Origin of the sequence: Micromonospora sp. NPDC023737, assembly GCF_040639715.1 — a bacterium.
In the GTDB taxonomy this organism is placed as follows: domain Bacteria; phylum Actinomycetota; class Actinomycetes; order Mycobacteriales; family Micromonosporaceae; genus Micromonospora.
On the sequence record NZ_JBFAAL010000021.1, the window covers coordinates 1 to 82,227 of the forward strand.

Sequence of the window (82,227 nt, forward strand, 5' to 3'; positions counted from 1 at the left end):
GCGGTGGGCAGCCGCGATGAGAGCGACTCCGCCGGTCACCTCGACCAAGCCTGGCCTGGCTGCGGTCGTACCACCAGTCAATAGGTAGCCGCGATCCGCGCGGCTCGGACGCCAGGACAGTCACCCTTAGTATCCGTGATCTCGGCCCCGACTCGGGCAGCGATAGTCGTTGAAGTCCATGGCCAGATCGAGGGTAGAGCGCCGGTCCTCCGGGATCCGCACCGTTGAACATCGTTACGGACCTGTGCACGTTCGGCTGTACCCGGTTGGGCACGTTGACCCGTACGCCGACAGCACGGTCCGGCTCGACCCACACGGCGCCGAGGAGAGCAAGAGACGGAGCCATTTTGTCGTTGGGGCGGCTCTCCCGGTGGGAGAGGTGGGGTCGGTCAATCGACCGATCCGGAGTTGGCCGCCGGGTGCTGCCGATTTTTGCCGGCGGGGTGGCCGTTACGGTGGCCCGCGCTAGTGGTGCCTCGCTGGTGCCAGTGCCGGCGCACGGTCCGTTCTGACTTGCCGATTCGCGCAGCGACTTCCGCTGGCTGCAGCGCGGGCTCGCGGCGGCGCCAGTAGGCGACGGCGGACGCGGTGTCAGCTATGACGGCGACACCGTGCGATGGAGCCGTCAGGCCGTGCCCGCTGGTGCCCTCCGCCGCTGACGGCGCGATGATGCCCTCTGCCGGCGTGGGAGTCACCTCGGCGTTCGTGACGGGAGCCGCTTGCGGCGCCGTCTCGGACGGCGGCGGGCCTGGTGCCTTGGCCGCGCGTACGTCGGCCGGTCTGCCGGTCCCGGCGGTGGGCGATTTAGCGACGTCAGCGGCCAGAACGTTGCCAGGTTCGCGCTGGGTGATGCCGGGTTGCGGCGCTGCCGGGTCGCCGCCGCCGTCAGCGCCGCTGCCGCCGGGCGGCGCAGTAGGGGCATGCTGAAGCGAGATCGGACGACGAGCAGCTGTCGCCGGCGCGGCGGGGCGCCCGGGATCCGCGCGTCGGTACCGGCCTGTGGAAGGTGCGGCGGCGGTGACCTCATCCGGGGCCGACAAGGTGGAGACCGCGGCCGCAGGCGCCCTGGACAGTTCGGCAGTGGCCGCGAGAGCCATGCGCGTGGACGCGGCCCGTATGCGGGCGGTGATTTCGACGAGGCTGACGCTGGCGACGAGAACGAGACCGTCGACGGAGATGGGCAGCAGGTACGCGGCGCCGTAGCCGGACTCGCCGTAGCGGGCGGCGACTCCGACGAGGTGCCAGTACGACACCCAGGCGGCGATAAGGGCGATGATCGCGGCGGCGGTGATGCGGATCGCGCCGAGGTACCAGCGGTGGTGGGGCACGCGGGAGATGAGCTCGACCGTGAGCAGCAGTGCCAGGGGTGGCCACGCGGCGATGATCTGGCTGATCGGGTTCGGGCGGGCGTGCAGGACGTTCGCGGCGACCGACGCGGCGACGCCGAGGACGAGGGTGGCGCGTACCGCCCACCGCAGCCGCCGCAGTTGCTTACCGCCGAGGTCCGCGCCGTCGGCGGTGGGGACGCTGGCCAGGGTGTCGAGGCTCATGCGAGTGCTCCCCCGTCGGAGGGCTGTGGGGTGCGAAGGCCGCGTCGAGGTTGCCGCAGGTCGGTGGCGAGTCGGTCGGCCAGGGCGAGGGTGTCGTCGGAGGGTTCCGCGTCGATCTCGGCGAGGCGTCGGGTGAGGGTGCGGCGCAGCGCGCGGATGGTGTCGAGGTTCCCGAGGCGGGCGTGGGCGCGCATCGCCTGCTGGTACAGCACCTCGGCGTAGGGGTGGTGGGGCAGGGCGGTTTCGCAGACGGCGGCTTGCTCGGCGGGCTGGTCGGCGAGTTCCTCGAGGAGAGCGGTGGCGGCGTCGAGGGCTTCGCGTTGGACGGCGTGGCGGTGGGGTTCGAGCCATTCGTAGTCGCAGCCGTCGGCCAGGGGTCGGTAGGTGGCCACGGCGCGGCGCAGTGCCTCGATGCGTTCGGTGTGTGATCCGGCGGTGTCGGCGGCGCGGATCGCCGCGCGCATGCGCCACAGGTCGAGGTTGAAGCGGTCGGGGTTGAGCTGGTATCGGTGGTGGGTGCGGGTCAGGTAGGTGCCGGGTCCGGCGTTGTGTCGCAGTACGGCGCGTAGGTCTGAGATGTAGGTGTGCAGCCGGTGCGTGGCTTTGCTGGCGGGGGCGTCGGGTAGCAGGTCGTCTAGGATTGCCTCGGTGGAGGCGTCGCCGTCGCACGCCGCCAGGTACACCAGCAGTTCCATGGACTTGGCGCGCAGGGCGCGCTGCGGGTCGGCGCCGATGATGGCGGGTTTGCCGAGGACCACCACTTCGACCGCATCGCGCCGCGGCGCCGCCGGCAGCGGCGCCTCATCAGCGTTGACGGCGGGCGCGTCGATCGCAGGCATGGACTCGCCGCTGCCCTCGACGGTGGCATCACCGTTGATTCGGGCCGCGACACCCTCGTCGGCGTGAGCGGGGGCAGCGGTCATCTCCGGGGTGGGCGGGGCGGCGGTTACGCCGGCAGTGGGTGGGCATGCTTCGCGACTGGCGGCGTCGCTCGCCTCATTCGGGTTCCCCGCGTCGGTGTCAGCCCGCTCGTCGTCGGACGGTCCAGGCGAGGGCGTAAGGGTGATCCGGGCCGCTGGTGATGATGACAGCCGATTCGCGGCGGGTGCGCTATCGGCGCCGCTTTCGGGCCGAGAGTGGATTACAGCTTCGGCGAGAGCGGATGCGGGCAGGTGGCCGGTGTGCGCTTCGGTCAGGGTCGCGAGGATGTCCAGGGTCTCGGTGGGGTTGAGCACGGTGAGGCGGCTGACGCCAGCGGCGCGGGGGCCACGTGGCGAGTCATTATCGGCCGGGCTCACTCCGCCATCGGGGGTTACGTCGATGGTGTCGCCGTCGGACCACTCGCCGAGCAGCACCCCGTGGATGTCCAGGTGTTGACCCTGAGCGAGCAGGGCGGCGACGCGGGCGCGCTGGTGACGGCCGATGGGCCCGGCCAGCAGCATGACCGGCGGGAGGGGTTCCTCGTAGGGGTCGGCGGCGCGCAGCTCGGCCGCTGTGCGCACATCGTGCTGATCGAGCAGCCGAGCCCGGTACATCGCATGTTGCTCGACGATTGCCAGGGCCTCGGTGAGGTCGGTAGTGACGGTCATCCTCGGGGTGCGCGGCAGGTTGATGGTGGCGACACCCATCAGGGCTGTCGCGGTCGCCGCTGGAATGACGACCTGGGTACGGGCGTCGGGTGTGGTGTCGGCCGCCAGTGCGGCGATGAGGAGCCCGCGGGCGGCGGCCTCCGCGCCGGGCCCGATCAGGCCCAGCCCTGCCGGCGGCCACGCGGCTAGCGGGTACGCGAGAGCCGGCACCAGGTCGCCCGCATCCGGCGCGTCGTCGTCACGGCTGGCCAACCCGGGGGACCCGTCCTCAGTGAGGACATTGGCCTGGTGAAGGCCAGCGATGTCGCCGAGCTGGGTGGGCTGCGTGCCGTCATCGACCGCCTCGTCGGCCGGATGTCCGGCCTCCTGGTGTGCCATGCCCTTCCCGTTGGCGACCCGGCGGAGGCTGCGGCGGATTTGCCGTACCACGTGAGGCATGGGCCTGAGGTCCGCGTCGTCGAGGCGGGGCTGCGTCGAGGGTTTGCCCGGCACGTAGCGGCGTTGCCGGTGTGCCCAGACCAGCGCGACCGCGGCAGCGATGGCCAGCGCGACACCGAGGTCGAGCCAGCTACCACTGGGCAGCCGCACGCCCCGCGTGGTCTCCCCCGCCTCGCGGCTACGGTTCGCCGCGGAGTCAGCGCCGTCGGCGCCGTTGCCGCTCACGCAATCAGGTTCCGTCGCACCGTTGCTGCCTGGCGTCGGGGCGATGGTGGTGGCGGCGGCGCCTGGCGTCGGGCTCAGAGTCGGCCCGGCCGACGGGCGCATGTCAGTGGCATCGGGTGGTGGCGGGTTTGGGCTGTCGGTGGAGGGCCACCGCGGCGTTGACCCGTTAGACGGGCCGGGCTGTCCCGGGTCGTCGGCGGGCAGTTTCAAGGTCCACCCGGGGCGGATGACGTTCGGGTCGCGCAGTGTGCCGCCGACGTCGGGGAAACGGTGACCGCGGTTGAGGGCGAAAATTTCCGGCCACCGGTCGGCATCTCCGAGCTGACGCTTGGCGATTTTTGACAGGCTGTCGCCGCGTTCGACGGTATAGACGGATGGCTGGCCTGTTGATCGCGTCTCTTGCCGCTCTCGGTCGCTCTGGGCGGTGGCCGTGGATCTGGCCTCGCTGGCCTGCGCGTCACCGTCGACGGTCGCGGCAGCGGCGGGTGGGCCGGCGTGCGCGGCGGCGCCCGCGACGGTGGTCACGGCGGTCGTCCCGAGCAGCGCGGCGGCGAGACCCTGCACGGGGCCCGGAAGCCGGACCGCGGGTGTGGCGCGCAACCGGCAGGCCAGCGCGGCGTAGGCGCGCATCAGGACGGCCGTGGCCAGCAACAGCCACAGCACGAGCACGCCTCCTCCGGCCAAGACCACAATGAGGTCAGGGCCCATCGGCTCGGCGATCCACTGCCGGACAGCAGCCGATGACGGCACCTCGGGCACCCACACGCCAGCGCCGGCGAAGACGATGGGCACGGCTGCCGTGCACAGAACAGACGTGACTACGGCAGGAACAACAGGTCGTGACGTCACCTAGCCTCCTTCGCCCGCCGCCGGCGCCCAACGGTCCAAGGCGGATGCCTACGGGTCCCGGCTGAAGCAATGCGGTGACGCTACGGCCATCGATGCTGCTGGAGATCGAGATGGCGTTTTACAGGACCTCACACCACCTCACGCGGCCTCACACCTGCAGGTCAGCGAGGCGGTGCTAGGAAGGCGCCGAACAGGAGCCGGGCAGGGCGACATGGCTCGTCCCGGGCGGCTCGCCCGAAGTAGGTGAAGGGACCACTCATCTCCGGCTCCGGTTTCCACGCGATCGAACCTGCCGCCAGCCGCCTTCATGACCTTCGGTCTGGCTTCACGAGGGTCATGACAGGTCGGCTGAGGCAGGCGCAGGGTTGCCCCCGCGGCAAGCAGTCACCGGGCTCATACATCCGCTGGTGTCGGCGAGCCGGGACGGACCGAGTGCGGCCCCTGTTGTCTTCCGAGGCATGCCCGTCGCCGGTCCTGGCCCCCACTGGGGCAGCCAAGCGTCCTCTGCGAGCGGCCCGGCTAGGGCGGTATCGGGTCGTGATCAATGAGCATCGCAGCTTCCGGGGCGGGTGCCCGCCTGGGTATGGGGCCCGGCGATCTGCGGCTGCGCCGTGTGGGCGCGAGTGATCGGCAGCGATGCCGCTGGCAGGCAGCGGCGGGGCCCGAGGGTCCCGGCTGCATGCCCGCCGGGATGGTGTGTCAGACCACGGCGAGCCGGTCCACCAGCAGCTCCACCCTCGGCTCGGTGTCCTCTGCGGGCAGCCGTCCCGCTCGGGTCAGGGTGGCCAGCCCGTGCAGGGCCGCCCAGAACACCTCGGTGAACAGTGCCGGGTGGACGCCGTCGCCGGCGACCTCGCCGAGGCTTTCCAGGAGGGCGGCGAAGGCGTCCTTAAGAGGTTGTGGGGTGTCGTCGCTCGCGAAGGCCAGGCCGCCGTCGAGCTCGAACATGGCGTCGTAGACCGCCGGGTTGCGTGCGGCGAAGTCGAGGTAGGTGCGGGCGAGGGCGGTGACTCGGGCGCGCGGGCGGTCCGCGGCGGAGCTCGCGGCCCGCAGCGCGGCCGCCATTTCGGCGGCGCCGTCGAGGGCGACGGCGCCGATGATCTCGCGTTTGCCGCGGAAGTGGCTGTAGAGGACGGGCTGGCTGTATTCGATGCGCTCGGCGAGCCGGCGGGTGGTGACCGCGTCCCAGCCCTGCTGCTCGGCGAGTTCGCGGGCTGTCGCCACGATGAGGCGCTCGCGCGCCGCCCGTTCGCGCTCCTTGCGTTCCTGTACCGACATGACTCGATCCTAGCACCGCTAGACAAGCGAGCGGCAACAGTACTAGCGTTGCCACGCCAGCTATCAACGCTAGATCAGGAGCGGTCATCATGCTCAACGCACTCGAGGTGTTCACCACCGTGGTCGTCGGCGTGATGGTGGGGGTGGAGTTCTCCGTCGCCTTCGTCATCAACCCGATCCTCAACGCGCTCCCCGGTGACAGTGGCCAACTCGGCCGCGCCCACGGGGGCCGGATGCTCGGCGCCGTGATGCCCGTCTGGTACATCACCTCGCTCGTCCTCGTTGCGGTCTGGGCCATCGCCGGATGGCACTACCACGGCAACGGCCTCGTCGTCACCGCCGGCGCGCTGCTGGTTCTCAGCGTGATCATGTCGATCCTGCTGCTCGTCCCGATCAACAACCGGGGCAAGACGTGGACCCCCGACAACCGGCCCGCCGACTGGAAGCAGCAGATGAACCGCTGGGACCGCTACCACTACGTCCGCGTCGCTGTCATCATCGCTGCCTTCGCCCTGTTGGTCGCCGCCCTCACCTGAGCCCGCGGGCCGACACCGCGCCGGTGGTGCACAATCCCCAGTTCCCGGGCGGCAGCGGGCCACCGAAATCCGACATCCGGGGATGCAGCCGCCGCTCAGAGCCACAACTGCGATCAGGTGGGCGCGGTTGCCGCGGGACGAGTACGCCTTGTCCCCGGCGACCGCGTCCGGCCTGGTGCGAGGCCGCCCCACTGGGCCACGGACCCGGATCCTCCCCAGCACCGGGTGTGGGCTGTCGGCCGCCTGTCCCGCGGTCAAGACGAACGCCAACGGCCGGCACTTGCGGTCGGCGGCGAGATGGACCTTTGACGTCTGCCCGCCCCGTGAGCGCCCCGGCAGAGCGGCCTTCAGCCGGACCCTGCGCCGCCGCCGGCGTCGCCGCTCGTCCCGCTCGGGATCGGCACCACCGTCCTGCCCGCTTCGTCCCTCGGGACCGGCCCCCTTTGACCTGGCCTCCCCCTCTTCGGCGGCAGCCTTCTCCAAAGCGGCGAGCACGTCCTGGCTCGTGTGCATCCCGGCGGCATCGTGATGGGCCCGCACGGTGGTGAGTCGATACTGACCAGCGACAGATCCACCTCACCCCGCTTCGCGGCCTCCGCGATCAGGCCCTCCAGCAGGGCCTCGAACACGCCGGCGTCACGCACTGCCGGAAACGCTTGGACACCGTCGACCAAGCACCGAACTCCTGCGGCATCTCCCGCGACTGCCCGCCGGTCCTGAACCGCCAGACCACCCCCTCGAACTGCTGGCGCAACCGCTCGGGGTACGGGCCATACTCGCCGATCGGCAGGTACGGCTCGATGAATTCCCACTCCACATCGGTCAGCTGCGCAGGCGTCATGCAAGACGATCTACCGGATCGAAGATCAGCACGACGGGAAAACCCAGACCCGCCTCGCCCAGCACCCCGACATCAAGGGCGTCTACATGCGCTCATTGATCACGACCCGATACGCGCCCTAGCTGGTAACGGCGGCGCCGTTCAGTCCAGCGTCCCCAGCGCGGGCATCGTCAACGGGGTCGAGGCCCGCTTCGATGAGACGCCGGATATAGCCCTCGTGTAGCTGGGCAGCTGCGTCGTGCTCGCCGAGCGCGGCGAGGGCATTCATCGTGCGCGCGTGCAGCTCGGCGTTGTATGGATCGATGCGGATGGCGCCTTGGAGCAGGTCCAAGGCGTGACGGGGGCCGGATGCGGCGGCGGCGAGGGCTACGTAGGCGTCGATGATGTGGCGGCGGATGGTCTCGCGGATGGGGTCGAGCCACGGCCAGGTGCGTCCGGCGGCGAGGTCACCGGTGTAGGTGTCGATGACGGCCTGCCGGGCGCTTGTGGTGTCGGTGACAGCGGTCGCGGCGTGCTGGGCCGCTGCGTATAAGCGCCACAAGTCGACGTCGATGTGGCTGGGGTTGAGGCGGTAGCGGTCGTCGGCGTGATCGATGAGATTCAGCCCGCAGGCGGTCCGGATGCTGCCACGAAGTTCGCTGAGCGTGGTGTAGAGACGGCCGCTCAGCGATCGGCGGGGCAGGCCCGGCCAGATGGCGTCGGTCAGCTGCCGGGTGTCAGCTCCGTCGGGGTGGGTGGCGAGCAGAACAAGGACTTGGACGGCCGCACCGCGGCGGACGTTCAGTGGTTCGCCGTCGATGAGCAGCGCCGGCTCGCCCAGAACGCGCAACTCCAGCCGCCGGGCGGCGGCTGCGGGACGGGGCAGGAATTGCTGCCGGGCCGTCTGCCGTGGCAGCTGCCGAGGTGGCGTCGCGTGACCTGGGGACGGCGTGGGGGACGCGGGCTCGAGCGGTGGTGGATCGACGTGGGCAATCACGATGAGCAGGTCGGCAGCCGCCACCGAGTCGAGGACGCACAACCGTGGACCGGGCTGTTCGGGGCGCTGCGTGTCGTGTGTGTGGCCGTCCGGGTCGACCTGCCATGTCGGACCGCCCGGCCATCTGCCCAGCACCACCATGCTGCCAGCGTCGGCAGCGTTCACGACCGTCAGGTCTTGTACACCGCGTGCTGCCACAGCGCTCTCCACGATCAGGCTGGTGGCGGGGTGCGCAGGGCCTGTTGTCCCATTTCCGTTCCGCTCCGTGTCGTCTCGTGCCCCGCCGCCGCGACCAGCGGGTCTGCGTTGAAGAATCCGTACCGCCTCGGCAGGGCTCTCGACGACCTCTAACCCCGGCAGACGGCAGCCCAGGGTTTCGGCGGCAGCGCCGAGCAGCCTGGTGAGCGCGGTCCGGGTGATGACCAGCGGCAGCGTCGGGTGACGCTGCCGGGCCAAGAGGGTGGTGACCAGTAGACCGCGCCCCGCGGCCAGGGCACCCGGTCCGGTGAGCCCGACCCCTGCGGCCGGAAGAGTCACACCTCCGGTCACCATCCCGCCCGCCGGCTGCTCAACAGAGGCAGGATCGGCGGCAGCCGGTGAGGGGTGCTCGGCGAGGGCGGCTTGCACGGCAGCAGCGGTCGCGGGCAGCGGGGCCAGGTCCTCGTCCGTGCGGCCTGGTTGGCCGGGTGGGCGTGGCCGGTAGGCGCGGCGTCGGCGTAGCCAGACCAGGGCTGCGGCGGCGGTGACCTGCTCGGCGACGTCGCGGGGAAGCCAACCACCGGACACGACGATCCCGTCGTCGGGCAGAGCCATGCCGTCGCGCCCCGGGACGATGGTGTCGCCGCCCGCATCGAGGCTGCCGGCGGGCACCGGATGTGGTGGTTGCGGAGGTGATGCGGTCACCGCGTTGGCGCTGATTCCGAGCACAGCCGCTCCGGCCACCCCGGTGGCCGTGGCCTGTAGGGGTGTCGGCAGAGGCAGGTGCCTCAGCCAGGCCACGGTCGCGCGGAGGCGGGCGAGGACCCGGATGGTGACCGTGTAGGCGAGCACGAGCCACACCAGCCAGGCCGTGATGGTCAACGCGATAGTGAGGGTCTGCTCGGTCAGCGGCTGCTCTACCCATACTCGCAATTGCTCCGCGGTCGGCCAGCCAGGTACGGGTGGGCCGACCAGTGACAGCAGCACCACCGGCGGGCCGGCCAGAAGCGCGAGGACGAACAGCAGCGACATCAGCCGCCGCGGCCACCGCACCTCATCCACCCCCACCCGGCGGCATGACGCCGGTCGCGAGTGCCCGTGCCTCACCTGGCGGCGCGGGTTGGGCGGGGCGGATGATGCGGGTCCACAAGCGGGCCGCCCACCACACCGCGACGGCGAGGGCGTAGATGACACCAAGGATCCCGGTGGAATCAGGACCGACGATCGCCGCCGAGATCACCACAAGGGGAGCAGAGAGGATAAGCCGGAACATCAGCGGCTGCACCAGCGCCATGACCACTCCGACGCCGATCAGCAGCCCACCAACCCGGCCGGCGACGTCGATCAACAGAATCATGTCCGGCCACCGTCTGGCGGTCAGCGCGTACTGCACCAACAGCATGCCGAGCGTGGCGGTGACGATCGAGCCGGTCGGCGCGGCCAGCAACGCCGACCAGCCGCCGTGAGGGGCGCGCCACTGCCGCGCGGCGACCACCGCCATCGCCACCGCCATACCAATGATCGGGGTGATCGGCCACAGCGCCCAGCTCAGGAACCGGCCCAACGTCTCACCGGCGAAGTACTGGTTGGCGACCACCGCGTACAGGCCGGCGATCGCCGCGCCGAGGGACACCGCGGCAAGGATGCCGACACTGACCTTCCCACCTTCTGTTCGGGTGCCAGGTGTGGGACTGCGGGCGGCGATCAACGACCCGAGGACGGTTCCCGAAGCGAGACACGCCAGCAGCGCGAACACCGCCGCCATGGTGAACTCGCCCCAGTTCAAATTCGCCACCCACATGTAGACACCAATGGTGTTGCGCTGCTCCGCAGTCATGAAGCACTGCCAGATCAGCGCCAGAGAGGCGAAGCCGGGAACCGCGATCGCGACGGCTCGCCGCACCGGCGGCACCGGCACCTCCTCCACCCCGAGCCCGCCCGCCTCGCTGGCGCCAGCGCCCGCGGCGCCCCGGGCCGCGGCCAATGCGGGCTCGATAGGGATCATGGGGGTGATGCCGGTCTGCTCGGCAATGGCTTTGCCCAGGTGCGGGAGGTGGGCGCTACCCCCGACGCAGTACAGGCCCGCGAGGTCGCCGACGGTCAGCTCGGAAGCGGCGACGGCCTCCTGGGTCAGCTGCGCCACCCGCAGCGGGACAGAGCGGGCCGCGTCGGCGAGCATGGCACTGTTCGCGACGACAGGCGGCCGATCGGGTAGAGGCACCGTGACGGCCGGATGGGCGCCCAACGCTTCCTTCGCCGCGCGGACACTGTCCATCATCACCCCGGTCACCGCGTCGCCGCCCGCCACGTTCACATCTCCCAGCAATGCGCCGACGAGCCCGTGATCGACGGCGGCGCCACCAGCGGCAGGGTCAGCGAGGGTCGCGAGGACCTCAAAGCCAGACGGGCCCCGCCGCAGCACCGTCACCTCCACGCCCCCGCCGATATCGCACACGACGATGAACGCCCCCACCGGCAGCTGTACACCGGTGACCAGGAGATGCTCGGCGACGGCTACCGGGGCCTCGACCAGACGCGGCTGCGGCAACCCGGCCCGGTGCGCGACCTGCCGCAACCAGGTACGCCGCCTCGGCCCCCACCCGGCCGGCGCGACCAACCGGACATCCCGCACCGGGGCTCCAGCGACCCGCTCGGCCTCCGCCGCGGCCCTGCGAAGCGGAGCCGCCGCCACATCCAGCGCGTTCACCGCCGTCCCATCGACAGTGACATCATCGTCGGCCGGACGGCGGGGACTCGGGATAAGCCGGCTCGGCGCGGCGACACTAGCCTGTCGGGCCTGCTGTCCCGTCCACACCTCGCCGTCATCGGAGACGTAGACAGCGCTGGGCAGATAGGGCACCCCGTCGAAGGACAGCGGCGTCGAGGTGCCGTCAGGCCCTACCAGGAGCGCCTTGGTGCTGGTCATTCCGCAATCGATCGCTAGCCGCGTCTCCCCCGCCCGCATAGACATAGTCAAACATGAGGATCACATTCACGTCATCTCCCGATCACACACGGACAGCGAGGCTCGTGCCCATGCCTGATCAGCGAGACGCCGAGCCGAACCTCCACTGGGCTTCCTCGAGGAAGTCCTTATGCTGGGCCGCTTCCCACGCCTGCATGCTCGGGTAACGGTCACCGCAGTACCGCCGTTCCAAGCGCTCGACGAACCGCACACGCTCACGGTCACCCGCCAAGAAGAGCCCCCGATCGTGGCTTCCCGCTCGGAGCAGGCAGCTGCCGTCGGGATTGACCGTCATGGTGATCTCGCCGTGTCGTGGCTCGGGGACGCGCGCCGCGAGATACGCGAAGTAGATGTACCGATAGCCGAACTCGTCGCGATGCCGGTGGATCCAGTTCAACCACTCGTCCACCCGCTCCAGACTCCACGGTCCCATCCGCCCCCCTCCCACGGCCTGCACCCACAGGTCGACCGTGATCAATCTAATCGAGGGCGCCAAGGTTGTTGGTCACGGCGGCGCCTGGGCGCGCCTACGGCGCCCAGGCAGGCTCGGCTGGGCCGCCGCTACCACAGATGTGCGGAAGCGGCAGCGTTATCTACAGGCCGACGAGTTATCCACAGACAGGGTCCCGCAAAGTGGCCTGCTCTCCGCGGTTGCTGATGAGGCACCCCTGGGGCGTCACGGGGGCGTCCCACGCGGTCGGAGGTACGCGTATGACCAAGCGTCGGGCACGAGGGGCACGTCGATCGGGAAGGCCGGCCCGTCTGGAACCGTCTGTTCGGGTGGCTGGTGTGATCAGCGCGGTCGCAAGCCTCATCACAGCGATCGTGGGGCTGATGCCCGCGATCAGCGCCACGGTGGGAGGCCGCTGATGCCCGCAGTGGAGGTCTGGTTCCTCGGGGGCCCGGTCGACGGCCGCCTCGCCCCGGTCGAGGTCGACGAGACGGGCACACTGCCTCAGGTAGCTCCTCCAGGCAGGCTTCTACCTCGGCGCCGCCGACCATCCTACCCAGTCGGTCGAGCACACATACGTCCACGACGAATTGGAGACCTGCCGCCCGGTGTACCGCTATGCCGGACCTGCCCAGACATGAGGATCCTATCCAGCTGCGGCACCATCTGATCCGGCGCGTCCTGACGCCGACGCCAAGCAACGACAACGGTCTCCTGAGCCAGCTCCCGGGCGCGCTCCATGGTTCCCGTCCGCCGATAGCAATAGCGCAACACCAGGTGGTAGCTCGATTCGAGCATCCGCTCGAGCGCGGCATGCCCCCTGGTTCCACGCGCCCCCGGCCTCCTCCGGCGTCTCGCCCCTGCTAGTCATGGCGCGAACCGGGCCAGCGTTACAGCCGCACAAGAACTTCCACAGCGAGGGCAGCGAACGTCACATCAGCGGGCGAGCCGCGGTGTGTGGCACCGCATGGAAACGATATCGCCGGTACGACCATCGATGGTGACCTCCAGGTGAGGCGGCGCGACGTCGGGGGCCACCGCGTGACCTGACGCACCTGCGGGAGAGCGGCATACGATCGCCGGATCGGGCGTATCGAACCGTATCGGGCCGGCCGGCTCACCCGTAAGGACTCCAAGGCTCAGCACCGCCCCCACAACGAGAATCGGCCTCCAGCGGGGTCGTCGTGAAGGCGACGAGATGGCCGGCCGTACGTCCAAGTCGATCACGGGCATACGAAACACTAGCGCCCCGGATCTGCCTAACCATCGACTTGGATCCGCCGGTGCGGCCTGCGATATGTGCGGCAGAACCGGCCAGGAGTGGTCGGCGCCACATCGTCCGCGATGTCTACACCGCCCTGCGCGCCGACTTCGCCGCCCTCACCCTTGACCTCCTGAAGCATCGGATGACAGCAGGATCGGGCGCGGCGTACCGCCGATCAATCCAGCACGTGGTAAATGACCCAGGCGGCCTGGAGTGCCAGGCAGACTGACCCGCCAACGAGTCCCAGAATCGCCAGCAGGCGGCAGAAAATGTGCCCATTAGCGCGTGACCCGAGCAGGCCGAAGACGACACCCGCGGCGCCCGGAAGGGCAACGGGATGTACCTCCGGGTAGAGGGGCATCCAGCCCACGCCTCCGGCCAGCGCCAAGAGCGACAGACCAAGCCGCTCTGGTCGACGATCTTGCCTGTTCCCGCGCGTCATGAATGGCAGGTCAACCGCAAGCGCATCAAGTTCGCCAGAGGTCTTCGCGGCGTAGGCCCGCGCTGTGCGCTCCTCGAACTCCACGAGGGTCAACCGCCCCTCCCCCGCCGCAGCGCCCAACCTGACCACGAGCGCTTCGCGGTCCCGATCCGACACCCGTACATGGTTCACACACAGAGGGTAGCGACGGCAGCGTCAGGAGTCCGCTGGAACACCTAGGGCTCAACCAGGACCAGGCAAGGCCAGGATCACCTTCTCCCCGCCCATGTTCCGCGCCAAAGCAAGAGCCACACCGGTGTTTCCGCCGGTGGGTATCTCTATTGACCGGCGAAACGCCAGGTGGCCATGGGCTCTTCCGGCACCCGTACCTCGGCAGGTCAGAGTGCCGCCATCGTCTGCCGTGCGATGGCTCGTGCGGCGAGCGTGAAGCAGCGCCCAGCTTCACCGCTGGTCGTCAATCAGGGGAGAGGGAAGCGGGTCCAGGTAGATCCGTCCGTGGTGACTTGGACGTGGTCCGCTCCATCGGTCCGCGGATCGTCTCGGCCGTAGAGCCATGCCCGGCCCGGGTTGGCGTCGACCCCACCATCGCCGTCCTGCTGTCGCCCTCTGGTGAAGTGCCGGCCGCCGTCCCGGCTGATCATCACGTACGCGATGCTGCCCTCGAAGTCGAGAACCATGAGGGAGCCGTCGGAGCCGATGGTGAACGGCCGGACCACGCTGGTGGTGGGCAGGTCAGTGCCAACGTCTTCCCATGACTCGCCGCCGTTTGTGGTGTGCAGCAGGCGGGACGCGCCGGTGGCCTGGCCGGCGTTCGGATCCGTTGGTTGGGGTTCGGTCAGCAGGTATGCCTCATGAGCACTGACCGCCGCCACGCCGATCGAGGTTGCCCCCTCCGGCGCCCGCGACGTTCGCCACGTCGCACCCCGGTCGACGCTGCGCGCCACCAGGGCAGGGTTGCCGTCTTCTCCCGGCCAGTAGGTCACCCAGAGCGCACGGTCCGGACTTTCGTAGACGTTGTAGGGAGGGTAGGGCGAGGGTCCCTGTTCAGCGAGCCGGAACACGCGTCCGGAGTCGGGGTCGACGGCGAGTGGTTGCGTGATCGCCCCACAGCCCTGATGGCAGGGAACCGGCCGGGTGTTGCGGGGAAAGGCGGTGACGGCGGTGATGGCCGTGTTGGCATCCTGCCAAGTCCATCCGGCGTCGGTGGACAGCAGCCACTGGTCGTCGAACCTGACGAGGTAGCTGCGCTCGCTGAGCACGCTATACCGAACGTCCGTTGCTCCGAGGCCTCCGGCGTCGATGGCCTTGGTGCAGGTACCGCTGTTGCGGGCTGTCCGCCAACTCGACCAGGTCCGTCCCGCATCGCTGGTCGCCGCAAAACTGATCGTGCACCCCCCGTCCGCCTGCGCGACAGCCACCGCAGCCACGTCGGAAAGCAGGACAACGCTGCTGGCGCGAGGCTCGGCGGGCGAATCAGTCGGGCTGGCGAACTGGGGTTGATCTGAGCCGCGGCCGAGCGGAGTGAGACTGGCGGCACCCGCGACCACCGCCACAGCAGCCAGCCCCATCACGCCGGCGCGCCGCCCGCGGCGGGATCGGGCGGTGGCCCGAAGGTCATCAAGCGGCGGCTGGCGGACAGCGTCGACGATCCCCTCGACGTCGAAGCCGGAGAACTCACGATCGGACATCGGCCCTCCCAACAATGGCGGCGGCATCGGAGGAAGACAGCAGCAGGGCAAGCGCCTGACGACCTCGGGACAACCGGGACTTGACCGTGCCGACCGAAACGCCCAAGGTCCGCGCCACTTCCTCGACCGGCAGGTCTACGAGGTAATGCAGGGCCAGCGCGTGCCGTTGCCCGTCCGGCAGCCGCCGCAGCGCGGCGAGCAGCGCCAGGTGCTCCGGCGCAGTGTCAGCGACCACGGGCGGCGGCCCAATACGGCGCAGCAGCCCATCAAGCATCCGGCGACGCCGATGCCGGCTGCGGGCGACGTTGACCGCCACCCGACGCAGCCAGGCCTCAGGGTTGTCCAAGCCGGCAAACCGGCGAGGCGCGGCAAGCGCGCGAGTGAACGCCTCCTGCACCGCCTCCTGCGCCTCGCCCAGATCCCCAGTCACCGCGTAGAGCTGAACAACCAACCGCCGAAAACACCCGGAGTAGACCTCGCCGATCACGTCATCGTCGGACACCATCACCTACCTTCTCCACCGTTTCCACTCCCGGCGCGACGGAAAGGTTCCACCGTTCTGGTAACAGCCCGCGACTCCACCCTGTTCGGAAGTGGCGGCGACGACCTGCCCCCGGTCTGCCCGTACGCCTCACCGGCGCAACGACGACGGCAGCGGACCTCGCACGCCGGACAACATCGCGGGCGAGACGGGGTGCCCCTGCGTCATCGGTGCTGCTGTCCGCCCTCGACATGCTGGCGAGCCAAACCGCCCTGCCGACTGCGCAGGCACTTCCCGCAGGCAGCACCACCCGACGCAGCCGCGTCGCCGATCCGACCGTTCTCGCCGGCCTCGCCGCGGCAGCGGAGGGGATCTCTCGTCAGGCCATCTGTGTGGGCGCTCCCGGCCGAATCCGGCCGGCGGCGCACCGGAATGTCAATTATTGGTATCGGTGCGATCGCCATGACAACAGGCGAGGTGGACGCCGTGTACCACGTGATGTTCGACGAAATGGCAGAAGCGATACAGGAGGTCGGAACGCGGGAGCAGAAGGAACGATGGCTCGAACTCACCACGCAGGGAAGGCTCCGCGGTTACAACACGCTTCCGGAGATTCTGACCTCGACCTGACTCGGCTGCATCCACCGGCTTGGGTTGGGGCCATCATGCGGCGCGGCGCCCTACAAGGACTGCAACGGCGGCAACACAACCGCAAAGACCTCCGTGTCGCGCAGGGGTGTTCACCACCAGCGGCGCCTGACCTTGATCTCGCGTAGGGGTATTTCGGAGGGGTGTAGGGGGCGTTCGACGACGGGGCGAATCGTGTGGGGTGTGATGCGGTCGCGTTCGTGTTCCTCGGCGAAGCGGGCGGCCTGGTCGTGTTCGCCGAGATTGTCCAGGGCCTTGAGGAGATCGGTTATCAGGATGTCGAGGCGGAGGGTTTCGGCTTCGGCGGCGAGGAACCGCTCGTGGTGGGTGACTGCCCGGTGGCCGCACCACTGGCGTAGGAGTTCGTGACGGGGTCGGTCGTGGCGGCGGTACCAGTCGTACTCCCATTCCGGTGTCGTCGATCGGCTGTCGCGGCCGACGCGGTGCTCATCGCCGAACTTGCATTTGTGGCGGGACTGGGCTTCCTGCTCGATGACGAGGTCGAGGACCTGGGTCGGATGAGCGCGGCATGCGGCCGCGACCAGTTGAAGGGTGCCGGCCGGTGACAGGATAGTCCGGCCGTCGTGGTCGAACCATTGGGCCGAGGCGAGGATGTCGTCGACCGGGCCGCCGATGATCTCGCAAAGCCGGGCCCTGTCTCGGATGTCGGTGGCGCATGACACCGGGGACCAGAGCAGTTCGGCTACGTCATCGCTGATCAAGAGGCCGAAGATCTCCTCGACGCAGGCCTCCTCGGTACGATCGAGGCTCAGATCGTCGATGCGTTGCCAGTTCGCCATCAGCGCGTCGAAGGTCCCGACCTCGCTCCACGGCACCCGCAGCCGCGACCCGGGGACCTTCTCCACCCGTTCGTCGGGGTCGTCGAGGAATCCGATCTCGACGCGGGCGCTGGTCTTCTTCGGCTCGACGGCCAGGATGCGGACGCGTTCGGACCGTGCGTGGTCCGACTGCCGGTACGCCCATTCGTCACCGACGGTGAAGCGGGAGGGGTCGATTCTCATCCAGCCGTCCTTCGGGTAAGCGTCACTTGTTGCGTGGTACCGGGTCGTGCTGGCAATTCGCGCCGCGATGCGGCAGGTCCCGGCGCAGCTCGTGCGCATCCGGCCGGAGTGTGGTGGCGGTTGAGGTGTCGACGCACTTCAGGCGCCGCGGTCGAGCAGCCCGTGGTGCCAGGATTCGGCCTGTCGGCGGATGCCGGCGTGGGCCTGCCGGTCGTGATCAGGGCGGTGCTCCTTGCGTGGTCCGTGAGGGCTCCAGCCACCGAGGAACGGGCGCAGGTCGTCGGGTCCGGGTTCGTGGTTGTAGTCGATGTCGGCCAGCCCGCGGGGACTGCGGTCGGGGTCCATCCGATCGGCGGCGGCCCTGCCCCACGCGACCCAGCAGGCGAGGTACCCGCCGGCGCCGGTCCGCCCCTCGGCCGCTTGTTCAAGGGCGGTGCAAAACGCGCGGATATCAGCTGCGGTGGTCCACGCCTGGTAGGCGTTGCGGAAGGTCTCCGTGCGGATCTTTTCGGCGGCCCGGACGCGGGCGTCGGCCATCGCGGCGTGCCATTGCGCGAGGGTGGCCTCCTCCTGCCGTCTGCGCTCGGCCGCTGCTTCCTCCTGCCGCCGCCGGTGCTCGGCCGCGGCCTTCTCCCGCGCGGCTTCGGCTGCCCGCCGTTGCTGTTCGTCGGCGGTGACACCAGCCTCGAACCCTTGGATGATCACCGCGAGGCGCTGCGAGCAGCCGGGCGCTTCGCCGCGACGGCCCAGGTGCTACTGAGCCCCGCCCAGTTGGAGCGGATCGCCCGGGTGACCTGCGACGCGGAGCTGTTGGTCCCGCTGGTCGATCAGCTCGGGAGCGCCATCTCGACTGACCAGATCCTCGCCGTCCTCGCGTACCTCGGGCGCGGGTACGCCGATCTGAGCACCTCTGGCGCAACACCGACCTTTCCGAACGACTCCCATCACTTCCAGGTCCTCACCCGGCTCAAGCAGGAGGAACATCTGTCGAGAGTGACCCGGCACCGGACCAAATCCCAGATCAGCGTCACGGTCGCCTGAGAATCGGCCCCCAAACCTCGTCGCGTGCGCCGGCCAACCATGCTGCCGCATCTCATGCGCCAGCAACGGCGTGGCAGGAGCCCCCCGATGACGAACCCCGATGACGGAGTCTCTACGCGAGTTTGCACAGCGCCACCTCTGCCGATCTTGGCTGTTTGGGCTGGTAGGGGGTCTTGTCGCGGATGCAGGCCCAGAGGACGTTGAGGCGTTGTCTGGACAGGGCGGCGGTGGCTTGACGGTGAGTTTTTCCTTCGGCTCTCTTCTTGTCGTAGTAGGCGCGGGATCGTGGGCAGTGGGTCAGGGCGGTGAAGCTGGACATGCTGAACACCCGGCGTAGGCCCCGGTGGTAGCGGTGGGGCCGAATCTGGTGGCCCTGTCTGCGGCCGGAGTCCCGGGAGATCGGCGCGAGTCCGGCGGCGAGCGACGCGGCGCTGGGGTAGGTGGTGAGGGTGCCGGCGTGGGCGAGGAACTCGGCGGCGAGGGTGGTGCCGATACCCGGAAGACTCGTAACGATTTCCCCCAACTCGTGGTCGGCGACGATGCCAGCGATGGTTTCCTCGATGGCGGTGATCCGGTCGTTGACCGCTTCGAGATCGGCGGCCATCTGCGCCACGATCCCGGCCGCGGTGGCCTCTCCGGCGACGGCGACGGTCTGCGTCCGGGCGGCGGTGAGGACCTTGGCGGCCAGTGTCCTGGCGGCCCGCACGCCGTGCTGGCGTAGATAGTCCAGGATGCGGGCCTCGCCGGCGCGGCGCAGTCCGGCGGGTGTCTGCCACTGCGCGAGGAGCCGGAGCGCGCCCTTGCTGCGCAGGTTGAGCGTCTTCTCCAGGGCGGGGCTGATCATGGTCAAGAGGTCTTGGAGGCGGGCGGTGATGCGGACCCGGTCGGCGACCAGGTCGAGGCGGCGGGAGACGAGCAGCTTCAGCTGCTGCTGCACCCCGTCCGCGAGGGTGAGGGCCGGTAGATCGCCGCGCATGCGCAGGGTCTGGGCGATGACGTAGGCGTCGTGGGCGTCGGTCTTGCGTTCGCCGTGGAACGCCTCCGCCATCCGCGAGGTGACCGTGCCGCTGACGTAGCGCACGTCCACGCCCCGGTCGAACAGGACCGCCAGCAACAGCGACGCCGGTCCGCCGCGCAGGTCGACGGCCCAGCGGATCGGCTTACGGCGTTTGCCGAGCCGTCCGGCGATGCCGGAGATGGCCTGCTGGTCGTTGGGGATCTTCTCGGACATCACCACGGTGCCGTCGTCGTCGATGACGCACACGTGGTGGTGGGTCTTGCCGACGTCGACGCCGGCCCACAGGCTGCCCATCGGGGCATCACCCTCTTCGCTCGTACTGGTCAAGGGGGCGTGGACCCGCCGCGGTTCAGTAGCCACAACTTCGGAAGGGCGATCGGTCGCAAGTCTCCATCCAGTGCTGATACAGCGGTCGTCAGCGAGGGCCGGGGCGTCCTACTCCAAACTGGCCATGACATCGGCAGCACACACCCAGACGGTCACCCGACCCTCCGGGTCCACACGGCAAACGACACGGTTCGATGTACGGTTGCGGGTCCCGACGGACACCCGGAGTCCAAGCCGCTGCTATCAGGGGCGTCGCGCCGGAACGCCGAGCTGTCCACGATCTTGCGCGCCTCGGTGATGGTCACCGGGGCGGCGAACCATGCCGTCAGGTTTCGAGGCCTGCGAGGTTGAGGCGTTCGAGCAGGCTGGGCTTGCGGGCGTGCGCCGCCCGTAGCTCGGCCAGCCGGTGTTGGAACGACGGACTGTCCCCGTCGCGTTCGCTGAGATCGTGCAGGTCGACGAGGAGTTGAACGGCGGTGTCGTATTCGCGGGGTTTCTTCGTGGCGATGAGTTCGTCGACCCGTTGCCAGGCGGCGGATTGGTCGACTGCGAGGGTGTCGAGGTGTCGTTGCCGGGCGGCTGCGGCGGACCGCTCCCGGCGGATCCGGTTGCGTTCACGCTGCTCGGCGTCCCGTCGTTCCCGCACGGCGCGCAACTCCGCGGCGGTGGCGAGCAGTTCCCCGGCGGTGCGGGCGACTGCGGGGGTGGGCTTGTCAGTGCGGTGTGCGTCGCGGTAGCGGCGCAGCAGTCGGCTGCGCAGGTGGCTGTCGCCGCCGGTGATCAGGTCGGTCAGGATGGCGTCCTTGTCCCGAGCGGGCAGCCCGACGACCCAGCTGCGTAGTTGCGCAGCGGTCGGTTCACCGGAGGCGGCCGGCGCCGATCCGGCCGCCGCAGCCGCGATCAGGTGAGGGTCGATGCGCAGGAACTCAGCTACGGCGGTGAGCGCCGCGTCGAGGGTGTCCAGCCCGGCGGGGACGCGCGGTTCGGGCTCGTCGTCGGCGACGTCCTCGGACTGTACGCAGCGGAGCCAGGCCAGGTAGAGCAGGCGCAGGTCTCCGGCGGCGAGGCGGGCCCGGACCAGGATGATGGAGCTGAGTAGACCGTGGCCGTCGAGGTCCCACTCGTCGGTGCCGTCCTCGTCCTCGTCATGCAGGTCGATGATGACGTGCTTGCCGGCGGTCCACGCGGACGCGCTGTCACCCTGGCAGTACTGGGCGACGGTTGCGGGGTCGAGCACGTGTTTCGGTAGCCGCAGCATGAGCTGGCGGGTGCCCCAGTTCGCCAGGTACAGGTGCGCGTCGAAGTACCGTTCCATCAGCTTTCGCGGGTCGCCCTTGAAGTTGCCCCACTCGTAGGTGTTCACGAAGCTGGTGGCGGTGATGTCGGCCCGGGTCGACAGCGACCGCAGCTCGGCCCGCTCCCGGGCAGTGAGGGCTCGGTCGACGGCGGTGAACTCGTAGTACTGGTACTCGCTCACTGCCGGCCTACCTTCCGGCCCAGTGCCGGTAGGCGTCGATCCACCCGGCACCGTCCGGCGCGGGGGTGGGCAGCGGCAGGTCGAGTAGGTCGATCCTCTGCCGGTGGTGGCCGCGGGTGCAGAGCGCGACGATGGTGTCCGCGGTCAGGTCGACCTTCCGCACGGTGACCTCGACGCCGAGGACGGTGGTGGTGAACGGCACCGCCAGATGCTCCTCGAGCATGCTGAACAGGCCGGCGAGCTGCTCGTCGTCGCCGTACGCGTCGACAGTGGCTTCCCCGATCATCGCCTCCAGCGCGGCGGTCCCCTTCGATGCCATCGGCGGAGAATAGCGGACCGGTGTCAGGGTGTTCGGAGCCTGATGCGCGAGGATGGTCGGCATGGGTTCGGTGGCCGAGTTCGTCGATCTTCGGCGGGAGGTGGAGCGGTTACGGGCGGAGAACGCCCGGCTGGCACGTCTGCTGGAGCTGCGTGGCCAGGGCACGTCTGCGGCGCCGGAGCAGTTGTCCGCGCCGGTTGAGCCGCCGGGGCTGGTCACCATGGCTTCGCCGACTCGGGACAAGCTGATGTTGTTCGCCGACCGGTTCCGGGCCCGGGCCGACGTGTACGCCGTGCGGTGGGACAACGTCCGTACCGGCGCTGCCGGGTGGATGCCTGCGGTCGCCGGCGGTTGGCGTAAGGGGATGGACCGGCGGGGTGCCACCTACCTGCCCCGCACGACGGAGGTCGTCGCGGCGCATCTGGTCGGCGACGTGTTCATGGGCCTGTACCCGCTGATGCCCGGCAACACCTGTCACTTCGTCGTGGCCGACTTCGACGGGCCGACGGCGATGCTCGATGCCCTCGCGTACGTGAAGGCGGCACGGGCCAGCGCGGTGCCGGCCGCGTTGGAGATCTCCCAGTCAGGCCGCGGCGCCCATGTGTGGGTCTTCTTCACCGGCGCTGTTGCCGCGGCCACCGCACGGGCCGTCGGCACCGTCCTTCTGCGTGAGGCCATGGTGCTGCGCGGATCGATGGACCTGCGCTCGTACGACCGGTTGTTTCCCAACCAGGACGTGCTGCCCGAGGGTGGCTTCGGCAACCTCATCGCCGCACCGCTGCAGGGCCGCCGCCGCAAGGACGGGCTGACCACCTTCCTGGACCTCGGCACGCTCGAGCCATACGCCGACCAGTGGGCGTTCCTGTCGACGCTGGACCGTCTCAGCCCTGGCGACGCCGAAAGGATCGCCCGGCAGGCCAAGCAAGCCGTCACCGGTGCCGACGTCGCCACGATGAGCCGATCCGCCGCGACCCAGGTCCATCCTCCGCTACCTCCGGTGGTCCACGCGGAGGCCGGTGCCGGGCTGAGCGTCGACGCCGGGCAGCTCACCCCCGCCGCACTGGCGACGTTCAAGCACACCGCCGCCATGGCCAACCCGAAATTCTACGAACTTCAGCGACTGCGCAAGTCGACCTGGGACACCCCACGTTTTATCCAGGGCTACGACCTGACCCTCAATGACCGCCTGGTCCTCCCGCGGGGCCTGCGGCACACCATCGCCGCCATCGTCGAACACGCCGGGTCGCGGCTGGCCGTCACGGACGCCCGGAACTCCGGGACCGAGATCGACACTGCGTTCACCGCCGAACTCACCAGCAGGCAGGCCGACGCGGTCGGCGCGCTTCTCGCCCACGACGACGGGATCTTGGTCGCCCCACCCGGCTCTGGCAAGACCGTCATGGCCTGCGCGGTGATCGCCGAGCGCAACACCTCCACCCTGGTCCTCGTCGACCGCAAGGCTCTCGCCGACCAGTGGCGCACCCGCATCCAACAGTTCCTCGGCATCAAGCCCGGTCAACTCGGCGGCGGCCGACGCAAGCTCACCGGCACCGTGGACATCGCGCTGCTGCCCTCCCTCGCGCGACACGACGACGTCGCCGCCCTGACTCAGGGGTACGGGCACGTCATCGTCGACGAATGCCACCACCTCGGCGCCGCAGCCTACGAGCACTCGGTCAAACGGATCGCCGCGCAGTTCTGGCTCGGCCTGACCGCCACACCCACGCGACGCGACGGCCTCGAACAACTCGTCGGTTGGCAACTCGGATCCGTCCGGCACACCCTGACCGACGAGGAACAAGGCACCCTCGCAGCCGCGATGCACACCGACACCGGCCCCCGTCGAGCTCTGATCATCCACGAGACCACCTTCCAACCCGGCGACGTCGACCTGGACGCGCCCGGCGCGCTCGCCGAGGTGCACCGAAGGCTGGCCCTCGACGAGCCCCGCAACACCCAGATCGCCGACGATGTCGCCGTAGCCCTCAAACGCGGTCGCAACTGTCTCGTCCTGACCCGACGGGTCGCCCAAGTCGAAGCCCTCACCGCTGTGCTCGCCGCACGAGGACATCAGGCGCTCGTGCTTCAAGGCGCGATGAGCAGCCGCGAACGGCGGACCATCGTTGACCGGCTCGACGGGGCCCATTCCGGTGACGGCCTGCTCGTCATCGGCACCACACCGTTCATCGGTGAAGGCTTCGACGCCCCCGCCCTCGACACCCTTTTCCTCGCCGGCCCGATCTCCTACGACGGTCTACTCGTCCAATGCGCCGGCCGCGTCATCCGCGCCGCGCCCGGCAAGGACCTCGCCGAGGTCCACGACTACCACGACCCGGCCACCCCCATCCTCGCCGCCTCACTCCCACGCCGCATGCCCGGATACCGGACACTCGGCTTCACCCGGGCATGAACGCACCGCACAGGGGTCTGCCGTGCCCCACGGAGGAGTCAACGCGTGGGAGACTGGCACGGTGGTGAGCGTCCTGGAGCGTGAGGTCTTCTCGGAGGCGGAGGCTGCCCGGCTGCTGCAGGTGGCGCAGTCGACGCTGCACTACTGGCTGGAGGGCGACGAGCGTAAGGGGCGCCGCCACAAGCCCGTGCTACGCACGGAGCCGCGCGGCGGCCGTTCGGTCACGTGGGCCGAGTTCGTCGAGGCCGGGCTGTTGCGGGAATACCGACGCACCCACCGGGTGCCGATGGTCGAGTTGCGGGCGTTCATCGACCTGCTCCGCGAGCAGTTCGGGGTGCCCTACCCGCTGGCCGACCGCCGGCCCTACGTCGCCGGCAAGAAACTAGTGCTGGAAGCGCAGGCCGAGGCCGGCCTAGACCCGGACTACTGTCTCGTTGCCGCGGTCGGGAACCAGTTGCTACTCACTCCTCCGTCGGCGGCGTTCGTCGAGCGAGTCACCTGGGACGGCGATGTCGCCGCCGGCTGGCGACCTGACCCCAACCCCAAGTCACCGGTGCGTATCCTCCCTGATGTCCGATTCGGTCGACCGTCGATCAAGGGGATCAGCACCGAGGTGCTCTGGGAGCAGGACGAAGCAGGGCTGGACGTCGAGGAGATCGCCGAGACGTACCAACTCGACGTGCCTGACGTGCGGTGGGCGCTGGCGTACGAGAACTCCCAACGCGCGGCGTGAGCAGGATCAAGCCTGCCGAGGTCCGGTTCTACATCGATGCCGACCTCCTCGGCCTCGCGCGCGTCCTCGCCGGACTCCGCTCCGACATCACCTACCCCGGCGACCCCGGCACGGTCATCCACAAACGCCAACGCGCTGCATGCCCCATCGCCTCGCCCGCAGTGAAGGACTCGGAGTGGATCCCTCAGGTTGCGGGCCGCGGCTGGCTGATCATCACCCGGGACCGCCACATCCAGGAACACCGACTGGAAATAGCCGCCGTGCGAGAGCACCGGGCCAAGATGGTTGCCCTCACAGCCGCTGACGCGGGAAGCGTCTTCGGCCAGTTGGAGGTCGTGATGAGCCGCTGGCGCGATATCGAGCGCTGCCTCGCCGAGCCGCCACCCTTCATCTACGCAGCCACCCGAACCACAATGCGGCAGATCCCGCTGACCTGACGCGGTCATGAACTGATCATCTGGTTCACACGCCAACCGTCGCAGCAGCGACTTGAATGGCGGTGTGCAGGTCAACAAGGACGGGCGGGACTGGCGCCTCGGCGCCGCCGCCGACGTGAGCTGGATCGCCGGGCACACTACTGCCGGCGTCTCGATTACCACCGCCATCCCGCCGATCTTCGACGCCTACGCCACCACCTACCAGGCCAACGACATCACCTCCGCCGCCTACGAGCACGCCCTCATCGAAGACCTCACCACGCGCACGCCCGACCAGCCCTGGTGGCTGGCCTACCTCGACACCGGCGCCCACGACATCGTCTTCCCCCACGCCCCCAGGGTGTTCCTCTACTGGAACTGGCCCTACGTGCTGGTCCAGGCCGGCCCCGAGCAAGCCCTCACCTGGCGCACCGGCGGGCACATCCGCCACCCCCACGGAGCGCTACCCGACCTGTTCTTCCCCGCCGACCGGTCATGGCTGGTCTCCGCGCTCTGGGACGACACCTGGACCTGCATCGGCGGCCCGGCACCACTTATCCACACCCTGGAACATGACCCGGTGGCCAATGCCCGCCAGGTCCGACTCAACGAGGACGCATTGCCGCCGGGGCTGGTCCGCGAGTGACGCCCCACGTCCCGGCGCAGCGGTCAGCCTCCGATCGTGGCTAACGCCTCCACTTCTCGGCGGGACGGCAGTCGCTGGTCGGTTTGCCGTAGATCCGCTTGCCGTCCGGGCCGGCGTAGCAGTGCTCGAGTTGGTCTTCGGCCTGGAACAGCGGACGCCTGTCGATCTCCGTCCCGTGGGCGTCGTAGCTGACCAGTTCGGGGTCGTTGCCGGCCTTGAGTCGGGCATCGCTGGTCATCAGGCCGAATGCTCCCCCGGAGAGGCGAGCTGTTGTACTGCGCCCGTCGCCGTGGTCGAGTACGAGCCGGTCGACGCGGCTGCTGACCCGGCCGCTGACGCTGATGTCCCCGCCGTCGTGCTCGGTGGAGGTCAGCAGCAGCCGCTGCACCGGCCCGGGCAGCCACTCACCGTGCGGCCACGGCTCGGTGGCGCCACCACCGGACTCCCGGGGCGTTCCCGCCCCCTCCACGTCACAGGTGGCGTAGCCGACGTCGTTCATGAACAACACCAACGCGCGGTCACCCCGCTCCGTCGCCACTGCCAGGTCGGCCAGGGATACCGGAACGGGTCGCTCTTCCGGGTCTTGGCGGGTCTGCCGCTGCGGGGAGTTCCACTGCAGGCACCGCTCGGTCGCGTTCCGCAGCGTCGGTGACAGCTCCCCGGCCCCCGTGGCCAGCACCTGCACGGTCGATGGGTTCGGCCGGCCCCACATCACCGCCGCGGCCCCGGACGCCACGGTCAGCAGCGCCGCCACAGCCACGGCGATCCTCAGTCGTGGCGTACGCGCGGGAGGCGGGCTCGCGACGCCGAGGAGCCGGGCACGCATCGCGTGCGCCGCCTCCGGTGGCAGGTCCCGCTCCGCGGGCAGGTCGAGAATGTCGTTCACCGCTTCCCCTCCTGGATCTCCTCCGGCATCAAACGGGCCAGGCGGCTGCGCGCACGACTCACCCTCGACCGCACCGCCACCTCGCTGATGCCCAACACGGCTGCCGCGTCCGGGTACGACACGCCGGACCACAGGCACAACGCCACCGCCTCCCGATCGGCCGGCGACAACCCGCGGACCACCGAGAGGACCTCGGTCATCCGCCTTTCGTCGTCGAGCCGCGCAGAGACGTCCTCGGCGAGGTCACCATCGGCGTACCGCTCCGCCGGTAGACGCCGGAGCAGCGCCAGCCACCGGCGCGCCGACCGCCACTCGGAGCGGGCCGTGTTCGTGGCGACGACCAGCAGCCACGGCAGCGCCGATCCGTCCACGAGTCGGGCGTCGTGCCGGCGGCGCCACGCGACGAGGAACGTCGCCTGGGTGACGTCCTCGGCCGTGGACCACGACCCGGTCAGCCGGAACGCGTGGTTGTAGACCGGACGGGAGTACCGGTCGAAGAGCCGACCGAACGCCAACTCGTCACCGGCGGCGATCGAGGACCACAGCTCCTCGTCCGACGGCCGTACCTGATGCCTCACACCACACTATGGCCGCTCACGCCGACTCTGTTGCAGATCACGATGCACTTCTCGAACGAAAGCGGCGGATGGCCGGGGCGCGGGACCCGCCGTGCACGTATCCCGCCGCACCGACGGCGAAGATCATGGCCGCGGTCAACCAGGACGCCGCCGTGGTGGAGGACTGGATCGGCCAGGCCCACGCAGCAACGGCGGTGCCGGTCTGGCGTGGAGCGGCGGCGTAGATGGCGCAGACGTAGACGAAGGCGGGCAGCCATGCCAGCTGCGCGCCGAGCAGCACCGCTCCCCCGGCGACCAGTCCGATACAACCGAGAGCATTGCGAACCAGCGCGTGTGCACCGTACGTGTCGGGTGCCCGCAGTCCGGCCAGGCTGAGCGCCGCGGCGGTGACGAAGACGGCGACGAGTAGGTGGCCGGCTCGCCAGACCCGCCACGGCAGAGGTGTGCCGCGTTCGAGGTCCTCGTCGGCGCCGGCGAGGGTGGGCCCGAGCAAGAGTGCGGCCAGCAGCGGTGCGAGCGCGACAACGGGGACGCGGGCAGCGGGCCCGTCGAAGTAGGGCCTGCTGGCGAGCCATGTTCCGGCGGCCCAGGCCAGCAGCGTGATCACGCCGACACCGGCCACGAACATGGGCGCGCCCCGGAAGCGCAGATGAAGCGTGAGCAGGCGGCCGGTCACGACTGCTCGCCGAGCCGGATCAGCGCCGGGATGTCGCATCGGTGGGCGGCGTCGAGGTAAGCGGCGAACCAGGTGCGCTGCGCCGGCTCCGGTAGTGCCCGGAGCCTGGTGAGGGGCTCGTCGTCGGGGGCCGCTGCCTCGTCGAGCATCCAGTCGGTGGCCAGGGTGTCGGTCCGGTGGACCCGTTGGTCGATGCTGCGTGTCCCGGAGGGGTCCTCGCATCTGGCGCGGGTCACCTGCCGGAAGTCTGCCCGCAGGCTTTTCCGGCTGGCCAGGCCGCCCAGCGCCGTGGACTGGTAGTCGAGGTTGAGCCAGACCGCGCCGTCGTCCCGTTCAATGGACGGGCCAGCCGGCTGCGCGACCTGGTCGACCGCCCGCCGGGGCGCTCCGGGTATCCCGTCGAGACGGGCCAGGATCGGCTGTACGACCGCGGTGACGTCGTCGATCAGGAACGCGTTGATTCGGGAGAGGCACACCTGCGGGCCGCTGCTCGTGCACACCAGCTCGACCGCGGCCGGGTCGGCCGGGAGACGGTGGGTGCCTGGCCCGGTGGTGATCGGCACGGCGACGGCGACGGCGAGTCCGCCGGCGAGCAGGACTGCTCGCCGCTGCCGTGCGGCGGCGGCGAGCAGCAGGACCGTCAGCGCGGCCAGAAAGGCTGCCTGCAACGCGGTGACCCGGTTGGGAACGAGTGAGTACACCGCCCAGCCGCCGTAGACCGGCGAGAGCCACGCGGCGGGCGTGCCGTCCCAGTAGGTGATGATGCCCAGGCCGAGGTAGGTGGTGAGGCCGGCGATCGGGGCGGCCACCCGCAGCGGGACGAGCCGGCCGACGAGGACACCGACTGCGGCGGCGGCGGCCAGGGCGAGGACACCGACGGTCAGCGTCCACCACCAGCCTCCGCCGGCGTAGGTCGCGACCCGGGCGATCAGCACCGCCGCTCCGGCGAACGCGACCAGCAGTCCGGCGACGCCGGCCACGGTGACGGCGAGCCAGGCCACCGCCAGTGGTTGCCAGCCTGGGCGGGAGGTGGAGGCGATCAGCTCGTCGATGTCGCGCCGCCGTTCCCGGCCGGACTGCCACGCGCCGGCCGCGATCATGAGGGCGCACAGGATCAGCAGCGACGTCCGCAGGTAGTTCGCGAGGCCCGCCCACCGGCCGGCCCAGTCGTCCGGGTGCACGGCCAGCATCCACACTCCGGCGCCGAGCATCGCGGCAGCGGCGAAGGGCGCCGTGCCGCGGCGTAGCTCCACCCTCAGCGCGCGCCTCACCGCGGTGCCGTCCGCGCGCCCTGCAGCACCGCCGTGTAGCCGCGCTCAATCGGGGAGTCGCCGCTGTCGTCGTCCCCACCGGCGGCGATCAGTTCGTCGGGGAGGCCGGTGAACACCAGCCGTCCCCCGTCGACCAGGTTGACCCGGGTGCACGCCGCCACGACGTCCTCCACCAGGTGCGTGCTGACCAGGACCACGGCGTCCAGGCCCAGCTCCCGCAGCAGCGCCCGGAACTGCACCCGCTGCTCCGGGTCCAGACCGGCGGTCGGCTCGTCCAACAGCAGCAGCCGCGGGTCGTTAACGATGGCCTGGGCGATGCCGGCGCGGCGCAGCATCCCGCCGGAGAGGTGCTTCATCCGGTCGTCGGCGCGCTCCAGCAGACCGACCCGCTCGATCGCCCGGTCCACCGCCAGCGGGATCCGCGCCGGAGGCATCTCCTTCAGCCAGGCGAAGTACTCGACGAACTCGCGGACGGTGAAGCGCGGGTAGAAGCCGAACGCCTGGGGCAGGTATCCCAGTTGGCGGCGCGCCTGCCGCAACGCCGAGGGGTTGCCGATGTGGTGGCCCAGGAGCCGGACGTCCCCCCGGTCGGGGCGAAGCACCGTGGCCAGGACCCGCATCAGGGTGGTCTTGCCGGCGCCGTTCGGGCCGAGCAACCCGTGCACGCCCACCCCGAGCTCGAGGTCCAGGTCGTCGAAGACGATCCGCTTGCCGTAGCTGACCCGCAGGCCGTCGACGCTCACCGTCGTCATGCTGGTTGCCTCCCCACCCGTTCCCGACGCACATACACCACCACCGCCGCCGCCGCGGTGACCCCCAGCCAGCCCGGGACGCTCGACACCAGGACCACCACACCGCCGACCGGCGGTGCCAGCACCACCACCGCCCACGCCCCCGCCACCACGACCGCGGCGTACGCGGGCTCGATCAACGAGCCGAGAGCCAACGTCAGGGCGGTCAACGCGACACAAGGAAGCAGCCACCACCCCGGCGTACCGACGCCCGTCACCGCACCGGCCAGGACCGCGACGGGCGCCGCGACCGCGAGGACCGCCAGCGTGCGCCACAGCACGATCCGCAGGCCGCCCTGCGGTGTCCCCGCCACCAGCTCGTGCAGCGGATCAGTCCGCCGCCCGTACGACAGGGCCGTACCGACAGCAGGCAGCGCCGGCGCGATCAGCAGGAGCAGCCACGGCGGGACCACGGTCGGGCTGACCGCCAACCCCGCGGTGAGCACCGCGGTGACTGCCACCGACAGCAACCACGCCCCACGCGCCGCAGGCCCCGCACCCACCAACACCCTGATCCGCCGCGACGCGGTTGCCCGCCGCACCCGCCCCTGCGTCGGCAACCGGCTGCCGAGCGACACCGCGACCGCATCGAGCACCAGTGCGGTGGACGCGTCCGGTGCGATGCTCATCCGGCAGGCCACACAGCGGTCGAGGTGCGCCTCCACCGACCACGCGTCAACGTCAGCGAGACTCCCCTCGACGTACGCCGTCAACACCCCAGCGTCGACGTGAAATCCGGTCACGGCAGCGCCTCCCGCAACTCGCGGCGCGCCCGCATCGCGCGGGTCTTCACCGTGCCCTCCGGCACACCCAGCAACAGGGCCGCCTCCCGCACCGTCAGGCCGTCCAGCACCGTCGCCTGCAACACCGCCCGCAACTCCGGAGCCAACCGATGCAGCGCACGCTCCAACTCGGCGTCGTACGCGTTCGCCAAGACCTCGTCCTCCGCCGACGGCGACCACGCCAACACGTCCTCGCCCGGTGCTCCCACACTCTGCGGACGGGCCAACGCGCGACGCCGGGCGTCGATCAGCCGACCGGCGGCCACCGACCACAGCCAGCCCACCGCCGCACCGTCTCCGCGGTAGCCGGCCGCGGCCCGCCACACCGTCAGGAACGTCTCCTGCACCACCTCCCTGACCAGCTCCGGATCCCGGCACCTGCGGCGCAGACGCAGCACCAACCACGGCGCGTTACGCGCATACAGCACGTCGAACGCCCCGCGGTCACCCTTCCCGACGAGGCGCAACAGCTCCTCGTCGTCCACTTCCATCACGCAAGGTTAGGACGCACCACTCGGCGAAACGGTTCTCTGCGCCGCGCCACACGCATCGCGGATACCGATGACGGTCTCCGTTGCCTACGCTGCTCCCATGGCAGCGTGTCCCGAGCTGACCAGGCCGCTCCCCCGTGCGGGGTTCGGTCACGGTCTCTCCGGGGCAACCCCGGGGACGCGATACTCACCTCGGCACCACACCACAGGTGCGGCGGCACGCTCCGCGAGCCTGTGCACCCGCACGACCGGGCATCGTCGGGACACGCTGCCACCACCGGCCCGATCGTGACCACCATTCACGCCCTCGCCACCGCGCTCGCCGACGCGTTCCTCGCCGGCGGCGGCTGGCGCCGCGCCGATCTCGTCGACCAGGGTGGGCTCGTCCTCGGGGTTCGACGCCGCTGGCTGTGGCCGGTCGCCGACGCGGTGCTCGTCGCCTACCCGCACCCACCCATCGACCGGCCACGCGAGCTGGCCACGTTCCTGAGCACCCTTGACCCGCTGCGCGCGGCAGTCGCCGCCGCCCGCCAGCATCAGCGGCCGATCGTCATCCGTACGCGGCCCGTGACACCGACCCGCACGGTCCGCCGACCCTGGCACACCCCCGTCGTCGATACCGTCGGCGACCTGGCCGCGATGCTCGACCTGAGCATCGAACACCTCGACTGGTACGCCGACCGACGCGCCATGAACCGACGCGCCACCGCCCACCGGCTGCACCAATACCACTACCGGTGGACCGATCACGGCCGGCTGATCGAGGCGCCCAAGTCCCGGCTGCGCGCCCTGCAACGCCGGCTGCTCACCGAGATCCTCGGCCCCATCCCGGTCCACCCCGCCGCCCACGGCTTCGTACCCGGCCGCTCCGCGCACACCTTCGCCGCCGCCCACACCGCACAGGCGGTCGTCGTCCGGATCGACCTGCTCGCCTTCTTTACCCACATCCCCGCCACCCGCGTCTACGGACTGTTCCGCACCGCCGGCTACCCCGAACCCGTCGCCCACACCCTCACCGGACTCTGCACCACCCGCACCCCGAACCCCGTCCTGCGCCGCGCACCCACCGACCTGCCGCACCGGGCGGCCCGGCTCGCAGCGCTGCGCACCGGCCACCTGCCTCAAGGCGCGACGACCTCACCCGCTTTAGCCAACTTGTGCGCCTACCGACTCGACCGACGCCTCACCGGCCTGGCCGACGCCTTCGGCATCGCCTACAGCCGGTACGCCGACGACCTCGCCTTCTCCGGCGACCTCGCCCCACGCCGCATCCACGACCTGATCGCCGCCGTCACCGACATCGCCCGCCAGGAGGGGTTCCGAGTCCATCCGGCCAAGACCCGCATCCGTGGCCGGGCCGACCGGCAACTCCTCGCCGGACTCGTCGTCAACCACCACCCCGCCACACCCCGCGACGAATACGACCAGCTCCGCGCCATCCTCCACAACGCTGCCCACACCGGCCTCGCCGCGCAGAACCGGACCGGCCACCCCGACTTCGCTCAATACCTCATCGGACGAGTTCTCTGGGTCAGCCATCACCACCCGGCACGCGCAGCCAAACTCATCGCGCTGCTGGCCCACGCTCTCGCGGCACCGTAAACTGACGCGGCACGGCAACTTCACCGGATCCCGCAAGGACGCGTCGAACCGACCGAAGCAGGGCCTGACCAGGTCTTACACCTGTTCTGCTGATCTTCAGCAAGCGAGCACAGCGACGGGCGCGTGCGACCCACTAATGTGAAAGCAGAATAGAAACCCGCAGGTCATCAAGCTATGGGTACGGATAGAGCGTCGTCTTAGGAAACCGTTGCTCTATCCCCTGAGCTACGAGGGCGCGAGTCGTCAGTCTAACGACCTGCGCGTTGACCCGCGTTGGCAGGGAGTGACCCGCGTTGACCTGCGTCGACCCGGTCGACCAGTCCAGCCGATGACCACACGTGGACCACACGATCGGGCCGCCAGCCATGATCCTTTTACCTCGTTTGACCCCAACTGACAACGGTTGACCCAGAGTGGCACCCGCTGGCGAGCACACACCGCGCACATCACCCAAGGCCGAAGCGTCGGCCCGAGGGGGCTTGACCCCTGATCCTGGACACGGGGTTTATGCGGCCGGGGCCAGCGTAGCCGGTGTCGGCCGGGCGTTCCTCTCATAGGTGATCGGGGATTGCTGTCGGAGCCGGGAGTGGCGTCGGACGGTGTTGTAGCGGTGCAGCCAGCGGAACGCGGTCAGGCGTGCTTCGCGTTCGTCGGTGAAGGCGCGGCGGCCTTGGAGGGTTTCGCGTTTGAAGGTGGCGTTGAATGATTCGGCGGCGGCGTTGTCGGCGGAGCTACCGACCGCGATCATCGACTGCCGGACCCCCGCGCTGGTACAGGCCTCGGCGAAGGCCCTCGATGTGTATTGGGCTCCGTGGTCCGTGTGCATGATCGCCCCGTGCAGGCTGCCCCGGGTGCGCTGCGCCGCGTGGAGGGCGTCGATGACCAGGTCGGTGCGCATGTGATCGGCGATCGCCCAGCCCACGAGGCGACGGGAGTGCAGGTCCAGGACGGTGGCCAGATAGAGGAAGCCACGCTCACCGACCGGCAGGTAGGTGATGTCACCGACGTAGCGCTGGTTGACGGCCGGGGCGGTGAAGTCACGGCCGATCAGGTCCGCGGCCTTCGCCGCGGCCGGGTCCGGCACCGTCGTACGCACTCGCCTACGCAGTCGCTGCCCTTGCACGCCGAAACGGCGCATCACCCGCGCGACCCGCTTACGGTTGACCGCCAGGCCAGCATCGCGCAGCTCGGCATTGATCCGCGGTGCCCCGTAGGTGCCGTCGTGCTCGGCGTGCACCGCCCGAATCCGGCCCACGAGAGCGACATCCGTGGCCTCTCGTGCCGCCCTGGCCGGCGCCGTGGACCGCCAGTAGTAGAAGCTCGACCGGGACACCCCGATGATCTGACACAACCGCTTCACGCCGTAGCGCTGCTGATGGTCGGCGACGAACTGGAAGCGGTTCACCAGCGCGTCTCCCCGGCGAAATACCGGGCCGCCTTCCGCAGAATGTCGCGCTCCTCCTCCAACTCACGGACCCGGCGCCGCAACGCGGCGTTCTCGTCCTCCACCGAGCCGGCCGACGGCGCCGCCGGCCCGGCCGCCGCGCCCCGGCGCTGATCATCGACGCGGACCCAACTGCGCAACGTCTCCCGGTTGACCCCGAGATCGTCAGCGATCTGCGCGATCGTCGCCCCCGGCCGAGACCGGTACACGAGACCGCGTCGGCCTTGAACTCCGCGGGGTAGTGCTTGTTCACCATCTGTCAGGGACTCCTGATCTCCCCGGACCATCACGATCCAAGGCTCAAGTGTCCAGGACCAGGGGGCAACTCCCCAGGTAGTCTCGGTTGTCCCGCCGCGGTTTGATGGAGACATCGAACACCCGGAGGATTCACTGAGCCATTTTCATCCTGCGTAGCGGTCGGCTTCGACGTGGTGCAGGACGAGGATGGCCTGCACGATCGCGGTCGCTCGGCGTGGGCAGCAGCGCAGCTTGACCAGGATTTTCCAGGTCTTGAGTGTGGCGATCGCGCGTTCGCCGCGGGCGCGGATCTTCGCGTGGGCCCGGTTGACGGCCTTCTGCCGGCGTGACAGCTTCGGCCGGAAGCGGCGCCGCTTGAACGGGGTGCGCAGGCTGCCGAGGGCGCCTTGATAGCCCTTGTCTGCGAAGGTCATCACGTCGGCGCTGGTCAGGGCGTCGATGATGCCGTGGGTGCGGGCGGCGGTCAGGTCGTGCGTCGAGCCGGGCAGCGCGGCCGAGGCCCAGACGAGACGCCCGGCCGCGTCGGCGATGACCTGCACGTTCACTCCGTGACGCTTGTGCTTTCCGGAGTAGTACGGCTTCTGGTTGGCGACCCGGTCGATCGGGATCAGGGTGCCGTCGAGGATTGCGTAGGCGAGCAGACGGATCCTGGTCATGGCCGTGGCCAGGTTGTCGGCGGTCGCGGCGAGCAGGTCGATGGCCTCGTGGACATAACGCCAGGCCGTCGTGACGCCGATCTCGAATCCGGCGGCCAGGCGGGTTAGGGTGTCGCCGTTGCGCAGGTGGGCCAGGGCGAGCAGGGCTTGCCGGCTGGGGTCGAGGCGTCGCCACCGGGACCGTCGCTGCTGGCGGCGGGTTCGGATGAGGGCGGCGAGGTGGTTCAGGCTGCGGGTGGACAACGGAATCGCGGCAGGGTAAGACAGCACAGCGAGGCTCCCGGTTGGGGCATCTGATCTTGGTCGATTGCTGTCTTACCGGGAGCCTCGTCCTACATGGACACCGGCCTCCCGCACCGCCCGTGACCTGCACCGTCACGATGAAAATGGCTCACTGTTATTGCAGAAGTATCCGGACGAGTTGCGTGAGCGGGCGACGTGGTTGGCGGCGGAGGCGAGGCGGGATCCGGCGTCGAGCGTTGGGGCGATCAGGCGGATCGCGGGGCAGCTCGGTGTGCATCCGGAGGCGCTGCGCACGTGGATGAAGCAGGCCGAGACCGACGGCGGGGTACCGTCGGGGACGACGTCGTCGGAGACGGCGAGGATCGCTAAGTTGGAGCGGGAGGTTCGTGAGCTGCGGCGGGCAAACCAGATTTTGACGTCCGCGGCGTCTTTCTTCGCGGCGGAGCTGGACCGTCCGTGGTGAAGAAGGTCGAGTTCGTTGACTCCCAGCGGGAGGAGTACGGTCTCCAGCCGGTCCTGCAGGCGCTGCACGGCACGCCAGCACAGATCGCACCATCGACCTACTACGTCACCAAGACTCGCCCCGCCTCGGCCCGGCAGGTCGGCGACAGCGAGTTGATCGAGATGATCGAGCAGGTCCACGAGGTGAACTACGGCGTCTACGGCGCCCGGAAGGTGTGGCAGGCCGGCGCGGTCGCGTCAGTCGGCTCGGTCGGCGACTCGTACGACAACGCGATGGCCGAGGCATTCAACTCGCTGTTCAAGGCCGAACTCGTCCACAACAAGGGACCCTGGCGGGACTGGACGACCTGGAAATCGCGACCGTCGAGTACATCGACTGGTACAACAACTCCCGCCTGCACGGCAAGCTCGAACACGTCCCACCCGCTGACCACGATGCCCTACACACGATGACCCACCCAGTCGCCGCAACCCTGGAAACCAGATAATCCGGTCTCCATCAAACCCCTGCTTTGACAGTTCCGCCCGGCAGGTGTCGATGGCCGAGGGCCAACGGCTGTAGAAGATCACCGCACGGCGAAGGCCCCGGTGAAGCTGCGCCGAGCGATCGTGGTGCTGATGTCCGCCCAGGCACAGCCGGCGCCGGACATAGCGCACCTGCTCAAGACCAGCGAGGACTACGTCCGCGACGTGATCCACGCGTTTAACGAGCGGGGGTTCGACGCACTGGACCCAAAATGGAGCGGGAACGCACCGAAACGAATCGATGAGCAGACCCATGAATGGATCTGTGTCATCGCCCGGTGCGACCCCCGTTTCCTCGGCCGGCCGTTCTCCTGCTGGTCCCTGACAAAACTGCGCGACTACCTGATCGACGCCGCTACGTCAGAAGGATCAGCGTCGAGACGATCCGGCGGATCCTGCATGAGCGTGACGTTTCGTCGCAGGCCACCAAGACATGGAAGGCCAGCACCGACCCCAACTTCACGTCGAAGATGCACCGGATCCTGGGCCTCTACGATCACCCCACCGACGGGCGGGTGATCTGCGTCGACGAGTTCGGCCCGTTGAACCTGCAACCCCGCCGCGGCCGTGCATCGCAACCCCAGGGACAACCGGCCCGGCCGCGGGCCGCCTACACCCGCGATCAGGGCGTCCGGCACATGATCGCCGCCCTCGGCCTGACTATCGGGCGCCTGCGCTACCGCATCCGGGACCGCAAACGCTGGCGCGAGTTCCTGGCCTCCTCAAGACCCTGCGCCGCCGCTGGCCCGACAAGAAGCTGCATCTGATCTTGGACGACTTCTCCCCGCATAAGCACCAACGCCGGCACCGGCGACTACATCCACTGGCGCAACCAACGCACCAAACCCGAAATCCGGATTCGCCACCAGCTCCAAGATCCGCCACCCCTATTAGCCGTTCAAGGCCGAATGACGGGGCATTAGCAGCCATCCTCCTTCAAATATTGCAGCTCCTCATCGCCCCCACTAAAATCACTTACTAGCAGGCGGAGATCTCCGACCCAATTCCGTCGAGTTCTAACCTCTAAACTGGTGCGGGCCTCCCTGAAGCGCAGAGTTAGTATTCCCTCAATCGACGCCCCTTGGCCAAACTCCCAACTTCCATGGCCCGACACAGTCGATTCATCGAAAGGGACATCCGCTGCCACGAATTCGCCGTTGCCAGAAATATTTATCAGACTTCCATTCGACGCTCGCCATGCCCCGCACAACGAACTCGAGCTCACAGGAGGGAGGATGAAATGCCCCCCTAGACTCCAGCAAGAGCAAAGAATCAGCAAGCCAAAGGCGCTGATGACATAGAATCGCTTTCTCAACAATCGCGTCAAACTCCCGCTTCTCGACTGGATCATTCAGCAGCCGCCGCCACCCGAGACAGCATTCCTGCATATTGGACCGGGGTGCGGCAAGGAGCCCACCCTAACCTGAACATTGAGAGTGACAGTCTGAGACTGTGTCGGGAATCGCCCTTCATACCGCCGCTGGACTGGCTCCCCAACGAACTTATCGTATCCCGGCAAGTATCCTGCCACTGGTATGCGCGTGCCAGATTTGACGGTGGTCTTATTCCTCAATACTAGCTTCACACGCGCAGTACCGTCGCTCTGCTTGCCCTCTACGAGCGTCCAATTAATGGAGTACGATCCCATATAGGTGATCTCAAGGTTATCGGCAGGCTTGCGGTTAAGATAAGCCCAGACATTCTTAGGATCATGCTGAGCTGCGTACCAAAACTCATCCCACGCGCCAAGGCTCTGAACTGATCACCGCCGGCCTGCCGCCCGAGGTCGCCCACAGCCTGCTCAACGACTTGGCCCTTCGGGTCTACGACAAGGCCGAACGGTTCACCCACGGCCAGCGCGTCAGCGACCTCATCGCCGGCTACGACGCGATCATCATCGACGGGCCGCCCACCGACGACCTGCTTCCCGGGATGGCGATCGCCCGCTACGGCCGCGACCAGGTCCGCCTCCAGCAGATGGTATGGCCCGACCAACAGGGCCGGTTCCCCTGGGACGACGGGTACAACCTCGACCGGCACGTACAGCCGCTGATCGCCCACCTGTAGGCGGATAACCCAACCGCGTCGTGTCCGGGATCCGGGCGCCCCCAACAGGCGCCCGGATCCCGGGCATGAGCGGATCTCCCGGCCCACGTCGACAGGTGACGTCCGTCGCCGTAGCTGAGATCAAGCCACCGTTACCCGGCCTCGGCGTTGTGGCTGCTGGGGAAGCGTCCTGATAGCCGTCGTCCATTTTCGCTGCGGCCGTTATTACCAGCTACGCCTCTGCCGCCCTCGCTACCGCCCACCGGGGCCGCGTCGCCGGCTCGTCCGGCACAGCTTGGGGCGGGCCAGCGTCGGTGCTGTCCTCAAGCTGCTCTTCTTGGCCGTGTCGCTCGCGGCGGGCTAGCGGATTCAGCGAGACCACAGGAACGGGCGGACTGCCCGTCGCGCCGGTCGCGGTCCTGGCCGCCGTCGGCCGCGAAGAGGGCCACATCGAAGCTCTCGACGACGGCACCTTGCCACCGATCCGGCAGCCGATGCCGTCGCCAATCTCAGCGCGCTGCTCGGCCAGCTCGCCGGCGACCCGGCACCGCCCGACCCCGAGCCTCCCGCCGGCGAGCAGGCCGGCACGGAGCCGGTGTATCGCAACGTGGAGGCGTCGTCGGGGACTACCTCGCCCACGCCGTCGAGCAGCGCCTCACCTCCGGGCTGGACTCCGGGCTGAACTGGTACCCCCGGTGGTGGGCCCACCCCGAGGCGATCTCCCGCCCGTACCCCCTGTGGCAAGCCTGGGAGACGCTGCGGGTCAGCGACCCCCAGACCGGCATGAGTATCTAGTGGCGCGACCACCTGGTCCCGCACCTCGACGCCGAGTACGGCCCGTTCAACCCGACCAAGCACACCGAACCCCGACCCCTGCCCGTCGAGCCAGCGCCGACAGAAGTACTCGCCCAGCTTCCCGAACCTGAGAACTAGGAGGCACGTGGAGCGGGACTCAACCCGAACCACTCGAGATCATTAAATGTTATTTTCATCACAAACTTTGAGAAACGTCGATGCTATGTTGATGTTGGGCGGGGGTTCCGGCATCTATATCCGCGGGCTCCTACGCGCCTTTTGTCAGCAGCGGAAGGACTCCACCGGTGAAACGACGTATCGATGTCATGGCAGTGTGCGCCGCTGTCGTGGCGATCACAGGCATCTGGGCGCCGGCCGCCTCGGCCGCAACCGACGACAGTCACGGAAGACTCCTGGGCACCATCGGCAGTACAGCGACCCGGCCCGCCACCTCGGCCACCATGCCGATACCTGCTGCCTCGGTGGAGGAATGCACGCCAGCGTCGGCAACGACTAAGTTCTGCGTACGGACGGACCCTTCCGCATTCCGCAGCGGTGGTCAGATGTCGGTTCTCGACGCATCCACCTGTGCGGTCACTGGACCCGTTGAGATGCGGTACGAACGGTTCGGGTCATGTCTCAAGACGGCGGTCACCGGCACACTATTCAATGACGAGGGCGTGCCGATCGGGACCGGCACGCTGAGCATGGTGCATAGCATCACGCTCAACGCGACCTCGTCGGCGTTCGAAGAGCAGGTAACTGTCACGCTGTCGGACGCGACAGACCGGGTTACCCAGGTTGCGGTCAGCCTTGCGGCATCGTGCACGTCCGGCTGCGTCGCGACGAAATCGTCCCCGTGGACTGGGGCCAAGGTGCTCAGCGAGGGGCAGTCCGTCTCCGGCACGGTCAACTACAGCGAGACCCTCGCGAAGGGAGCTGTAGACAGCACCCGCACGAAGTACAACGCGTTCATCACGGTGCCTAACGCCACTCCCAGACAGCCCAACGCCTCCTGGGACGGGGTCACCGACATCCGATGCGACAACGCTGTCGGGAACTTCGCCGGTTGTGTCTACCCGGGTGCCCGTCCGGATTTCAAGGTGTCGCTGGGCCTGTACGGGGCGGCGGCAATCACGTACTACTGGGCCCAGGTTACGCTGCCTGATGGATGGGGCGGTGCCACGCCACTGCGACGGCTGGCCGACGACGCACTTGCCAACGCGAACCGGCGCAGCACTTGCGACTCCACTTTTACCTCCCTCCCTGATGAGATCGTGGTCGACGACTCGTGCGACGAATACCCGTTCGCCAAGACCTACGAGGGCGGTACACCCGGCGGGCTGTGCGCGGACATCGTGCCGCTGCTTGAGGATGGACAGTGGCAGATCTACGAAGCCAACCCGAGCAAGCCGGTCACCGGGACAGAGAAGTGCGTACGCGGTCATGTCCCGCTGGCTGAGAACGAGGGAGCCGGGGGCGCGCTTGGCCGGTTCACACAGGAGCAGCGGGTTCTCGACCTGGACCCCTACACGCTGACCCTCGTCGACTAAGCGCAAACGCCCTATACCCTTTCGAGGTGAACGTAGAACAGTGGATGTGGGCGGGGCAGGAGCGCTTTGCCGGCTTCTGCCTCACCTTTATAAGGGACCGCGAAGTGGCCGCAGTCGCGGCAGCGCTGGGTGCCAGCTCCCCGACTGTGATGACGCTGGCTGAAGCCGAGCAGGCATATCCGATCACCAGGCCCGGGGCGTTGCTCCGGCTCGGAATGTACGACAACTGGGTCTTCTGCTTCGAGGACCGGGCTCCGATCGCGAACCGGGGGCCAGCGACCATGCGCCTGTCACAGGGCACGCGAATGCTGCAGGTCACCAAAAGCGGTGACGGAATGGTGATCGTGCGTGACGTCATTGACGGGCAGAAGGTCGAGATGTTCGAGCCCAATGGGTCAGTCTACGTCGACGGACTGTTGCGACTACGGATCGCGGCCCTCCTGCCGACGTACCCCAGCATCGTCGCGGCGCTCGCTGTAGTCGGAGACGAGGTCGGCGCAGACCTCGATCGCGCGACCCTGGAGGGCCCGCTTGCCACGGCCCTAAGCACACGCAACGAGCCGGCCGGCCGGCGCTGAAGGCTCGGTTGGGTGAGGTGTTCGCTTCGCGCCGAGCGGACACCGCGGCGTCCATCGCCGAGCACGGTGCTTCCTACGCAGTGAGCCTCGAGCCTGGCCCATGGTCGAAGATGTGGCCGGCGGCGGTGGCCGTCGACTGACGATCTTGTGAACTGGCGGCAAGGCAAGGCTGGCCAGAGGGGTATGTGGCGGATAGCCGCGCCCAACCGGGCCCGGAGCAGTGGCCGGGGTTGGGGGCGACGAACTCGCTGGCTCCCGCGCGGGTGACGCGGACCTGGTGGGCGACGGCACCGCAGTGCGGGCAGGCCGGCATCGGCCCGCCCGTGTCCGGGCGGATCCGCCCGTGGGTGGGGCAGGTCCAGTCGCCGCGCACAGCGTCGGTGTCAGCCGGCCCCAGTCCATGTTCACGCCGGCGACGCTACCGCCGGTCTGGTAACGCGGCCGGTAGCGCGCTGGTAGCGTCCTCTGGTGGGCCGACCACTGGCCTTGTTCGTACTTGCGGAGAACTGCCACCATGTCTCCCCATGTGGGACATGCATGCCTACGTCGCCGAAGACCCCTACGCAAGATGGTCGATGATTGCCAACTGGGTGTCTGCTGGCGCGACGACGGCCGGCGTCATCCTGGCCGCGATCGGCGGTGCGGTTGCCTATCGCCTGTTCAGGCTGGAATCAGACCGCGATGCGCGGACTGAAATCGCCGCAAGAAGGCAGCAGGCGTCTGCAGTCGGTTTCTGGATGAATCTTGAGGGTGCGCATGGCGTAGAGGCGTACGTCGTCAATACCTCGGCGCTACCGATCTACAAGGTACAAGTTGTGGCCCGCTTTGAGGTGGACCCCGTAGACCGACTCGAACTGGAGGAGGAGCTTGGACATCACGCCCTAACGCCAGAATATCGGGAGCTAACGACCGCCCCGGAAGGCAACCCGGACGGCAAGTTCCGAATCAGTTCCATTGAAAAGGAAGTTCTGGCGCCATCGGAACAGGTTCTGTTCTACGTAGGCGACCGATATCCGCCCAGATACATCTATGCGCTCTTCGGAGATAACTACGGGCAAATCTGGGTTCGTGATGCCTCGGGCACGATTGTCGAGCGCACCGACCAGCACAGCAAGAAGATCAGGACTGGGGAGCCGCTGTTCGATTAGCGGCGACCGAGAAGTGAGGTGCCGCCTCGACGGCTACCCCCTAACCTCAACCAAGACTTTCTCAGCCCGTATTCCCGCAGGCCACAATGGTCGACCAGGCATTCGCTGCACCATCCCGGCACGGACGCGTAGGCAACCGGTCATGGTCGAGCTAACGGCTCGTCGACAGCCGTCGTCCTCGCTGATTCCGCGGAATGCCCGTCGTCAGCGGCGAGGGTGTACGCCGGGGCCTCGGTCGAGTCGCTGGCCACCGTGGTCATAGCGACGGGTGGTGCGGGCGTCGGCGTGGCCGAACTGGTCCTGGACGTCCTCGAGGCAGGCGCCGGGCTGGAGACGGCGTGTGGGCTGCGTCATCGCTGACGCGAATCTTGGCATTGGGCATATCCGTGCGGCGATCAGCGTTGCGTCGGGAACGGCTCGGCCGGAGTCGTGTCGACCGGCCCAGATGAGGACGGGATCCACCTGCCCCACATCGAGCCCTTCCCAACCTGATCTTGCAGGTCAGGCTGGTAGGTGGGGGCCACAGATCGATGAGGGTGAGGCTCCAGGTAAGACAGCGAATCGACCAAAACCCGATGCCCCAACCGGGAGCCTCGCCTGTGCTGTCCTACCCCTCCACGATCTCGTTGTCCAGCCGGACCTTGAACCACCTGGCCGATCGCATTCGCAGCCACCGCAACCAGCGCCGATCCAGGTGGCGGCGCCTCGACGCGGGACGGCAGGCACTGCTCGCCCTGGCTCACCTGCGCAACGGTGATACCTACACCCGGCTGGCCGCCGGGTTCAAGGTCGGCGTGAGCACCGCATGGCGGTACGTGCAGGAAGCCATAGCCCTGCTCGCGACTGCCGCCGATGACCTGGCCACCGCCATGGACCGGATCCGCCGACTGGCCTATGCGATCCTGGACGGCACCCTGATTCCGATCGACCGGGTCGCCGACCAGAAGCCGTACTACTCCGGGAAACACAAGCGCCACGGCGTGAACGTGCAGGTCATCGCCGATGCCGCCGGCCGCCTCGTCTGGGCTTCGCCGGCCCTGCCCGGCTCGGTCCATGACCTGACCGCAGCCCGGACCCACAGCATCATCGAGGCGCTGACCAGGGCAGACATGATGACCTTCGCCGATAAGACATCCGATAGGCGTAGCTGTCAAGCGATGGTGGCTTGGACTGAAGTGGGGAAGGCTGTTGTTTCTCGGTAGTGCCGCCGTGTTGTCAGGCAGTGGTGGAGGCAGCAGAGGAAGCGGTTGAACAGGTGACGGAAGGCGGCGGCGTGACCGTCGCCGGCGGTGCGGCGTCGGTCGTAGTGGGCTCGGGCGCCGGGTGACTGGTTGAGCGCTGAGAGCCCCCAGGTGAAGCCGACCGCGGCAAGTCGATCGTTCTTGATCCGGCGTTGGGAGACGACCAGGCTGCGGCCGGAAGCGCGCGTCACTGGAGCCGCGCCAGCGAAAGCCTTCAACGATCGCGCATCGACGAAGCGGGTGGGGTCGTCGCCGATCTCTCCCAGTAGCCGGGCGCCGGACTGGGCTGCGATGCCAGGGAAGCTGGTGATGATCTCGTAGTCCGGGTGTTGCTGGAACGCGGCCTCGACGGCCGCTGATAGGTGGTCGATACTCTCGCACTCGGGTCTGCTGCACCGATAGGTGACAGTTTCAGTCACGCGGCCTGACTGGCCGGTGGGGTCATGATGGTCTCGTACTCGGTAGGGGTCAACCGGGACAGGGATCGTTGGCGTCGGCGGCGGTGGTAGGTTCGCTCGATCCAGGTCACGATCGCGGTCCTGAGCTGCTGCCGGGTCGTCCAGGTTCGGCGGTCGAGGACGTTGTTCTGGAGCAGGCCGAAGAATGTCGCCGGCGGCGCCGACTCTGCCCATCGACCCGGTCATGTGGTGCTGGTTGAGGGCTCGGACGAATTTTCGGCTTCGAAATTGCGACCCGCGGTCGATGTGCAGCACGCAGCCGGCCACGTCACCACGGCGGGCTACGGCGTTGTGTAGGGCGTTGACGGCCAGCCTCGATTTCATGCGTGAGTCGATGGAGTAGCCGACGATCCGGTTGGACCACACGTCCTTGATCGCGCACAGATACAGCTTGCCCTCGGCGGTGTGGTGTTCGGTGATGTCGGCCAGCCACAACCGGTTCGGGCCGTCGGTGGTGAAGTCCCGCTGGACGAGGTCGTCGTGCACCGGCGGACCGACCTTGCCGCCCTTACCCCGCCGCCGCTTGCGGCTGAACGCACTCCACCAGCCCATGCCGGAGCAGATTCTCCAGGCGGTGCGCTCGACCATCGGCTGGCCGGCAGCGCGGGCCTCGTCGGCGAGGAACCGGTAGCCGAACTCCGGGTCGTCGCGATGGGCGTCGAACAACGCGTCCGCCCGATACGCTCCAGCCAGTTCGGCGTCGGTGACCGGGTGAGCAAGCCACCGGTAGTAAGGCTGACGAGCGATGTTCAATACCCGGCACGTCACCGCCACGGGGATCCCGTCGGCGGCCAGCTCGCTCACGAGCGGGTAGAGCCTTTTCCCGGCAGGTTCGCCTGCGACAAGTAGGCCGCGGCCCGCCGCAGGACCTCGTTCTCCTGCTCCAACAACCTGATCCGCTTACGCGCCTCGCGCAGCTCGGCCGACTCGCCACTGGTCGTGCCGGGCGCGGCGCCGGCGTCGACGTCGGCCTGGCGCAGCCACTTGAACAAGGTCATCGGGTGCACCCCGAAGTCCTTGGCGATCCGCTCGACCGTCACGCCTGGCTCGCGGTCACGAGCGACACGCACGACGTCATCGCGGAACTCTCGGGGGTAGGGCTTGGGCACAGCGACATCCTTTCCAGCCCGCCACCAGGGCAAGCCATCTCAGATGTCACCTATCGGTGCAGCAGACCCCGTCGGGTTAGGAAACCGACGCTCTATCCCCTGAGCTACGAGGGCGCGAGCGCCTAGTCTAGCGACCTGGGGGTTCACCTGGGGTGGCAGGGAGTGGCCCACGTTCACCCACGTTCCCCGGACCCCCGTTCTCCCAGCCCAGGACCACCTCCGGAGCACACGAACCGCGGTTTGCGACCGGCGGTCGGCCGCGGTGACCCACACTGGCACCGGTTCACCCCGGTTGGCATCCGCTGGAGAGCACACACCGCGCACATCATCGAAGATCACCGGTCCGTAGCCAGGTCGCACGAATCCTGGTGACGCGAGTGAGGCCCTCGGTCTGGCGCCGTTGATCCACGTCGTAACAGGTCGCCGAGATGCCTGTTCCTCGATACTCTGGGCGACCGTGACGATCCGTAGTCTCGTGCCGCTACCCGTCCGTCGCCACTTTCGCGATCTCAGCGCCGGCTACAGCACCCTTTGGCTGATCGCGGGCATGTGGGAGGACCAAGGGTTCACGCCGTCCGGTGATCCGAACGACGAGACCAGCGAGCGGCGAGGATTCTGGCGTGAGTTCGAGGACAACGTGGACTGGACCGATCCCACCCACGTGAACCGTGTTCTGCGTGTGTACGAGACGCTGATCGACGCGATGCCACCAGAAGCGTTGGCGAGCACCCGCAAGTTTATGGAACGGCAAGGCTTCGACGTCGACCTTGAGGGCAGGATCAGCCCGAAGTCAGACAGCGCCCTCTCCGCTGCGGCGACGATGCCACGGGCGCTGACCGCGCTGCGAGACCCGGAGATGATCCTGGACTCGTTCGAGCGAATCAACAGGGCACTCCCGAGCGACCCAGCCCAGGCCATCGGGTCTGCGAAGGAACTGGTCGAGGCAACCGCAAGGACCGTGCTCGAAGAGCTGGGCATCTCGTTCGACGGCAAGACCGCTAAGCTGCCTCAGCTCATCGACAGGGCGCAGCGCGAACTCGGGCTTCACCCGCAGACCATCGCACCGGGGCCGGACGGCAGCCAGGCCGTCAAGCGCATCCTCGGCGGGCTGTCGGGCATCGCGCTCGGCCTCGGTGAACTGCGCAACGAGGGCTGGGGCACCGGCCACGCCGCACGCCGCACAGGGCTGCGTCCTCGTCACGGTTACCTCGCGGTCGGAGCGGCGCACACCTGGTGCCAGGTCATCCTCGACACGCTCGCCGATCCGGCCGCACCTTGGCGGGCGCAGGCAGGCGCCACGGCAAGGTGATCCCTCACCTGCGCGGGATGGGTAAGAAACAATCGAGCCGAGGGGCCGGACTCCGTCAGACCAGCTCCCTGCGGTCCCGCGCAGTCCCGACCGACGCCCAGCGCCCGCATCAGCACGGGCTGTGCTGGACCAGTTCGCGCAGTTCCTCTTCCCGATCGGTTCCTCTGGCTGCCGATGGGATTCCGGTCAGCCGAACAACCGACCCACGAGGGCGCCCTGGCCGGACTGCAGGACGTGCGCCGTGCGTAACGGTATCCAGAAGCACTCGAACTGAGTGGGCTCCTGCTCGCCGTCGTGGTCTTCCTGGCTCGCCCATCGCTCGGGCGTCGGCCCGTGCAGCGCCAACTCGAAGACGTGGCGACGCTGGATCTCGAGGCGGAGCGGGCTGATGTCGTACTCAATCTCCCCCAGCTTGCGCACGACGGTGAAGCCGGTCAGTCCGGTCTCTTCGCGGGCCTCGCGCAGCGCCGCGTCCGCCGGGTCCTCACCGGGGTGGACGCTGCCGCCGGGCACCTGGATGCCTACCTCCTCGTAGCTGAAGTCGGTGTGTCGGAAGACGAGCAAGTGCCCTTCCCGCACGACGTAGCAGAGAACCTTGTTGGTGATCACCTTCTCGGGCACGGTGCCTTCCTCCACTCCTTTCCTCTGGTGCGTCTACCCGGGGTCTGGCAGGTGTGTGTCGGGCGGGCCGAAGATGGCTTCCTGGGCCGCTCGGGCGAGGGTGGCCTGGGTGGTGGCGGGTAGGCCGAGCCTGTTCCAGTGGAAGATCACGTGTAAGGCGATTACTGCCCGCAGGCCACGGGTGAGGGTGCCCCTTTCCCGCTGGCGGTGTAGAGCTGCGCCGGCGTGTGCGAATGCGGTGTGCCAGTCGCCGGGGGTGCGAGGCGCGCCGAGCAGCAGGCTCCGAACGTCTCCGGTGAACCTCTCCCACCTTGGGGCATCGGCTGTGGGTGACTGGTTGAGGTGTGCTGCGCGGTGCTCGACGACTTGGGCCCAGACGTCGCCTTGCTCGTTGAGGTCCAGCCCTGCCGCGCGCATCAGGGCGGTGCACAAGATCAGCGAGTGTTCGCGCCGGGTGGTGGGGTGCTCGTGGAGGTAGGTGAGGAGGTGCCGGCTGTCGTGGTGGAACAACGTGTGAGCGGTGGTCATGGCGTCGTGTCCGCCGAACGCGTGGGTTTCGGGTTCGTAGATGTCACCGGCCCAGGTAACCCCTTCGGTGAGCAGTCGCCGGGCATGATCTCCGCTGTCTGAGCTGTTCGTGGGGAGGTAGCGGATGCGCCAGGCGCCTTTGCGGATGAACCACCAGGAGGTGATCAGGCCGGCGGTCTCGGCGGCGGGAAGCACTCGGCGCAGGTGGGCGACGGCCTGTTTCTCGCGCTGCCGGGCGGTCGGGTCGGGGAAGGTGATGTTGATTTGTTGCCAGGGGGTGTGGTCCACGGTGGCTCTTTCGTCAGGTGAGGAGGAGGCAGGCGTCCCAGGCGGTAGTGGTGGCGGTGACGAGGTCGACTCCTGCCTTTCCGTCGAGGAGTCCCTCGGGCTCGTTGGTGGTGGGGGTGGCGTGCCGGTGTAGATCGTTGACGAGATCGAGGGGTATGGGGGTGAGGGCGTCGGAGGCGATGCGGCGGGCGGTGGCCAGCAGTGCGGCGGTGCCGTGGCACAGGCTTCGGTCGGTGAGCCGTCGGAGTTGTGCGGGGTCGGTGATGCAGGTGGTGAAGGCGGTCTCGGCGAGGCGCTGCCGAGTGGTGTCGTGCAGGGCCTGCGCGGCGAGTTGCTGCGCGCGGGCGATGCCCGGGGTGCCGTAGCACCAGGACGGCCGCAGCGGGGTTCGCTGGGCCGATGTTCCGCGGTGTAGGTCGGTGAGGGTGATGGTTTGCGGCCACCAGATCGTGCGGTCGGTGTGCTGCTGCCAGGCGTCCAGCCATCGGCTGATGCGCTTGATCGCCGTGGTTTGTCCGGCGACGGTGATGCCGTCGCGAAGGGTGAGGGCGAGCAGAGCCAAGGGACCGGTGATGCCGTGCGCCATACCGAAGTTCGCGTGACCGCCGGCGGGCGGTGGCTGGCGGCGTTCGGGCCCGTTCCAGCACCACCAGCCGGGTAGTTCGCCTTGCGGTTCGGTGAGCCGGATGAGGTAGTCCAGGACTTGGCGGAGCAGGTCGTGATTGCCGAGCTGGCGCAGGACGACGCCGAGTCCGGTCAGTCCGCGGATGAGGTCGTACTCGGCGTAGTGCGGCTGCTGGTGTTGGTCGATGCGGCGGTGGGCAGTGTCGAGTCGTCGGCGGGTCACCGTGGCGGTGCCGTCGGCGGTGGCTGCTCGTGCCTGGGCGAGCCCTGGATGGTCGGTGGTGGCGAGGACAAAGGCGAGTGCGGGAGCGCCGTAGAAGAGGCTGGCCCCGTCGGCGATGCTGACGCCATCGGCGGTGGCGTCGCGCAGTGCCGCGTACGCTGCGGGCCAGTTGCCGGTTTCCAGGTGCAGCAGGGCGATGCCGGCCTCGCCGTCGGCGAGGGACTGGCCCGTGGTCACGGCTTACGCCCGGCGAGGGTGGTGCGGGCGATGGTTCGGGCCAGCCGCAGGCAGTGCCGTTCGGAGGTCAGGTCGACGCCGATCATGCGGGCGTGATGCAGGTGCAGCAGGTCACCCAGCACCGCGTCGGGGTCGAGCCCGTCACTGACGACCAACGACCGGTAGGCGGCCAGCGCTGCCGCGAGTCGCTCGTCATGCACTGGGCGTCGGGCATGTTCGAGCTGGGCGGGGTCGAGGCGGGGACCGGTTCGGTGGGCGACGTGGGTGGCGAGCCAGCGCGGCCCGTCGCCGGTGAAGCTGTTAGCGAGGGCGATCATCCCGGCGGCGGTGGCGGCTTGGCGGTCTCCACTAAGCCGGTGCAGGGCGGCACGGGAGTCGGCGGCGAACACCCGCTCGGCGGCGGCGAGGGTCGCTGCGGCACCGTGGCGGGTCTCCGGGCGGTACGGGTGCAGGCTGTAGTCGTGTACGACGGCTTCACCGTGCAGGTGCTGCACCCAGCCGGCGAGATGGCGGGCGATGTCGGCGAACCAGTCGGTGCCCGGAAGCGGGATGCGCAGCCGCAGGTGCGGCTCGGGGTGGGCATACCGCAGGAACCACCAGCCGGCTGGGAGGTGGTCGGCGGGGCGGCCGGCGAGGTCGGTCAGGATGTCGTCGAGCCGACCGTGTAGATGTGCCTCCAGCCACCGTGACCGCCCAGGCCAGTGCTGAACAGTGGTGGCGGTTCGGGTTGGTCGGGCTGGTCGGGCGGCTGGCGCGGGATGGGTGAGGGTGAGCAGGAGTTCGGCGGGGCGCTCGTCGATCCAGCCCGCTGGCCGGGGAGCCTCAGTGACCACGGTGCGGGGATGCCGATCGAGGTGGTCGCGAAGAACCGCCAGGTGGGCGGGGTTGTCCAGGTCAAGGCGTATGCGTATGTCGTCGTCGCCGACCAGGACCTGCTGAGGGATGTGCCGCTGGTGGCGGTGTCGCTGCCAGGCGGCGCGCCACTGCTGCCATCCGGTGCCCTGAGCGGGAAGCGCGGTGTGGTCGATGATCCAGCGGGCGGGGTGCACGATGGTGCGTCCGCGCCGTAGGCGGGGTAGGAACGGCAGGCCGCTGGCGTATCCCCAGTCGAACCGGCTGCACGGTGTCGTCCACGCGGTCCAGATCTCGGCCAGGAACCGCATCAGCGGCTGCTGCAGTGTGGGCAGCAGCACGCTGTTGAACAGCAGCGGTTCGACAGGCTGACCGGTGGCCGCCGATACGAGCCACAACCGGCGTCCGTCGCCGGTCACCGCCAGGTCCTCGAGCGTGTACGGCGGTGCCGGCTGAAGCTCGCCGACAGGAAGGACGGGCAGCAGTTCGGGCGTCCGGGCTACTGCGGTGAGGCGGGCGTCAAGGGGTGGTCCGGACAACTGCACCGTGGCCGCGCCAGGCATGGCGGTCGGCAGATGCCGGTAGACCTGCTGGAATCCGGCGAGTTCGGCGGGGGTGAGCAGATGCAGGAACCGGGCCGCGGCCACCCCGGCGTGGCGGGACCCGCTGAGCATGGTCAGGGTGAACGCGCCGCGGTCCAGATCGCGCGGAGTGTCGGCGGCGAGAGTGAACCGCAGTTCGGTGTGCGGGATCGGCGGCCGGTCGTCATCCCCGCGCAGCCGGTCGATCAGCGCATCGTCGAGCAGCACCTCGGCGCAGCCGTCGAGTGCGGCCTGCTGCGCGAGCTGTCCGAGCAGCCGGTCGCGGGCGGTGAACAGCGCTGGGGCGCGGCGAGTGGATCCCCGGTAGCCAGCCGGAAAGCCCAGCACGTTCAGCACCTCACGGATGGGAACAGCCGCTCCTGGACCCCATCGCTCGATGAACGCGTTGTGGTACTCGGCCCATCCGGGGGAAGGTGGTGGCGCTACCGCCACGAGCGTGGACGAGGCCCGTTCCGCCTCTTGCAGTACCGGCGGTGGCAGGGTCACGGCGATGTCAGCGCGTAGATCGACGGCGGTCCGGCTGCCCGGCGCCGGAATGACGTAGTGGCGGGTGATGTGGGAGGCCGGGTCGGTGGCGGTCATGGGTGGGCGGAGGGCCGACAGCAGCACCCCGGTGTGGACCAGTTCGGCCAGAAGCCGCTCGGCGTCGGCGGTGCTGGCGGTTCCGGCGATCGTCGCGGCGAGGTCGGCGAACCTGACTGGGGACCGCGCCGCCTGGATCGCCGCCCGGATCGGGCCGGTCAGGCGGACCTCGACGTCCCACCGCCGATCGGCGCTGGCTTGGGCACATGGCAGCACCCACCTTTCGCCGCGCCGGTATCCCAACGAGTTAGTCACGACGGCGACGGTGCGCAGTGCGGCCAGGTCATGTTCGGCCCGCGCGGTGTGCTCGGCGATGAACTGACCGTCGGGGCGGGAGACCGCGCGATGAGCCTCGCCCAGGCGAACCGCCGCGCGAGCGCCGAACTGGACCGGGGCCACGCCGGCGAACATGCCGAACGGGGTCGCACGGGTGGTCCAGCGCAGGAGGTACCGGACCGCTGACTGCACCAGGCGCCGCAGTCGCTGCTGAGGCATCGGCTCCCCGCTCAGCGTGCGTTGGATCTGGTTGGACAGCTGCGGCGCCGCGTCGGTAACGGCTGCCGCGAACCCGGGCAGCGTCCACGTCCTGTCCAGCCACTCGCGCCACTGATCCGGATGACCATGGGCCATGTCGGGCCAGGGAGGCAGAACGAGGCCCTTGGGGTAGGCGGCGATTCTGATCAGCGCCGCACCAGCTGCGGGAACCATGATGCACCACCGAATCGGCGGGCCCGGCGCGCTCGGCGCCGGGCCCGATCGTGAGAGGAACGGATGGGTCAGTTGCCGCCGTCGCACTTCGTGGTGCAGGCGTTGGAGCCGGTGTTGCCGGAGCCGCACCCGTCGTCGGTGGCGGTGGCGTAGCCGCCCGCGGTGGGGCCGGCGTCGACCAGGCTGACGTCCAGGGCGAACTCCGAGGTGTCGGTGTCGTTCACGTGCGTTCCCTTCTATGCGGGGGTGAAGGTGAGGACGAAGCGGCTGTGCCGCTTGTCCAACACCGTCCCGGCCGGCAGGTCGCCGTCGGGAGTACCAGCGGGCAGGACGTGCAGCACCGGTGAAGGGCTGCCCGCGTCCAGCCACGCGCGCATCTGTCCGACCATCCGACCGGCCGCCGACGCGGCGTCGGGCCCATGTGCAGAGGCGCCGAGGTCAAACATGTCGTCGTCGTTCCAGCGCAGCGTCGAGCGGTAGCAGATCGCGCCGTTGTTGAGGGCGGCCGGTGTGCCGAAGCGCCACGCCGGGGCGACGACGCCCGCATCGACGGCCTCTTGCTGAGCCGTGAGAACAACGAACTGCTGTCCCGCATCGGTGATGCGGGTCGCCAGCCACAGGTCGAGGTCAGCCAGGACGGTACGAGGGGGCAGGCTCACCCCGGCCCATGCCTGCGTCTGCGGCTGCGCCAACAGCTCACCGACGGCGTGGCGATTGACCTGCTGGTCCTCGTCCAGCCGCAGGTGCACCCCGTCAGCGATGTCGACGTACCGCACCTGATGTGCCCCGGCGCCCTGCATCGACACGAACCCGCACAACCGCTGGCTGTGGCTGACCAGCCGGTCCCTCGTCCGACGCATCGCCCATGAGCGGGTCATCCCGAACGTCCGCAGCGGTACGACCAGCGTTCCGTTATCGGCGAGCTGCGCGGTCCAGGCCGGTGAGATGTCCCAGGCGCCGACCGTGACGATGATCAGGTCGTATGAACGGTCCGGGTTGACCGGTTGCTCGGCGTCCGCACACACCACGACCACGTCGTCGTAACCCGCCATGGTGAGGCAGGCGGTGGCCCGGTCGGTCACCTCACGATCGATGTCAACGGTCGTGACCGAGCCCGACGGGCCGACCAGCTCGCGCAGCAGCGCGGCGTTGTATCCGCCGGAACCGATTTCCAGGACGTGCCGGCCGGCCAACCCGCCGTCGACGGCGTCGGCGGCCTGACCGAGCATCTCCGCGATGAGCCACGGCGCCGACACCGAACTGACGGCCTCGTCGCCGATCCGCTTGGTCACCACGGCCTGGCCGGCCCGGTACGCCTCCGTCAACGCGGCATCCGGTGTGAAGAGATGGCGTGGCACGGACCGTAGTGCCGCCTCCACCTCGGGCCGCAGGATCAGCCCTTTCTCCGCGTGATCAGCGACGAGCTGATCGACCATTGCGGCGTGGAGGTCCTCGCCGCTCGCCGTGTCGACACTCATTCGGGTGTTCTCCCCTTCCATCAGGGCCGCCCGATCGGATGGCCCACCGTTCCGCTCTTTTCGGGCTCAACCGAGCGTCAAGCCGCTGGACTCGCCAAGTCACCTGGAAGTCTGAAGTCGATGTGGTGCCGGTCGCAGGTTGCGTCCCGCTGGCCCGCGTAACGGTCAGGCATATGCAGCGATGCCCATACGCATAACCGCTCGTACGGTGGTAGGCCGAGGACACGGCCGACGTGTATCAAGATCACGGCGGCGAAATGTCTCCTGCTCCACTGCAACCTCCCTCGCTCGTTCGAGTCAGGGGCGGATCTGACGAGTAGCCAGGCCCGTCTCCACACTCGCCCGTCGAGTCGGTGGAGTGAATGCCAAGCATGCGGACGAAGCGGTTGTCCGCATGTGCGCCACCGACGAGCTTCTCTTGCATCTACGCATGTCGGTGTTCTCGGTTGCGCCGCGCTGAACACTGAGTGACCCTATGTGCGCGATATCCATGCTGATCATCGCCATGGTGGTGTGAACAGCCAGAGGAGGCGGTGCTATGGGCCAGACCCCGCGGATGCTTCAGCCGTCCCTGTCTGAGCGCCACTTCTTCGGTGCCGAGCTGCGTCGGCTGCGGGAGCGGGCCAACCTCTCGCAGGCGCGACTCGGCGCGATGATTCGGTTCAGCGCTGACCTGGTGCGTCGGGTCGAGACAGCGGACCGTTTCCCATCCCGGGAATTCGTTGAATCCTGCGACACGGCGTTGGTGGCCGGAGGGGCGCTGATCCGCCTGCTGCCGCTTCTTGAGGGAAGTCGCGCCAATGAGGGTATGCGGACAGCTTCCCCGAGCGGTCCTACCAACGCCGGCAGCCTGCTGGCCGCCCGAGCGTCGGAGACGTCCGGGGTGGCGGACATGGTCGTCCGTGTTCCCTTCCAGCCCGGCGTTCTTGACCGCGCCGCGCTGGACTGGCTGAACGCTCCAGCGGGACCCCGTCTGTCCGTGGCCGGCCGAGCCGGTTCGCCTGATCAGGTCTGCGAAGAGGATCTCGACTCCGCTGAGACCGTCCTGGCGAAGTTCCGCCAGTTGGATCACACCCACGGGGCCGGACGAGTCCACGCTCAGGTGCAGCGGTACGTCGAACGCGAACTGAACCGGCTACTGGCCAGCCCGCCCGCCTCGGAGGCGATCGGTCGGCACCTCTACACCTTGGCGGCGGGATTCTTCGAGCTCTGCGGGTATCAGGCGGTCGACACGGGCGCTCATGGCCTCGCCCAGCGCCGCTACCTTCGCGCTCTACGTCTGACGGAAGCCGCCGACGACCGCCTGTACGGCAGCTACCTGCTCGCCGTGAACATCGGCCACCTCGCGCTGCACTGCGGCCACGCCGAGCCGGCACGCAGGATGGCGCTGACGGCGGTGAGAGGAAGCGAGACCCGGGCGACGCCGGCAGTGGCAGCCGCGCTGCACGCGGTAGTGGCGCGCACGCACGCCCGCCTTGGATGCGAGGGCGACTGCCTGCTCCACCTCGACATCGCGGAGAGGCAACTGGCCCGCAGCAAGCCCGAGGACGAGCCGGCGTGGATCCGGTACTTCGACGCGGCGTACTTCGCCGACGAGATCGCCCACTGCTTCCATGACCTGGGCCGACCGCAGCAGACCCAACGGCACCTGGGCGACGCTCTCACCGCCTTGAGCCCCACTCACGTCCGGCGACTCGCCATCGACACCGCGCTCCTAGCTTCGTCGCTGGTCGCCGCCGGGCGCATCGACGAAGCCTGCGCCACCGCACGCGAGGCAGTCGACTACGCGGCACGAACCACCTCACACCGCTGCCTGCAGCGCATCGTCGAGGTACAGGCCGACCTTGAGCCCTACCGGTGTGAGCCGGAGGTCCGCGAGTTCGGCGAGTACGTGCGTCACCGACTACCGCTGGCCGCTGTGTAACCCCCGTTTATCGTTGGCCGCACCCGTCATCACGGAGCGGTAGTGAGCGAGCTCCGCCTCCAGCGCCGCGTCTGCTCGCCGGGACGACGCCACATAGTGACCGACACCAGCAAGGAGCAACACCTCGGGTGCCATGCCGAGAGACGTCAACTCGTCGGCGAGTTCGCATACACCCTCGACTACGGCCACCTCATCGGCGGTGCCGTGAATGAGCAGCACCGGCCGTTGGATTTCGGCGGCACGGACGGGGCCGGCGCCCCCGCGCAGCCGCGTCGCGTGCGCCCGCTGGAACCGGGGCACCGTCTGCGCCCACCTATTAGGATCGACGATCGCCGACACGGCGGTGGCAGCGGCGAACGGGCCTTCCTGTGCCACCGCGTGCAACGCGGTGTAGCCCCCGGCGCTGGCACCACGGATGAACAGCTGCCCCGGCACCGCCCGCCCCGTCGACAGCAAGTGCACCGCCACCGCCGCACAGTCATCGACGTCGTCCAGGCCCCACCGGCCGTACAGCGATTCCCGGAAAGCCCGGCCGTACCCGGTGCTACCCAGGTAGTCGACATCAACGACGGCGAACCCGCGACTGGTGAAGAACTGCGCCTGCCAATTCAGGCGCAGCAGGCAGGAGGCGGTCGGCCCAGGATGCGCCCGGACGATCACCGGTGCCTGCCAGTCCGCCGCCGAGCCCGTCGGCGGATACACCAGGGCAAGCACCTCCCGACCACTGGCCACTCGAACGCGCAGCTCCGTCGGCGTCGAAACGCACGCCCCGGCGAGTGCGGCGTGCTCCGACCTGGCAAGCACCTCCACCTGGGGGTCAGCGTCAGCCAGGTCCACGAGAGCGACCTGAGGGGCTACGGTCGGTGACGATCCGATCAACGCCACCGTCGTCCCTTGGAGGGCGAGGCACGGCTTGATCGACGTGTACGGCAGGTCGACCGGGCGGACAGTGCCGTCGGCCTCGACGACGACGAGGCGGTGTCGCGGCCCCTCCTGCACCGCCACGACGATCCGACCGTCGTCGAGGAAGCCATACGACGCGTAACCCAGCTCCCATGGCTCCGCGGCGCACTCACCCGCCATCGGTGCTACCGCCTCCACCCGGTGGCCGTCCCACCGGTAGAGGTTCCACCAGCCACTGCGGTCCGACACGAAGTACAACGTCCCGTCGGGTCCCCACCGCGGCTCAACCGCCGATTCATCCGGACCGCCGGCCAATCTCACGGCGCTCTCGACCGAACCACGCGGCGAGTAGGACGCCACCCACACCTCACACGCGTCCCAGGGCATGTCCCGCTCGCTCCACGCGGTCCAAGCCAACCAACCCGGACCCGGCCGAGGCGCACCAAGAAACCCCCGGGACGAGACAAGAGTCCGCATCTGCGGAGCACCGGTGAACGACACCGCGACGAGTTCGTCACCCTGCCCCGACTCCCGCACAGCCAGCAACTCGCCGTCGCCGACCGTCAGGTCACCGAAGCATCCACGGCTAACCAATTCACGTTCATCGCCGTGACGACAGCTCCGGTAGAGGCCATCTCCGCCGACGCACCACAACGTCCCCTCGGCGACAGCGAACGACCCGCCCCCGTACGCGTGAACGCCACTGGCGACATCGAAGCCCGCCGGACTGACATCACGCTTGCCCTCGCCGGGCCGCCAACGCGTCACCGTCGTACCCCCGCCAGCGTCGGGGCGAGTCTCCAGCCAGTACAGGCCGTCGTCACCGGTACGCAGCTGGTCATGGCTAACGGAGGCGCGAACGGCGTCGTCCAACGACACTTCAGCGATCCTGTCGCCCAGCCTCATCACGGGTCCTCCTCGAACAACTTCCACGCGGGCCGGACGACGGCGGGCTCGTCAACCGGGCGCCGGGACACCGGCGCGGCCACCGGCAGGCTGCGGTCTTCCGGGCCGGCGTGAGCGCCTAGACGTGGCCGACTCTACGTCCGAGCACCTCGTCCCTGCCCCCCCCCCCCCCGGATCACCTTGCGAACTGCCTCCGCCCGATCGCTCTCCCGGGGCATCGTCGATGCGGACAACAGCTCTCGTTCAGCATCGTTACTGATCATGCCTTGGGTCTCGGCAGGAGGCCGTGATGGTCGGCGAAGGAGCGAACAAGGTCTTCGAGTATGGCTTTGCCCTTGGCTGCGGTGGCGTGGGACGGCAGACCGATGACGCCGCTGGTGGTGTAGCCACTCATGCCCCGCGTGAGGAGGTGACGTCGATCGTCCGCTAGGTGGTCAGCATGCTGGAAGCCATCACGCACCACCTCGGGCGCGACGTGCAGAAGCAGCGAAACCTCGAGCTCACCAGCGTGCATGTCCTGGTGGGCTGTGCTGTGTAGGCCGGCGACAACTCGAGCGTCATCCCAGTCGGCCCGAGCGGGGAACAGAGTCATCCTCGGGCCGGCGACGTTGGCTTCCTGAACGACGTTGGCAAGCGCGTAGTTCCCGCCGTGTCCGTTGATCACAGCGAGCCGATCGATGCCGGATTCACGCAGGGATTCAGCGATGTCAACGACCACAGCGGCCAGAGTGGTTGCGCTGATGCTGACCGTTCCAGGCCACGCCGCGTGCTCGTGGGAGCAGGAGATCGTCACAGGCGGCAGCAGAAAGAGGCCGTAGCACTCGGCGACCGCCTTCGCGATCGCGCATGCCACGATGGTGTCCGTCAGCAGCGGCAGGTGGGCGCCGTGCTGTTCGAAACTCCCGACCGGGAGGACCGCGACGGACGCCGCTCGCTCGGACTCGTCGGTGCTCGTCGCCGTGGTGATCAGATCCACGGGCTAATGGTTGCACGCTTCGAGAGTCGCCTGCCGATAGGCGAGCACGAAGGCCGCGGCCGCGGGAACGGCTGGCTGCTGTCGAAGGGCTACCGCTGTCGGGTTCAACCAGCGCAGAGCCCGCGCGGACGAGGTGTCAGTGGCCAAGGCGAGGGCTCTGGTGGCCTCGGTCGCCGCGCGCTCGACGTCGCCACTGTTGACGTAGGCGGTGGACAGGGCCGATCGCCAAAGGGCCTCGTCAACGCGCCACTGATCTGGCCAATGGCGCAGAAGTTGCTCGTAGAGATCGACTGCAGCCGCCGGTTGGCCGAGGAGCAGGCGGCATTGCGCTTCGTGGGCAGTCACGCACATCGGGTCGCAGTGGCCGCCAACATCGATCGGTAGTTCCGAGTCCCAGTCGGCGCTGCCAGCGACCCTGTGTGCCTTGTCGATGCTGGCTGCAAAGGCGTCCTGGTCACCTCCCATCGCGTAAGCCTGGGCCTGGCGGACCAGCAGCAGAGTGCGGATACGGCCTGGTAACAGATCCTCCTCCAGCGCCCGCTGCGCCAGTGCAGCGGCATTACCCGGGTCAAAGCGCTCGAGGGCGCGTTGGCTCTGCCTCATCAGGACGTAGCTCGTTAGCGTTGGCGCGTTGGCTTCGACGGCGTGCTGCTGAGCGCGTCGCAACCATGCGTCCGCCTCGGCTGCGTCGCTCTGCTCGTCGATCCAGCTGAGGAACTCGGCCCACAGTGCCTGCGCGATGAGCACGTCTCGGCGGTCGGCTGAGCTGCGGCGCCGCCTGATAGCGGCTGCGGCGTTGATCCTGGCATGGGCGGTGGACGCCATCCCGGCGTATCCGGTGCGGTTTCCAGAAATGGCCAGATTGGCGAGCTGCTCGTGCCACGAGCGGAGCAGGTCAGGCTCGTCGGGATGATCCGTGACGGCCCGGAGTTGGCCGTCCGCACTTTCGGCCCAGCTATAGCCGACGCCGGTCAGTCGACGCTCACGTTCGAGGACTGACAGGAATCGGACCAGCTCACCACCCGTCTGCAGCGCAGCCTCACACGACTCAACGAGTCGCGCGGACGGCCAACGTTCGGCCTTCTCCACCTTGCCGATGAGATCCGCGCTGACGTGCACCAGGCCGCCTAGAGCACGCTGGGATAGCCCGCGGCACACACGCCACTGTCGCAGCGCCGCGCCGAACCCATGCAGCGCCGATCGATGCGGGGTCAGTCGTCGTGGTGTTTGAGCCATCGGTACTCCTGAGTGCCGTTCGCCCGTCGCTGCCGCAGCCGGACAGGCCTGACCGTACGTGGTCGAACGCCACGTCGACAGTTGCATGCGGACAACATCGTATGTCCGCATCGATGCCATCGACTCATCCGGCGCGGTACGCAATTCTCATTGCCGAGGTACCCGCCCGCATGCCGGGCGGAATCATTAGCGGCGGTTCGGGAAAGAGCAGTCGCCCTCGCTGACCAGTCAGCTGCGAAGTCGTGAGATTAGCCAGGACTCGAATATTTGAGGGGGTCTGATGAGTATCCAGAATTACATCTCGCGACGACCCCTTCCCAACGAGGAGGAGGTCAATGTGCGTATTCAGTTCTTCCGTTGTCGGCGGGCGGAGAAGCCGAAGCTGCCTCGCCGAGTGCGCGGAGCCAACATGCCGGCGTGGATGCGCCAGCAGACGACCGTCTTCCCGACCCTTCAGCCCGGCCGCGCCGGCAACCTGACGCCGGCTCAGCAGTACCGCGCGAACGGGGGCCGCTGGTGACCTCAGAGCTACTTCCCACGCCGCGCCTCGGCCCACATCCTGACCGGCCACGGCATCGCACGCTAACCAGCCCGCCACACACTCCGCTGCGCCCCGTCTGGGCCTGCCGGGCATGCGGCCACCCTTGGCCCTGCGCATCTGCGCGACTACACCTGAAGGCCGAGTTCGCGCGTCAAGAGGCAACCCTGGCGATCTACCTTGCGGGCCTGATGTACGAGGCGATGCACGACATATACCACTTGAACCCGAGCGACGGACCGAGCCCACGCGATTTGTTCGCGCGCTTCGTCGCGTGGGGTCCGTTCCGGCGATCAATCACGGAGGATCAGTGATCGTGCGCCGCCTGCGGCCGAGGGTGAGAGGCCCTCCACCTCGACCCCGCAGCTAACGCCGAACAGGCCGTCGAGCAGTTCCTCGTGTTCGCGAAGGCACACGCCGACAACGTCGACAACCCGAACTTCGGGATGCCGTTGCCGGACGGGTCGATCGGCCGTGTCGTGCCGACCCTCCCGGTGGACGCGGTGTGGCACTCGGTGTTGCAGCACACGGTGCCCTACGCCGCCGCCTGCGAGCAGATCGCCGGGGGGCATCAACTGTCCACAGTCGAAAAGGATTCCCGAATTCTGGTTACATGAAACGCCTTCTCGCCGATAGTCCGGTGTGGATCAGTATCACTCCACTACTTCCAAACGAACTCCAGCCGGTCGAGGTCGAGCTGTGAGGCACCGGCCCGGGTCGCCGGCTTCACGATGATCCGGTCCAGGACGAGAGCCAGCAGCTCGCGGCGCCGCTCCAGCGGGGCGTCGACGTACCACTCGGACAGGCCCTCTGGCGTCGTCGCCGGCAGCGCCTGCAACCGCGCCGCCTGGGCGATGCGCTCGCGGACCTGCTTCTGCTCGCGCTTCGCCTCGGCTTCGATTGCCGTCAGCGTGACCAGGCTGATCTCCCGCCGCGCGAACGCCTGCCCCGCCTCTGCCAGCCGGTCCTCGATCGCCTGAAGCACCTGCTCCATCGTCGCCGCGCCGTCCTTCGCCGACCCGATCGCACGCTCCAGACGCGCCCGGATCTTCGACGACGCCAACCGCGCCAGGGCCCGGGCGGCGACTTCCTCCTCCAGGCTCTCCGCCGCGATCCGGATGCGCCCGCACCCGTAGCTGGGGCTGCCGGCCCGGCACACGTACCCGCGCTTGCCGCTGTTGCTCGGCTGCGTGTACAGCGGCTTCCCATCGATGTGCGTGCCGGTCCCGGCCTCGTCGGGCAGCGGATACCCGCACACCAGGAACCCGCCGGACAGCAGGTACTTCCGCTGGTTCGTCGCGCGCGGCTGCTTGCGCTCCGGGGCGTCGAGCAGCTCCAGCAGCTGCTGGTGCGTGTCCCGGTCGATGATCGCCGGCCACGGCGCGTCGCCGACAACCTCGCCGTGGTACGTCTTCAGGCCCGCCAGCCGCGGGTTGCGCAGCAGCCGCGACAGCGACTGCTGGGTCCAGGGCCGCCCGGCGGACGTCATGACCTCCCGCGCCCGCAAGTCCGCGACGACGGACCGCATACTGCTCCCTTTGAGGACGCGCTTCACGACCTCACGAATCACCGTCGCCTCGGCGCCGATGATCTGCCTGCCCGTCTCGTCGTACCCGTAGCACCGCACTGTCTGACCCCCACGCGAACGGCCAGCCTGAACTCGGCCAGCCTATAAGCTAGCAGTGCCGCATAGCACCGTGCTACGTGCAGGTGCGTTGGAGTTACCAACGCGCAACTGTCGCGGTCCGGACACGGTACTCCCCTACCCCGATTGTGCAACCCCGCGCGCAAGAGCCCGCCACCCCTGACATGAGTGCCGGGCTCTCTGCTCGTTACGGAGCCGGTCAGATTGCGCTGTCCCCCAACGGCTCCCCTGACCGGCCCCACGATCCGAACGAATCTCTAAGATGAAGCCGGTTACGTTCAACCACTGCGACCGGACTGATCGACAGTACACGGATCACCACGACAGCGAACCCAGCGGTCACCCTCGCGGTACTGGATCTCGACGCACCCGTAGTCCGGCGTCCCGAAGTCGTACAGCGGCCCGAAGTCTTCCTCGCCGCCGGGCTCCCCCGCCGTCCAGATCAGCCCCTCGTGCACCACGCCGCGGGAGCCTCCACACGCTGCCGGCCGTCGCCGGAACTCAGCACCTTCTCCGCCAGGTCGTCGGGCACGTCGAACGCCAGACCCACCGGGCCGTCCGTCGTCGTCTGCACGTCGAAGCGGCGCTCCTCGCCGCCCGCCTCCAGCAGCTGCTCCGCGAGGACCTGCGCGTCCCCGCGGTCCTTCGGGTAGATCAGCGCCATGTCACCCGCCTACGCCGGCACGCCCGGCAGGTTCACCTTCGCCGCCACCACCGCGCAGCTCCACCCGACCGTGTAGAACCGCTCCGCGACGACGAACACCTCGTTGTCCTTGCGGTCCAGGGCCTCTGGCAGCTTCGGCAGGAACACCGCCGACCGCCGCACCATCACCGGCCCCGTCGCGTACAGCCACGCCTCGTCGTCGCCCGGCGCGGCGCCACCCGAGCCGGCGCCGCTCGTCTGCGCGAACACGATCGGGTCGCCCAGCGGCGCGACCATGCGCGGACCCTCGATCCGCGTCAGGCCCTTGCCAACGAACCACCCGGCCGTCCACCGTGGAGTCCGCAACGCGCCGAACACCCCGGCCCGGTCGGCGATGTGCGCCTCCAACCGGCCGACGCCCTCCTCCAGCGGCACCAACGCCACGTCCGAGCCGACCAGCACCTCCGTGTCGGCCGCCGCCAGGAACTCCTCCGTGCCGGCCTCGCCGGTCCGCACGTAGTGCTCCAGCGAGTGCTGCTCGACCTGGCCCATCGCCCGCCGCGCTCGCTCGATCAGATCCGGCCGGGCCACCGACCGGCCGGTCAGGCCGGCGTACAGCCGGATCACCGCCGACTTCACCGACGGCACGCCGTCCGGCAGCGCCATCGGCGCGCGGGCCGGGTCCGAGGCCGCCGCCGCGCTCGTCGGCGCGGGCGCGTCGACGCACGGCGGCTCCCACTCCACGCCGGCATGGAACTCGCGCTGGTCGGCGGGGTCGACCACGGCCCGCTGCCGCGAACAGCCCGAAGCGGTACGGCGTCGTCGCCGGGGGTCCACATACACCAGGGGGTGCGTCACCCGTCATCTCCTCACCGGCTGGGGGCCGCGCCGGGCGCGGGCGCGGCCCCGTCAAACGGGTAGCTCAGACCGCCGAGCAGTCGAACGCCACGGTGCTGCCGGTGACGCCCGTCGGGCACAGCGGCACGGTCACCTTGTAGGACACGAAGCACCGCTTCACCAGCAGCGTCGCCTGCTCGGTGAACAGCGCGATGTACTCGTTGTCCTTCAGCTTCGTGCTGTCGTAGACCGCCGACAGGTCGATGATCGGCTTGGAGCCCTTGACCCACGTGCCCGACGCGTAGATCAGCAGGTCCGCGGTGTCCGGCCACTGGCCCGGGGCGGCGCTGCCGCCGAAGCCGTTGCCGCCCGCGTCGGTGTACCCGTCCTGCCAGTCGTAGACGAACTGCGGCCGCAGGTGCCGACGGGTGAACCACGCCGTGATCTGCTCGTCGGTCACGTCAAGGTAGTTCACGCCGGCCCGGCGGCTCATGTCCGCCCGGATCCAGTCGATCAGCCACAGCGGCGCCACGCACTCCAGCAGTTGCCGGCGGCTCAGCCGGTACCGGTACCGGTAGTCCGTCGCCGCGAGGGAGATCGCGCCGAGCAGGGCAGTGGTGGTCTCGTCGCCGTCGACGTCGCCACCGAGGGTCAGCGCGAACTGCGTCGACTGCCCCGGGGCCGCGGCCATCCGCTGAATCAGCCGGGCGTTGATCTTGTGCTCGTGGGCGGTCAGCGCCCGCCACACCACGTCCCGGGTCAGCTCCGGCCACACCGCGTTCTGCACGATGTCCTGCTCGATCTGCACCCCGTCCACCTCGAGGCGCGTCTCGGCCCAGTTCACCGTCGGCACCCGGTACGAGGACTTGTTCACGCCCGCAGTGCTGTCAGCCTCGGTCTGCACGAAGCCGATCCCCGAATACAGGTCCCGGAAGTCGAGGTTGGCCGGCACCTTGATACCGCCGCCCCGCGGGATCGTGATGCCCGGAAGGTCCAGCAGCCCCTCGGTCGTCTCCAAGCCCTCGCACAGCTCCCACAGCGTCTCCGACGGGGCACCCCAGCCGCCGGCCGCGACAAGGTTGCCGCCCGACAGGCGCGACTCCGACGCGGCCAGCTCCACCAGCTCCATGTCGGTCAGGCCCCGGCCGCCGGCGACGAGCGCCTGGTCGACGGGCAGCTCCACCCGGGCCACGTTCTGCTTGATGCGGGTCGCGGACGCCCACCCCGCGCGGGAAGCCGGCGAACTTGTCGTCGAACGCCGACGCGACCTCCGACACCGAGGAGAACACCTGCCCGTGCGGCACATTCGGCACGTCCGCCGCCGCCTTGATGACCGCCGACTTACCGGCGCTGGTCACCTTCGGCTTCGGCTGACGGCGGGCAGCCCGGCGGGCCAGCGACGCGACGACCGGCGTGGGCTGCTGCTGCGCCGGCTGCTCCGGCTGCTCCGCCGGTCGCTCCTCCGCCGGCTCTTCCTCGGCCGGCTCCTCCTCGGCTTCGCCGCCGTCGCCCTCGTCACCGTCGCCATCGCCGCCCTCCGGAGCGCCGTGCACCGTCGCGGTCAGGTCGTCCAGCTCGGAGGCGACCTGCTCGGCCGCCTGCTCGATCCGCGCCTGCTCGGTACGCACGGACTGAACGAAGCCGGCGAGCTCGCGCAGCCGGGCGAGGCCGTCGGCGTCCAGGGCCGTGTCGCGGAGAGCATCGAACGCCGCGACGGCCTGGTTCTCCAGCTCGGTCAGCGCATCCAGGTCGAGCCCATCCAGGCTCGAAGGGATCTGAAAGTCCACCGTCGGCTCCTCAGCACGGTAGGGATCTCATCCCCGACCGGCCCGCAGCCAGCATCGGCAGTACCGGCACAGCCTAACGCAGCGGCGAGCTGGTTCCGATCAAGGCAGCTCGGGTTGCACGATGGTGAGGGACCAGTACCTGAGGACGGCCGGCGACTGCCGGGGCCCCCGGGGGCCCCGATCCGCGTCGCCCTGCCCGGTAAGCGCTATTCGCCGGCAGAGCGCCCAGCTAGATTCTGCCTTGCGGCACCGAAGCCCAGCGATTGACGCACGCGATCTGCGGAGACAGAACCTAGGTGCCCGGATGCCCGAGCTCGTCGCGCAGCATGCTCTCGACCCGCCCCAGCAGCTCGTCGTCAGCTGAAGCGAGAAGACGTACCACCCTGCCGAAGCTGGTGTCGTCAGCAGATGCGAACGACCCGGGTTGCTCGTCGCCGTCGTGCGCGCCGGCATCCGTACGAGGCTCGCCGGTCTCGGCAACCTGCGTCAGCGCGACCCGTCGCAGCATCTCGCTCGCGTTGGCCGAGAAGGTCGTAGTCATCAGCGCGACCGCCTTGAGGCTCGGCGATATGGCGTCAAGAAAGGCCGCCCGATCGCTCGGTGACCACCTTCCGATAGCCTCCACCGCTGCTGCCTCAAAGGCTGCCTCCCGGTCGACATCGGTGCGCCGGTTCTGGCCTTTCATCTTTGCCTTGAAATCGAAGGCGACGTCACGCTCGGTCTCGGAGTCATAGATCAGCAGGTCGTAAGTACCGCTGTCCCTCCACTGGATTCGATGCTGCTCCCCCAAGCAGGCGAGCAGCGAGCGAGCCGTCGCCACTGACGGCGCCTGGGCGCCACGCTCGATCCCGCGGACGAACGACACGTGCACGTCTGCCCGGTCGGCGAGTTCCTGCGGGCTGAGGCCGCTGCGTTCGCGCATGGACTTCAGCAAAGCGCCGAAGCGGCGGTTGCCGGGAGTACCCGCGGTAACCAGCAACGGGCCCTCGTACTCGGCGTGTTCGTCGTCACTCACAAGAGAAGAATACAGGATCGTCTTGCGCTCTACGCAGCGCCCGTGCCAGACTCTCACAACACGATCTTCTATTCTTCTATCGCAGACCCGAGAGGCCCGCCATGTCCAAAGCAATCCTCTACGTCACCGCTGCCGGCGCCATCGGCATTGGCGGCCTAGGTAGCGCGCTTCTTCTCCTCCAGCTCGGACGACAAGAGGCTGCCGCCTATCTGCTGATCCGGAACTCAGCGTCCGCCGCCCGGGTCCTGCGGAGCCAGATCGACCTTGCCCCTCTACTCGAGGAGGCGCGCGCCGCCGGCATCGATCCAGGGCCCATCATCCAGGCCTATCACGACATGCGAGACGGGCTGATCACGTTCGACCAGGTCGCAGCCTGGCTGGGCACGCTCGGCCAGGGGTCAGGGCAAACCACGTAAATCCATACGCAATGGAAACGGCCAGCTAGGCAACGGGCGGATTGCGGCAGATCCGGATACCGGTGTGGACGCCGGTTGGCCGTTTGGCGTCTCGGCGAGCCGTGTAGCCGCTGCAGTAGCTAGTGTGCGATCTCTCGCCACCAGGCCGCGACTTCGCCCCTCATGCGGTAGATCATCTCGCCGGCCGAGCCTTGCCAGTTCTCAATCGGCCAGCGCTTGGCACCAAAGAGTTCAGCAGCAATACGACTCATCCGAGCGTGCTCGTTGGACTGCTGCCTGCTGTCGAGGCCGGAGTAAGCGATGAGGTCGCTGAACGTCACCCGCTCGCCAACCCGGCTCGCGGTGATCTCAAATAAGGCTTTGACGCCCGGAAGATGCTTTGACCTCTCCCACAGTGCCGCTACTTCGCCCTTGGTCCATACTCCCTGTCGCCCCAAGTCGAGGGTCGCCTCGCCATCGATTGTTGCGAGCGTTCCTTTCAGCCTGCCCAACAGGGCTTCCGTGTCGGCGATGGCCTGGACCAAGGCGGTTCGCACGGGACTTGTCATTTCTTCCCTCACCCCATCCATACGGTATCGTGTACGACTCCCTACAGCGTAGGGAGTCGTACACGACTTCGCAAGGCCGGAGTGGCATCGGCAGCTACGGGTCGGGGGCGCCAGCCAGCAAGCCCTCTCAGCGGCAGATGTGTGCGCCTGCGGGCCACCGTTGTCCTCGTTATGGCTCACGACCTCGTTTCGTGGTCCGGCGCGATGCGGACCAGGCAAGTGCAGCAGCCGTGACGAGCGCGACGGCACCACAGCAGCTACCGGCGGCTAGCGGATTGAGCCAGCTCAACACGCCGTCGTAGTTATCCACAATCAAGGACGCGCCAACGCAGCACAGCGCCACGGCGCCAACAAGGAGTACGACCGCCGCAGCCAGAAGCCGTCGCGGTGCTTTGTCGGCACGATCCCGAGGGAGATCGGGCATGTGCCGACTGTAGGCCGGCATTGACAGCCATGGCGCATCCTAAATTCGGTAGATGCGGATGCTCGGCACGGGCGGCTCAGGTCTCGGCCCGTGACAGAGCGTCACGCTGACGGCGTTGATCAGAGAATTCCGACTACTCGATCAACAGAGCCTGCCCGTCTCGTCGCCTACTTCTGCACCTGGCGGACCGTGCCGCCGCCGCCCTTGCGCACGTCGGCGATCTCCGCGTCCGTCTTCGACCCGTACTCGCCACCTTGCCGGCCGTCCCCGTAGGACAGCACCCACACGGTCGCGCCCCGGCGCCGCGCGCCGCAGTTGCAGCCCACTGCTTCCTCCCCTACTCCCCATGCACCTCGGCGGACAGCGCCGCCACCAGCGTCCTGCGGTCCCGGCCGATCGACGCGGCAATCCGCTCGGCCGCCGCCGCGTTCACGGCACGCTGTCGCTCGGCGGCGAACCCGGCGGCCACCGCCCGCCGCACCGCCGCCTCGAAGGCGGCCGGCGACAGCGGCGCATCCGGCCGCCGGCCTTCCGTGTCGGACGACTTCCAGCCCGCCCAGCCCGAAGCGACCATCGCGTACGCCCGCCCGCCCGACGAGCGGCCCCGCACCACCGGGAACCCGCCGACGTTCACGCACAAGGCCGCGACGAGCTGCCGCGCCCCGCCGATCCAGCGCCAGTCCCCCGACAGCGGCGACCTGCGCAGCAGCTGCACCTGCTCCTCGGTGGCCTCCGGCACCAGCGACCCGGCAACCCAGGTGCCGTGAGCGTCCCGGCCCGCCCGCACCACCGCCACCTGCGTGCCGGTGTCGTCGTAGTGCTCCACGGCGGCCGCCGCGCTCGCGGACAGGTCGACGTGCCCGGTCGCCGCCGTGATGTGCCCGACCGCAAGGAGGTCTCCCTCGGCGGTCTGGATCTCCGGCCGGTGGAACCAGTCGAAGCCGCCCTCGTCGGGCGGCAGCACGCACTGCCCGCCGGTCAGGAACGACAGGTGGCAGTCTCGGTCGGCGAGGTGCCCGAACACCCGCCCGTCGGCCGTCACCGTGATCGGGGTCAGCTCGGTCAGGCCCGGGTCGTCGAACCACGCCGTCGGCGGGTACAGCGGCGCGACCTGCTTGCTCTTCGGCGCCGCGCCAGCCGCGGTAGCCAGCTCCTCCTCTTGATCGGAGGGCTCGGCCTCATCAGAGGGCTCGCGGTCGGCCGGCTCGTCGTCGACCAGCTCCAGCTTCGCCTCCATGAACGCCTGCGTCCCGACGAGCGTCACCGCCATCACCCTGCCCTTGGTCACCGTGATGTACGGCTCCTCCCCGGCCTCCATGAAGGCGTCCCACTCCTCGTCGGACATCTCCTCGACCGGCTTGCCGTCTGCGTCGGTGAACACGAACTCGAAGTCATCGAGGTCCACCGACGGGAACAGCACCCCCTGGCGCAGCAGCTCCAGCGCCTCACCCAGCTCCGGTACCGCGTCGATGAAGTCGCCCCCACCGACCAGCTTCGACTTCTGCACCTCGCCGGTCGTGATCCGGCCGATAGTCACCGCGCCCTCGTGCCCGGGAGCGTCCTCGCGCGCCCACCGCAGCGCCAGCGGCAGTTCGCGGAACGACCACTCGCCTTCCGCCGCGAAGATCCGCCGGTCGCCCGACTTGGCACCCAGCGGCGCCAGCGTCCCCTTCCACGTCGCCATCTGCTTGCCACCCTTCGCGGCTGCCGCCGCCGTCACCGTGATGTCCAACCCGGTGGCCCGGTCACGCCGGGGCCACGGGTGCTTCGGGACCACAGGCAGGGGCTCGTCGGCCTCCACCTCGATCATCGTGCAGCGGCAGTTCACCGTCTGCCCGGGCGGCGCGGCCGGGTCGCCCGGGTACCGCATCGGCACCCCGCCGACCATGAACACGCCGTCCAGGGCGACCCGCTGCCCGTCGGCGTCCCGGTGGTCGTCCCGGGTCCGCTCGTCGTGCGTGGCCACCCACACCTTGTCCAGCTTCTCGTCGAGGACGTCCTCGGCGGTCAGCCACGCGGTCAGCGTCCCCGCGTTGTACGCGCCGATCGTCTCCGTCCGGGCGATCGTCACCGCCCGGTCCTCCCAGGACCGCTCGCCCAGGATCGCCTCGATCGCGTCGCGGATCCTCGGCACGCTCGCGCCCTCGCCGGTCAGCTCGGCGACCGCCGCGACGACCTGCTGCCACGCGCTATCGGGCACGCCGGTCAGCCGGTTCGGCAGCGCCGCCAGGTACTCGTCCTTCATCTGCGCCACTCGCAGCAGGTCGACGTCGCCGCCCGCGTCGGCCACGCCCGCGAGGAACGTCTTCTCAACGGCGGGCACCAGGTGCACCGTCATCGCCTCGAACCACGCCTGCCCGGCGCCGGCGAGAGCGGACGGATCGGGCGGCAGCGCCGCCGCGGTGACAGGCAGCGCCACGGCGCGGGCGTCGCGCAGCCAGGCGCGGAGCATCCGCCGCTCGGCGGCCACCACCCGCGCCTCGCGGTCGAGGCGCAGCGGCAGCCACGGGTCCGGCTCGGCCACGGCTCAGCCAACCGCCGGCGGTTCGGCGAGCACGGGGATCTGCACGCCCTGGGTCTGCACACCGCCGTCGGGGCGGGACACCGGCAGCCCGGCCGGGCTGCGGATCAGGCGCTCCACGATCAGCAGGTCGTCGTGCAGCTCCAGCTTCACGAAGTCGGTCCCGAGGTCGATCCCCGCCGCCGCGAAACAGTCGCGCAGCTGGGTCAGGGACACGTTCGCTGGGTCAGCCATCGGTCCTCCTCCTCGCCTCGTTGCGCCGCGCCACCGTCTCCGGGTCGCACACGTGGCCGGCGTCGGTCAGCGGCGGCTGGTCGCCCTCCCAGAGGTCGCCCCACCACCCGCAGGTGCGGCAGATCGTCCACCGCAGCCGCTCGCAGCCGTCCTTGCGCCTGAACCGCTGGCAGGCGTACCCCTGGGCGGGCACCAGGTCCGGCGCCAGGATCGTCGCGCTCATGCCGGCACCAGCTCCCCGGCGACCGTGGCGGCCAAGTGCTCGCGCAGCTCGGCGACGTCGTGCCGCGCGCCGGTGACGAGCAGCCCGCCGACGTACGCGGTCAGCGCCGCCGTCAGCTTCTCGTCGTCGACGTCGAGCTTCGTCGCGACGGCCGGCACCGCCGTCCACGCTCCCTCGAGTAACCGGGGCACCGACACGGGCGTGGATGGGCGCACCGTGTGGTACTCCCACGCCTTCAACCCCTGGTGCCGGTACCTCTCCCGGCCCAGCGCCCGCTTGCCGGCGATCTCCAGCGCCCGCAGCGCCAGGACCTCGCACGCGGCGACGAACGGCGCGCTCATCGGCTCGGCCGCCGCGGCGGCGATCGCGTTCTGCTCGGGCGGGCCGCGGTCCTCGGTGTCGCCGGGCGGCGGCGGCTCCGTCGTCGGCTCCTCGTCGGCGGGGGGCACGCCGCCGCCGGGCAGCTCGGCGGGGGCCGGCTGCGGCTTCAACGCCTCCGCGTCGAGCTGCACACTCACCCCGGCGACCTCCAGCAGCCGGGTCACCAACAGCGGCCCGGCCGCCGGCACCGTGCGAATGATCTCCAGCAGCCGCCGCAGCTCCCGCTCCTCGTCGGTCGGCTTGTCGCCGTCGCCGAAACCCGTCTCGCGCCGCAGCGCGTCCCCGGACAGCTCACCCAGGCCGTACAGGTCCTTCGCGTCGGCGCCCTTGTCTGGCGTCTGCGTCAGCTCGCTGGTGTCGTACCAGACGATCCACCGGCGCGGGTCGGCCACACCCTGCGCGCCTTCCAGCGCCGGCCACAGCATCTGCTCGGTCAGCGCCGCGCAGAACAGCTCCAGCTTCGACTCGACGTGGTACTTGATCGTCGCCTCGTCGGTCATCCAAGCGCCCCAATGGTTCGCCTGGGTCATGCCCAGCAGCATCTCCGGCACGGCGCTGCTCAGCTCGGTAGCGAAGCTGAGCAGCCGCGCCTTCTCTAGGTGCTCGGCGGGGCCCTGCACCACGATCGGGACGAGGGCGGCCACGCTGTCGCGGTCCTTCGCCGCGGTGGTCATCGCCTCGGTCAGCGTCGACAGGAACGACGACACCCCGTCCTCGGCGTCCTCCTCCTGCTCGGGCGCAACGAAGCTCAGCTCGTTGGGTAGCAGCAGAATGCCCGCCCGGCGAGCCGGGAGTCGATCTGCGACTGCACGTACTGCGTCAGCCGCTCAATCAGCCGCAGCACCCGCCGGTTGGACTGCACCTGGCTGGACGGCAGCGCGTGCTTGCGGGGGCTCGGCACCCAGATCCGCACGATGACCGTCTCGTCGGACTCCAGCTCGCGCGCCCCGTCGCCCTGGTCGAGCACGTACTTCCCGGCCCGCTCGGTCAGCTCCTCCACCGACGCGATGAACCACCGCTCCCGGTCGGTGGCCTTGCCTTCGGCGTCGCGTTCCGGCTCGCCGATCAGGTAGCACTCGCCGGGCACGCCGAGCTGGATGCCGGCGTCGCGCAGCAGCTCGGCCTGGGTGCTGGGGCCGCCGAGGAACGTCTCGTTGACGCCGGCCGGCGCCTGGTCGGGCGTCTCCATCGGACGGCCCTCGTCGTCGACCTGCGTGATGTACAGCCGGGCCCGTCCCATCGCCCTGGCGATCAGGTCGACCAGGAACGCGAACTCGCCGCACTCCTCGTAGTGCCGCCACGCCTCGTCCTGCCACTGCTGCTTGGTGACCTTGCGAAGACTGCCGCTGGAGTCGTAACGCATCTTCGCCGCCGACGCGACGACCGCGGTCGCCTTGCCAACCGCGCTGTCGACGTTCGGCTTCGTGCCCCACCACCCCATGCGCTACTCCTCGGGCTCGGCGCGCACCAGCAGGCCGGTCGCGTACGACAGGGCCAACGCGACGGTGGGCACGTCGACCCACCAGTAGCCCGACCAGCGGGGCACGTCGGAGAGATGCCACCAGCTGGCGGCGGCCGGCCCGGCGACCCACACTGACAGGCACCAGCGGCAGAACAGCAGGTACGCCAGCGGGCTGCCATCGGGCACCCGCCGGACGATCGCTTCTCGGGGCCGCCGGGTGATCTCGTCGGCGACGATCAGCCTGGTCAGCCGGGCAACGACAAACAGCACCACCACCATCTCGAAAAGCCTCGCCACGGCTATGAGCATATGCAATGACACTGCAACCGGACAGGCGGCGGCGATGTGCCCGCGTGCTCTACCGTGTTCACGCGGTAGATGCGCGCCACCGCAGTTGGAAAAAGACCTGCACACATGATCTCGACGGAGGGAACGTGCCGATTGACCGCACCCTCTTGCGCCGCGCGGACATTACCAAGGCCGTCGCGCTTGAGCTGTCGTCACGCAACCGACTGTTGCCACGCCGTTGGGATTACGCGGCCCTCGCCTCGGACCCGTCCGCCGTGGAGACCTGGCTGCGGCCGCAGCTGCGACGCGGCCCCTCCGGTAGGAACGCCAGCGTCGTGTTGGCCGACAAGGGGTGGCGGGGCGCCCGGCCGCTGCACGTTATGACCCTCGAGGACAGGGTGCTGTACAGGGCGCTCGTAGGGCTCATCAGCGACGCGCTGCCCGAACGGCTGCGCAGCCGGGAGCCAATCGAACAGTTCCGACAGGCACCGCTCGACGTCCCCGACGCCAAGTACATCAGCAAGACTGACGTGACCGCCTACTACGAGTTCATCGACCACGACCTGCTGTCTGCTGAGCTGATCGCCCAAACCGGCGAAGAGCTTGCTGTCGACGTGCTGGCCGACCTGCTGGCTTCCGTCCTCGGTCGCCGCGTCGGGCTGCCGCAGGTGCACCCCGCCAGCGATGTCCTGGGCGACACCTACATCGACCCGGTGCGCCGGCGACTGCTGCGCCGGGGCCATGCCGTGTTTACGTACTCTGACGACTTCCGGATCGCTTCTCCTACGCTCGGCGATGCCCGAGCCGCGCTGGAGGCGTGCGCGCTGGAGGTACGCGCCCTCGGCCTGGTGCTCAACGAGCGCAAGACCTACACCTACGGCGCGCGCAACTACCGGAAGTCGCTGACGTCGTTCGCCGACGCAGAGCAGCGCCTGTTCGCGGACGGCGGGCCAGCCGACTCATTCGGCGGCCTGGGATTCCTGGACCCGAACTATGGCGATGCGGACGGCGGCGAGACACCGTTGACGCTCGGGACCTCGCCGCTGGGCAGCAGCGTGGATGAGGATGAAGCGTTCGCCACGGACGACAGCGAGATCTCCGAAGACATCAGCCCACAGCGCCTCCGCGCCGCGCAGCGGGCCTGGGAACTGTGGATGAACGAGGACGAGTCCGAGGAAACGCAGGCCGGTCAAGAGGCGGCGATCACCCAATCTCTGCTCGGCCGCGCCTTGCCGACGCTTGGTGCAGCCGGCGACGCCGGTCCGCTCACATCGCTATCGCCGCTGCTCCGCTTTGAGCCCGCCCTGGCGCCGCAGGTAACTGCATATGTCAATGCGTACGCCCAGAGAAGCTCGCGCGCGCGGGCCGAGGTCCGCGGGGCGCTAGACGAGGCCGTCAGTGGCGACATCCTCAGCGCATGGCAGGCCATGTGGCTCGCGGATGCTGCCGGCGGGGTGCGGCGCTCACGGAGCAGACACCGCTACGAAGACTGGCTCGCCGAGTGCGCCGCCGACGGGCACGATGGCCTTGCGGCCACCGCCGCGGCCGCCTTGGGGCGGATCGGCCGAGGAGATCCCGACCTGGTGGCAGCCACCGTCGAGCGGGTCGGCCCGGAATGGCGGCGCCTAGCCTTCTGGGGCTTGATTGGCCTTGACCGGGCGAGAGCGGAAAGCACAGCCGACGACGAGTTGGACCGCTTGCTGCTCACTGCCGCAGCCCCGCAATGACCACCCCTGTCCCGCAGGTCCCATCGGCTGAAGCCGAAGCGGCGTCGGCGCTGCTGTTCCGCACCCTTGGCGCGCACCGCGCCGCGGTCGCGGCCCTCAAGCCGCGGCCGCGTCCGCGACTGCGGACCTCGCCAGATGGCGATCCGATCCAGGACAGATGCCAAGCCACACTGGTGAGGCTGCTGTCGATCACCGAGGCGTTCGCCTCGGACATGCTGTCGCGCGAAGTCGACCGATCAGTCGCGGGCGCCGGGAACAGCACCGCCACCAAGGTGGCCGACGAGGCCGTCATCCGCGGCACCAGCACCTGGCAAGCTCAACAGGACTCCTATAAGGACTGGCTCGGCGTCCGCGAGGACTGGAAGGCGGTAGAACGACTCGCCGAGGCGCGCAACGCCGTCGCCCACGGCCTAGGGAAGCTGACGAGGCGCCAGATGCGGAGCGAGAACAGCGTCAAGTCGAAGCTCAAGGCGGCAGGCATCACAGTCGAGGACAACAGAATCGTCCTCTCCGACGACAGCCTCGCAGCAGCCGCCTCGGCGTGCCGCGACTTCATTGAGAGACTCGACCTGGCGGTCCAAGCGAGAGCTTGACCATAGGTTCATGCACCTGCCCGCGCCACGTACCCCTATACGCTCACCCCCCGTCGCACGCCTGGCGCGGCGCCGGCAGGATCGCGTCACCCGGAGTGGCTGCCTCCAGCCGTTCCGCCAAGGCTTTCGCCTCCGCGGTTCCCCAAGTGAACAACGCCACATCGCGCTTACTCGCATCGACCACGGCACGGTCAAAGGACACGAGCTGCGGCGGCGCACCCGGGAGCGCGAGTTCCCAGGCGCCCTCCTCGGTGGGGTCGGCTGTTAGCCACGGCGCGACGGCCTTGTTGCCGACAATGGCCGTGGCCAAATCGGCGAGGGTGTCGGATGGGTGGAGCTCGGGAACGGACAGGGTCTGCTGCTCCGCATCCGATAGGCGCACGTCGCCGCTGGTGGCCTCCTGCACTCGGTCCCGAATATCGCGGGCGGCTTGGGCCGCTGCGGCGTCCCGCTGGGCAGGGCCGGCAGCCATCGCCGCTGCCTTGATCGCCGCCTCGGTGGCGGCGAGGACCGGCTGAGCATCGCCCACGATCTCCGTAAAGTCACCGAAGTCGTCCTTGATGGACGAGTAGATGGCCTGCTCGACGGTGTCAGCGTAGAAGTAGTTGCTGATGGTCACGACCTCGTGCGAGGCACCGATCCGGTCGACGCGTCCGATGCGCTGTTCCACCCGCATGAGGTTCCATGGCATGTCGTAGTTGAACAGCCGGCCGCTGGTCTGCAGGTTCAGACCCTCGCTCATGCTGTCGGTGCCGAGCAGGATGCGGATCTCGCCCTCCCGAAACAGCTGCTTGAGCTCGTTCTTCGTGATCTTCGTCCAAGTGGACGTGGCGGGGTCCCACCGCTCGCCGCCTCGGCCGGAGTAGCACGCGACGCGCTGGTACGGGCCAGCGAGCCGGTCCCGTAGGTAGTCCATCGTGTCGGTGTACTGCGTAAACAGCACGACGCTGTCGTAGCCGCTAAGGAGAGCCTCATTGAGGTCGCCGTAGAGCTGCTCGGCCTTGGTGTCCTGACCGCCGAGCGCCTCTATGTCAGCGATGAACGAATCGAGTTCGGCGATCTCGGCGGCCAGCAGATCGGCCGAGATCGGGTCCGCGACGCTAGTCAGGTCGACTCCGCTTTCGTCGTCCTCAGTTGCTGTCTTGTCGTCAGGATCGAGCAGCTCGGAGATGGCGAGCGCCCGTCCGGCGGCGAGCGCCTCTCGGCGCCGCTTGAGCGACAACCGGACGGCCTGGAAGCTGCTCGTCAGGCGGCGCCGGTACACCGTCATGATGAAACCGAGGGCTCTGGCGGCGGGGTTGCCTGGGCCAGCGGCCATGTAGGCGTTGTAGTAGCGACTGATGTAAGCGTCAATGCGCTCGTATAACGTCCACTCGGCCGGGGACAGTTCGATGAACTCGTCGCGGATCGTGCGTCGCGGAATGATCAGGTCAGCAGGTAGCAGACCCTGCTCCTGGTAACGGCGCATCGTGCCGCGGGTATGCCGGAACACTCGGTCCCGCATTGGCGTGTGGGCCCGCAGCCACTCGTCGGCGAGTTCGCATTGCCGGACCTTCCACCCGAGGACGCGTTGCCGACTGGGCGGCGGCGGCTGGTGCAGCCGCAATATGCTCCGCGAGACCACCGGCCCTAGCTCGCTGACGACCCTGTTCCTCAGCGGCTCGTCGGCGGCCGCATCCGGCGCATCGAGCTCGTCGCGGAGCATGCGCGACAGGAGCGCCCAGTCACGGTCGGCGTGGGGGCGGCGAAGCTCGGCGAAGTACCGGACGAACTTGTCCGCGGATTCGGACCACTCGCCTGGCAGACCGAGGAGTTCGATGAGGTCCCACGCCTCGTGCGGCGCCATCTGCATTGGGGTGGCCGACGCTAGATACAGCGCCTTCCAGGACTGCCGCGCCTTCATCGTCTGCAGCAGGCCCAGCAGCGTGTTCGGCGTGCCGTTCGCCTTGAGCCCGCGCCGGCGGGCATGGTGCGCCTCGTCAACCAGCACCACGTCCCAGCTACCGGCGAGGACCTGCTCGCGCCGATCGACGCGCCGGGCCAGATGGGAGGACGCGAGCACGACCGGGAAAGCCGTCCACGGGTTAGCGGTTGGCTCGAACGAGATTTCCCGGTTATGCCGGTCGAGGAACACGCCGCCTTCATACCGCGGTACGTCCAGGCTGATCTTCTCGTGCAGCTCCTCCTGCCACTGCGACATAACGCTTGCGGGAACCAGCAGGAGCGCCGTCTCAGCCCGGCCGGACAGGAGCAGCTCGCGCAGAATCAGACCGGCCTCGATGGTCTTGCCCAAGCCGACCTCGTCCGCAAGCAGATAGCCGCGCGGGTAGGTCTCCACCGCCCGCACCGCGATTAGCTGCTGGTGCGGCAGCGGCACGGCCGCCGCGCTCGCCACGCCCACCATGGTGCGGGACAGCGGAGCGCGCAGCATCTCCAGCAGCCTGACCCGGTCGGCCTCGATTGCATTCTCGTCGGCCTTCGAGTCCTCTGCCGGCGTGGGGGCCCAGCCCGGCGCAGGGCCTCCGCCGAGCGGGTCGTCCGGCACGTCGAAGTCGCGCAGCCGCGGGTCGGGGTCCTGCGCGGGCGGGGTCCAGCCAGCCGGAACGATGTTGATGAGACCCTGCCGCAGTGCAGTCGGAACCGGCAGCACTGCCCAGCCCGTGTCCGGCGTACCGTCCCAGTGCTGCTCCAACCGGCGAGTGACATCCGCGCCGTACAGTGGCCACACGGCGTCATTCCACGACCAATAGACGTGGAAGGTCTCGTGGTTGCCGGTCCACCCGGCGACCGTTTCGTTGTCGCTGCCGGAGAATGCGACCTGCCGGCCAAGCGCATCAGTGAACAGCCCGTACTTGGAGTGGAAGTAGCGACGGGCATGCTCCGGCCGCAGCGGCGTGCCGTCGCTGTCAACCGGCACCCCGACGCGGAGCTCCAGCAGGCCCTCGCGCAGCATCCATGCTAATAGCCGCAGGTGTTCCTTCTGAACGATGCTCACGCCTTCGGTGAGCGGTTCGAGGCACAGTCGCTCGGCGACGACCTGGTCTAGCGGCTCGCCGCGCAGCACGGCATCGACGTCCTCGTCAGAAAGCTGCGCGCCAACGACGAGCTGCATCCTCGCACGACGGGCGGCGAGCGGCGCGAAGCCAGCGGCAGCTCTCGCCAGGACCTTCGCACTGAAGTAGCCGACGAGCCTCCTGTATTCGATGGCCCGCGCCAGCAGCGGCACGTAGAACCGGGTGAGCGGCTGCTCCCCCGTCGAGTAGGAGACCCGCAGCGGAACTTGTGTGAAGTCTGACTCTGGCAGGGCCGGAGGCGCGGGCCCGTCCCCGAGCCCTGCGAAAGCCGGCTCGGTCACGCGAGCAAGTCCGTTATGTCGCCCTGGATATGTGACTCCTTCTCCACTGGATCGGCTGGGACGGCCACTTGTGGGAGGTAAGCCGTGACGAGCCGGTCGAGGCACCCGGCGAGCGGAAGCACGAACACGCCCTTGGCCCTGACACGGGGTACGGCGTTGACTAGCGCCTGCACGGCGGCGACGAACCGGCCATCCTTCGTCAAGCCCGTGCGGTCCATGAGTGCCTTGGCATGCGCCAGGCCATCCTCATCTGCGACCAGACACACCGTATGGACCGCGTCCACCAGGCTGCCAAAGGAGGCGGCCTGCGGGCGAACGCCCGGCAGTTCTTCGTCGCCCGCCCGCGGCCGGACTCGCTCCTTCGGGGTGAGCAGCCGCACCGTACCGGTCTTCTTCACCAGGATTTTGGCCCGCTGCAGCTCGTCGATATCCAGACCGCCGACTGCCAGAGCCAAGCGGCGCCCTTCGTCAAAGGTGGCGGTGTCGTCCTTCACGACGTCCCAGAACGCGATAACGAAGTCGGTGAGCGGGTCGAACTCGATCGGATGTCCGACGAGGCGTGCTCGTTGAACGCGCACGATTTCCGAGCGGGCGATCGTCAACGCCTCCTCCGGACGAAGGAGCCTCGCCCGGCCGTTCTCGTCCGCCTCGCTGCTGTGGACCGGCCAGTGCTGGCTCACCACGCTGAGCGTCGGGCCATAAGCCGCCAGCAGCAGGTCCACGCCGTCGATGCCGTCGGCGCGGAACCGCTCGACGGCTTCGCGGGCGGCTTGGCGGACCTCGCCCTCAATATCTTCCAGGTAGGTGTCGCGCGTCGTTGTCTGCTGCGATCCCCGCTTGCGACACACGAGCATGATCGTGCTCGCGGCAGAGTTGACGCCGGACTGGTGTAGCGAGTGCTCCGCTTCGGTATTAACTGGCCAGGACGACTCGATCGTAAAACCAGCCTTCAGTAGGCCCATGCCGAGCGTGTCCCAAGCTTCGGCGCGCTTGTGGGTGAACATGACGGTCAGCACACCGTCGTTGCGGAGAACCCGCCGGGCCTCTGTGAAGATGGCAGTCATCTTCGCCTCGTAGTCCGCATCGGCGAGAGCGCGCATCCTGTTGCCCAAGTGCGCGAACCGGGATGCGTTCGCAACGGCTTCGTTGTCTTTGTCAGCGACATCAGCCGGGAACAGTTCAGGCGCAACCTGGCCGATGGTGCGCTTCTCCCAGACGTAGAAGAAGTCGCTGAGCTCGGCGTACATGACGTTGTCGTAGTACGGAGGGTCCATGCACAAATGAGCGACGCTGGCGTCGGCCAGCTCTGGGATATCCGCCGCGTTCCCCTGGGTCACAGTGATGTCCCGGCGCATCGGCTCACCTGTCACACCGTCACAGCCTGTGAACGCCATGAGATTCGCGAGCCCATGGTAGGCATCGATGAGCTGCGCAAGCGCCCAGGTGTATAGCGCAACTCCCTCGAACTCTGCAAAGGCCCACTTGAAGGAGAAGTCATGCCGAGTGAAGACGTGGGCGATTGTCTGCCGGTTCGCGTGCCAGCCGCACGACTTGGCGTTGTAGTCCGTCGCCTTGCCCTGCATGGCCCCGAGCAGTGTGAGCACCGCCTTCGCGCGATCGGAGGGTAGGGAACCCTGGATCTCCGGGATGAGCCTGCGGTATTGCTCGACGAAGGTCCCGTGAACCAGGAGCTGGCGGAGGGTGAACATGTCCGCGAAGCCGTACATGCCAAACAGTCTCGGACGGGAGTTGCGGCCCCGGTCGCCCTTTTCGGCCAGCAGCTCCGTCGGCAGCACGTCGGCTGTTGACCATGTAGGCCGGAGCTCGGCCAAGGCGGCCTCAGCTGCCTCGACTGCTTGAAGATCGGCGGCTGTGGGGCTCCGGAAACTCCTTGTACCGTCGTTTAGCCGGATGGCCACTGCGTACAGCGTCGACGTCATGCGGCCGGCCTGCGCCTCGCTCTTGATGTACGCCTCGTCGATTACCTGGTCGTCCCACGGGCTGAGGCCGTCGCCCCGCTTCACCGTGCCGGCGGTCGGGTCGAAGTCGATGTCTTTGCCCTGCACAATCTCGAACTCGGCGCGCTCCAACACACTGCCATCGCGTTCGGTAATGAGTCGGACAGCCACCTCCTTTCCTTTCGCCGAGCGCAGGGTCCAGTCAGGGACGAGCGGCACGGGCTTGCCAGTGTTCGGGCAAGCGATGGTCTGCGCCCAGATGTACGTCGCGACCTGCTCGCCCTCGCCTGACGGGAAGTACCGCCCGATACGCGCCTGCACGCGATTGGTAAGTAGGCCGCCCCACTTCTCCAAGTCAGCAACGAGGTCCGGCCCATACTGAGCCGGGTATTGAACGCCGCTACGGAGGATAGCCGCGGCGACTCCGTTGAGATCGTTGGCGTGGGTGCGAAGACCCAGCCGAGCGGCCGCGAACGGAATGCTGCCGCCCCCGGCGGTGACGTCTGCGACCAGCGGCGGCTCGCCCCACGTGTGATGCAGTACCGCTGCCAGCAGCCGGGTCTGGTCCTCGCTCGGATGGTTTCTGAAGGCTTGCTTGTAGGTGTAGGGGTTTGGGATACGGACACCGCTACTCACGGCCGCGTCGTACGCCTTCCGGGCCTTCACCGGGTCGCCCCAGATGCCGACGAGATGCTTGAGCCAGTTGCGGTAGGCCGCCTCGGTGCCAAGCTGCGGGGCGTCGGGGAAGGCCATCGCAAGCTCCGGTGTCCAGGCCGGGAGAAGACCGGCGAGCACAACCCCCGCACTCGCGACAAGTGGCCGCCGAGCCCACCACACATGCAAGAACGACAGCGGGGGGAGAGCGCTGGCGGCCGCACGCTCGCGGCGGGATTCGATGCCAAGCTCGGCCATCGGCAGCCAGTCCTCAGAAAGGACCCGGGGGCTGTCCATGCTTACTCCTCTGCCAGAAACAGGCGAAGCGCCCGACGGACGCGTTCGGCATCGGGGCCGACGACCTTGGCGTACCAGTAGTAGGTCTCCTCCGTACTCATGGCGGAGATCCCTGCGACGATGCGTCGGATGCGGTCGGGCTTACTCAGGGGCTGCGCGGCGAGCAGGGCCAGCGCAAGCCGCACCCCGGCGGCTTCGTCCAGCGGGACGGGCTTACGACGGGACAGCGACAGCACGCCTGCCTGGTGGCCGCTTGCGCGCACGGCGGCGACAAGCGCGTCGAGGAGCCGCGCGGTCTGCAGCGGCGTGGCGCTGGCGACCCTCGATGCGAGTGTCCGCTCGCCATCTGCGTACGCCTCTTCGAGGCGCACGCCGTACCGGTCGCCTTCACCGCTACGAGCGGGCGCGGGCTCGACCGTAAGCCGGAACGTCCGGATGCCGGCCTTGTGAAGACGTGTCGCGATTGAATGCCTTGCGAGTGGAGACGTCATGCGACGGTTCCTTCGACGGTGAGCTCGGACGGACCGAGGCCACGAATCACCCCGTCGACGGTGCCGAACGCCTCGTCCGTAGGCGTCACGCCGTTCTCGCCGAAGTCAAGCGTCAGGGTAAGCGTGCCGTCGACCTCGTTGGCTGCCTTGAGAAGTGGGCCCAGCTTTGCGCTGACCTGCTGGTACCTGGCCTTGTCACCTTCGAGCCTGATCTCGACGGCGCCGTCCAGACCGGGCAGCGACGCGGCAACGTCGACCGCGACTCGGGCGGGCTGCTTTGGCATCTGCGCGAGGGCCATGCCGAGTAGGTCGAAGTCCTGCATGCCGCTGCCCGCCCCGGCGCGAACAGTAAGCCGCATCTCCACGAGGGGCTTGCCCTTGTCCACGAGTGCGTCGCGGAAATTGCTCAACGCAACGCCGGCCTGGCCCGTCTTGGTGTCGATGCGCTTGGATGCGGGCTTGGCAACGGCCGATTCGACGCCAAGCTTGTCGGCCTCTGCCTTGGTGAGGACGTGAAAGTTATCTAGGCTCCGCTCACGGATCTCCTTGACGCCTAGCGCTTTGACGCCGGCGGCAGGAGTGACGTCGGTGACGACGAGCTTGCCCTGCCGGAACGCCTCGGCGAGCTGATCGGCCACTTGGGTCTTGGTCGGCTCCTTCTGACACCGGGCCTCTAGTACTCCAACGTCATTTGGCTTCGGCGTTGGGCGTGGCGCAGGCATGGAGACGGCCACCGCGTTGATCATCGATGGTTTGTGAGGACAACCGAAGA

74 protein-coding genes and 5 pseudogenes are annotated in these 82,227 nt (G+C 68.8%); 27 read left to right on the top strand and 52 right to left on the bottom strand.

Going from position 1 to position 82,227, the window contains the following annotated elements:
• Positions 1-389: 389 nt before the first annotated feature.
• From AB0F98_RS28565 to AB0F98_RS28575, 3 genes are all read right to left on the bottom strand, one after another.
• Entirely contained in the window at positions 390-1,550 is a 1,161-nt protein-coding gene (locus AB0F98_RS28565) for a DUF2637 domain-containing protein (RefSeq protein ID WP_357741567.1), read from the bottom strand.
• Positions 1,547-4,471, bottom strand: coding sequence for a BTAD domain-containing putative transcriptional regulator (locus AB0F98_RS28570; RefSeq protein ID WP_357741570.1), 2,925 nt, complete (start codon positions 4,469-4,471; stop codon positions 1,547-1,549). The genes AB0F98_RS28565 and AB0F98_RS28570 overlap by 4 nt, the downstream gene beginning before the upstream one ends.
• Before the next feature lie 879 nt (positions 4,472-5,350).
• Positions 5,351-5,929, bottom strand: coding sequence for a TetR/AcrR family transcriptional regulator (locus AB0F98_RS28575; RefSeq protein ID WP_357741573.1), 579 nt, complete (start codon positions 5,927-5,929; stop codon positions 5,351-5,353).
• An 89-nt stretch (positions 5,930-6,018) separates the two neighbouring features.
• On the opposite strand from AB0F98_RS28575, the gene AB0F98_RS28580 reads away from it, so the two are divergent.
• On the top strand, positions 6,019-6,465 hold the full coding sequence (locus AB0F98_RS28580) for a DUF1772 domain-containing protein (RefSeq protein ID WP_357741576.1): 447 nt from the start codon (positions 6,019-6,021) through the stop codon (positions 6,463-6,465).
• Positions 6,466-6,699: 234 nt separating this feature from the next.
• On the opposite strand, the pseudogene AB0F98_RS28585 reads toward AB0F98_RS28580, so the two are convergent.
• The 7 genes and pseudogenes from AB0F98_RS28585 to AB0F98_RS28615 form a co-directional block, all read right to left on the bottom strand.
• A pseudogene (locus tag AB0F98_RS28585) lies at positions 6,700-7,306 on the bottom strand (transposase); the annotation flags it as partial.
• A gap of 118 nt (positions 7,307-7,424) precedes the next feature.
• Positions 7,425-9,533: a BTAD domain-containing putative transcriptional regulator gene (locus AB0F98_RS28590; RefSeq protein ID WP_357741579.1), complete on the bottom strand. Its 2,109-nt coding sequence runs from the start codon at positions 9,531-9,533 to the stop codon at positions 7,425-7,427.
• 1 nt (position 9,534) lies between these two features.
• Positions 9,535-11,451: an Hsp70 family protein gene (locus AB0F98_RS28595; protein WP_357741582.1), complete on the bottom strand. Its 1,917-nt coding sequence runs from the start codon at positions 11,449-11,451 to the stop codon at positions 9,535-9,537.
• Positions 11,452-11,524: 73 nt separating this feature from the next.
• Positions 11,525-11,854 carry a hypothetical protein gene (locus tag AB0F98_RS28600; RefSeq protein WP_357741585.1) on the bottom strand — a complete coding sequence of 110 codons (330 nt, stop codon included), beginning with the start codon at positions 11,852-11,854 and terminating at the stop codon, positions 11,525-11,527.
• A 1,481-nt stretch (positions 11,855-13,335) separates the two neighbouring features.
• Positions 13,336-13,773, bottom strand: a complete 438-nt coding sequence (locus AB0F98_RS28605; protein WP_357741588.1) for a DUF1707 domain-containing protein — start codon at positions 13,771-13,773, stop codon at positions 13,336-13,338.
• 287 nt (positions 13,774-14,060) lie between these two features.
• A complete protein-coding gene (locus AB0F98_RS28610) occupies positions 14,061-15,290 on the bottom strand; it encodes a hypothetical protein (protein ID WP_357741591.1) in 1,230 nt (409 codons plus the stop codon).
• A complete protein-coding gene (locus AB0F98_RS28615) occupies positions 15,277-15,792 on the bottom strand; it encodes a sigma-70 family RNA polymerase sigma factor (RefSeq protein ID WP_357741594.1) in 516 nt (171 codons plus the stop codon). The genes AB0F98_RS28610 and AB0F98_RS28615 overlap by 14 nt, the downstream gene beginning before the upstream one ends.
• A gap of 369 nt (positions 15,793-16,161) precedes the next feature.
• Here AB0F98_RS28615 and AB0F98_RS28620 point away from each other — a divergent pair, with 369 nt between their 5' ends.
• The gene (locus AB0F98_RS28620; RefSeq protein ID WP_357741598.1) at positions 16,162-16,401 is read left to right on the top strand and encodes an NgoMIV family type II restriction endonuclease; all 240 of its coding nucleotides are present in this window, start codon (positions 16,162-16,164) and stop codon (positions 16,399-16,401) included.
• A gap of 110 nt (positions 16,402-16,511) precedes the next feature.
• Here AB0F98_RS28620 and AB0F98_RS28625 read toward each other — a convergent pair whose 3' ends face one another.
• Both AB0F98_RS28625 and AB0F98_RS28630 read right to left on the bottom strand, forming a co-directional pair.
• Positions 16,512-17,540 carry a hypothetical protein gene (locus AB0F98_RS28625; RefSeq protein ID WP_357741601.1) on the bottom strand — a complete coding sequence of 343 codons (1,029 nt, stop codon included), beginning with the start codon at positions 17,538-17,540 and terminating at the stop codon, positions 16,512-16,514.
• Positions 17,541-17,579: 39 nt separating this feature from the next.
• Positions 17,580-18,146, bottom strand: a complete 567-nt coding sequence (locus AB0F98_RS28630) for a hypothetical protein (RefSeq protein WP_357741604.1) — start codon at positions 18,144-18,146, stop codon at positions 17,580-17,582.
• Here AB0F98_RS28630 and AB0F98_RS28635 point away from each other — a divergent pair.
• Positions 18,135-18,482 carry a hypothetical protein gene (locus AB0F98_RS28635; RefSeq protein ID WP_357741607.1) on the top strand — a complete coding sequence of 116 codons (348 nt, stop codon included), beginning with the start codon at positions 18,135-18,137 and terminating at the stop codon, positions 18,480-18,482. The genes AB0F98_RS28630 and AB0F98_RS28635 overlap by 12 nt on opposite strands.
• A 112-nt stretch (positions 18,483-18,594) precedes the next feature.
• Here AB0F98_RS28635 and AB0F98_RS28640 read toward each other — a convergent pair whose 3' ends face one another.
• From AB0F98_RS28640 to AB0F98_RS28650, 3 genes are all read right to left on the bottom strand, one after another.
• Positions 18,595-19,794, bottom strand: coding sequence for an IS110 family transposase (locus tag AB0F98_RS28640; RefSeq protein WP_357741610.1), 1,200 nt, complete (start codon positions 19,792-19,794; stop codon positions 18,595-18,597).
• A gap of 358 nt (positions 19,795-20,152) precedes the next feature.
• Positions 20,153-21,304 carry a hypothetical protein gene (locus AB0F98_RS28645; protein ID WP_357741613.1) on the bottom strand — a complete coding sequence of 384 codons (1,152 nt, stop codon included), beginning with the start codon at positions 21,302-21,304 and terminating at the stop codon, positions 20,153-20,155.
• 7 nt (positions 21,305-21,311) lie between these two features.
• Positions 21,312-21,623: a hypothetical protein gene (locus AB0F98_RS28650; RefSeq protein WP_357741616.1), complete on the bottom strand. Its 312-nt coding sequence runs from the start codon at positions 21,621-21,623 to the stop codon at positions 21,312-21,314.
• A 61-nt stretch (positions 21,624-21,684) separates the two neighbouring features.
• Between AB0F98_RS28650 and AB0F98_RS28655 the strand changes: the two genes are divergently transcribed.
• From AB0F98_RS28655 to AB0F98_RS28670, 4 genes are all read left to right on the top strand, one after another.
• Entirely contained in the window at positions 21,685-24,033 is a 2,349-nt protein-coding gene (locus tag AB0F98_RS28655; RefSeq protein WP_357741619.1) for a DEAD/DEAH box helicase family protein, read from the top strand.
• A 61-nt stretch (positions 24,034-24,094) separates the two neighbouring features.
• Positions 24,095-24,766, top strand: a complete 672-nt coding sequence (locus AB0F98_RS28660) for a DUF433 domain-containing protein (RefSeq protein WP_357741622.1) — start codon at positions 24,095-24,097, stop codon at positions 24,764-24,766.
• Complete coding sequence (locus AB0F98_RS28665) at positions 24,763-25,203, top strand: hypothetical protein (RefSeq protein WP_357741625.1); 441 nt, start codon at positions 24,763-24,765, stop codon at positions 25,201-25,203. Before AB0F98_RS28660 ends, AB0F98_RS28665 begins: the two co-directional genes overlap by 4 nt.
• A 64-nt stretch (positions 25,204-25,267) precedes the next feature.
• Entirely contained in the window at positions 25,268-25,828 is a 561-nt protein-coding gene (locus AB0F98_RS28670) for a hypothetical protein (RefSeq protein WP_357741628.1), read from the top strand.
• A 40-nt stretch (positions 25,829-25,868) separates the two neighbouring features.
• On the opposite strand, the gene AB0F98_RS28675 is transcribed toward AB0F98_RS28670, so the two are convergent.
• The 7 genes from AB0F98_RS28675 to AB0F98_RS28705 are packed head-to-tail and all read right to left on the bottom strand — an operon-like array spanning position 25,869 to position 31,306.
• Positions 25,869-26,714, bottom strand: coding sequence for a hypothetical protein (locus AB0F98_RS28675; protein WP_357741631.1), 846 nt, complete (start codon positions 26,712-26,714; stop codon positions 25,869-25,871).
• Positions 26,711-27,292, bottom strand: a complete 582-nt coding sequence (locus AB0F98_RS28680; protein ID WP_357741634.1) for an RNA polymerase sigma factor — start codon at positions 27,290-27,292, stop codon at positions 26,711-26,713. The genes AB0F98_RS28675 and AB0F98_RS28680 overlap by 4 nt, the downstream gene beginning before the upstream one ends.
• A gap of 37 nt (positions 27,293-27,329) precedes the next feature.
• On the bottom strand, positions 27,330-27,968 hold the full coding sequence (locus tag AB0F98_RS28685; RefSeq protein ID WP_357741637.1) for a hypothetical protein: 639 nt from the start codon (positions 27,966-27,968) through the stop codon (positions 27,330-27,332).
• Positions 27,965-29,239 (bottom strand): hypothetical protein, encoded by a 1,275-nt coding sequence (locus tag AB0F98_RS28690; RefSeq protein ID WP_357741640.1) that lies wholly within the window; start codon positions 29,237-29,239, stop codon positions 27,965-27,967. Before AB0F98_RS28690 ends, AB0F98_RS28685 begins: the two co-directional genes overlap by 4 nt.
• Entirely contained in the window at positions 29,236-29,991 is a 756-nt protein-coding gene (locus AB0F98_RS28695) for an ABC transporter ATP-binding protein (protein WP_357741643.1), read from the bottom strand. Before AB0F98_RS28695 ends, AB0F98_RS28690 begins: the two co-directional genes overlap by 4 nt.
• Positions 29,988-30,773 (bottom strand): zf-HC2 domain-containing protein, encoded by a 786-nt coding sequence (locus AB0F98_RS28700; protein WP_357741646.1) that lies wholly within the window; start codon positions 30,771-30,773, stop codon positions 29,988-29,990. The genes AB0F98_RS28695 and AB0F98_RS28700 overlap by 4 nt, the downstream gene beginning before the upstream one ends.
• Entirely contained in the window at positions 30,770-31,306 is a 537-nt protein-coding gene (locus tag AB0F98_RS28705; protein WP_357741649.1) for a sigma-70 family RNA polymerase sigma factor, read from the bottom strand. The genes AB0F98_RS28700 and AB0F98_RS28705 overlap by 4 nt, the downstream gene beginning before the upstream one ends.
• A gap of 285 nt (positions 31,307-31,591) precedes the next feature.
• On the opposite strand from AB0F98_RS28705, the gene AB0F98_RS28710 reads away from it, so the two are divergent.
• The gene (locus tag AB0F98_RS28710; RefSeq protein WP_357741652.1) at positions 31,592-32,905 is read left to right on the top strand and encodes a reverse transcriptase family protein; all 1,314 of its coding nucleotides are present in this window, start codon (positions 31,592-31,594) and stop codon (positions 32,903-32,905) included.
• 505 nt (positions 32,906-33,410) lie between these two features.
• On the opposite strand, the pseudogene AB0F98_RS28715 reads toward AB0F98_RS28710, so the two are convergent.
• Both AB0F98_RS28715 and AB0F98_RS28720 read right to left on the bottom strand, forming a co-directional pair.
• Positions 33,411-34,605 (bottom strand): annotated as a pseudogene (locus tag AB0F98_RS28715) (IS3 family transposase).
• 145 nt (positions 34,606-34,750) lie between these two features.
• Positions 34,751-35,533 carry a transposase family protein gene (locus AB0F98_RS28720; protein ID WP_357741655.1) on the bottom strand — a complete coding sequence of 261 codons (783 nt, stop codon included), beginning with the start codon at positions 35,531-35,533 and terminating at the stop codon, positions 34,751-34,753.
• 37 nt (positions 35,534-35,570) lie between these two features.
• Here AB0F98_RS28720 and AB0F98_RS28725 point away from each other — a divergent pair, with 37 nt between their 5' ends.
• The 11 genes from AB0F98_RS28725 (at position 35,571) to AB0F98_RS28775 (ending at position 43,815) form a co-directional block, all read left to right on the top strand.
• Complete coding sequence (locus AB0F98_RS28725) at positions 35,571-35,969, top strand: transposase (RefSeq protein WP_357741658.1); 399 nt, start codon at positions 35,571-35,573, stop codon at positions 35,967-35,969.
• A gap of 214 nt (positions 35,970-36,183) precedes the next feature.
• Positions 36,184-36,456, top strand: a complete 273-nt coding sequence (locus AB0F98_RS28730; protein ID WP_357741661.1) for an IS3 family transposase — start codon at positions 36,184-36,186, stop codon at positions 36,454-36,456.
• A 130-nt stretch (positions 36,457-36,586) separates the two neighbouring features.
• The gene (locus AB0F98_RS28735) at positions 36,587-37,012 is read left to right on the top strand and encodes a helix-turn-helix domain-containing protein (RefSeq protein WP_357741772.1); all 426 of its coding nucleotides are present in this window, start codon (positions 36,587-36,589) and stop codon (positions 37,010-37,012) included.
• Complete coding sequence (locus AB0F98_RS28740; protein WP_357741778.1) at positions 36,964-37,260, top strand: hypothetical protein; 297 nt, start codon at positions 36,964-36,966, stop codon at positions 37,258-37,260. Before AB0F98_RS28735 ends, AB0F98_RS28740 begins: the two co-directional genes overlap by 49 nt.
• A gap of 994 nt (positions 37,261-38,254) precedes the next feature.
• Entirely contained in the window at positions 38,255-38,560 is a 306-nt protein-coding gene (locus tag AB0F98_RS28745) for a DUF4262 domain-containing protein (RefSeq protein WP_357741775.1), read from the top strand.
• A gap of 147 nt (positions 38,561-38,707) precedes the next feature.
• Positions 38,708-39,334: a DUF4913 domain-containing protein gene (locus AB0F98_RS28750; RefSeq protein WP_357741664.1), complete on the top strand. Its 627-nt coding sequence runs from the start codon at positions 38,708-38,710 to the stop codon at positions 39,332-39,334.
• 305 nt (positions 39,335-39,639) lie between these two features.
• On the top strand, positions 39,640-40,887 hold the full coding sequence (locus tag AB0F98_RS28755) for a hypothetical protein (protein WP_357741668.1): 1,248 nt from the start codon (positions 39,640-39,642) through the stop codon (positions 40,885-40,887).
• A gap of 26 nt (positions 40,888-40,913) precedes the next feature.
• Positions 40,914-41,465, top strand: coding sequence for a DUF6461 domain-containing protein (locus AB0F98_RS28760; RefSeq protein ID WP_357741671.1), 552 nt, complete (start codon positions 40,914-40,916; stop codon positions 41,463-41,465).
• Positions 41,466-41,989: 524 nt separating this feature from the next.
• Positions 41,990-42,613 (top strand): hypothetical protein, encoded by a 624-nt coding sequence (locus AB0F98_RS28765; RefSeq protein ID WP_357741674.1) that lies wholly within the window; start codon positions 41,990-41,992, stop codon positions 42,611-42,613.
• 216 nt (positions 42,614-42,829) lie between these two features.
• Positions 42,830-42,973 (top strand): hypothetical protein, encoded by a 144-nt coding sequence (locus AB0F98_RS28770; RefSeq protein ID WP_357741677.1) that lies wholly within the window; start codon positions 42,830-42,832, stop codon positions 42,971-42,973.
• A gap of 239 nt (positions 42,974-43,212) precedes the next feature.
• Positions 43,213-43,815 carry a transposase family protein gene (locus tag AB0F98_RS28775; protein ID WP_357741680.1) on the top strand — a complete coding sequence of 201 codons (603 nt, stop codon included), beginning with the start codon at positions 43,213-43,215 and terminating at the stop codon, positions 43,813-43,815.
• Here the strand turns inward: AB0F98_RS28775 and AB0F98_RS28780 are convergent.
• Both AB0F98_RS28780 and AB0F98_RS28785 read right to left on the bottom strand, forming a co-directional pair.
• Positions 43,764-44,273 (bottom strand): transposase, encoded by a 510-nt coding sequence (locus AB0F98_RS28780; protein ID WP_357741683.1) that lies wholly within the window; start codon positions 44,271-44,273, stop codon positions 43,764-43,766. The genes AB0F98_RS28775 and AB0F98_RS28780 overlap by 52 nt on opposite strands.
• A pseudogene (locus AB0F98_RS28785) lies at positions 44,270-45,421 on the bottom strand (IS3 family transposase). The gene AB0F98_RS28780 and the pseudogene AB0F98_RS28785 overlap by 4 nt, the downstream one beginning before the upstream one ends.
• Before the next feature lie 457 nt (positions 45,422-45,878).
• Between AB0F98_RS28785 and AB0F98_RS28790 the strand changes: the two are divergent.
• Positions 45,879-46,730: an abortive infection family protein gene (locus AB0F98_RS28790; RefSeq protein ID WP_357741686.1), complete on the top strand. Its 852-nt coding sequence runs from the start codon at positions 45,879-45,881 to the stop codon at positions 46,728-46,730.
• 186 nt (positions 46,731-46,916) lie between these two features.
• Here AB0F98_RS28790 and AB0F98_RS28795 read toward each other — a convergent pair whose 3' ends face one another.
• From AB0F98_RS28795 to fxlM, 6 genes are all read right to left on the bottom strand, one after another.
• Entirely contained in the window at positions 46,917-47,351 is a 435-nt protein-coding gene (locus tag AB0F98_RS28795) for an NUDIX domain-containing protein (RefSeq protein ID WP_357741689.1), read from the bottom strand.
• Positions 47,352-47,384: 33 nt separating this feature from the next.
• Complete coding sequence (locus AB0F98_RS28800) at positions 47,385-48,167, bottom strand: thiopeptide-type bacteriocin biosynthesis protein (RefSeq protein WP_357741692.1); 783 nt, start codon at positions 48,165-48,167, stop codon at positions 47,385-47,387.
• 13 nt (positions 48,168-48,180) lie between these two features.
• A complete protein-coding gene (locus tag AB0F98_RS28805) occupies positions 48,181-49,251 on the bottom strand; it encodes a lanthionine synthetase C family protein (RefSeq protein ID WP_357741695.1) in 1,071 nt (356 codons plus the stop codon).
• On the bottom strand, positions 49,248-51,995 hold the full coding sequence (locus tag AB0F98_RS28810) for a lantibiotic dehydratase (RefSeq protein WP_357741698.1): 2,748 nt from the start codon (positions 51,993-51,995) through the stop codon (positions 49,248-49,250). Before AB0F98_RS28810 ends, AB0F98_RS28805 begins: the two co-directional genes overlap by 4 nt.
• 68 nt (positions 51,996-52,063) lie before the next feature.
• Positions 52,064-52,219: an FxLD family lanthipeptide gene (gene fxlA, locus AB0F98_RS28815; protein ID WP_088643751.1), complete on the bottom strand. Its 156-nt coding sequence runs from the start codon at positions 52,217-52,219 to the stop codon at positions 52,064-52,066.
• Between the two features lie 12 nt (positions 52,220-52,231).
• Positions 52,232-53,473 (bottom strand): methyltransferase, FxLD system, encoded by a 1,242-nt coding sequence (gene fxlM, locus AB0F98_RS28820; RefSeq protein WP_357741701.1) that lies wholly within the window; start codon positions 53,471-53,473, stop codon positions 52,232-52,234.
• A gap of 538 nt (positions 53,474-54,011) precedes the next feature.
• On the opposite strand from fxlM, the gene AB0F98_RS28825 reads away from it, so the two are divergent.
• On the top strand, positions 54,012-55,397 hold the full coding sequence (locus AB0F98_RS28825; RefSeq protein WP_357741704.1) for a helix-turn-helix transcriptional regulator: 1,386 nt from the start codon (positions 54,012-54,014) through the stop codon (positions 55,395-55,397).
• On the opposite strand, the pseudogene AB0F98_RS28830 reads toward AB0F98_RS28825, so the two are convergent.
• The 3 genes and pseudogenes from AB0F98_RS28830 to AB0F98_RS28840 all read right to left on the bottom strand — a co-directional run bounded on the left by AB0F98_RS28830 (position 55,370) and on the right by AB0F98_RS28840 (position 59,418).
• Positions 55,370-56,558, bottom strand: a pseudogene (locus AB0F98_RS28830) (prolyl oligopeptidase family serine peptidase). The gene AB0F98_RS28825 and the pseudogene AB0F98_RS28830 overlap by 28 nt on opposite strands.
• 907 nt (positions 56,559-57,465) lie before the next feature.
• On the bottom strand, positions 57,466-58,182 hold the full coding sequence (locus AB0F98_RS28835; RefSeq protein WP_357741707.1) for a creatininase family protein: 717 nt from the start codon (positions 58,180-58,182) through the stop codon (positions 57,466-57,468).
• Between the two features lie 3 nt (positions 58,183-58,185).
• Positions 58,186-59,418, bottom strand: a complete 1,233-nt coding sequence (locus tag AB0F98_RS28840; RefSeq protein WP_357741710.1) for a helix-turn-helix transcriptional regulator — start codon at positions 59,416-59,418, stop codon at positions 58,186-58,188.
• A gap of 280 nt (positions 59,419-59,698) precedes the next feature.
• On the opposite strand from AB0F98_RS28840, the gene AB0F98_RS28845 reads away from it, so the two are divergent.
• The 3 genes from AB0F98_RS28845 to AB0F98_RS28855 all read left to right on the top strand — a co-directional run bounded on the left by AB0F98_RS28845 (position 59,699) and on the right by AB0F98_RS28855 (position 60,573).
• Positions 59,699-59,938, top strand: a complete 240-nt coding sequence (locus AB0F98_RS28845) for a hypothetical protein (RefSeq protein WP_357741713.1) — start codon at positions 59,699-59,701, stop codon at positions 59,936-59,938.
• Entirely contained in the window at positions 59,935-60,270 is a 336-nt protein-coding gene (locus tag AB0F98_RS28850; RefSeq protein WP_357741716.1) for a hypothetical protein, read from the top strand. The genes AB0F98_RS28845 and AB0F98_RS28850 overlap by 4 nt, the downstream gene beginning before the upstream one ends.
• Before the next feature lie 84 nt (positions 60,271-60,354).
• Positions 60,355-60,573, top strand: coding sequence for a hypothetical protein (locus AB0F98_RS28855; RefSeq protein WP_357741719.1), 219 nt, complete (start codon positions 60,355-60,357; stop codon positions 60,571-60,573).
• A 44-nt stretch (positions 60,574-60,617) separates the two neighbouring features.
• Here the strand turns inward: AB0F98_RS28855 and AB0F98_RS28860 are convergent, their stop codons facing one another.
• From AB0F98_RS28860 to AB0F98_RS28880, 5 genes and pseudogenes are all read right to left on the bottom strand, one after another.
• Positions 60,618-61,583, bottom strand: coding sequence for a recombinase family protein (locus tag AB0F98_RS28860; protein ID WP_357741721.1), 966 nt, complete (start codon positions 61,581-61,583; stop codon positions 60,618-60,620).
• Positions 61,584-62,043: 460 nt separating this feature from the next.
• The gene (locus AB0F98_RS28865) at positions 62,044-62,265 is read right to left on the bottom strand and encodes a hypothetical protein (protein WP_357741724.1); all 222 of its coding nucleotides are present in this window, start codon (positions 62,263-62,265) and stop codon (positions 62,044-62,046) included.
• Positions 62,266-62,274: 9 nt separating this feature from the next.
• Positions 62,275-63,102, bottom strand: a complete 828-nt coding sequence (locus tag AB0F98_RS28870) for a hypothetical protein (RefSeq protein ID WP_357741728.1) — start codon at positions 63,100-63,102, stop codon at positions 62,275-62,277.
• A 64-nt stretch (positions 63,103-63,166) separates the two neighbouring features.
• A pseudogene (locus AB0F98_RS28875) lies at positions 63,167-64,868 on the bottom strand (major capsid protein).
• Positions 64,869-65,160: 292 nt separating this feature from the next.
• Positions 65,161-65,883, bottom strand: coding sequence for a helix-turn-helix transcriptional regulator (locus tag AB0F98_RS28880; RefSeq protein WP_357741731.1), 723 nt, complete (start codon positions 65,881-65,883; stop codon positions 65,161-65,163).
• A gap of 101 nt (positions 65,884-65,984) precedes the next feature.
• Between AB0F98_RS28880 and AB0F98_RS28885 the strand changes: the two genes are divergently transcribed.
• Positions 65,985-66,299: a hypothetical protein gene (locus AB0F98_RS28885; protein WP_357741733.1), complete on the top strand. Its 315-nt coding sequence runs from the start codon at positions 65,985-65,987 to the stop codon at positions 66,297-66,299.
• A gap of 119 nt (positions 66,300-66,418) precedes the next feature.
• On the opposite strand, the gene AB0F98_RS28890 is transcribed toward AB0F98_RS28885, so the two are convergent.
• The 8 genes from AB0F98_RS28890 to AB0F98_RS28925 all read right to left on the bottom strand — a co-directional run bounded on the left by AB0F98_RS28890 (position 66,419) and on the right by AB0F98_RS28925 (position 72,389).
• Positions 66,419-66,835, bottom strand: a complete 417-nt coding sequence (locus AB0F98_RS28890) for a hypothetical protein (protein WP_357741736.1) — start codon at positions 66,833-66,835, stop codon at positions 66,419-66,421.
• Positions 66,836-67,438: 603 nt separating this feature from the next.
• Complete coding sequence (locus AB0F98_RS28895) at positions 67,439-67,597, bottom strand: hypothetical protein (RefSeq protein ID WP_187691009.1); 159 nt, start codon at positions 67,595-67,597, stop codon at positions 67,439-67,441.
• Positions 67,598-67,608: 11 nt separating this feature from the next.
• The gene (locus tag AB0F98_RS28900; RefSeq protein WP_357741739.1) at positions 67,609-69,795 is read right to left on the bottom strand and encodes a phage minor head protein; all 2,187 of its coding nucleotides are present in this window, start codon (positions 69,793-69,795) and stop codon (positions 67,609-67,611) included.
• A gap of 3 nt (positions 69,796-69,798) precedes the next feature.
• Positions 69,799-70,026 (bottom strand): hypothetical protein, encoded by a 228-nt coding sequence (locus tag AB0F98_RS28905; protein ID WP_357741742.1) that lies wholly within the window; start codon positions 70,024-70,026, stop codon positions 69,799-69,801.
• Entirely contained in the window at positions 70,019-70,249 is a 231-nt protein-coding gene (locus tag AB0F98_RS28910; protein ID WP_357741744.1) for a hypothetical protein, read from the bottom strand. Before AB0F98_RS28910 ends, AB0F98_RS28905 begins: the two co-directional genes overlap by 8 nt.
• Positions 70,246-71,337, bottom strand: coding sequence for a hypothetical protein (locus AB0F98_RS28915; RefSeq protein WP_357741747.1), 1,092 nt, complete (start codon positions 71,335-71,337; stop codon positions 70,246-70,248). The genes AB0F98_RS28910 and AB0F98_RS28915 overlap by 4 nt, the downstream gene beginning before the upstream one ends.
• Before the next feature lie 41 nt (positions 71,338-71,378).
• Positions 71,379-72,071 (bottom strand): hypothetical protein, encoded by a 693-nt coding sequence (locus AB0F98_RS28920; RefSeq protein ID WP_357741749.1) that lies wholly within the window; start codon positions 72,069-72,071, stop codon positions 71,379-71,381.
• Positions 72,072-72,074: 3 nt separating this feature from the next.
• Positions 72,075-72,389 (bottom strand): hypothetical protein, encoded by a 315-nt coding sequence (locus tag AB0F98_RS28925; RefSeq protein WP_357741752.1) that lies wholly within the window; start codon positions 72,387-72,389, stop codon positions 72,075-72,077.
• A 56-nt stretch (positions 72,390-72,445) separates the two neighbouring features.
• Here AB0F98_RS28925 and AB0F98_RS28930 point away from each other — a divergent pair, with 56 nt between their 5' ends.
• Both AB0F98_RS28930 and AB0F98_RS28935 read left to right on the top strand, forming a co-directional pair.
• A complete protein-coding gene (locus AB0F98_RS28930) occupies positions 72,446-74,107 on the top strand; it encodes an RNA-directed DNA polymerase (protein ID WP_357741754.1) in 1,662 nt (553 codons plus the stop codon).
• The gene (locus AB0F98_RS28935; protein ID WP_357741757.1) at positions 74,104-74,700 is read left to right on the top strand and encodes a hypothetical protein; all 597 of its coding nucleotides are present in this window, start codon (positions 74,104-74,106) and stop codon (positions 74,698-74,700) included. Before AB0F98_RS28930 ends, AB0F98_RS28935 begins: the two co-directional genes overlap by 4 nt.
• Positions 74,701-74,743: 43 nt before the next feature.
• Here AB0F98_RS28935 and AB0F98_RS28940 read toward each other — a convergent pair whose 3' ends face one another.
• From AB0F98_RS28940 to AB0F98_RS28955, 4 genes are read right to left on the bottom strand one after another with little or no spacing between them, the layout of a single operon-like run.
• Positions 74,744-78,055, bottom strand: coding sequence for an SNF2-related protein (locus tag AB0F98_RS28940; RefSeq protein ID WP_357741760.1), 3,312 nt, complete (start codon positions 78,053-78,055; stop codon positions 74,744-74,746).
• On the bottom strand, positions 78,052-80,964 hold the full coding sequence (locus AB0F98_RS28945; protein ID WP_357741763.1) for a DUF1156 domain-containing protein: 2,913 nt from the start codon (positions 80,962-80,964) through the stop codon (positions 78,052-78,054). The genes AB0F98_RS28940 and AB0F98_RS28945 overlap by 4 nt, the downstream gene beginning before the upstream one ends.
• A 2-nt stretch (positions 80,965-80,966) precedes the next feature.
• Positions 80,967-81,455, bottom strand: coding sequence for a hypothetical protein (locus AB0F98_RS28950; RefSeq protein ID WP_357741766.1), 489 nt, complete (start codon positions 81,453-81,455; stop codon positions 80,967-80,969).
• Complete coding sequence (locus AB0F98_RS28955; protein ID WP_357741769.1) at positions 81,452-82,093, bottom strand: hypothetical protein; 642 nt, start codon at positions 82,091-82,093, stop codon at positions 81,452-81,454. The genes AB0F98_RS28950 and AB0F98_RS28955 overlap by 4 nt, the downstream gene beginning before the upstream one ends.
• Positions 82,094-82,227: the final 134 nt, after the last annotated feature.

Coding starts and splice junctions, on each gene's coding strand:
- AB0F98_RS28575 (WP_357741573.1), bottom strand. CDS start 5,929: ATGTCGGTACAGGAACGCAAGGAGCGCGAACGGGCGGCGCGCGAGCGC.
- AB0F98_RS28810 (WP_357741698.1), bottom strand. CDS start 51,995: ATGGTTCCCGCAGCTGGTGCGGCGCTGATCAGAATCGCCGCCTACCCC.
- AB0F98_RS28580 (WP_357741576.1), top strand. CDS start 6,019: ATGCTCAACGCACTCGAGGTGTTCACCACCGTGGTCGTCGGCGTGATG.
- AB0F98_RS28845 (WP_357741713.1), top strand. CDS start 59,699: ATGAGTATCCAGAATTACATCTCGCGACGACCCCTTCCCAACGAGGAG.
- AB0F98_RS28610 (WP_357741591.1), bottom strand. CDS start 15,290: ATGTCCGATCGTGAGTTCTCCGGCTTCGACGTCGAGGGGATCGTCGAC.
- AB0F98_RS28565 (WP_357741567.1), bottom strand. CDS start 1,550: ATGAGCCTCGACACCCTGGCCAGCGTCCCCACCGCCGACGGCGCGGAC.
- AB0F98_RS28840 (WP_357741710.1), bottom strand. CDS start 59,418: ATGGCTCAAACACCACGACGACTGACCCCGCATCGATCGGCGCTGCAT.
- AB0F98_RS28655 (WP_357741619.1), top strand. CDS start 21,685: ATGGGTTCGGTGGCCGAGTTCGTCGATCTTCGGCGGGAGGTGGAGCGG.
- AB0F98_RS28735 (WP_357741772.1), top strand. CDS start 36,587: ATGTCCGCCCAGGCACAGCCGGCGCCGGACATAGCGCACCTGCTCAAG.
- AB0F98_RS28650 (WP_357741616.1), bottom strand. CDS start 21,623: ATGGCATCGAAGGGGACCGCCGCGCTGGAGGCGATGATCGGGGAAGCC.
- AB0F98_RS28640 (WP_357741610.1), bottom strand. CDS start 19,794: ATGGGCAGCCTGTGGGCCGGCGTCGACGTCGGCAAGACCCACCACCAC.
- fxlM (WP_357741701.1), bottom strand. CDS start 53,473: ATGAGTGTCGACACGGCGAGCGGCGAGGACCTCCACGCCGCAATGGTC.
- AB0F98_RS28945 (WP_357741763.1), bottom strand. CDS start 80,964: ATGGACAGCCCCCGGGTCCTTTCTGAGGACTGGCTGCCGATGGCCGAG.
- AB0F98_RS28740 (WP_357741778.1), top strand. CDS start 36,964: ATGCACCGGATCCTGGGCCTCTACGATCACCCCACCGACGGGCGGGTG.
- AB0F98_RS28935 (WP_357741757.1), top strand. CDS start 74,104: ATGACCACCCCTGTCCCGCAGGTCCCATCGGCTGAAGCCGAAGCGGCG.
- AB0F98_RS28950 (WP_357741766.1), bottom strand. CDS start 81,455: ATGACGTCTCCACTCGCAAGGCATTCAATCGCGACACGTCTTCACAAG.
- AB0F98_RS28695 (WP_357741643.1), bottom strand. CDS start 29,991: ATGACGACGGTGAGCGTCGACGGCCTGCGGGTCAGCTACGGCAAGCGG.
- AB0F98_RS28920 (WP_357741749.1), bottom strand. CDS start 72,071: ATGGGGTGGTGGGGCACGAAGCCGAACGTCGACAGCGCGGTTGGCAAG.
- AB0F98_RS28765 (WP_357741674.1), top strand. CDS start 41,990: ATGTGGGACATGCATGCCTACGTCGCCGAAGACCCCTACGCAAGATGG.
- AB0F98_RS28905 (WP_357741742.1), bottom strand. CDS start 70,026: ATGGCTGACCCAGCGAACGTGTCCCTGACCCAGCTGCGCGACTGTTTC.
- AB0F98_RS28910 (WP_357741744.1), bottom strand. CDS start 70,249: ATGAGCGCGACGATCCTGGCGCCGGACCTGGTGCCCGCCCAGGGGTAC.
- AB0F98_RS28625 (WP_357741601.1), bottom strand. CDS start 17,540: ATGCGCACGAGCTGCGCCGGGACCTGCCGCATCGCGGCGCGAATTGCC.
- AB0F98_RS28595 (WP_357741582.1), bottom strand. CDS start 11,451: ATGTCTATGCGGGCGGGGGAGACGCGGCTAGCGATCGATTGCGGAATG.
- AB0F98_RS28865 (WP_357741724.1), bottom strand. CDS start 62,265: ATGGCGCTGATCTACCCGAAGGACCGCGGGGACGCGCAGGTCCTCGCG.
- AB0F98_RS28885 (WP_357741733.1), top strand. CDS start 65,985: ATGTCCAAAGCAATCCTCTACGTCACCGCTGCCGGCGCCATCGGCATT.
- AB0F98_RS28825 (WP_357741704.1), top strand. CDS start 54,012: ATGGGCCAGACCCCGCGGATGCTTCAGCCGTCCCTGTCTGAGCGCCAC.